At 69.1% G+C, this 115343-nt stretch carries 96 protein-coding genes, 2 tRNA genes and 3 rRNA genes (2 of these 101 cut by a window edge); 49 read left to right on the top strand and 52 right to left on the bottom strand.

What is annotated here, in order from left to right; all coding sequences use genetic code 11:
• On the top strand, nucleotides 1-515 hold the 3' portion of the coding sequence (locus ACTMO_RS0118675) for a LysE family translocator (RefSeq protein ID WP_019856200.1). It extends 115 nt beyond the left edge of the window; 515 of the gene's 630 nt are visible here — the last part of the coding sequence; its start codon lies beyond the left edge, outside the window; the stop codon is at nucleotides 513-515.
• A 600-nt stretch (nucleotides 516-1115) separates the two neighbouring features.
• Here the strand turns inward: ACTMO_RS0118675 and ACTMO_RS0118665 are convergent.
• Together ACTMO_RS0118665 and ACTMO_RS0118660 are read right to left on the bottom strand one after the other, a co-directional pair.
• On the bottom strand, nucleotides 1116-1325 hold the full coding sequence (locus ACTMO_RS0118665; protein WP_019856198.1) for a hypothetical protein: 210 nt from the start codon (nucleotides 1323-1325) through the stop codon (nucleotides 1116-1118).
• The gene (locus tag ACTMO_RS0118660; RefSeq protein WP_245556247.1) at nucleotides 1322-2503 is read right to left on the bottom strand and encodes a DNA-processing protein DprA; all 1182 of its coding nucleotides are present in this window, start codon (nucleotides 2501-2503) and stop codon (nucleotides 1322-1324) included. The genes ACTMO_RS0118665 and ACTMO_RS0118660 overlap by 4 nt, the downstream gene beginning before the upstream one ends.
• A gap of 5 nt (nucleotides 2504-2508) precedes the next feature.
• Here ACTMO_RS0118660 and ACTMO_RS22085 point away from each other — a divergent pair, with 5 nt between their 5' ends.
• Nucleotides 2509-2820 carry a hypothetical protein gene (locus tag ACTMO_RS22085; protein WP_051099120.1) on the top strand — a complete coding sequence of 104 codons (312 nt, stop codon included), beginning with the start codon at nucleotides 2509-2511 and terminating at the stop codon, nucleotides 2818-2820.
• Entirely contained in the window at nucleotides 2793-3371 is a 579-nt protein-coding gene (locus tag ACTMO_RS22080; protein ID WP_051099118.1) for a glycosyltransferase family protein, read from the top strand. The genes ACTMO_RS22085 and ACTMO_RS22080 overlap by 28 nt, the downstream gene beginning before the upstream one ends.
• 27 nt (nucleotides 3372-3398) lie before the next feature.
• Here ACTMO_RS22080 and ACTMO_RS0118650 read toward each other — a convergent pair whose 3' ends face one another.
• A complete protein-coding gene (locus ACTMO_RS0118650; RefSeq protein ID WP_019856196.1) occupies nucleotides 3399-4568 on the bottom strand; it encodes a metallophosphoesterase family protein in 1170 nt (389 codons plus the stop codon).
• A gap of 271 nt (nucleotides 4569-4839) precedes the next feature.
• Between ACTMO_RS0118650 and ACTMO_RS0118645 the strand changes: the two genes are divergently transcribed.
• Nucleotides 4840-6678 (top strand): glycoside hydrolase family 9 protein, encoded by a 1839-nt coding sequence (locus ACTMO_RS0118645; RefSeq protein WP_019856195.1) that lies wholly within the window; start codon nucleotides 4840-4842, stop codon nucleotides 6676-6678.
• Nucleotides 6679-6701: 23 nt separating this feature from the next.
• Here ACTMO_RS0118645 and ACTMO_RS0118640 read toward each other — a convergent pair whose 3' ends face one another.
• Both ACTMO_RS0118640 and ACTMO_RS0118635 read right to left on the bottom strand, forming a co-directional pair.
• Nucleotides 6702-7673 (bottom strand): bile acid:sodium symporter family protein, encoded by a 972-nt coding sequence (locus ACTMO_RS0118640; protein WP_026449392.1) that lies wholly within the window; start codon nucleotides 7671-7673, stop codon nucleotides 6702-6704.
• Nucleotides 7674-7837: 164 nt separating this feature from the next.
• Nucleotides 7838-8398: an AAA family ATPase gene (locus tag ACTMO_RS0118635; protein WP_211212991.1), complete on the bottom strand. Its 561-nt coding sequence runs from the start codon at nucleotides 8396-8398 to the stop codon at nucleotides 7838-7840.
• 82 nt (nucleotides 8399-8480) lie between these two features.
• Here ACTMO_RS0118635 and ACTMO_RS0118630 point away from each other — a divergent pair, with 82 nt between their 5' ends.
• Nucleotides 8481-8849, top strand: a complete 369-nt coding sequence (locus ACTMO_RS0118630; RefSeq protein ID WP_019856192.1) for a lipopolysaccharide assembly protein LapA domain-containing protein — start codon at nucleotides 8481-8483, stop codon at nucleotides 8847-8849.
• A gap of 58 nt (nucleotides 8850-8907) precedes the next feature.
• Complete coding sequence (locus ACTMO_RS0118625) at nucleotides 8908-9318, top strand: hypothetical protein (RefSeq protein ID WP_019856191.1); 411 nt, start codon at nucleotides 8908-8910, stop codon at nucleotides 9316-9318.
• A 55-nt stretch (nucleotides 9319-9373) separates the two neighbouring features.
• Here ACTMO_RS0118625 and ACTMO_RS0118620 read toward each other — a convergent pair whose 3' ends face one another.
• The 7 genes from ACTMO_RS0118620 to ACTMO_RS0118590 all read right to left on the bottom strand — a co-directional run bounded on the left by ACTMO_RS0118620 (nucleotide 9374) and on the right by ACTMO_RS0118590 (nucleotide 17785).
• Nucleotides 9374-10345: a mechanosensitive ion channel family protein gene (locus tag ACTMO_RS0118620; protein WP_019856190.1), complete on the bottom strand. Its 972-nt coding sequence runs from the start codon at nucleotides 10343-10345 to the stop codon at nucleotides 9374-9376.
• A 170-nt stretch (nucleotides 10346-10515) separates the two neighbouring features.
• On the bottom strand, nucleotides 10516-10893 hold the full coding sequence (locus ACTMO_RS0118615; protein ID WP_019856189.1) for a fluoride efflux transporter FluC: 378 nt from the start codon (nucleotides 10891-10893) through the stop codon (nucleotides 10516-10518).
• The gene (locus ACTMO_RS0118610; RefSeq protein WP_019856188.1) at nucleotides 10890-11327 is read right to left on the bottom strand and encodes a fluoride efflux transporter FluC; all 438 of its coding nucleotides are present in this window, start codon (nucleotides 11325-11327) and stop codon (nucleotides 10890-10892) included. The genes ACTMO_RS0118615 and ACTMO_RS0118610 overlap by 4 nt, the downstream gene beginning before the upstream one ends.
• 173 nt (nucleotides 11328-11500) lie before the next feature.
• A complete protein-coding gene (locus ACTMO_RS0118605; protein WP_245556246.1) occupies nucleotides 11501-12391 on the bottom strand; it encodes a CPBP family intramembrane glutamic endopeptidase in 891 nt (296 codons plus the stop codon).
• Between the two features lie 339 nt (nucleotides 12392-12730).
• Nucleotides 12731-12848: ribosomal RNA gene (rrf, locus tag ACTMO_RS0118600) — 5S ribosomal RNA — on the bottom strand.
• Between the two features lie 109 nt (nucleotides 12849-12957).
• Nucleotides 12958-16068 (bottom strand): 23S ribosomal RNA (locus ACTMO_RS0118595).
• Between the two features lie 153 nt (nucleotides 16069-16221).
• Nucleotides 16222-17785: ribosomal RNA gene (locus ACTMO_RS0118590) — 16S ribosomal RNA — on the bottom strand.
• Together the 16S, 23S and 5S rRNA genes form the textbook arrangement of a ribosomal RNA operon.
• A gap of 901 nt (nucleotides 17786-18686) precedes the next feature.
• Between ACTMO_RS0118590 and ACTMO_RS0118585 the strand changes: the two genes are divergently transcribed.
• A complete protein-coding gene (locus ACTMO_RS0118585; RefSeq protein ID WP_019856186.1) occupies nucleotides 18687-20531 on the top strand; it encodes an acyl-CoA dehydrogenase in 1845 nt (614 codons plus the stop codon).
• Between the two features lie 105 nt (nucleotides 20532-20636).
• Here the strand turns inward: ACTMO_RS0118585 and ACTMO_RS0118580 are convergent, their stop codons facing one another.
• The 6 genes from ACTMO_RS0118580 to ACTMO_RS0118555 all read right to left on the bottom strand — a co-directional run bounded on the left by ACTMO_RS0118580 (nucleotide 20637) and on the right by ACTMO_RS0118555 (nucleotide 28176).
• Nucleotides 20637-20819, bottom strand: a complete 183-nt coding sequence (locus ACTMO_RS0118580; RefSeq protein ID WP_019856185.1) for a hypothetical protein — start codon at nucleotides 20817-20819, stop codon at nucleotides 20637-20639.
• Between the two features lie 198 nt (nucleotides 20820-21017).
• On the bottom strand, nucleotides 21018-23192 hold the full coding sequence (locus tag ACTMO_RS0118575) for a VanW family protein (RefSeq protein WP_245556245.1): 2175 nt from the start codon (nucleotides 23190-23192) through the stop codon (nucleotides 21018-21020).
• A 263-nt stretch (nucleotides 23193-23455) separates the two neighbouring features.
• Nucleotides 23456-23776 (bottom strand): GroES family chaperonin, encoded by a 321-nt coding sequence (locus ACTMO_RS0118570; protein WP_019856183.1) that lies wholly within the window; start codon nucleotides 23774-23776, stop codon nucleotides 23456-23458.
• A gap of 127 nt (nucleotides 23777-23903) precedes the next feature.
• On the bottom strand, nucleotides 23904-25781 hold the full coding sequence (locus ACTMO_RS0118565; protein ID WP_019856182.1) for an NHL domain-containing thioredoxin family protein: 1878 nt from the start codon (nucleotides 25779-25781) through the stop codon (nucleotides 23904-23906).
• Nucleotides 25782-26138: 357 nt separating this feature from the next.
• Nucleotides 26139-26342 carry a hypothetical protein gene (locus ACTMO_RS0118560; RefSeq protein WP_019856181.1) on the bottom strand — a complete coding sequence of 68 codons (204 nt, stop codon included), beginning with the start codon at nucleotides 26340-26342 and terminating at the stop codon, nucleotides 26139-26141.
• A gap of 556 nt (nucleotides 26343-26898) precedes the next feature.
• The gene (locus tag ACTMO_RS0118555) at nucleotides 26899-28176 is read right to left on the bottom strand and encodes an acetyl-CoA C-acetyltransferase (RefSeq protein ID WP_019856180.1); all 1278 of its coding nucleotides are present in this window, start codon (nucleotides 28174-28176) and stop codon (nucleotides 26899-26901) included.
• A 124-nt stretch (nucleotides 28177-28300) separates the two neighbouring features.
• On the opposite strand from ACTMO_RS0118555, the gene ACTMO_RS0118550 reads away from it, so the two are divergent.
• From ACTMO_RS0118550 to purL, 5 genes are all read left to right on the top strand, one after another.
• Nucleotides 28301-29641, top strand: a complete 1341-nt coding sequence (locus ACTMO_RS0118550) for a 3-oxoacyl-ACP reductase (RefSeq protein ID WP_019856179.1) — start codon at nucleotides 28301-28303, stop codon at nucleotides 29639-29641.
• Between the two features lie 52 nt (nucleotides 29642-29693).
• Nucleotides 29694-30560 carry a MaoC/PaaZ C-terminal domain-containing protein gene (locus ACTMO_RS0118545; RefSeq protein ID WP_019856178.1) on the top strand — a complete coding sequence of 289 codons (867 nt, stop codon included), beginning with the start codon at nucleotides 29694-29696 and terminating at the stop codon, nucleotides 30558-30560.
• 188 nt (nucleotides 30561-30748) lie between these two features.
• A complete protein-coding gene (gene purS / locus ACTMO_RS0118540; RefSeq protein WP_026449390.1) occupies nucleotides 30749-30988 on the top strand; it encodes a phosphoribosylformylglycinamidine synthase subunit PurS in 240 nt (79 codons plus the stop codon).
• Nucleotides 30985-31671, top strand: coding sequence for a phosphoribosylformylglycinamidine synthase subunit PurQ (gene purQ, locus ACTMO_RS0118535; protein WP_019856176.1), 687 nt, complete (start codon nucleotides 30985-30987; stop codon nucleotides 31669-31671). Before purS ends, purQ begins: the two co-directional genes overlap by 4 nt.
• Complete coding sequence (gene purL / locus ACTMO_RS0118530; RefSeq protein WP_019856175.1) at nucleotides 31668-33980, top strand: phosphoribosylformylglycinamidine synthase subunit PurL; 2313 nt, start codon at nucleotides 31668-31670, stop codon at nucleotides 33978-33980. Before purQ ends, purL begins: the two co-directional genes overlap by 4 nt.
• Nucleotides 33981-34105: 125 nt before the next feature.
• Here the strand turns inward: purL and ACTMO_RS0118525 are convergent, their stop codons facing one another.
• Entirely contained in the window at nucleotides 34106-34927 is an 822-nt protein-coding gene (locus tag ACTMO_RS0118525) for a lysozyme (protein ID WP_019856174.1), read from the bottom strand.
• A 371-nt stretch (nucleotides 34928-35298) separates the two neighbouring features.
• Between ACTMO_RS0118525 and ACTMO_RS0118520 the strand changes: the two genes are divergently transcribed.
• Nucleotides 35299-37488 (top strand): putative bifunctional diguanylate cyclase/phosphodiesterase, encoded by a 2190-nt coding sequence (locus ACTMO_RS0118520; RefSeq protein ID WP_084792233.1) that lies wholly within the window; start codon nucleotides 35299-35301, stop codon nucleotides 37486-37488.
• Between the two features lie 139 nt (nucleotides 37489-37627).
• Here ACTMO_RS0118520 and ACTMO_RS0118515 read toward each other — a convergent pair whose 3' ends face one another.
• Complete coding sequence (locus ACTMO_RS0118515) at nucleotides 37628-38485, bottom strand: GGDEF domain-containing protein (protein WP_026449389.1); 858 nt, start codon at nucleotides 38483-38485, stop codon at nucleotides 37628-37630.
• A 293-nt stretch (nucleotides 38486-38778) separates the two neighbouring features.
• Here ACTMO_RS0118515 and ACTMO_RS0118510 point away from each other — a divergent pair, with 293 nt between their 5' ends.
• Nucleotides 38779-40101, top strand: coding sequence for a glycosyltransferase family 87 protein (locus tag ACTMO_RS0118510; RefSeq protein WP_019856171.1), 1323 nt, complete (start codon nucleotides 38779-38781; stop codon nucleotides 40099-40101).
• 207 nt (nucleotides 40102-40308) lie between these two features.
• Here ACTMO_RS0118510 and ACTMO_RS0118505 read toward each other — a convergent pair whose 3' ends face one another.
• Nucleotides 40309-41754 (bottom strand): hypothetical protein, encoded by a 1446-nt coding sequence (locus tag ACTMO_RS0118505; RefSeq protein ID WP_157062953.1) that lies wholly within the window; start codon nucleotides 41752-41754, stop codon nucleotides 40309-40311.
• Between the two features lie 207 nt (nucleotides 41755-41961).
• Nucleotides 41962-43011, bottom strand: coding sequence for a hypothetical protein (locus tag ACTMO_RS0118500; RefSeq protein WP_019856169.1), 1050 nt, complete (start codon nucleotides 43009-43011; stop codon nucleotides 41962-41964).
• 429 nt (nucleotides 43012-43440) lie between these two features.
• Between ACTMO_RS0118500 and ACTMO_RS0118495 the strand changes: the two genes are divergently transcribed.
• The gene (locus ACTMO_RS0118495; protein WP_019856168.1) at nucleotides 43441-44598 is read left to right on the top strand and encodes an AI-2E family transporter; all 1158 of its coding nucleotides are present in this window, start codon (nucleotides 43441-43443) and stop codon (nucleotides 44596-44598) included.
• Between the two features lie 79 nt (nucleotides 44599-44677).
• Here the strand turns inward: ACTMO_RS0118495 and ACTMO_RS0118490 are convergent, their stop codons facing one another.
• Entirely contained in the window at nucleotides 44678-45874 is a 1197-nt protein-coding gene (locus ACTMO_RS0118490; RefSeq protein ID WP_019856167.1) for a GGDEF domain-containing protein, read from the bottom strand.
• A 430-nt stretch (nucleotides 45875-46304) separates the two neighbouring features.
• Here ACTMO_RS0118490 and macS point away from each other — a divergent pair, with 430 nt between their 5' ends.
• Entirely contained in the window at nucleotides 46305-47618 is a 1314-nt protein-coding gene (gene macS / locus ACTMO_RS0118485; RefSeq protein WP_019856166.1) for a MacS family sensor histidine kinase, read from the top strand.
• Complete coding sequence (locus ACTMO_RS0118480; RefSeq protein WP_019856165.1) at nucleotides 47615-48289, top strand: response regulator; 675 nt, start codon at nucleotides 47615-47617, stop codon at nucleotides 48287-48289. Before macS ends, ACTMO_RS0118480 begins: the two co-directional genes overlap by 4 nt.
• A gap of 39 nt (nucleotides 48290-48328) precedes the next feature.
• Here ACTMO_RS0118480 and ptsP read toward each other — a convergent pair whose 3' ends face one another.
• From ptsP to ACTMO_RS0118465, 3 genes are all read right to left on the bottom strand, one after another.
• Complete coding sequence (gene ptsP, locus ACTMO_RS0118475) at nucleotides 48329-49966, bottom strand: phosphoenolpyruvate--protein phosphotransferase (RefSeq protein WP_033401579.1); 1638 nt, start codon at nucleotides 49964-49966, stop codon at nucleotides 48329-48331.
• Between the two features lie 779 nt (nucleotides 49967-50745).
• The gene (locus tag ACTMO_RS0118470; RefSeq protein WP_019856163.1) at nucleotides 50746-51111 is read right to left on the bottom strand and encodes a glutaredoxin family protein; all 366 of its coding nucleotides are present in this window, start codon (nucleotides 51109-51111) and stop codon (nucleotides 50746-50748) included.
• Between the two features lie 93 nt (nucleotides 51112-51204).
• The gene (locus ACTMO_RS0118465) at nucleotides 51205-53364 is read right to left on the bottom strand and encodes an MMPL family transporter (RefSeq protein WP_019856162.1); all 2160 of its coding nucleotides are present in this window, start codon (nucleotides 53362-53364) and stop codon (nucleotides 51205-51207) included.
• A gap of 122 nt (nucleotides 53365-53486) precedes the next feature.
• Between ACTMO_RS0118465 and ACTMO_RS0118460 the strand changes: the two genes are divergently transcribed.
• Nucleotides 53487-54233: a TetR/AcrR family transcriptional regulator gene (locus ACTMO_RS0118460; protein WP_019856161.1), complete on the top strand. Its 747-nt coding sequence runs from the start codon at nucleotides 53487-53489 to the stop codon at nucleotides 54231-54233.
• A 60-nt stretch (nucleotides 54234-54293) separates the two neighbouring features.
• On the opposite strand, the gene ACTMO_RS0118455 is transcribed toward ACTMO_RS0118460, so the two are convergent.
• From ACTMO_RS0118455 to ACTMO_RS0118430, 6 genes are all read right to left on the bottom strand, one after another.
• Nucleotides 54294-55118, bottom strand: a complete 825-nt coding sequence (locus tag ACTMO_RS0118455; protein WP_019856160.1) for an ESX secretion-associated protein EspG — start codon at nucleotides 55116-55118, stop codon at nucleotides 54294-54296.
• An 84-nt stretch (nucleotides 55119-55202) separates the two neighbouring features.
• Nucleotides 55203-56489 carry a hypothetical protein gene (locus ACTMO_RS0118450; protein WP_245556244.1) on the bottom strand — a complete coding sequence of 429 codons (1287 nt, stop codon included), beginning with the start codon at nucleotides 56487-56489 and terminating at the stop codon, nucleotides 55203-55205.
• Nucleotides 56490-56564: 75 nt separating this feature from the next.
• On the bottom strand, nucleotides 56565-57188 hold the full coding sequence (locus ACTMO_RS21480) for a DUF3558 domain-containing protein (protein ID WP_157062952.1): 624 nt from the start codon (nucleotides 57186-57188) through the stop codon (nucleotides 56565-56567).
• A 696-nt stretch (nucleotides 57189-57884) separates the two neighbouring features.
• A complete protein-coding gene (locus tag ACTMO_RS0118440; RefSeq protein ID WP_026449386.1) occupies nucleotides 57885-59846 on the bottom strand; it encodes an acyl-CoA dehydrogenase family protein in 1962 nt (653 codons plus the stop codon).
• A gap of 315 nt (nucleotides 59847-60161) precedes the next feature.
• On the bottom strand, nucleotides 60162-60659 hold the full coding sequence (locus ACTMO_RS22075; protein WP_169509085.1) for a calcium-binding protein: 498 nt from the start codon (nucleotides 60657-60659) through the stop codon (nucleotides 60162-60164).
• A gap of 292 nt (nucleotides 60660-60951) precedes the next feature.
• A complete protein-coding gene (locus tag ACTMO_RS0118430; protein ID WP_019856155.1) occupies nucleotides 60952-63867 on the bottom strand; it encodes a leucine--tRNA ligase in 2916 nt (971 codons plus the stop codon).
• Between the two features lie 367 nt (nucleotides 63868-64234).
• On the opposite strand from ACTMO_RS0118430, the gene ACTMO_RS0118425 reads away from it, so the two are divergent.
• Nucleotides 64235-64762 carry an SdpI family protein gene (locus ACTMO_RS0118425; RefSeq protein WP_019856154.1) on the top strand — a complete coding sequence of 176 codons (528 nt, stop codon included), beginning with the start codon at nucleotides 64235-64237 and terminating at the stop codon, nucleotides 64760-64762.
• Nucleotides 64763-64796: 34 nt separating this feature from the next.
• On the opposite strand, the gene ACTMO_RS0118420 is transcribed toward ACTMO_RS0118425, so the two are convergent.
• Both ACTMO_RS0118420 and ACTMO_RS0118415 read right to left on the bottom strand, forming a co-directional pair.
• A complete protein-coding gene (locus tag ACTMO_RS0118420; protein WP_019856153.1) occupies nucleotides 64797-65369 on the bottom strand; it encodes a YqgE/AlgH family protein in 573 nt (190 codons plus the stop codon).
• A 102-nt stretch (nucleotides 65370-65471) separates the two neighbouring features.
• Complete coding sequence (locus ACTMO_RS0118415) at nucleotides 65472-66911, bottom strand: CCA tRNA nucleotidyltransferase (RefSeq protein ID WP_342670146.1); 1440 nt, start codon at nucleotides 66909-66911, stop codon at nucleotides 65472-65474.
• 325 nt (nucleotides 66912-67236) lie between these two features.
• On the opposite strand from ACTMO_RS0118415, the gene ACTMO_RS0118410 reads away from it, so the two are divergent.
• From ACTMO_RS0118410 to ACTMO_RS0118360, 11 genes are all read left to right on the top strand, one after another.
• A complete protein-coding gene (locus tag ACTMO_RS0118410; protein WP_026449385.1) occupies nucleotides 67237-67770 on the top strand; it encodes an NUDIX domain-containing protein in 534 nt (177 codons plus the stop codon).
• On the top strand, nucleotides 67767-70199 hold the full coding sequence (locus tag ACTMO_RS0118405; protein ID WP_019856150.1) for a DUF6049 family protein: 2433 nt from the start codon (nucleotides 67767-67769) through the stop codon (nucleotides 70197-70199). Before ACTMO_RS0118410 ends, ACTMO_RS0118405 begins: the two co-directional genes overlap by 4 nt.
• 178 nt (nucleotides 70200-70377) lie before the next feature.
• Nucleotides 70378-72261, top strand: coding sequence for a murein biosynthesis integral membrane protein MurJ (gene murJ / locus ACTMO_RS0118400; protein ID WP_019856149.1), 1884 nt, complete (start codon nucleotides 70378-70380; stop codon nucleotides 72259-72261).
• Between the two features lie 145 nt (nucleotides 72262-72406).
• On the top strand, nucleotides 72407-74032 hold the full coding sequence (locus ACTMO_RS0118395) for a protein kinase family protein (protein ID WP_019856148.1): 1626 nt from the start codon (nucleotides 72407-72409) through the stop codon (nucleotides 74030-74032).
• Between the two features lie 95 nt (nucleotides 74033-74127).
• Entirely contained in the window at nucleotides 74128-74736 is a 609-nt protein-coding gene (gene sigM / locus ACTMO_RS0118390; protein ID WP_026449383.1) for an RNA polymerase sigma factor SigM, read from the top strand.
• Nucleotides 74733-75542: a hypothetical protein gene (locus ACTMO_RS0118385; RefSeq protein ID WP_019856146.1), complete on the top strand. Its 810-nt coding sequence runs from the start codon at nucleotides 74733-74735 to the stop codon at nucleotides 75540-75542. The genes sigM and ACTMO_RS0118385 overlap by 4 nt, the downstream gene beginning before the upstream one ends.
• 127 nt (nucleotides 75543-75669) lie before the next feature.
• Nucleotides 75670-76683 (top strand): thioredoxin-disulfide reductase, encoded by a 1014-nt coding sequence (gene trxB / locus ACTMO_RS0118380; protein WP_019856145.1) that lies wholly within the window; start codon nucleotides 75670-75672, stop codon nucleotides 76681-76683.
• A 108-nt stretch (nucleotides 76684-76791) separates the two neighbouring features.
• Nucleotides 76792-77118 carry a thioredoxin gene (gene trxA, locus ACTMO_RS0118375; RefSeq protein WP_019856144.1) on the top strand — a complete coding sequence of 109 codons (327 nt, stop codon included), beginning with the start codon at nucleotides 76792-76794 and terminating at the stop codon, nucleotides 77116-77118.
• A gap of 337 nt (nucleotides 77119-77455) precedes the next feature.
• Nucleotides 77456-78604, top strand: coding sequence for an N-acetylmuramoyl-L-alanine amidase (locus ACTMO_RS0118370; RefSeq protein WP_019856143.1), 1149 nt, complete (start codon nucleotides 77456-77458; stop codon nucleotides 78602-78604).
• Nucleotides 78605-78851: 247 nt separating this feature from the next.
• Nucleotides 78852-80219: an aminotransferase-like domain-containing protein gene (locus ACTMO_RS0118365; protein WP_019856142.1), complete on the top strand. Its 1368-nt coding sequence runs from the start codon at nucleotides 78852-78854 to the stop codon at nucleotides 80217-80219.
• A 345-nt stretch (nucleotides 80220-80564) separates the two neighbouring features.
• A complete protein-coding gene (locus tag ACTMO_RS0118360) occupies nucleotides 80565-81515 on the top strand; it encodes a D-alanine--D-alanine ligase (RefSeq protein WP_033401578.1) in 951 nt (316 codons plus the stop codon).
• Nucleotides 81516-81686: 171 nt separating this feature from the next.
• Here the strand turns inward: ACTMO_RS0118360 and ACTMO_RS0118355 are convergent, their stop codons facing one another.
• The 8 genes from ACTMO_RS0118355 to rpmH all read right to left on the bottom strand — a co-directional run bounded on the left by ACTMO_RS0118355 (nucleotide 81687) and on the right by rpmH (nucleotide 87307).
• Nucleotides 81687-82682: a ParB/RepB/Spo0J family partition protein gene (locus ACTMO_RS0118355; protein WP_019856140.1), complete on the bottom strand. Its 996-nt coding sequence runs from the start codon at nucleotides 82680-82682 to the stop codon at nucleotides 81687-81689.
• The gene (locus ACTMO_RS0118350; RefSeq protein WP_425394326.1) at nucleotides 82679-83683 is read right to left on the bottom strand and encodes a ParA family protein; all 1005 of its coding nucleotides are present in this window, start codon (nucleotides 83681-83683) and stop codon (nucleotides 82679-82681) included. Before ACTMO_RS0118350 ends, ACTMO_RS0118355 begins: the two co-directional genes overlap by 4 nt.
• Nucleotides 83680-84471, bottom strand: coding sequence for a 16S rRNA (guanine(527)-N(7))-methyltransferase RsmG (gene rsmG, locus ACTMO_RS0118345; RefSeq protein WP_019856138.1), 792 nt, complete (start codon nucleotides 84469-84471; stop codon nucleotides 83680-83682). The genes ACTMO_RS0118350 and rsmG overlap by 4 nt, the downstream gene beginning before the upstream one ends.
• A gap of 285 nt (nucleotides 84472-84756) precedes the next feature.
• Nucleotides 84757-85320, bottom strand: coding sequence for a Jag family protein (locus tag ACTMO_RS0118340; RefSeq protein ID WP_019856137.1), 564 nt, complete (start codon nucleotides 85318-85320; stop codon nucleotides 84757-84759).
• Nucleotides 85321-85352: 32 nt separating this feature from the next.
• On the bottom strand, nucleotides 85353-86306 hold the full coding sequence (yidC, locus tag ACTMO_RS0118335) for a membrane protein insertase YidC (RefSeq protein ID WP_019856136.1): 954 nt from the start codon (nucleotides 86304-86306) through the stop codon (nucleotides 85353-85355).
• 6 nt (nucleotides 86307-86312) lie between these two features.
• Nucleotides 86313-86633 (bottom strand): membrane protein insertion efficiency factor YidD, encoded by a 321-nt coding sequence (gene yidD / locus ACTMO_RS23980; protein WP_084792232.1) that lies wholly within the window; start codon nucleotides 86631-86633, stop codon nucleotides 86313-86315.
• Nucleotides 86633-87151: a ribonuclease P protein component gene (gene rnpA / locus ACTMO_RS0118330; protein ID WP_026449381.1), complete on the bottom strand. Its 519-nt coding sequence runs from the start codon at nucleotides 87149-87151 to the stop codon at nucleotides 86633-86635. Before rnpA ends, yidD begins: the two co-directional genes overlap by 1 nt.
• Before the next feature lie 12 nt (nucleotides 87152-87163).
• Nucleotides 87164-87307: a 50S ribosomal protein L34 gene (gene rpmH, locus ACTMO_RS0118325; protein WP_019856134.1), complete on the bottom strand. Its 144-nt coding sequence runs from the start codon at nucleotides 87305-87307 to the stop codon at nucleotides 87164-87166.
• Between the two features lie 496 nt (nucleotides 87308-87803).
• Between rpmH and dnaA the strand changes: the two genes are divergently transcribed.
• The 14 genes from dnaA (at nucleotide 87804) to ACTMO_RS22620 (ending at nucleotide 103163) form a co-directional block, all read left to right on the top strand.
• Complete coding sequence (dnaA, locus tag ACTMO_RS0118320; RefSeq protein ID WP_026449380.1) at nucleotides 87804-89663, top strand: chromosomal replication initiator protein DnaA; 1860 nt, start codon at nucleotides 87804-87806, stop codon at nucleotides 89661-89663.
• A gap of 1056 nt (nucleotides 89664-90719) precedes the next feature.
• Nucleotides 90720-91844, top strand: a complete 1125-nt coding sequence (dnaN, locus tag ACTMO_RS0118305) for a DNA polymerase III subunit beta (RefSeq protein ID WP_019856131.1) — start codon at nucleotides 90720-90722, stop codon at nucleotides 91842-91844.
• 70 nt (nucleotides 91845-91914) lie between these two features.
• A complete protein-coding gene (gene gnd / locus ACTMO_RS0118300; RefSeq protein ID WP_019856130.1) occupies nucleotides 91915-92802 on the top strand; it encodes a phosphogluconate dehydrogenase (NAD(+)-dependent, decarboxylating) in 888 nt (295 codons plus the stop codon).
• A 103-nt stretch (nucleotides 92803-92905) separates the two neighbouring features.
• Nucleotides 92906-94069, top strand: coding sequence for a DNA replication/repair protein RecF (recF, locus tag ACTMO_RS0118295; RefSeq protein ID WP_019856129.1), 1164 nt, complete (start codon nucleotides 92906-92908; stop codon nucleotides 94067-94069).
• Complete coding sequence (locus tag ACTMO_RS0118290; protein WP_019856128.1) at nucleotides 94059-94658, top strand: DciA family protein; 600 nt, start codon at nucleotides 94059-94061, stop codon at nucleotides 94656-94658. The genes recF and ACTMO_RS0118290 overlap by 11 nt, the downstream gene beginning before the upstream one ends.
• 330 nt (nucleotides 94659-94988) lie before the next feature.
• Nucleotides 94989-96962: a DNA topoisomerase (ATP-hydrolyzing) subunit B gene (gene gyrB / locus ACTMO_RS0118285; protein ID WP_026449379.1), complete on the top strand. Its 1974-nt coding sequence runs from the start codon at nucleotides 94989-94991 to the stop codon at nucleotides 96960-96962.
• A 139-nt stretch (nucleotides 96963-97101) separates the two neighbouring features.
• On the top strand, nucleotides 97102-99597 hold the full coding sequence (gene gyrA, locus ACTMO_RS0118280; protein WP_019856126.1) for a DNA gyrase subunit A: 2496 nt from the start codon (nucleotides 97102-97104) through the stop codon (nucleotides 99595-99597).
• 51 nt (nucleotides 99598-99648) lie between these two features.
• The gene (locus ACTMO_RS0118275) at nucleotides 99649-100479 is read left to right on the top strand and encodes a DUF3566 domain-containing protein (protein ID WP_026449378.1); all 831 of its coding nucleotides are present in this window, start codon (nucleotides 99649-99651) and stop codon (nucleotides 100477-100479) included.
• A gap of 131 nt (nucleotides 100480-100610) precedes the next feature.
• A tRNA-Ile gene (locus tag ACTMO_RS0118270) sits at nucleotides 100611-100684 on the top strand.
• A 66-nt stretch (nucleotides 100685-100750) separates the two neighbouring features.
• The gene (locus tag ACTMO_RS23555; protein WP_017972653.1) at nucleotides 100751-100867 is read left to right on the top strand and encodes a DLW-39 family protein; all 117 of its coding nucleotides are present in this window, start codon (nucleotides 100751-100753) and stop codon (nucleotides 100865-100867) included.
• Between the two features lie 103 nt (nucleotides 100868-100970).
• Nucleotides 100971-101043, top strand: a tRNA-Ala gene (locus ACTMO_RS0118260).
• Nucleotides 101044-101682: 639 nt separating this feature from the next.
• Nucleotides 101683-102066, top strand: a complete 384-nt coding sequence (locus tag ACTMO_RS22625; protein ID WP_019856124.1) for a hypothetical protein — start codon at nucleotides 101683-101685, stop codon at nucleotides 102064-102066.
• A gap of 93 nt (nucleotides 102067-102159) precedes the next feature.
• Nucleotides 102160-102882 (top strand): DUF5710 domain-containing protein, encoded by a 723-nt coding sequence (locus ACTMO_RS0118250; protein WP_019856123.1) that lies wholly within the window; start codon nucleotides 102160-102162, stop codon nucleotides 102880-102882.
• Between the two features lie 80 nt (nucleotides 102883-102962).
• The gene (locus ACTMO_RS22620) at nucleotides 102963-103163 is read left to right on the top strand and encodes a DUF397 domain-containing protein (RefSeq protein ID WP_084792230.1); all 201 of its coding nucleotides are present in this window, start codon (nucleotides 102963-102965) and stop codon (nucleotides 103161-103163) included.
• Between the two features lie 45 nt (nucleotides 103164-103208).
• Here ACTMO_RS22620 and gdhA read toward each other — a convergent pair whose 3' ends face one another.
• From gdhA to ACTMO_RS0118225, 4 genes are all read right to left on the bottom strand, one after another.
• Nucleotides 103209-104546: an NADP-specific glutamate dehydrogenase gene (gene gdhA / locus ACTMO_RS0118240; protein ID WP_019856121.1), complete on the bottom strand. Its 1338-nt coding sequence runs from the start codon at nucleotides 104544-104546 to the stop codon at nucleotides 103209-103211.
• Between the two features lie 160 nt (nucleotides 104547-104706).
• Complete coding sequence (gene mgtE, locus ACTMO_RS0118235; protein WP_026449377.1) at nucleotides 104707-106038, bottom strand: magnesium transporter; 1332 nt, start codon at nucleotides 106036-106038, stop codon at nucleotides 104707-104709.
• 200 nt (nucleotides 106039-106238) lie between these two features.
• The gene (locus tag ACTMO_RS0118230) at nucleotides 106239-106490 is read right to left on the bottom strand and encodes a hypothetical protein (RefSeq protein WP_019856119.1); all 252 of its coding nucleotides are present in this window, start codon (nucleotides 106488-106490) and stop codon (nucleotides 106239-106241) included.
• 522 nt (nucleotides 106491-107012) lie between these two features.
• Nucleotides 107013-107561 carry a hypothetical protein gene (locus ACTMO_RS0118225; protein ID WP_019856118.1) on the bottom strand — a complete coding sequence of 183 codons (549 nt, stop codon included), beginning with the start codon at nucleotides 107559-107561 and terminating at the stop codon, nucleotides 107013-107015.
• Between the two features lie 191 nt (nucleotides 107562-107752).
• On the opposite strand from ACTMO_RS0118225, the gene ACTMO_RS0118220 reads away from it, so the two are divergent.
• On the top strand, nucleotides 107753-108319 hold the full coding sequence (locus tag ACTMO_RS0118220; protein ID WP_169509084.1) for a peptidylprolyl isomerase: 567 nt from the start codon (nucleotides 107753-107755) through the stop codon (nucleotides 108317-108319).
• Nucleotides 108320-108376: 57 nt separating this feature from the next.
• Nucleotides 108377-109300: a rhomboid family intramembrane serine protease gene (locus ACTMO_RS0118215; RefSeq protein ID WP_033402063.1), complete on the top strand. Its 924-nt coding sequence runs from the start codon at nucleotides 108377-108379 to the stop codon at nucleotides 109298-109300.
• A 34-nt stretch (nucleotides 109301-109334) separates the two neighbouring features.
• Here the strand turns inward: ACTMO_RS0118215 and ACTMO_RS21465 are convergent, their stop codons facing one another.
• Nucleotides 109335-109787 (bottom strand): PH domain-containing protein, encoded by a 453-nt coding sequence (locus ACTMO_RS21465; protein WP_019856115.1) that lies wholly within the window; start codon nucleotides 109785-109787, stop codon nucleotides 109335-109337.
• 88 nt (nucleotides 109788-109875) lie between these two features.
• Nucleotides 109876-110142: a cell division protein CrgA gene (gene crgA / locus ACTMO_RS0118205; protein ID WP_019856114.1), complete on the bottom strand. Its 267-nt coding sequence runs from the start codon at nucleotides 110140-110142 to the stop codon at nucleotides 109876-109878.
• 264 nt (nucleotides 110143-110406) lie between these two features.
• On the opposite strand from crgA, the gene ACTMO_RS0118200 reads away from it, so the two are divergent.
• Both ACTMO_RS0118200 and ACTMO_RS23345 read left to right on the top strand, forming a co-directional pair.
• Nucleotides 110407-111237, top strand: coding sequence for a class E sortase (locus tag ACTMO_RS0118200; protein ID WP_019856113.1), 831 nt, complete (start codon nucleotides 110407-110409; stop codon nucleotides 111235-111237).
• Nucleotides 111238-111281: 44 nt separating this feature from the next.
• A complete protein-coding gene (locus ACTMO_RS23345; RefSeq protein WP_019856112.1) occupies nucleotides 111282-111437 on the top strand; it encodes a hypothetical protein in 156 nt (51 codons plus the stop codon).
• 64 nt (nucleotides 111438-111501) lie between these two features.
• Here the strand turns inward: ACTMO_RS23345 and ACTMO_RS0118190 are convergent, their stop codons facing one another.
• Both ACTMO_RS0118190 and ACTMO_RS0118185 read right to left on the bottom strand, forming a co-directional pair.
• On the bottom strand, nucleotides 111502-112140 hold the full coding sequence (locus tag ACTMO_RS0118190) for a potassium channel family protein (protein ID WP_019856111.1): 639 nt from the start codon (nucleotides 112138-112140) through the stop codon (nucleotides 111502-111504).
• Between the two features lie 28 nt (nucleotides 112141-112168).
• Nucleotides 112169-113599: a TrkH family potassium uptake protein gene (locus tag ACTMO_RS0118185; RefSeq protein ID WP_019856110.1), complete on the bottom strand. Its 1431-nt coding sequence runs from the start codon at nucleotides 113597-113599 to the stop codon at nucleotides 112169-112171.
• Nucleotides 113600-113771: 172 nt separating this feature from the next.
• Here ACTMO_RS0118185 and ACTMO_RS0118180 point away from each other — a divergent pair, with 172 nt between their 5' ends.
• On the top strand, nucleotides 113772-114413 hold the full coding sequence (locus ACTMO_RS0118180) for an aminodeoxychorismate/anthranilate synthase component II (RefSeq protein ID WP_019856109.1): 642 nt from the start codon (nucleotides 113772-113774) through the stop codon (nucleotides 114411-114413).
• Between the two features lie 44 nt (nucleotides 114414-114457).
• Here the strand turns inward: ACTMO_RS0118180 and ACTMO_RS0118175 are convergent, their stop codons facing one another.
• Nucleotides 114458-114865, bottom strand: a complete 408-nt coding sequence (locus ACTMO_RS0118175) for a nuclear transport factor 2 family protein (RefSeq protein ID WP_019856108.1) — start codon at nucleotides 114863-114865, stop codon at nucleotides 114458-114460.
• Between the two features lie 114 nt (nucleotides 114866-114979).
• A protein-coding gene (gene pknB / locus ACTMO_RS0118170) for a Stk1 family PASTA domain-containing Ser/Thr kinase (protein WP_019856107.1) crosses the window boundary here: on the bottom strand, nucleotides 114980-115343 show its 3' portion. 1610 nt of this gene lie beyond the right edge of the window; only the last 364 of its 1974 coding nucleotides appear in the window; its start codon lies beyond the right edge, outside the window; it ends in the stop codon at nucleotides 114980-114982.

The following is a 115343-nucleotide window of genomic DNA, read 5'->3' as shown; positions in this document are numbered from 1 at the left end:
AAGGTGTGCGTTCGGCGCTCGGCACCTTCCTCGGCGCCGCCGTCCACGTGTTCGCCGCCGCCGTCGGTCTCTCCGCCCTGCTGGCCGCCTCGGCGACCGCGTTCACCGTGGTCAAGTTCGCCGGAGCCGCCTACCTCGTCTACCTGGGTGCACGCACTCTCCGGAAACTGCGCACCACACCCACCACGGAACAGCCCACCCCGCCGGAACGACAGGGGTCGGCCGTGGCCCAGGGGCTGGTCACCGAGGTACTCAACCCGAAAACGGCGATGTTCTTCCTGGCGTTCCTCCCGCAGTTCGTGCACCCCGAGCGGGGCTCGCAGAGCCTGGCCTTCCTCGCCCTCGGCATGGCCTTCGTCGTCCTCGCCACCACCGCCGACCTGCTCGTGGCCGTCTTCGCCGGAACGCTCGGCACCTGGCTGGCCCACAACCCGCGCTGGCAGCGACGCCAGCACGCGCTCAGCGGAGTCACCCTCATCGGGCTCGGCGGCGCACTCGCGCTGGGAAAGCAGTGAGACACGGGAACACTCACCCACCACACAGTCTTCGCCCAGAGCAGGACAGTCGAAAGCGTCATAGGGTTCGGTGCATGAATCCAGCAGCTCCCGATGATCGGACCAGTCGTATCGGCACCATCTGGCGACACACAATGCCGTGACCTGCGCTGCACCTGCGTCATTGAGTGCCACAGCCGCCGACTGCATCTTCGCTCCCGAGGTCCACGTGTCGTCCACCACCAACACGTGTTTGTCCCGCACACGTTCTCGATATCTTTCCGGCACGACAAAGCGATCGGAACGGACGACACGAGCGGGATCATCGAATCCCGGACCGATTTCCACAAGCAGACGGTTCTCGGGCTGGTTACGACAAGCCACATGACGAGCCAGCTCGGCAACAGGATGCTTCGCCCCCGGCCTGTTCCGTGAAGGAACGAAAGTCACCGAGTCCCAACTCCGGCCGGCGGATTTGGCAACGCATCGAGCGTGGATACGAGTAACGGCCGATACCATCAAACACAGATGATCGCGGCACCTTTTCACCGGCCGAGGCCACTTGTACGCCCGCATGGTATGAGCCGACTGATGTTGTCGTCGGGGCTGCTGGCCACGAACCTAGGTCAGCAGTAACACCCGATCGGCGAGTCTGTCGCCGAACTCAACACGATGCTTGGCGCATCCGGAACAAAGTTCTTCCTCGGGCGAAACCGGCCCCGCGCACACCGAGCAGGTCACACCGCGAATCTTTTTCGTGTTGTGGAAGAACCCACCCACTCGACGGATCAGTTGCCGTCGCAGCTCCTCGCGAAGATCCTCGTCCGTCACGAGGTGACCATAGCCAGCAGTCGGGAGACCTCCCGTTCCCCCTCGGTCAATCGCTCAGCGACACCGACGGCTTCCTCCGGGGTGTCGACGACGAAGACCCCGGGCTGGGTACGCAGCCGTCTCCCCCAGTCGGTTCCCTCGACCACAGGTCTCATCAGGATCACCGACCGACCGTGCTCGACCGCCATACGCGCCTGAATCCGTGCCCCACTGTGTTCCCCGGCCTCAACGATGATCGTGGCAACACCGTAGGCGCTCATCGTCGCGTTCCTCATTGGGAAACTCTGTTTGGTCGGTGGCGAATCCGGCCAGAACTGGGAGAGGATGAGCCCCTCCCGCGCGATCCGCTCCTGCAACTCCCGGTTCGCCGCGGGATAGACCCGACGAATACCGTTCCCGAGGACCGCCACGGTTCGACCACCACTGTCGAGCGTAGCCCGGTGCGCTGCGGCATCGATACCGTTCGCCAGTCCCGACAGCACCGTGAACCCCGCTTCCGACAACCTGCGGGCGACTTCGGAGGCAACCGCACGGCCATGGTCCGATGCCGCGCGGGATCCCACCACCGACACGGCGCTCTCACCTGGAACGAGTTTCCCCCGAACGAACACGAACGGTGGAGCCTGATTCACTTCGAGAAGGCGGGACGGGTAGCGGTCGTCCTGGAACGTGAGGAACTCGAAGTCCTCACCACGCCAGGAAACGACGTCCTCCAACGCCTGTTCGACACGTCCCACGGAGGGCACCTCCGACGACGTCAGCTCGAACAAGGTGGCTTCCCCGCAGGATTCGAAACGCTCCCACACAGCACGCGCACTGCCGGCCTCGGCAACCTCGGAAGTGATCGTCGACCACGACATCCCTTCCGGGCGTTCCCTCAGCAGGGCCACCAAGGCCGCTCGTTCCTCGTCGTTCCAGGAGCTCATGCCCGAAAGCCTAGGAGCCGCGAAAGCACGCGGCTCTCCCCAGGTGTTCACCGAACCGGATGAAGCGCGACGCATCTCCCTCTCCCTCCGAACGCTGCCCACCACCCTGAGGCCAAGGGTATCGAACACAGGTTCGATCGCCCAGGAAGAACAACACGGTCGTGGCACCACCGACCGACGAACACGGCCCGTATCTCCGACAGCCTTCCAGAAAAAACCCCCTCGCTCGGGGCCTTCGACGGCTAGAGTCACCCACCGTGCGTCTCCTGTTCACGAGTCTCGGCGCCCACGGGCACACCCTGCCACTGCTTCCGCTGACCACCGCCGCACGCGCGACCGGTCACGAGGTCGAGTTCGCCACCGGCCCGGCGCTGCATCCGACGCTGCGGGAAGCCGGGGTGGAACCGCTCACCGCCGGAACCTCCATCCGCGAAGGCATGATCAGCACCGCCCACGGGCTCTTCGGCACCGCACCGGGCGAACCCGGATTTCCTCGGGAACAAAACTGCCCCGCCTCATCGCGGAGACCTTCGGCAGGACCATGCCGCACCGTTTTCTCACCGACCTGAACCCGCTGCTGCAACGGCACGAGCCCGACCTGGTGGTGTTCGACAGCGCCAACACCGGCGCGGAACTCGCCGCGCGGCTGGCCGGAATCCCCGCCGTGGCCCACGGGATCGGCCCGGACCCCTCCGAGGGCTTCGAGGAACACCGGCGGGTGCTGACCGCGTTCAGTGCCGAACTCGGCCTGTCCACCCCCGAACCGGGACACACGAGCCCCTACCTGGACATCTACCCACCCACCCTGCGGGCGACGGTGCCGCGGCAGGACCACCACGGCACCACGCTGCGCCCGGTCCCCCACCCCGGAACCACTCCGGTGCCCGCCCGGCTGCTCCACCGCGAACCCGGCGAGAAGCTGGTGCAACTGACCTTCGGAACCGAGTTCGCCACCGCCGAACCGCTGCGCACCGCCACGGAAGTCCTGGCCCGGCCGGGCATCCGACTGCTGACCGACCCGGCCCCGCACCGGGCGGCGCGACACCTGGCGACCGAGATCGCGGCCATGCCCGCCCCGGAGGAGGTCGTTCCTCTGCTGCCGGAACTCGCCGCCGGCTGACCCGGCGGCGTCCCCGGACACCGAGCGCTACCGGTGCAGGGGCAGCGGGTCCATCGGCTGGTCCTGCGGGCTCATGTCGATACCGAAGTCCCGGGCGAACACCATGCGGGTGTCGTGCAGTCCCCCTGGCGTGTTCTCGTCCAACTCGAACACCCGGGCCCCACGCAGCCGGTGCCGCTCCCGTCCGGGCAGCCCGTAGGGGCCGAACCCGGTACCGGAGGAGTAGCCCAGCAGCACCCCGTAGTAGTCGCCCACGTACGAGTTCACGTGGTCGTGCCCGCAGAACACGCCCCGCACGTCACCGCGTTCGAGGATCGCGGCGAACATGCCGCTGTTGAACGGGCCAGGGCACTCGTCCTCGTTGCGTTCTCCCTCGATGCCGTGCCTGTCCAGCGCGCGGTCGTGGTCCCGCTCACCACGGGAGTCCACGCTGGCGAACCACATGAACCGGTGTTCCCACAGCGGGATGTGCATCCACATCAACCCGGGAACCCGACCGCCGGCGACCCGTTCGAGTTTCCGCGAGGTCTCCGAGTACCACCGGATCTGGTCCGGACGCACCCAGCCCCAGTGGGGATAGCCCTCGAAACCCTGCCCCGCGATGGAGTCTGGTGCGTAGCGCCCCGAGTCGATCAGCCACAGCGCGAAGGCGACCCGGTCACCGCCCGACCCGGCCACGGTCACCAGCGTGTCGCCGGTGCCGCTGCCGCCGCTCGGTCCCGGCTCGTTGAGGTTGTGCTCGTAGCTCATGTAGAACTCCAGCATGTCCCGTTCGGACATTCCGGAGCTCCGCTCGGAGTCCTCGTCGTGGTTGCCGAAGGTGATCGCCCACGGCACGCCACGCGACTCCATCGGCGTGACCACGTTGTTGATGGCCTGTTTGACCTGGAGTTCGCTGTCGCACCCGCCGGTGATGACGTCACCGTTGATCACCGCGAAGTCCGGCTGCTCGGCGTCCAGGGTGCGTTCCATGAGTTCGACGGTGCGCCGGTCGGTGCGCTCGTCGTCCTGGGTGTCGTTGAACTGCACCACCCGGAAGGTGCCGTTCTCGCGGAACCGCAGTCTCGGTTCCGGAACCCCGGCGTTCGCCCCGGTGGCCGCCCGCGCCACCGCCGGGCCGGCCGCCGCCGCGGCGGCCCCCGCCCCGGTGACCCGCAACAGCGCACGTCGTCCGATCGGTCCTGTCTGGTCGCGCATACCGTCTCCGCCGTTCGTCGTTTCCCGCCTCGACGCGGCAACACGGTAGGCGCGTCGGGTGACCCCGAGGTGGGTGTCGCACGAACACGGGGTGACAAGCCCGTGCCCCCGCGCTCCGATCCGGTCGGATCCCCCGGACGACGGTGTACCCCGCCCACCGGAAGGACCAGTCGGCTCGGCGGAAACCACGAAGACCGCCCCACGCCCTTGCCGTCCCCCACCCGTTTCCCCCTAACCTCCCGAAAGGTATAGACCAAACCGGAGGTTGGGTATGGCCGCGGGCATCGACCGACGCCGCTTCCTCGCGGGTTCCGCCGCCGTCGGCGGCGGAACGGCCGCGAGCTCCCTGGCAGGCACCGCCGCCGCCGAACCGCGCCGTGGCCACGACGCGGAGGTGGGGGTGCGGGTGAACCACGTCGGCTACGAGGCACACGGGCCGAAAACCGCCGTGCTCGCGGCCGACCACCGCACCCACCTCGGATGGTGTTCCCTCGTCGACACCGGCACCGGCGAAACCGCCCACCGCGTCCGTCCCCGCCACGTCGGTCCGGTTCCCGACTGGGGCGAGCAGCACCACTGGACCGTCGACTTCTCCGCCTTCACCGAGGAGGGCGAGTACACCCTGCGCGTCGGCAACGGTCACCACACGCGCGGCGAGTCAGCGCCCTTCACCATCGGCAACCTCACCCTGGAACGGGCCACCCTCTCCCACGTGGCCCACTGGTTCAAGGCCACCCGCTGCTCCGGACGGTACGACCGGCACGACCACGCCCTGCCCGTCGGCCGGGACGGCGCGGGACGCGTCGACGCCCACGGCGGTTGGTACGACGCCACCGGCGACTTCGGCAAACACTTCACCCAGCTGTCCCGACACAGCTACTTCAACACGTTGTCCGTGCCGCTGACCGCGTGGATCCTGCTCAGGTCCCACGAGCAGCTCACCGCCCGCGACAACGCGGAGTTCACCCAACTGCGTACGTGGCTGTGCGACGAGGGCCTGTACGGCGCCGACTACCTCACGCGGGTGAAACGTCCGAACGGGACGTTCTGCCACTCCGTCATGCAGCCCGGCCCACCCAAGGACCCCGAGCTGCGCTATCTGAAAGCCACCGAGCACGACGGCGAACGCGTGATCCGCCAGGTCGCCCACCGCGAGGGAGCGGGGGTGGCCGTAGCCGCGCTCGCCCTGGCGAGCACCCTCGGGACCGCAGGCGAGCACACGGGGCGGGACTACCTGCGCGCCGCCGAGGACGCCTTCGACCACCTGCGACGGCACAACACCGAGATGGTCAACGACGGCGTCGAGAACATCCAGGACGACTACAACGCGCTGGTGGCGGCGGTGGAGCTGTACAAGGCCACCCACGACGACACCTACCGCGCCGAGGCCGACGAGCGGGCCGAGGCCCTGACGAACCGACTGACCAGCTGGCGCGGCCACCGCGACTACTGGCGGGCCGACGACGGCGACCGGCCGTACTTCCACCCCTCCGACGCGGGTCTTCCCGTGGTGAGCCTGCTGACCTATCTGGACATCGCCACCCCGGAACGCGCCGAACGGGTCCTGGAGACGGTGCGCCGGTCCCTGTCCTTCGAACTGCGGATCACCTCGGAGGTCACCAATCCCTACGGCTACGCGCGCAACCTCGTCCAGGACGGCACCGGCCACCGGCACGGCTCGTTCTTCTTCCCCCACGACGTGACCCCCCGGGAGGAAGACGAGTGGTGGCAGGGCGAGAACGCTCGCATCGCCTCGCTGGCCGCCGCGGCTCGCTCGGCCGCACGGCATGTCGACGGGAAGTTCGCCGCACGACTGCGGCGTTACGCGGCCGACCAGCTCAACTGGATCCTCGGGCTCAACCCGTTCGACGTGTGCATGCTCGGCGGCAGCGGCCGGAACAACCCGGACTACATCTGGCTGGGGTCCTGGCAGTTCCTCAACACGGCCGGAGGCATCGTCAACGGCATCACCGCCGAGAACCGGGACGGCTCGGGCATCCTGTGGAACCGCGGTTACTCCGAGACCGGCAAGGACTGGGACTGGCGCTGGACCGAGCAGTGGCTGCCGCACGCCACCTGGTACCTCTACGCGGTCAGCATCGGGAACTGAAGCCACGGTCCCGGATCGCGTCTTCACTCGGCCCTCGGAAACGCCACCTCGGCGGGATCCTCCTCCGTACCGGTCGGGCGCCGGGACCAGAACGAGGCCACCACCGAGCCGGACAGGTTGTGCCACACCGAGAACAGGGCGGCGGGCAAGGCGGCCAACGGGGTGAAGTGCGTGGTGGCCAGGCTCGCCGCGAGGCCCGAGTTCTGCATCCCCACTTCCACGCCCACCGCGCGCCTGGCCGGTTCGTCCAGCCCCACCAGCCGGGCCGCTCCGTAGCCGAGCAGCAGTCCGCAGGCGTTGTGCAGCACCACGGCCAGCAGTAACGACACACCCACGGCGGCCAGGGTCTGCGCGTTGGCCCCGACCACGGCGGCGACCACCACCACGATCCCGAGCACCGAGACCAGCGGCAGCAACGGCAGGGCACGTTCCACCCAGCGGGGCAGCAGCGCGCGCACCGCGATCCCCAGCACCACCGGAACCAGCACGACCTCGACGATGCTGACGAACAGGCCGACCGCGTCCACGGGCAGGCTCGACCCGGCCAGCCACAGCACCAGCAGGGGAGTGAGCACGGGAGCCAGCAGGGTGGACACCGAGGTCATCGTCACCGACAGGGCCACGTGGCCCCGCGAGAGGTAAACGACCACGTTGGAGGCCGTTCCCCCCGGCGTGGAACCCACCAGCACCATGCCCGCCAGCAGCGCGGCGGAGAAACCGAACAGGGTCCCGATTCCCCAGCCCAACAGCGGCATCACCAGGTACTGCGCGAGCAGGCCGGTCACCACCGCCTGCGGATGCCGCACCACCAGGGCGAAGTCGCGACCGCGCAGGGTCAGCCCCATACCGAACATGATCACGCCGAGCAAGGGGGTGATGACCGGGGAGAGGGTGCTCGTCGCGGCGGGGAACAACATGCCCGCGAGTCCGCCCAGCAACACCAGCGGCGCGAACCAACGCCCCACGAGATCAGCGGTCCGACGTAACGCACCCATCTCCTGACAGCCTCCCGAAGAACCGAACTCGACACCCCCGCGCGGGGACGAGAACGTTCCTAACAGGAACTTCCCACCATGTAAACGAAACTCCTGCTAAGTGAGAAACACCGCGGCGTTCGCCCCCGGAAGCGAACACGCCGGAAGAACCGACGACGTCCCCTTCAGGGAGCGCCGGAGGCCCCCAGCACCCGCCGTACGAAACGCGCCCGCCGCTCGACCCCCTCCCGGGGCAGCGGAACCACCTCGTAGCCGTACTCCACATAGCTGTCCCACACCGCCCGGCAGGTGCGCTCCGCCTCCTCCGGGGGCTGGAGACGGTGCTCGTCCCGTCGGTAGATCTCCGGCCAGAACGGGGCCAGCAAAACCACCCGGTGGTACCGGTACCGACGGGCCGCCGCGTCCAGATGCGGAGGAACGGGCAGATCCAGGGTGCGCAGATAGCCGACGATGTCCGGGATCCCCCGGTCGCAGAACACTGGGAAGCTGCCGGAACGGATCTCCCGATAGCGGGACAGCTCCTGGCTGAGCATCAACTCCGCGAAGAGTTCGGGATCCTTCCAGGGCAGCCCTCTGCCGCCGACGAGGTTCTGCTCCCGGATGATCCGCCGCCCCACCTCGGGAGCGCACTCGAACCCGGCCTCGGCCAGACGCCGCACCAACGTGGTCTTGCCCGCCCCCGGACCTCCGGTGAGCACCACGGGCGCGCTGCCATCCTCCGTCACGACCACACCTCGCCACTCCATGCGAACACACTTCGGAACAACCCGTGAACGATCAGTGACGAGCGAGGCGCACAATGGGCCCATGCCCGACATCGGAAAGGGACTGTCCGGCGAGGGAAACGGTCACCACCAGCCGGAGACAACACCCGGAGGAAACGGGAGAAGCGGCCTCGGCGCGGGCCGACAACCGGGCACGGCGAGCGCGCACACCCGCACGGCGGGGATCTGGGCGGCCGTCGTCGTGGCCACGATCGCACTGATCGTCCTGCTGATCTTCATCCTACAGAACCCCCAGACGGTCACGGTCGGCTTCCTCGGCGCGCGTGCCGCCCTGCCGCTGGGAGTGGCGCTGTTGCTGGCCGCGGCCATCGGCGGTCTGCTCGTGGCCCTGGTCGCCGCGGCCCGGATCATCCAGCTCCGCCGCAGAAACGGCCGAGCCCGCACCCACTGAGACCGGCCGGAAAGCACCCGGCCCCGAGCCACCACATCCCGGACGACACGGAGCACCCATGACAGAACCGGCGACGATCACGCCTTTCGGAAGGACCCACTGGGCCGTCATCGCGATCCTCGCGGTGGTGGGCCTGCTGCAACCGGCGCTGGGACTGCTCGGCGTCTACGGCCTGCTCGGCAGACCCTGGGGTCCGCTGCTCGTCGCCCTCGCGATCGCCGTCTGCTGGGTGGCGGTCGTGGTGGTGCGCCGGGTACCGCGCCCCCTGCCGACCCTCGTGCTCGTGGGAGGGATCTACGGGGTGCTGGCCGTGGTCCTCGAACAGGTCCTTCTCCTGTACACCGGCTACAGGACGCCATCCGGCGGCGCCATGGTCAGCGCCGTGCTGAGCAACCTCGTCTGGGGAGCGCTGCTCGGGCTGATCGCACTCGGCCTGATCCGGCTCAGGCAGTCCCGCCGGGGAGACTGATCCGGGCCTCGTGCGCCCCCGGAGGGAACGGGGGCGCCGGCCCTTCGGAGCGGTGTCAGCCCTGTTTGGTGACGCCGAGACCGTTGCCCGGCAACACCGGGTAGGCCACCCGCACTCCCTCGACATCGAAACGACTCTTGAGACGCCCACGCAGCGCACGCCCCAGCGCCCACTGCTCACCCGGCTTGACCTTGACGATGATACGCACGGTCACCGACCCGTTCCCGATGCCGATGACCCCGCTCAGATCCGGCTTCTCCAGAATCTTGGAACGGAACTCCTCCTCGGCGGCGAACTCGTCGATGGTCGTCTCGATCACACGTTCGGCGTGAGCGATGTCGACGCTGTAGTCCAGCGGGATCTCCACCACCGCGTTCGCCCAGTCCTGGTTCATGTTGCACACGCGCATGATCTCGCCGTTACGGACATACCACAGGCCGCCGTTGAGATCGCGGATCTTGGTGATGCGCAGGGTCACCGACTCCACGGTGCCGACCGCCTCCCCGACGTCGATGACGTCACCGACCCCGTACTGGTCCTCGACCATCATGAAGATCCCGGACAGGAAGTCCCGCACCAGACTCTGCGCCCCGAAACCGATCGCCAGACCGAGCACACCGGCGCTGGCGAGGATCGGACCGAGATTGATCCCGAACTCACCCAGGATCATCACGAAGGCCACCCCGAAGATGACCGAGGAGGCCACGCTGCGCAGCACCGAACCGACGGTCCGGGCGCGCTGCTGCTGGCGTTGCCCCGTGTGTTCGGCCTCGGTCGCCTGCCGGGTCACCAGGTTTCCGGCTTTGGCGGTGGCCTGGTTGATCCGCTGGTGCGACCTCACCATCCGCCGCACCCCGTGGGTGATCACCCGCCCCATCACGGCGCGGAACACCACGGCCACGAGCAGAATGATGAGAATGTTGACAAGGCCGGACACCAAGGCCCCGGAGTTCTCGGTGAACCAGTTCCCCACCGAGTCCACCACGTTCGTGGCGGCGGCCGCGGCGAGCGGCGTCGTGGAATTCACGGCATGGTGCACAGGACTACCTTCCTCGGACGACACAGCGGGTTCCGGTCGTTCCACGGGCGCGGACCCACGCGCTCCGTGCCGAACGACATTCACGATCAAGCGGCGTTCATCCTGTCAAGGACACCGGAAAGCCGCAAAGCACTCCCCTGAAAGAGTTAATGAGTGGACTACGTCCGCAGCAGAAAAACAACCCCCAGACCCAACACGGCAGCCACCACACCCCCGGAGACCGTCACCACGACGTTGCGCACCGCCATACCCCACCCCACCGAGGTGTACAACCGAACCGTGTCCTGACCAAACGTGGCGAACGTCGTCAACGCACCACACAGGCCGGAAACCAGCAAAGGTCGCAGCCAGGCCGGTCCGAGCCCGCTGAAGGCGGCCCACCCCGTGACCACCGCGACCAGGAACGACCCCAGCAGATTGACCACCAGCGTCCCCCACGGGAACGGGGAAGCGCACCACCGCCGTACCACGCCGTCCAGCCCGTACCGCGACAACGCACCACAGGCTCCGCCGAGGGCCACCAGCAACGCAGTCACGAACGCTCGACCTCCCCCGCGGTCGGCGTGGCCCGCCGCACGAACCTCCGTGCCAGACCGGCGCCACAGACCACCGCCGCGAGCGCCAGCACCACCGTGGCGAGCAGGTACACCAGCGCCCCCACCGGCCGTTGCGCGACCAACAACCCACCGGCGTCCACGAGATAGGCGGAGAAAGTGGTGAAACCACCCAACACGCCCACTCCGAGGAACGGGCGCACCAACCGGTGAACCGAGGACGTCTCCACCACCACCGTGAGTCCGCCGAGGAGCAGACATCCCACCACGTTCACCAACAACGTCGACCAGGGAAAACCCGCTTCACCCGACCACAGCGCGACCCCGTGACGAGCCAGCGCACCCAACGCGCCCCCCAGAGCCACCGCGAGGGCCGCCCACGGAAAACGCCATCGACCCACCGAGACCTCGGACACGACACACCTCCCCACCCGATGTCACTCAGGCAGGGACCGTTGGCGAACGAGTTCGCGGTTTCCTTCCGGCGAGCCCCACCGCCGGGGGACGTCGACGACGAACCACGACCAGCCTACCCCACCGAGCAGCGAAGACGCTGTGAACGAGGCCACCCGCGCGGGCTTTCCGCTCCTCACCCGGTGGGGGCGTCGGAAACCGGCCGGGGATGTACGACCGTTCCGTTCCCGCGGCGCCGGAACACCCCGAACGCCCCGATCAACAGCACCAGCAGCATCAGTGTCGTGAGCAGGCTGCCCTCCAACCCGAAGTCACCCCCGGTGAACAACGCGGACCCCTCGGGGGCCTGCCGGATGTCCAGCAGGGTCGCGGACAGGTCCAGTCCGGAGACCTCCGCGCCGTAGACATTGCCCTGGCACCAGTTCCACACCGCGTGGAAGGCGCACACCCCCCACAGGTTCCCCTCTGCCAAGGCCCAGAAGACCAACACCAGGGAGATCAGCACCAGGTTGACCAGCGGCACCAGCCCGAAACCGGTGTTGAACCCGTGCATCAGGGTGAACACCACGGTCTGGACCACGACAGCCGCGTACAAACCCCACTTCCGCCAGGTGACCTGCACCAGATAACCCCGGACCAGGACCTCCTCGGTGGTGGCCTGCACCACGAACCCACCCAACAGCGTGAGCAGCACCGCCACGCTCACCACCGTGACAGGCGGGGCCGTGCCCGGGACGAACTGTCCACTCACGAGGCCGACCAGTACCGGCACCGTCACGGCGACCACGGCGAGACCCGCCCCGAGTACGAGGGGGCGCCAGACCCGGCGGGTCGCCGTGAAACCGAGACTGCCGAAAGAACGGCGTTCCTTCGCGACCACCCACAACGCCAGAACCATCGTGCTGACCAGAAACCCTCCGGTCAGCACGAGCTGTTCGACGGGATCCAGGCTGAGGACTCCCATGGGAATCCCCGTTCCGGAAACGAGGAGAAACACGACCAGCGCCACCCCACTGGCCACCTGTCCCGCCAGAAAACAGAGCAGCAACACGGCAAAACCAGCCAACGGTCCCGTCGGCCTGCCTGCCCGGAGTATGCCGTAGGGCACCGAGTTCGGAACTGCCCCGGTGCCGGAACCAGATCCCGTGTACATCGACCAATCCGTGCTCGTGTCGGAAACGGCCTCCCATACGGAAGGACCTGTGATCGACACCAACGCTCTGTGTGGCTCGACGTCGACCGCGTTCCCTCCCGTCGGGAGACATCATTGTCTCATCACGGGAAAACCCTCACTGCTGGGGTTCTCACACCATGAATTACGCCCGACAGGGGCCGCGGACACAAAACGAAAAAACGGAGCAATGAAAAATCCCCCCTCGTGTGTGGGGGGGTGGGTGTGGTGGGGGGTCGGCGGTGTCCGTGGTTCCCGCACTCGTGGGGGTGCAGTAGGTCGGGCGCTGGAGGGCTTAGCTGCCGGGTTCGGGATGGGTCCGGGCGTGTCCCGCTCCGCTGTGGCCACCGACCCCGCCGCCACGGGGGGGCGGGGGCGTGTGTTGTATGGAGTTGTGGTGCCCCTTGTTGGGGGGTGGGTGGTTGAGGCTGTGTAGTGGTGGCGAGCGCGGGGGTGGGGTGTGGGTGTTCGTCGTTCGGCCGGTTAGTACCCGTCCACTGAGCACATTGCTGTGGGTGCATGTCGGGCCTATCGACCCAGTCGTCTGCTGGGGGCCTTATCCCCCCGGTGGGGGGTGGGAGACGTGGTCTTGGGGTGGGCTTCCCGCTTAGATGCTTTCAGCGGTTATCCGTGCCGAACGTAGCGAACCAGCCCTGCCCCTGGCGGGACAACTGGCAGACTAGAGGTTCGTCCGTCCCGGTCCTCTCGTACTGGGGACAGCTCCCCGCACGTCTCCGTGCGCGCGCGGCGGATAGGGACCGAACTGTCTCACGACGTTCTAAACCCAGCTCGCGTGCCGCTTTAATGGGCGAACAGCCCAACCCTTGGGACCGACTTCAGCCCCAGGATGCGACGAGCCGACATCGAGGTGCCAAACCATGCCGTCGATAGGGACTCTTGGGCAAGATCAGCCTGTTATCCCCGGGGTACCTGTTATCCGTTGAGCGACACCGCGTCCGCGTGCCGGTGCCGGATCACTAGTCCCTGCTTTCGCACCTGCTTGACCTGTCGGTCTCACAGTCAAGCTCCCTTGTGCACTTGCACTCGTCACCTGGTTTCCGTCCAGGCTGAGGGAACCGTTGGGCGCCTCCGTTACTGTTTGGGAGGCAACCGCCCCAGTTAAACTACCCACCAGGCACTGTCCCTGGTCCGGGTGACGGACCGAGGTTAGACGCCCACAACGACCAGAGTGGTATTTCACCAGCAACTCCGGCCACACTGGCGTGTGACCTTCCCAGTTTCCCACCTATCCTACACAAGCCGCCGCGGACGCCCATACCAAGCTGTAGTAAAGGTCCCGGGGTCTTTCCGTCCTGCCGCGCGAAACGAGCATCTTAACTCGTCGTGCAATTTCGTCGGGTCCGTGGTCGAGACAGCGCCCAAGTCGTTACGCCATTCGTGCAGGTCGGAACTTACCCGACAAGGAATTTCGCTACCTTAGGATGGTTATAGTTACCNCCGCCGTTTACCGGCGCTTCGGTTCGCCGCCACACCCCCTCGTGGGGGGTTCACGGCTCCCCTTAACGTTCCGGCACCGGGCAGGCGTCAGTCCGTATACCGCGTCTTACGACTTCGCACGGACCTGTGTTTTTAGTAAACAGTCGCTTGGGCCCATTCTCTGCGGCCGCTGCCAGCTCACCCCGCAGGGGGGGTCACCAGCGGCGGCTCCCCTTCTCCCGAAGTTACGGGGACATGTTGCCGAATTCCTTAACCACGGTTCGCCCGCTCGCCTCGGTATGCTCTACCAGACCACCTGTGTCGGTTTCGGGTACGGACCGCCCTCACACTCGCTAGAGGCTTTTCTCGGCAGCCGGGGCTTACCCACTTCGCCACACTGGCTCGGCCTCCGGTCTCACCGTCGACGCCGGCCCGGATTTGCCTGGGCCGGCCGGCTACACCGTTACCCCGGGAACCACCATCGCCCGGGTTGGGCTACCCTTCTGCGTCACCCCGTCGCTGACCAACACACCCACCACACACACCACCACCGGTCCAGCCGTGGTCTCGCGAACGAGACCGGGCCCACCGGTTGATGCTGGTGTCGTGGGGGCTGGTATGGGACGTGTCAAGGCGGGTACGGGAATATCAACCCGTTGTCCTGTCGACTACGCCTGTCGGCCTCGCCTTAGGATCCGACTCACCCAGGGCGGATCAGCCTGGCCCTGGAACCCTTGGTCATTCGGCGGGACAGATTCTCACTGTCCTAGCACTACTCATGCCTGCATTCTCACTCCCCCACACTCCACACCCCCTTACGGGGATGCTTCACCGCGGTGAGGGATGCTCCCCTACCCACCACCCCGCCAGGGGCGGTGCCACGGCTTCGGCGGTGTGCTTGCAAGCCCCGCTATATTATCGGCGCAGGATCACTTGACCAGTGAGCTGTTACGCACTCTTTCAAGGATGGCTGCTTCTAAGCCAACCTCCTGGTTGTCTCGGCGATCCCACATCCTTTTCCACTCAGCACACACTTGGGGGCCTTAGCCGGTGATCTGGGCTGTTTCCCTCTCGACCCTGGAGCTTGTCCCCCAGGGACTCACTGCCGCGCACTGCCTGACACCATTCGGAGTTTGGTTGACGTCAGTACCCGCACCGGGCCCTTCGCCATCCAGTCGCTCTACCAGCACCAGGCCTGTCACGACGCTGCACCTAAATGCATTTCGGGGAGAACCAGCTATCTCCGAGTTTGATTGGCCTTTCNCCCCTACCCGCAGCTCATCCCCCAGGTTTTCAACCCTGGTGGGTGCGGGCCTCCACACGGTCTTACCCGCGCTTCACCCTGGCCACGGGTAGCTCACTCGGTTTCGGGTCTAGAGCACGCGACTGTCCCGCCCTGTTCGGACTCGCTTTCGCTGCGGCTTCCCCTCACGGGTTAACCTCGCCACGCACCACTAACTCGCAGGCTCATTCTTCAAAAGGCACGCCATCACACCCCCGCACGGGGATGCTCTGACGGCTTGTGGGCGCACGGTTTCAGGAACTCTTTCACTCCCCTCCCGGGGTACTTTTCACCAGTCCCTCACGGTACACATCCACTATCGGTCACCAGACGTATTTAGGCTTACCAGGCGGTCCTGGCCGATTCACACGGGATTTCCCGGGCCCCGCGCTACTCGGGACATGCGTGCACGCCCACCCGACCGTGTTCACCTACGGGGGTCTCACCCACTGCGCCGGTGCCTTCCAACACCTTCGGCTCACCATCGGGCACACGCGCCTGCGCGGCAGCACAGACACCACACACTCCCACAACCCCGGGCACGCACCGTCTGCCGACTCGCCCACGCACCCGGTTTAGCCTGCTCCCCGTTCGCTCACCACTACTGAGGGAATCACTGTTTGTTTTCTCCTCCTGGAGGTACTGAGATGTTTCAGTTCCCCCCGTGCCTCCCGATGCCCTATACCACTGTTCAGGCACCGGTGACCGGGCATCACCCCGGCCGGGTTTCCCCATTCGGACACCCTGGGATCACAGCTCGGTTGACAGCTCCCCCAGGCCTATCGCGGCCTCCCACGTCCTTCTTCAGCGTCTGATGCCCAGGCATCCACCGTACGCCCCTGGACACGAAACCACACACCGACCACCACACGATGATCAGATGCTCGCCACCACTATACAGTTCTCAACCAGCCACCAGAGCCCACCACACGGGTGCGCCCCCAGAGAACCCAACAGTGCCCCACCACGCGTGCGTGTAACGCCCGCCTCAACAGGGTCTCCTTAGAAAGGAGGTGATCCAGCCGCACCTTCCGGTACGGCTACCTTGTTACGACTTCGTCCCAATCGCCAGTCCCACCTTCGACCACGCCCCCCCCGCAACCGGGTTGGACCATGGGCTTAGGGTGTTACCGACTTTCATGACGTGACGGGCGGTGTGTACAAGGCCCGGGAACGTATTCACCGCAGCACTGCTGATCTGCGATTACTAGCGACTCCGACTTCACAGGGTCGAGTTGCAGACCCCGATCCGAACTGAGACCGGCTTTCCGGGATTCGCTCCACCTCACGGTCTCGCCACCCTCTGTACCGGCCATTGTAGCATGTGTGAAGCCCTGGACATCAGGGGCATGATGACTTGACGTCGTCCCCGCCTTCCTCCGAGTTGACCCCGGCAGTCTCCCGCGAGTCCCCGGCCGCACCGCTGGCAACACGGGACAAGGGTTGCGCTCGTTACGGGACTTAACCCAACATCTCACGACACGAGCTGACGACAGCCATGCACCACCTGTACACCAGCCCCGAAAGGAAACCCCATCTCTGGAGCGATCCGGTGTATGTCAAACCCAGGTAAGGTTCTTCGCGTTGCATCGAATTAATCCACATGCTCCGCCGCTTGTGCGGGCCCCCGTCAATTCCTTTGAGTTTTAGCCTTGCGGCCGTACTCCCCAGGCGGGGCGCTTAATGCGTTAGCTACGGCACGGACACCATCACCCGGTCCCCACACCTAGCGCCCAACGTTTACAGCATGGACTACCAGGGTATCTAATCCTGTTCGCTCCCCATGCTTTCGCTCCTCAGCGTCAGGAACGGCCCAGCAAGCTGCCTTCGCCATCGGTGTTCCTCCTGATATCTGCGCATTTCACCGCTACACCAGGAATTCCGCTTGCCCCTACCGCCCTCGAGTCTGCCCGTATCGGCCGCACGTGCCCGGTTAAGCCGCACATTTCCACGACCGACGCGACAAACCGCCTACGAGCCCTTTACGCCCAGTAAATCCGGACAACGCTCGCGCCCTACGTATTACCGCGGCTGCTGGCACGTAGTTAGCCGGCGCTTCTTTAGCCCCTACCGTCACATTCGTCAGGGCCGAAAGGGGTTTACAACCCGAAGGCCGTCCTCCCCCACACGGCGTCGCTGCGTCAGGCTTCCGCCCATTGCGCAAAATTCCCCACTGCTGCCTCCCGTAGGAGTCTGGGCCGTGTCTCAGTCCCAGTGTGGCCGATCACCCTCTCAGGCCGGCTACCCGTCATCGCCTTGGTACGCCCTCACCGCACCAACAAGCTGATGGGCCGCGAGCCCCTCCCAGGCCGGAACCCCCCCTCACAGGAGAGAACCTTTCCCACACCCCCCATGCGGGGCATGCGAGCCATCCGGTATTAGCCCCAGTTTCCCAGGGTTATCCCCACGCCCAGGGCAGGTTACTCACGTGTTACTCNCCCGTCCGCCACTCCCACACCCCACCCACCCCCCAAAAAGAGGGGAAGGCACCCGGGGTGCGAGCGTTCGACTTGCATGTGTGAAGCGCGCCGTCAGCGTTCGTCCTGAGCCAGGATCAAACTCTCCAACAAACAACCAGAGAAAAAACCCCAGCAAAAACACTCACAACAACCACAAGACCCACAACACAGGCCCCACACGCACACACAACACGAGGCACTGTTGAATTCTCAAAGAACACACCCACCACCGTGGGCACACACCCGAAAACGGCCCTCACAACCGTTCCCGCATGTCCTCGTTGTCAACCACGCCCATCCTAGCACCCGGAATCAGCACCCCCCACCGGGGGGAACCCACACCACCACAGCCCCACAACAGGCCACGGCAGCACACCAAGCACCACGATGTGACGCGATTCCTCTCAAACACCCAACACCACACGACCCACCACGAACCACACCCGAATCCGAACAAACCCGAACTCACCGTGGTCCCCAGCAGGCCCCGCCGTGCTGACAACAAACACTTTACACCCCACCCAACACCATCCAAACAGGGGGTCACCTCCCCAAAAAAACAGCAGGACAGAACAGAAAACCCCGCCCGCGAGCGCGGAGGCGAGGTCACTGCTCCCCCTTGCCCCCCTTGCGCGCGTGCGCAGGGACCGCGCGCGGTGACGAGGTGGCCCCGATTTTGCCTAAAACTGGCCCACCACGGCCCGTCCCTCGGCCTCGCGCGCGGGGAGCACCGAAAGCCACCGTCTTGTGAAGATCCCGGGCGCTCAGCGCTCTCGATCCGGCCTCGACCGCGACCCGGGCGCGCAGGTTCCGCTCGTCCACGACAGCCTCCCCGAGCCGCCCCCTTCGAGCGCGGAGACGACGGCGCGGGAGCCCGATGCGCCGCGTGGTTTCCGCTCGGCAGCACTGTTTTCTTGGCACAAGTTACCGATAGGTAATATACTTGGGTTACCGATGAGTAAGGGCGTGGTGCTTGGCCCGCCCGCACGATTCAGCACGAGGGAGCCACGCCATGGGCCACTACAAGAGCAACATCCGCGACCTCGAATTCAACCTCTTCGAGCTGTTCGAAGTGCAGAAGTACCTGGGCACCGGAGTTTTCGAACAAGCCGACGAGGACTCAGCTCGCGGCGTGCTCACCGAACTGAACACTCTCGCCACCGGGCCGCTGGCCGAATCCTTCGAGGAAGGGGACCGGAACCCGGCCCACTTCGACCCGAAGACGCATTCGGTCACCCTGCCCGAAGGGTTCAAACAGTCCTACCGGCAGGTCATGGAAGGCGAGTGGTGGCGCCTCGGCCTGCCGGACGAGCTGGGTGGCTACGGCATCCCGCCCTCCGTCCAGTGGGCCGCCGCCGAACTGATGCTCGGCTCCAACCCGGCCATCTTCATGTACATGGCCGGCCCGAGCTTCGCCACCATCCTCTGGAACAACGGCACCGAGCAGCAGCGCCGCTGGGCCGAGCTCATGATCGACCGCGGCTGGGGCGCGACCATGGTGCTGACCGAACCCGACGCGGGTTCCGACGTCGGCGCGGGCCGCACCAAGGCCGTCAAGCAGGAGGACGGAAGCTGGCACCTCGAAGGGGTCAAGCGCTTCATCACCTCGGCCGACCAGGACATGACCGAGAACATCATGCACCTGGTGCTCGCCCGCCCCGAAGGACCGGGAATCGAGCCCAAGCCGGGCACCAAGGGGCTGAGCCTGTTCCTCGTGCCGAAGTACCGCTTCGACGACGAGACCGGCGAGCCCGGCGAGCGCAACGGCGCCTTCGTGACCAACGTCGAACACAAGATGGGACTCAACGCCTCGGCCACCTGCGAACTGACCTTCGGCCAGCACGGCACCCCCGCCAAGGGCTGGCTGCTCGGTGAGGTGCACGACGGCATCGCCCAGATGTTCCAGGTGATCGAGTACGCGCGGATGATGGTGGGCACCAAGGCCATCGGCACCCTGTCCACCGGTTACCTGAACGCGCTGGAGTACGCCAAGGAGCGCGTGCAGAGCGCCGACATGACCCGGGCCGCGGACAAGACCGCCCCGCGCGTGACCATCACCCACCACCCGGACGTGCGCCGCATCCTGATGCTGCAGAAGGCCTACGCGGAAGGACTCCGCGCGGTCTACTGCTACACCTCCACCTACCAGGACCGCATCGCCCAGGCCAAGGCCTCCGGCGAGGACGCCACCCTCTACGACCAGGTGAACGACCTGCTGCTGCCCATCGTCAAGGGCGTGGGCTCGGAGCGGGCCTACGAGATGCTCACGCTGTCGCTGCAGACCCTCGGCGGTTCGGGATACCTGCAGGACTACCCGATCGAGCAGTACATCCGCGACGCCAAGATCGACAGCCTCTACGAGGGCACCACGGCGATCCAGGCCCAGGACTTCTTCTTCCGCAAGATCGTGAAGAACAACGGGCAGGCGATCGGTCACGTCGCCAACGAGATCCAGCAGACCCTGGGCGCCTCCGACGCCGACGACCGGCTGAAGGAGGAGCGGGAGCTGCTCAGCCAGGCCCTGGACGACGCCCAGGCCATGCTCGGCACGATGATCGGGTTCGCCACCTCCGCCCAGGAGGACCTCACCGAGATCTACAAGGTCGGCCAGCAGGCGGTGACGTTGCTGATGAGCATGGGCGACCTGGTGATCGGGTGGCTGCTGCTGCGTCAGGCCGAGCAGGCACTGCGTTCCCTGGACAAGGGCGTCTCCGGCAGGGACGAGGCGTTCTACAACGGCAAGGTGGCCGTGGCCCGCTTCTTCGCCAAGAACGTGCTGCCGGAGCTGTCCGCCAAGCGCAGGATCGTCGAGTCCACGGACAATTCCCTGATGGAGGTCGACGAGTCCGCGTTCTGAGCGGTCCCCCCGACGACTCCTGCCGGACGTCAACGCCGCCCCTTCCCGGAGCACCGGGGAGGGGCGGCGTTCTGCTTCCGGGACCGTGCCCGGCCCACGGGGCGTTCAGGGCAGCACGAGCACCTTCAACGCCTCCCGGCCGGGCATCGCCTCGTAGGCGGCGGGAACACCGTCCGGATCCGTCCGCCGGTCGAACACCCGCCCGGAGTCGACCCGGCCGTGGAGCACGTCGACGAGCGGCTCGGGGACGTAGGACCTGGCCGGGCACACACCACCGGCCAGCCCCATGTCGCGCTCGAAGGCCTCCGATCGTTCCCACGCGGGAGCCGCCTCCGGTTCCGGGGGCGTGGTGGACCCTCCCCACCCCGGCGGCGGCTCCCACGGCGGAGACCGTCGGTGCGGCACCGTGCGGAACGAGGCGGCGCCCCGGTCCCGACACGGACGGGGACGAAAGGGATCCGACGGCGGTTTCCGGGTGGGCCCTCGCTACTGCTCGGCGTCCTCCGCGCACTTCACGATCGGCTGGGCCTCGTAGACCGTCTTCTGTTTGGTCCGGGTGACCTCACCGGTCTTCAGGTTCTTACGAATCCTGGTGTCGTGCACCGTGAAGCCCTTCTTCCCCTCGGTGGGGATGCACTCCTCCCCGGCGGGGATCACTTTCTTCTCGGGCTCGACCACATCGGTCTTGTCGCTGGTCTTGGACTTGACCTCGTACTGCTTGGTTCCCCAGAAGGTGACCGTGATCGAATCCGGGGTCCAGTTGGTGGTGATCAGGATCCCGCTGTCGGAGACGTTCTTGAACTTGACGTCGATGACGCTGGTGCCGTCCGGGCGCTGGAAGACCGTGGCCTCCCGGCCCATCGGGTAGCGGCTGATGTAGTAGCTGTGCGCGGAGTGCTCGACGTCCTTCATCCCCGCGAAGTAGGAGGCGTTGTACAGCGTCGTCGCGAACTGGGAGATACCGCCGCCCACCGCCTCGGAGGGTCGACCGTTCTTGATGATGCCCGAGGCGATGTAGCCCTGTTCCTTCTGGCGGGTTCCGGTGTGACCGTTGAGACTGAACGTCTCCCCCGGTTTGACGAGCGCCCCGTCGACCTCCTCGGCGACCCTGCGGATGTTCACCCCGGAGTCCTTGCTGAACCCTCCCGTGGTGAAGGTGCTCACCTTCTCCTTGATCCCGAGGGACTCGGCCTGCTCGGTGGTCAGTTCCGCCGGGACGTCCTTGTAGACCGCCTCGACCGTGTCCGAGCCGGACTCGGTCAGCTTCTCGTCCAACGGGGCGAGGGTCTTCTTCCAGTCGACCGCCCGCCCCTTCTCCGAGGGCTGGACCACCGGTTTGCCGTCCTCGAACTCGAAGGAGGCGCTCTCGGCCTCCTTCAGGGTCGACTTCAGCTGCGGCCGGGCCACCTCCTCGACACTGGGAATGTCCAGGTGCCACTTCAACCCGCCCGAGTCGTTCGGCTCGAAGCGGAGCGCGGCGGCGATGTCGGTCGGGGAGAGCGTGGCCTGCACCCCGTCGCCGTTGATGGTCACCGGCCCGGAGACGGCGGGCTTGGCCACGTTCTCCATGGCCCGGCGCACACCGTCCCGGGTGGTGCTGACCTCCTGGGTGGTGAAGGGCAGCTCCACCGGATCCGTGCTCGCCCACTCGCGGACGACCACGTCCATCGCCCTGTCGATGTTCACGTCCCGTCCGGTCACGGGATAGACCGCGACGGGTTCGGCGCCGTCGAACCGCACGGTTCCCTCCACGGGGTCGCGGTGCAGGTCGGAACGCGCCGCCTCCAGCTCCGCGCGGAGTTTCTCGCGGTCCACGTTGCTCACCGGAGGAACCTCGCGGGACACGAAGAAGGAGGTCAGCCGGGTTATCGGGTTGAGCGGCTGGGATCCCGCCCGGTCTAGGGTCGCCTCCCAGTCCATCGACAGTCCGGCCGCCTTCGGGTCGATGCTGCTGCTGACCTTGCCGACCCGCAGCTCGACGGGTTCGCTCAGCCCGGAGTCCAGTTCCGAACGCAGCTTGCGTTCGGCGGCGGCCCGGTCGAGCCCGCCGACGTCGACCCCGGCCACCGTGGTCCCTCTGGGCACCGCGCCGCTGCTGAAGGCCAGGTCCCCGAGGTAGAGCAGCACGAGCACTCCGAGGGTGAATCCGGCGGTCACCAGGGTGCGTAACAGCACCTTGCGGTTCCCCCGGCCTCCTCCCGAGGAAGCGGCTCCGTCCCCGCCGTTCCGGGGAGCCCAGGCCATGCCGAAGGGAGGTTCCCCGGCGCGGTCACCGGCGGAGCCGTCGTGCGGGCCACCCGGCCACTCGGCGGGCGTGTGCTCGGGCAGGGACTGGGTGGCCATCGACACCGGCGCACCGGACAGCGGTTCGTTCACCACCGGGATGGACTCGGTGCGTTCGCCGTCCTGCTCCTCGACGACGGCGGGGATGACGTCGGTACGCTCACCGTCGGCCTCGGAGACGGATCCGGTCGGCACGTCGAGGGACCGCGTGGAGTCGGACTCCCCCTCGGCCGGGGCGGCCCCGTCGAGCCGCGGCGGTTCCATGCGGGGATCGGTGGACCGTTCCGAGAGTTCGGTGTGCTCCTGGGCACCCCGCTCGTCCCTCCCGGACTGGGCGGAGACCGTCGTCCCCTCGTCCTCGGCGGGCCCGGAAGCCACGCCGTCACTGAGATCACCGGAAAGGAAACGGATACGTTCGGTGGGTTCTTCCGCTCGCCGATCCCGATCAGCTTCGGGACGTTCGTGGTCTTCCGGCACCGCGTCCTCTTCTCCTCGGTCGTGCGGTGGGGTCGGCGACGAGCAGCAGCCAGCCGACCACCATCACCGGTACAGCCCGGCTGCTGGGGCATTCCACTGCTTTCCGAGCCGATCCTACGTGCGGCGGGCCGCACGCCGGCCGCATCGAACCGGGCGCACCTCGCTCAAAGGTACAGGCCCGTGCCCTGCTCGGTTCTCTCGGAGGCCACGGCGTGCAGATCACGCTCGCGAAGGACGACGTAGATCTCTCCCTGGACCTCGACCTCGTACTGCTCCTCGGGGTTGAACAGCACCTGGTCGCCGGCCTGGACACTCCGCACGTGACTGCCCACGCCGAAGACCTCTCCCCACAGCAGCCTCTTGGCCACCTGGGCGGTCGCCGGGATGACGATGCCGCCGCTACTGCGACGTTCACCGGACTCTTCGGAGACCCGGACCATGACCCGGTCATGCAGCATCTGGATCTCAAGCTTGGCATCGGTCACCCGGAAAGTTTACGCGTTCCGTCGAGTCCGTCCGGAACGCAGGGCCGAACCGTGCCCAGCGCATGGGACCCCGGCCTCCCGAAGGAAGCCGGGGTCGACGGACTCGCCACGATGTGACTCCGGACGGTCACCCCGCGTCCATGCCACCCATCACCAGTGGGAGCCTGGCTGCCCCCTCCGGGGTGAGGCGGATCGGAACACCCCAGTCCTGCCTGGTCAACCGACAGGCCGGGTGTTCCACCGCGGAGTCGTCGTCGCAGCTGGCTGCCTGGGCCACCACGTGCAGCACTCCGTGCTCGAACCCCTCGGCCAGCACCAGCCTCCTGGTGAGCTCGGTGCCGTCGCCCTCTCCGGACACCAGCAGTCCCTCGGGGGAGGAACTGACCTCCAGGCGGGTGGAGGGACCGTAGCGCTCGTCCAGTTTCTGCCCCGGCGGGGGTTGGAACACCACGGCCAGTTCCACCTCTCCCGGAGCGATCTCGGTGGCCGGGCGGCTCACACGGTGGGCGGCTCCCTCGACCAGTTGGGCGGTCACCCCGGGAGGAACCGGACGCTCCAGGCGGTGCGCGGTACTGGCCACCACCACGAGTTCCCCCTCCACCGTGATCGCCCCGGAGGGTTCGGCGACCTCTCTCGCCAGGGTGGACATCACCCCGGCCTCCGGATCGTAGCGTCGAACGGCCCCGTTGTAGGTGTCGCAGACCGCCACGGTGCCGTCGGGCAGCATCGCCACCCCGAGGGGATGCTGCAACAGTGCTTCCGCTGCCGGCCCGTCGGCGTGCCCGAAGTCGAACAGCCCCCTGCCCACGGCGGTGTGCACCTCGAAACCCTCTGCTCCGGGTCGTATCCAGCGCAGCGCCGAGGTCTCCGCGTCGACGAGCCAGAGGCGGGGCTCGCCCCGCTCCTCGGCGGCCTCGTCCACCGCGAGCCCGGAGGTCTGGGCGAAGAAGGCCTCCTCGAGAGGCCCGTCGCGCAGTCCCTCCACCGTGGTTCCGGCGAACCCGGCGACGGTCCCCGCGACGGGGTCGAACAGGCCGAGGGTGTGGTTACCGGCCATCGCGATCACCACCCCACCGGCCGGTTCCCACCAGGCCACGTCCCAGGGGCTGGTCAGCGCGGTCTCCACGGCGGGTCCGCCCCGGGCCTCGTCGCGCCACTGCGCCCCGGTGCCCGCCACGGTGGTGACCGCGCCGTCGGCCAACCGCACTCCGCGCAGCAGGTGGTTGACCGTGTCCGCCACGACCACGTCGTAGCCCACCCGCTCGGCGACGTGCTGGGGCAGCAGGGTCATTCCGCCGGGTTCCCGGAAGGAGGCCGTCTCCGGGTCTCCGTCGGCGGCTCCGCGGGTACCGCTGCCGATGCGGCGCAGCGGGGTCTCCCCGTCGGGGGCGAACTCCACCAGGGAGTGGTGCGCCGAGTCGGCCACCAGCACGGTGCCGCCTTCGAGACCGAGCACCTTGCTCGGGTAGCGCAGGGTGGTGTCCGCCTGTCTGGGGGGCACGCGGGGACCACCGCCCCGGTGCAACGTGCCGCGACCCTCGTGTTCGGTCACCAGCTCGGAGATGATCCTGCGCAGCGCCTCGACGTGCCCTTCACCGGCGGCTTCGTGCACCACGTAGCCCTCGGGGTCGATCACCACCAGCGTCGGCCACGCCTTCACCGCGTAGTCGCGCCAGGTGGCCAGTTCCGGATCGTCCAGCACCGGGTGGTCGACCTCGTAGCGTTCGACGGCGGCGGCGAGCGCCTCGGGGTCGGCCTCGTGCTCGAACTTGGGGGAGTGCACCCCGATGGTGACCAGCTCCTCGGCGAACTCGCGTTCCAGCGGCCGCAGTTCGTCGAGCACGTGCAGGCAGTTGACGCAGCAGAACGCCCAGAAGTCCAGCAGCACCACTTTGCCGCGCAACTCGGACAGTCGCAGCGGCTCGCCGCCGGTGTTCAACCATCCGCGTCCGGTCGGTTCCGGTGCGCGCACCCGGGCGCGCTTGGGCTTGTGCTCGCTACTCACACTCCGAGTCAACAACACCTCCGCCGGAGGGTGTTCCCGGCACCCGGGCGAGGAGGGTCACCTCTTCCCCGGCACGGAACCTCTCTCGGGTGCCGACGCTCGGTGTGCTCCTCGACCCCGCCCCGGAGGAGCACCGTTTTCCGGGAACGGACGTGAGGCCGCGGGAGGGTTTCCGCGACGCGTTCATCCAGGGTTCCGGGAAAAGGGAATTCGAAAAAGTTCTCAGGAGATTCTCGGCGATTTCTCAGCGAGGAGGGCGTGCACCGACGTGGCGTGCTCCAGCACCGTGGAGCACGGCACGTCCCCGTTCGGCGAACAAACCCCGCCCGACCGCACACCGCTTCGGCGGGGCTCTGTTCAGCGGCCTTCGGAGCGGGTCGAGTCCCCGTCGGCGCCCGCCGTCGCCTCCACGAGGTCCCCGGCGGAACGGGAGTTCTCGTGTCCGGCCGTCTCCGGAGGAACACGGGTTCCCTCGGGAGAAACCCGGCGATCACTCATGTAGAACATGCTCGCCGCGAGAACGGGCAGTAGCGCCCCCATCATCACGATCGCGGTGTTCATGGTGCCTCTCCTTAGAGCTGTCCGAGACCGACAGTGACTTCTTGATCACTTTCGGTGACAACGCTGGGGCTGCGACACCACCCCGCCGTACGGGGGATGCCGGTTATCGGACTCGTCGCTGTCGCGACGAAGAGACACCTCGTCCTATGGCGTGGAAACCACCCGTCGGGCGAGGGAGTTTCGAGGAGGTCCACCCGCCGAACGGCGAGCGGACGAAGGGTTTGGCGAACTCCGCGATGCTGCCAGGTCGGGGGTCCGACAGCATCGCGGAGTCACCCCGTTCATCGTGCCTGTACACCAAAGCGTTACACCTTCGACATGATGTGATCCGTCCCACATCTCAATGTCGATGTGCAACGCCGGTCACGCCGCTTTCGAACATACGTCACCGCGCGCGCCGGAGCACGTCCGGAGAGTAATCCGAAGTGGTGAAAACCTGCGTCGCGCCGGCGGTGGGAGCGAAACGACCCGGGACGAACGGCACCGTCCGGAACGGAAACCTCCCAGGGGGACCGTGACGCCGCGGGCGGGCCCCACCCGCGGCACGTCCTCCCGCTCACCTACCGACGATCGCGGTGATCCCCTGTCCTCCGGCGGCGCAGATCGACACCAGCCCGCGCCCGGAACCGCGTTCGGACAGCAGCTTGGCCAGCGTGGCCACGATCCGGCCGCCCGTGGCCGCGAAGGGGTGTCCGGCCGCCAGTGAGGAACCCACCACGTTCAGCCGATCGGTGTCCAGCTCCCCCAGCGGCTCGGACCTGCCGAGCCTGCGGGAACAGAACTCGGGATCCTTCCACGCCTCGATCGTGCACAGCACCTGGGCCGCGAAGGCCTCATGGACCTCGTAGAAGTCGAAGTGGTCGAGTGTGAGCCCGGCACGGTCCAGCAGCCTCGGCACCGCGTAGACCGGAGCCATCAACAGCCCCTCGTCACCACTGACGTAGTCCACGGCCTCGGTGGCGAAGTCCTCCAGATAGGCGAGCACGGGCAGCCGGTGGTGGGCGGCCCACTCCTCGCTGGCCAGCAGCACCGTGGCGGCACCGTCCGACAACGGGGTCGAGTTGCCCGCGGTCATGGTGGCCTGCTCACCACTGCCGAAAACGGGTTTGAGCTTGGCCAACTTCTCCGGAGTGGAGTCGGGACGCAGGTTCTGGTCCCGGGACAGCCCCTGGAACGGGGTGAGCAGGTCGTCGAAGAAACCCCGTTCGTAGGCCGCGGCGAGCCGCTGGTGACTGCGGGCGGCCAACTCGTCCTGGGCGGCCCGGCTCACCTGCCAGCACGCGGCGGTCTTCGCCGCGTGCTCGCCCATGGACAGCCCGGTGCGCGGCTCGGCGTTGCGCGGTATTCCCGGTATCACGTGCCGCGGACGCACCCCGGCCAGCGCCCGCAGGCGACCACCGAGGGTTCTGGCGTGGTTGGCGCGCAGCAGCACGCGGCGCAGCTCGTCGTTGAGCTCTATCGGCGCGTCGCTGGCCGAGTCCACCCCACCGGCGATACCGGACTCGATCTGCCCGAGCGCGATCTTGTTGGCGATCGAGACCACCGTCTCCAGACCGGTCGCGCAGGCCATCTGCACGTCGTGCGCCGGGGTGCGCGGATCGAGTCCGGAGCCCAACACCACCTCCCGGGCGAGGTTGAAGTCGCGACTGTGCTTGAGCACCGCGCCCGCCGCGAACTCACCGACCCTGCTTCCGGAGAGCCCGTACCTGGCCAGCAGGCCGTCGAGCGCCGCGGTGAGCATGTCCTGGTTGGACGCGTGCGCGTACGGCCCTCCCGAACGGGCGAACGGGATCCGGTTCCCTCCGACGATGACGACCCGGCGAGTTGTGGACATACCCGACTCCTTGGCACGGCTGGTCGACGAACTGCGGCACCCAACGGGTGCTGGCTAGCAACTTAACCTACCGACGGGTAGCTTATGCGTCGAGTACTGGACCACGCGCGTTGAGGAGTTCGTGATGGCGGATCCGTACAGCAAGCTCGTCACCTCCCGATTCGGACGGCAACTGACCGCCCGGCTCGGGCTGCCCACCCCCACCCCGTTGCGCAGGTACCAGCCGGGGGACCCCGTGGTGCCCGGCCCCGTGCTCACCGGGGCGGCCGAGGGATCCCGCCTCGGGGAGAGCATCGCCGAAACCCTCCGCGGAGTGCACGCCGAGGTGCATCACACATCCGGGGAGGACACCCGTTACGCCGCGCTGGTCTTCGACGCCACCGGCATCACGAGCAGCCCCGAGCTCGGACAACTGCACGACTTCTTCTCCCCCGTCATCCGGCGAACCGAGCGCTGTGCCCGGCTGATCGTGCTCGGCACCCCGCCCGAGGAGATCACCGACCCCGCCGAGCGGACCGCGCAACGCGCGCTGGAGGGCTTCGTGCGCACGGCGGGCAAGGAACTCCGGGGCGGAGCCACCGCACAGCTGGTCCACGTCTCCCGTGGCGGGGAACAGGCGGTGGACTCCACGCTGCGGTTCCTGCTGTCCGCCAAGTCGGCGTTCGTCTCCGGCCAGGTCATCCGTGTGGGAGCCACCCGAGCCCGCAGGCCCGAGGACGAACAGCACCCGCTGCGCGGCAGAACGGCCCTGGTCACCGGAGCCTCCCGGGGGATAGGGGCCTCGATCGCCGAGACACTCGCCCGCGACGGGGCCCACGTGGTGTGCCTGGACGTCCCCGCCCAGGGCGAGGACCTGGCGAAGGTGGCCAACCGGATCGGCGGCTCGGCACTGCAACTCGACATCACCGGGGAGAACGCGCCGCGACAGCTGATCGACCACGTCACCGAACGGCACGACGGGCTCGACGTCGTGGTGCACAACGCGGGCATCACCCGGGACAAGACCATCGGCCGGATGAGCCGGGACAAGTGGGACGCGGTGCTGTCGGTCAACCTCACCGCCCAGGAACGGATCAACAACGCGCTGCTGGAGGACTCCTCCCCGCTGCGCGCGGGCGGCAGGCTCGTCGGCGTGGCCTCGATCAGCGGCATCGCGGGCAACGTGGGACAGGCCAACTACGCCACCTCCAAGGCCGGAGTCATCGGTCACGTGCAGGCGATGGCCGAACGGGCCGCCGAACGGGGCGTGACGATCAACGCGGTCGCCCCCGGATTCATCGAAACCGCCATGACCGCCGCCGTCCCGCTAGCGATCCGGGAGGCCGGACGCAGGATGAACAGCCTCTCCCAGGGCGGGCTGCCCGTGGACGTGGCCGAGACCATCGCCTTCTACGCCAACCCCGGCTCCGACGGGGTGAACGGCAACGTCATCCGCGTGTGCGGACAGAGCCTGCTCGGGGCGTGAACCAGCCCCGCCGAACCGAGGTCCCCCACCCCCGAGGAAAGGCAGAACAGCTGTGCCCACCACCGAACTCGACCGCCTGCCGAAACTCGGCCCGCTGTACCTCAGGGCCGCGGCCACGACGCCGTTGCGGCGCACCGACCCCTCGCGGGCGAAGCTGCCGGACACCGAGTACGTCCGTTCCGGGATCACGGTCGACCGGCGGCACCTCGCCGAGTACAACCGGATCTGTGGGTTCGACAACCGGGACGAACTGCCGCTCACCTATCCGCACATCACCGCGTTCCCCCTCGCCGTCAAACTGATGACCGACCCGGGGTTCCCCTTCCCGCTCGTGGGACTGGTGCACGTGGCCAACAGCATCACCCGGCACGAACCGCTGTCGGTGACCGACCAGCTGACCCAGCGGGTGCGCCTGTCCGGCCTGCGTGCCCACCCCAAGGGCACCCAGTTCGACGTGGTCACCGAGACCGTCGTCGACGGACGAACGGTGTGGACCGAGACCAGCACCTACCTGCGCCGCGGGGCGGGCGACCCGCGGGCTCCCGGAACCTCCGAACTCGCCGAACCCGAGAGCACGGAACCGAGCGCCCGCTGGAAACTGCCCGGTGACCTGGGGCGGCGCTACGCGACCGTCTCCGGCGACCGCAACCCCATCCACCTGAGCGCGGTCACCGCCAAGGCCTTCGGGTTCCCCCGTGCCATCGCGCACGGCATGTGGTCGGCCGCGCGCTGCCTGGCCGCCTTCGCGGGCCGGCTTCCGCGGTCCTGCGCGGTGGACGTGGAGTTCGCCAAGCCGGTGCTGCTGCCCTCCCGGGTGGAGTTCACCGAGGAGGCGGGCGAGCAACCGGGACGGCGACGGTTCGCGCTGCGCTCCTCCTCCGGCAAAGCGCACCTGAGGGGCTCGCTACGAACCCTGTGACCCGGCACGGCGTTCCGCCCCTCCCGACACCGCCGGGGAGGTACCGGCGTGGTCCGAGGTGAGCCACGCCCCAGCACCTCCCCGGCCGTCGGGAAGGAACTCGCAGCTCAGTTACGCTTTGCCCGTAACGCCGACCATCCGCGCCGCGAAACGCGGAGCGGATCCGCACAGTTCCGGGAGCGACGCCCGTGGCCCGAGTCGTTGTCGACGTCATGCCGAAAGAGGAGATTCTCGACCCGCAGGGCCAGGCAGTGGCCAACGCGCTGCCTCGCCAGGGGTTCGAAGGAGTCTCACACGTCCGTCAGGGGAAGCACTTCGAGCTGGAGGTCGCCGACGACGTCGACGACGACACGCTCGAACGGATCGCGGAGAACTTCCTCGCCAATCCCGTGATCGAGGACTGGTCCGTGCGCCGGGTGGAATCATGAGCGCCGCCGGGGCCAGCATCGGGGTGATCACCTTCCCCGGTTCGCTGGACGACGGCGACGCCAGGCGCGCGGTGCGCCGCGCCGGGGCCACCCCCGTGGCGCTGTGGCACGCCGACGCGGACCTGCACGGGGTGGACGCCGTGATCGTGCCCGGTGGTTTCAGCTACGGGGACTACCTGCGCTGCGGCGCGATCGCCAAGTTCGCCCCGGTGATGACCGAGGTGCTGCGCGCGGCCGAACACGGCATGCCGGTGCTCGGGGTGTGCAACGGGTTCCAGGTGCTGTGCGAGGCGGGACTGCTGCCCGGCGCGTTGACCCGCAACGCGGGGTTGCACTACGTCTGCCGCGACCAGTGGCTGCGCGCCGAGAACACCACGAGCACCTGGACCACGCGCTACGAACCCGGTGCCGAACTGCTGATCCCCGTCAAACACGGGGAGGGCCGCTACGTGGCCGAGGAGTCCACCCTCGACGAGCTGGAGGGGGAGGGCCGCGTGCTGTTCCGCTACGTGGAGGACAACCCGAACGGTTCGAGCCGGGACATCGCGGGCGTCACCGACGCCCGGGGCAGGGTCGCCGGACTGATGCCCCACCCCGAACACGCGATCGACCCACTCACCGGCCCCACCGACGACGGCCTCGGCATGTTCCTGTCCGCCCTCGACACCCTGGTGCCCGCATGACCGAAACCACGCACGACACCGTCACGAGTCCCGAGCGAGTGGACAGCACCGAGTACGCGGCGCGGACGCCGGAGCTCGCGCAGCCCTACCGCGAACTCGGGCTGGCCGAGGACGAGTACCAGCGGATCCGGCGGATACTGGGCCGCCGCCCCACCGAAGCCGAGCTGGCGATGTACTCGGTCATGTGGAGCGAGCACTGCTCCTACAAGTCCTCCAAGGTCCACCTGAGGTACTTCGGGGAGACGACCACCGAGGAGATGCGCGCCAGGATGCTGGCGGGCATCGGCGAGAACGCCGGTGTGATCGACATCGGGGACGGCTGGGCGGTCACCTTCAAGGTGGAGAGCCACAACCACCCCTCCTACGTCGAACCGCACCAGGGAGCGGCCACCGGGGTCGGGGGCATCGTCCGCGACATCATGGCCATGGGGGCGCGGCCGGTCGCGGTGGCCGACCCGCTGCGCTTCGGTCCCGCCGAGGCCGCCGACACCGCCCGGGTGCTTCCCGGGGTGGTCGAGGGGATCGGCGGCTACGGCAACTGCCTCGGGCTGCCCAACATCGGCGGCGAGGTCGTCTTCGACGAGTCCTACGCGCGCAACCCCCTGGTCAACGCCATGTGCGTGGGGGTGCTCAAGTCCGACGAGTTGCAGCTCGCCCACGCCAGCGGAACGGGCAACAAGATCGTGCTCTTCGGCGCCCGCACCGGCCTGGACGGTATCGGAGGGGTCTCCGTACTGGCCTCGGAGAGCTTCAGTGGAGACGAGACCGGCAGCGGGCGCAAGAAGCTGCCCAGCGTGCAGGTCGGCGACCCCTTCACCGAGAAGGTGCTCATCGAGTGCTGCCTGGAACTGTACCGCTCCGGTCTGGTGGTCGGTGTGCAGGACCTCGGAGGGGCGGGGCTGTCCTGCGCCACCTCCGAGCTGGCCTCCGCCGGTGACGGCGGGATGTGGATCGACCTGGACGCGGTGCCGCTGCGCGCCGAGGGGATGACCCCCGCCGAGATCCTGTCCAGCGAGTCCCAGGAACGGATGTGCGCGGTCGTACGCCCCTGTGACGTTGAGGCCTTCATGGAGGTCTGCCGCAAGTGGGACGTCACCGCCACCGTCATCGGCGAGGTCACCGACGACGAGAACCTGCGGGTGGACTGGCGGGGCGAACGGGTCGTCGACGTTCCCCCGAGGACGGTGGCCGACGAGGGCCCGGTGTACCAGCGTCCGGTGCGCCGCCCCGCCGAACAGGACCGGCTCGTGGCCGACGATCCGGGCACGCTCGCGCGCCCCGGCGACGCCGGGGAACTGCGCGAGACGCTGCTGCGGATGGCGGCCTCCCCCAACCTGTGCTCCCGCGAGTGGGTGACCAGCCAGTACGACCACTACGTGCGCGGCAACACGGTGCTGGCCCAGCCCTCGGACGGCGGTGTGCTGCGCATCGACGAACAGAGCGGACGCGGGATCGCCGTCGCCACCGACTGCAACGCCCGCTACACCCGACTCGACCCCTATCAGGGGGCGCGGTTGGCGCTGGCCGAGGCCTACCGCAACGTCTCGGTGACCGGGTCGAAGCCGGTGGCGGTGACCAACTGCCTCAACTTCGGTTCCGCCGAGGACCCCGGGGTGATGTGGCAGTTCCAGCAGGCGGTGCGCGGGCTGGCCGACGGCGCCGCCGAACTGGGCATCCCGGTGACCGGCGGCAACGTGAGCTTCTACAACCAGACCGGCGGCGACCCCATCCTGCCCACCCCGGTGGTCGGGGTGCTCGGCGTGATCGACGACGTCGCCCGCAGGATCCCCACGGGGATCGGCGCCGCTCCGGGGGAGGCGCTGCTGCTGCTCGGCGAGACCCACGACGAGTTCGGCGGATCCGAGTGGAGCAGGGTGGTCCACGGTCACCTGGGCGGTACTCCGCCGCGCGTGGACCTCTCCCGGGAGAAACTGCTCGGCGAGATCCTCGCCCTGGGCGCCCGCGACGGCCTGGTCTCGGCGGCACACGACCTCTCCGAGGGCGGTCTGGCCCAGGGACTGGTGGAGATGGCGCTGATCGGGGAGACGGGAGCCCGGGTCGTGCTGCCCGAGGACGCCGACCCGTTCGTGTGGCTGTTCTCCGAGTCGGCGGGACGTGCGGTGGTGTCGGTCCCGCGCGGGGAGGAACTGCGGTTCACCGAGCTCTGCTCCGCCCGGGGGCTGCCGTGCACCAAGATCGGAGTGGTCGACACCGAGTCGCGGAGTCTGGACATCCAGGGAGTCGGTGAGCTGCCACTGACCGAGCTGCGGCGGGCCTGGGAGGGCACGCTGCCGGCGCTGTTCGGCTGAGCACCACCCCGGCACGTGGAGTTTCGCCGCGACGGTGGCCGTGTTCCCCGCGAAGAGGACCGCCGGGAACACGGCCGCCGTCCGGTGTGTCGCGGCCCCGGGGCGTCATCCGTGTCCTCCACGGGTCAACGCCCCAGCGCCAGTCTTTCGAGCTGCTCGTACGTACCGTTGAACAGGTTCTTGTCCAGCGGTTTCGAGGTGTACTGCCAGAACGTGTGGTAATCCCAGTCGTGGGGCAGTTCTCCGACGAAGTCGTTGTACCTGGCGATCCACAACGGGTTCGTCGAGCTGAAGTCCCCGTCGACGCAGTCGTTCCACCAGCGCGTGCTGGTGTAGATGGTGGGGTACCTGCCGGTCAGCCTGTGGTAGGTGTCGCTGAAGTCCCGGATCCAGGCCGTCATCCGCCCCGGGGTCTTCCCGTAGCACTTCGGTCCGTACGGGTTGTACTCGATGTCCAGGGCACCGGGCAGTGTCCTGCCGTCGGCGGACCACCCGCCCCCGTTGCGGACGAAGTAGCGCGCCTGGGCCGCACCGCTGGAGCGGTCGGGCAGGGCGAAGTGGTAGGCACCACGGATCATGCCCACCCGGTAGGAACCGGTGTACTGATGGTTGAAGTCGGGGCTGGTGTAGCCGGTCCCCTCGGTGGCCTTCACGTAGGCGAACCGCATCCCCTGGTTCCACCAGTGATTCCAGTCGACCCTGTTCTGGTGTCCACTGACGTCCATGCCGTGGACCGAGGGTCTGTTCGACAGGCGCGGAGCCCGCTGCCCGGGCGTCGTCTCGTTCTCCCGGATCTGTGAGCCCATCGCGTGGTCGGGCTCCGGCGCACGTCCCGGTGGGGCCTCGGCCGCGTACGCGGAGGGGCCGAACACCAGAACCACACCGAAGATCAGTGATAATCCGTAGGTCAACAGGCCGGAGGTACCGAATCTACCCGAACGATGCATACGCTTCCCCTTGGTACGTGCGTCGGAGCTTGCCGTGTGGTGCCTGAGCGCTCAGGCGAGTCCGCGGGTGGCTGCCGTTGTCGAACACCGATCGTGTGATCAAGGAAACGATCGTTTCACCGCTTCCGGTAGGTATCGTGTTACCTTCTGCCCACAATGAGGCAAAACGGACACCGCTCAAACGACGAAACTCGACCCGGTCGGGTGACATGAACATCGCTTTCGATCTTGGTCCGCGTCTCCTGCCAATCCACTTCCGGTAGCTACCCTGGGTGACAGCAGGTTCCGCGTTCGACCGAAGGGCGGCATCAACCGTATGCTCCCCGAGTACCTTGCGCGGGCGACTACGACGAGCGGAGGGCGCCGCAGGCATGACCGGCTGGACAGCGCCTGTATCGAGCGCTCATGACGTGACGGATGTGGACAGACGACACAAGCGGGAGTTCGCCGCGGCCTGGACCCGGGCACTGGTCGGTACCAGCTATGTGCCGATGACCGGGGCCGAGGTCGAGGAGCAGTTGGAACGTTACACCGACCGCCTGGCCGAGGCGCTGCTCAGCACTCCCCAGGACACCGAAGGCGCCCGCGCCGTCGGTGCCGATCTGGTGGCCATCCACTTCACCGGGGCCGACTCCCTGGCCAAGACGATCGAGAGCGTCGGCGAGCACATGCTCCCGCTGTTCGGCCTCACCGAGACCCCGGAACTGCGCACCCGGGTCTCGGCCGTGCAGGCGGCGATCTGCGGCGGCTTCATGCAGGCCGCGCGCAAACGCACCCTGGACGAGCAGGAGGCGATCCGCCAGGCCGTCCTGGACGCCAGGGACTCGGTCGAGCAGGCCCTGCGCACCAGCGAGGCCCGCTTCCGCGCCATCTTCTCCGAAGCGGCCATCGGCATCGGCATCGCCGACACCGAGGGCCTCATCCTGGAAGCCAACGCCTCACTGCGCCGCATCCTCGGACGCAGCGCCGAGGAGATGCAAGGCCTGCGGGTCTACGACCTCATGGACCCGCAGGACACCGACACCGTCTGGCAGGTCTACGAGGAACTCGTCCGCGGCGAGCGCGAGCAGTACCGCATGGAGAAACGGTTCACCCGTCCCGACGGGACCAAGTCCTGGACGGAACTGATCGTCTCCCTGGTACGGGACGAGAACGGTCTGCCCCTCTACCAGGTCGCCCTGATGGAGGACGTGACCGACCGCAAGATGTTGCAGGACCGGCTGCGCCACCAGGCCCTGCACGACCCGCTCACCGGACTGCCGAACCGCGCCCTGTTCCTCGAACGGATCACCGAGGCGCTGAACGAGGACACCGGCTCGGAACGACCCAGGCGGGTGGCGCTGTGCTACATGGACCTGGACGGTTTCAAGGTCATCAACGACAGTCTCGGTCACCACGTCGGGGACGACCTGCTGGTCACCGTGGCCCAACGCCTGGCGGAGACCGTCCAGGGGCAGGACCGCCTCGTCGCCCGCATGGGCGGGGACGAGTTCGTGATCCTGATCGAGGGCTCCCGGGGAACCCAACAGGCCGTCGACATCGCCGAACAGGTGCTCGACGCGCTGAGTTCCCCCATCAGGGTGGGTAACCAGGAACTGTTCGTCTCGGCGAGCATCGGGATCCTGGAACGCCCCGTGACGGGCCAGACCCCGGCCGAGCTGATGCGCGACGCCGACGTCACGCTCTACTGGGCCAAGGCCGAGGGCAAGAACCAGTGGGCCCTGTTCGACACCGAGCGCAACGCCAGCGAGGTGGCCCAGTTCCGGCTGTCGGCCACCATGCCGGCGGCGCTGGAGCACAACGAGTTCTACGTCGACTACCAGCCGCTCGTGGGGCTGGACCACTACCGGGTGTCCGGGGTGGAGGCGCTGGTGCGCTGGTGGCATCCCGAGCTGGGACGCCTGGGGCCCGACCGGTTCATCGGGCTGGCCGAGGAAACCGGCATGATCGTGTCCCTGGGACGCTGGGTGCTGCGCCAGGCGTGCAAGCAGGCCCGGCTCTGGCAGGACGAGTTCGGTTCCGCGGCCCCGTTCATGAGCGTCAACCTGGCGGTACGCCAGTCCCGGGACCCCAACCTCGTCTCCGACGTGGCCGAGATCCTGGACGAGACCGGGTTGGAGCCGGGGATGCTCCAGCTGGAGCTGACCGAGAGCGCGATCATGAGCACGGCGGACGAGCCGTTGGAGACCCTGCGCACACTCGCGCGGATGGGGGTGCGCATCGCGATCGACGACTTCGGCACCGGTTACTCCAACCTCGCCTACCTCCGGCACCTGCCGGTGCACGAACTCAAGATCGCCGGCTCCTTCATGGAGGGAGTGGGCGAGGACCAGAACATCGACCCGGTCGACGCCAGGATCATCGGGACGGTGGTGGACCTTTCCCACGCCCTCGGACTGACGGTCACCGCGGAAGGGGTGGAGACGCGGGCCCAGGCGACGCGTATGAGGGAGATCGGCTGTGAGACCGGCCAGGGATGGTTCTTCGCCAAACCCGGACCTCCGGAGGACGTCCGCACGCTGCTGGCGGCGCCGCAGGACGCCGAGTGGTGGAGGAAGTAACCCGTCGGGCAACAGCGGGACGCGAAACCGAGTTCGCCGGAGTCGTCGGCGGGAACTCGCCTCGACGCGGACGGGGAGCCGCCGGAACGGCGGTCACGCCTCGTCCGCCCCTCGGGGGATCACCCCCGGCGAAACACACTCACTCCTTGGCCCGTAGTTGCTGCTCGGCGCGGTGGACCACCGAGTGCACCGAGGCCTTTCCGTCGCTGCTCACCCAGGAAACCCGCACACTCGGTCGCACCTGCCTGCCTTCCAGCCGCATCGGTCGGACCACCGCCCTGCGGGCTCCCTCCGCGATCTCGGCCCCGTTCCCACTGGGATGTTCCACCACGAGGGCGAACTCGTCCCCGCCGAAACGGGCCACCGTGTGCTCGTCGCTGAGACTCTGGCGCAGCCGTCCCGCGATCACGGTCAGCAGTTCGTCCCCCTGGGCGAAACCGTGCTCCACGTTGAACTGTTCGAGCCTGCGCACGTCGACCAGCACCAGCGTGCTCACGGTGCCCCGGCACCGTGCCCGCGCCAGCGCCTGGTCCAGCCTGTCGAGCAACAGCACGCGCCCGGGAAGGCCGGTCAGCGGATCCACCATCCCCCGGGAATGGGGGACGTCGGTGTCCACCGGTTGTAGGAACATCAGCACACGTTGTTGCGCGTACATGCGGACGGGCTGGTAATCCATCCACAGGTGTCCGCTCGGCTTGCCGTGCTGGGTGATGACCACGGGGGTGGACATGCGAGTACCGGTACGCAGCACCTGGCTGGTCAGATCCGACCAGTCCGGCAGGTGCGCACCCGTGCTGTCCTGCATCGCCCAACCACTGGGACGTGATCCGGTGAGCAGATCGGTGCGGTCGAGCCGCATCAGATCCGCGGCGGCGTCGTTGGTGGCCAGCACCTGGCCACGCTCGTCGGTGAGCATGAATCCGGCGGTCAGTCCCATGATGAGTTCATCCCACACTCCGGTGAGCTGGGATGCGCCAGTGGCATAGACAACACTCATTCGGAGCTACCCTCCCCACCAGATGGAGCAGTGGTTGTGAGCCTCCCCTTGTGGCGGGACCAAATTCAAGAGCGCGACTACCACACGTCATGGTGTTTTTTCAGTGTGTCACTTACGTAGCGTCAACACATATGGCGAAAAGGACTCCGATTGATCGACTCACCCGCCCCGGACAACAGTTCGACAACGAGTCGATGAATACGGTGGGGAGCTTGGAGAAGGAGCTGACCTCCTAATCTGGTGTCGTTCCCGACAACCGACAACCAGGTCGTAGCCGACAGGACGGTTCAAGAGTGCAGCCCACCGCCCCTCCCCCGAACAGGGGATCCCTCATCGGAGTTCTCCGGCAACACCGCAAACTGATCATCGTGTTCGCCCTGTGCGAGTTCTGCGCGCTCGTCATGGTTTCGGCGATCAATCCGCACGGGCACATAGACGGGGAGGTGTACCAGCTCGGAGCCCGCGCCTGGCTCCAGGGAACGCCGATCTACCAGGATCTCCCACCGACCGAGTCCGGACTGCGGCTTCCCTTCATCTACCCGCCGTTCGCGGCGTTCGTCTTCGCCCCGCTGGCGGTGGTGTCCAAGACCAAGGCCGTCGCCGTGATCATGCTGGTCAGCCATCTGGCCCTGCTGAGCACGCTCTACGTGGTGCTCCGCGCCTGTCCCCTGGGGGAGCGCACCCGCCGACGCGCCCTGCTGTTCACCGCCGTACTCCTGCCCCTGGCCACGGTCACCGAGCCGGTACTCGAAACGCTCACCTACGCCCAGATCAACCTGGTGCTCATGGCGCTGGTCGCCGTCGACTGCCTGTGGCGCGTCGACGGGACCCGGAAACCGCCCTACCCGCGCGGCCTGCTGATCGGCATAGCCGCGGGAATCAAACTCACCCCCGCGGTCTTCCTGCTGTTTCCCCTGCTGCGCCGCGACGTGCGCACGATCCTCACCGCCGTGACCACCCTGCTCGGCACCGTCGCCCTCGGATTCCTGCTCGCCTTCGAGGACGCCGTCCACTTCTGGACCCGGCAGGTCTTCAGCAGCGGCAACGTGTCCTTCGGTCCCCAGTTCGAAGGGGACGCCTCCATCTACGCCGGCAACGTCTCCCTGCGTTCCCTGCTGGCCAAGCTGGCCGTCCCCGAACCGTGGCAGACTCTGGGGCTGGGAGTACTGGTGCTGTTGGCGGCGGCACTGACCGTGTTCGGAATGTGGACCGCCCTGTACCCGCGCTCCGGCAGGCGCGACCTGCCCACCGCGCTCGTGCTCAACGCCGTGTTCGGCCTGTTGATCTCACCGATCTCCTGGTCCCACCACTGGGTGTGGATCGTTGCCGGCCTGATCCTGCTCTTCGAGAGGGGATACCGGCACCGGAACCTGCCCCTGCTGCTGGCGACCACCCTCGCCGCGGAGCTCTACCTGATCGGGCCGCACTGGTACGCCCCCCAGGGGGACGGCAAGGAACTGACCTGGAACTTCTTCGAACACCTGATCGGGAACGCCTATGTGTACCTCGGGGTGGGATTCCTGGTCTACCACGCCTACCTCGGGGTGACCGACCGCCGCGGCGGCCGCACCCCGAATCCCGGAAACCCGGCCTCCGAGGTGGAATCGGCCCGCTGAGCCCGCACTCCCGTCACCGCCCACGAAGGGCCTCCTCTTCGGAGGGTGAGGACCCCCGAACACGAAGAACGGGGCCGGCAAGCCACGAGCTTGCCGGCCCCGTCTGTCCCGGGGCCCCGGTGACCGACAATCGCCGAAACGGTCACACGCTCCCGGGAGGGGGACGTACCACCGGGGTGGTCGGACCCGGTCGTACGCGCCCCGCGGCTACGCCGCCGCGCCTGCGGCCCCGACCCTGGGGGTACCGTCGGCCTCGACCGCGGGCAACGGCACCGTCATGCCCTCGAGGGCATCCACCTGCGGCGCCCGGTCCAGGATCGGAAGGGCCACACCGCCTTCCGGAGCACCCCGGCGCGCGATCGTGGTCTCCCGGAACGGGTTGGACGTCACGACCCGCCGCTCCGGCACGGCCGCGGCCAGTTCGTCGACCACTCGCACGCTCACCTCGGAGAGTTCCGGTACCGGGGTGAACAGCACCTCTTCCGAAGTCCTGGTCACCTCGGCCTCACCCGAGTCCCGAACGGGAGTGAGAGCGGCGGACCCGACCTCGTCGGTGTTTCCGCCCAGAGTGTTCGCCTCGTCCTCGCCGGACAAGGAGATCCCGGTATCCGGCGGGAACCCACCGGCACCGTCAACGTCCTCGGTGGGGAACAGCAGCGCCGGGTCGGGCAGGGTGGGAAGTTCGTCGACCCGCTGGTGCACCTCACCGGGAAGGTCGAGCGGAGCCTTCTCCTCGGAGACCGCACGCCGCTGCCCGGCGTCGGTCGACACGGCCGAGCGAAGCACCCGTTCCGGAACGGCGCGCAGGTCCGGGCCGGTTTCGAATCCCACCGTGGTGAGGTCCACCGCGGCGGTGTCCAGCATGCCTCCGGAACCCCGCCACATCGAGATGATGCCCTCGGCGGGCGAGGAGGAGGCGGGAGCGCTCACCTCCTCTTCGGGGAGAACCAGCGCGTGCCTGGCGGTCTCGGCGGATTCCTCCCCGCTGTGCCCGGAAACGGGGACGGTCTCGTGGGCCAGGGCGCCCGACCAACTCACCGAACGGTGCGGACCGTCCGCCGGTCTCGCCTCCTCGGCGGCGGCCGCGTGCCTGGCCCGGGGACGCTCGGCCGGAGCCGTCCAGGCGGAGACCCTGTCCTGGGGAACCGTGGAGGACACGGCCGAGCTCTCCGGGGCCGATCCCCACGGTTCCCCACGCCCGGCGGAGGGGGCGGAGTGCCCGGTCGGATCCGGAAGTTCCTGGGGTGGGATCCACTGTTCCTCACGGGGGAGATCCGGGGCTAGTTCGTCCGTGATACGTGGAATCCGCAGGGTGCGTTCGTTGTCCGCCTCCGCCGGAGTCTCCCGGATCGGGGCGATGCTGCCGACCAGGGTGTCGGCCTCGGACAGCCTGGAGACCCGTTCCCCATCTCCGTCCAGGGCGGGCAGCACCAGGGTCTCCTCCGTGTCTGGGAAGAGCTCCCCGGCGAAGCACACGCCGCTTCGACTGGGGGTGCCGTCCCCCGCCGCCTCGGCCGGTGTCAGTGGCCCGCCGAAGGGGGAGGTCGGACGTTCCGGGCAGTTCTCGGAGGCAGACGCGACACCGGTGCCTGCCGCGAGCATTCCTCCGGTGACCAGCGCCGCCTGCACGCCTCGCCTGGCCCAACTCTGCATGAAACTCTCCTTTGGATTTCTCTTCCCACGTCACAGGGACACGCCCTGTGCGCAAGCCTTCCGGTGAATCAGGAAAAAGGTCCGGTGCGCCGATCGACGGATCGGCGGCTCCCGCTCAGTCGGGAGGGGACGTCGCCGCGTGTCGCTTCCCGTCACCTCGGTCCGTGTCCGGCACACACGAGGGGGAAGAAAGCGGCGGTGCGAGAATCAGTCGGGGGTGGTGCCCGGTTGGGGGCCCTCGGTGTCCACGGGGGGAGTGGTTCCGGAACCGGTCGCGGAGAGCGGCTTGGCGGTGACGGCGGGAGTGGCGGGTACCCAGCCGGTCAGTCCGATCCCGGAAGCCGAACCACCGCTCGGGTTGGTGGTGTCGGTGCCGCAGGCACAGCCGCCGCCGCTGAAGGGGGGAAGATCGAGGGAGTGCTGCCTGCTGTTGACGGGTTCCTTCCGCACGGCCCGCTCGGGCAGGAGGTGTTCGGCTCCCGGAGTGGCGAGGGAGGGGGAACGGTTCGTCAGTGTCCGCGACCGTGTCGAGTCCGCCTCCGCCTCGGGAGTCCGCTCGGTCCTCGGTTCCGTGTGGACGTCCGGTGTCCGTCGCGGCCGGGAGGGTGCGGGGTGGGTGACCGTGCTCTCTGAGGAGCGCTGGGCCTCGTGGGAGTCGGTGGTCACCAGCGAGTCACGCACCCGTTCGAGTTCCCCTCCGACCGCTCCGGTCAGGGAGTCCTGCCCGGTCGTGCCGGAAACCACCGTGTCGGCGGCCCGCCGCACCGGATCGAGGACGGGTTCGGCACCCCGCCGCACCGTCTCCACCCCGGAGGTGACGGAGTCGGTGACGGGATCGAGCACAGTGGTCACCCCGGAGTCACGCTTCCCGGAACTCTCGGCGGAGGACGTGGTGCTTCGCCGGCTGTCCGCGCTCGGCGACCCGGTTTCCTCGGAGTGCCGCGTGTGCTCCGCTTCGGACGTCGTCCCAGCGGCCTCCGCGCCGTCGTGGCGTTCCGTGGCTCCCGTCAGGGAACGGACCAGCCCGGCCAGCGGACCGCTGTCGGCACGGGCCTCCTGCTGAGGGGAGGCCTGCCGCTGCGCCCGCGACGGTGTCCGGTCCGTGGTGTCCGACTCGGTCGGTGAGGCGGCGTGGGCGGTCCCGAGCAGGCACGCCGCCGAGATCCCGGCCACCGTGCCACCCACCACGATCAGCGCGCGGTACAGCCACCGCCGTTGGCGGTCGGCCGCCGACGAGCACTGATCGTCAACGGGCATGGGACTCAGCGGCCTCCTTCGGACAACGTCAACGCCGGAGCACCTCCGAAGGGACGGACGAGCGGCCCTGCCGGGCCGGTCCCACGGGGACCAACCACCGGTCTCGGGCTCTTCCGCGTCGTCACGACCTCCGCGCCGAAGGCACTCCCAGCGAATCGCCGAGGATCACTCTTCCAAAACACCCCCGGACAACGCATCCGTTCCGCACCGACTTACTCACATCGTGTGATGTTGCCGGTGCCGGCGGACCAGGACGACCCGCGGAAGCGGGCGGAACCACCGACCCGCCCACACGTTGGGAAGCCGGTGGGTACCGAGCCGCCCCGGATCACGACTGACCGGGACGAATTCCACCGTGTGCCGGGACGCCGGCCCACTCGGCGAGATCGGTCCCACCGTTCTCCGTCCGCGCACCGCTAGTGTGGCCCTGTGAGCGTCAGCAAGGTCACGAACTCCGACGAGATCGCCCGGATCCCCCCCGCGATACGTGTCACGGCGGCCCTCGGGTGGCGACTGCTGGTCATCTTCGGAATGCTCTACGCCCTCGGCTGGTTGGTGGGCAAACTGTCGGTGGTGGTGATCCCCGTGGCGATCGCCCTGCTGTTCTCCGCGTTGCTGGCTCCCGCCGTCTCGGTGCTGACCAGAATGCGGGTGCCACGGGGACTGGCCACGGCCGTCGTCCTCGTCGGCGGGCTGGCGGCCGTCGGCGGGATCCTGACCTTCGTCATCAACGCCTTCGTGGCCGGCCTGCCCGACCTGCAACGGCAACTGGTCGCGAGCCTGAACACCATCCGCGAGTGGCTGGCCAGCGGACCACTGCACCTGGGTCAGGAACAGATCAACAAATACATCGACCAGGTGGGCTCCTGGCTGGAGGACAACCAGCAACAGCTGACCAGCGGGGCGCTGTCCACGGCCACCACCGTGGGCAACTTCCTCACCGGCATGTTGCTGATGCTGTTCACCCTGATCTTCTTCCTGCACGACGGCAGGAGGATCTGGCTGTTCCTGCTGGGGCCGTTGCCCGAGGCGGCTCGTTCCCGTATCGACCTGGCCGGCACGCGGGGATTCGAGTCGCTGGTCGGCTACATCCGGGCCACCGGCCTGGTGGCGGTGGGAGACGCCCTCGGTATCGGGGTGGGGCTGGCGATCATCGGTGTGCCGCTGGTGGTGCCACTGGCGGCCCTGGTGTTCCTCGCCGCGTTCGTCCCGATCGTCGGTGCGGTCGCCTCCGGCGCGGTGGCGGTCCTGGTGGCGCTGGTGGCCAACGGGCCGATAGCGGCCCTGCTGGTGCTCGCCGTGGTACTCGGGGTGCAGCAGTTGGAGGGCAACGTGCTCCAGCCCCTGCTGATCGGCCGCGCCGTACGGCTGCATCCGCTGGCGGTGGTGCTGTCGATCAGCGTCGGGGTGATCGTCGCGGACATCATCGGGGCGTTGCTGGCCGTGCCGGTGCTGGCCATGGTCAGTTCCGCCGTGCGTGCCCTCGCCGCCGGGGAGACGGCGACGAAGCCACCGGAAGGGGAGTCCTCTCCCGAGACGGACACGACCTCCACCGACACCGAGGACGAGTCGAACCCGCGGACCTGAGCGAGCCCGGGACCACGGCCCGAAGCCCCGTGGCCGTGGCGGCTGCGGCCGCCGACGGTGCCCCGGCCGGATCGGGCCGTCAGGCCAGGCTGACCGCGTTGCGCCCACCGGCCTTGGCCGCGAGCAGCGCCGCGTCGGCGGCCACCAGCAGGTCCCCGAGCTCGTAGCCGAGCGTGCCGGTGCAGGCCACACCGATGCTGATGGTCAGGTTGTCGAGCTCGTGGGTCACCCCGGCGGTGTCCCGGGCCGGGACGGACAGGGCCGCCGTGGAGCGTCTGATCCGATGGGCGACCTCCCAGGCTGCCGCGGTGTCGGTTTCCGGAAGCAACACGACGAACTCCTCCCCACCGAAGCGCCCCACCAGGTCCCCCTTGCGCACGCTGCCGCGCAGCATCAACGCGACCGAGGCCAGCGCGGCGTCGCCCGCGAGGTGGCCGAGTTCGTCGTTGACCCGTTTGAAGTGGTCCAGGTCCAGCAACAGCACCGACACCGGGGCCTTCCGGGAGCGGGCCCGGACCAGTTCGGTCCGGGCGAACTTCTCCCAGTGCACGGCGTTCATCAGGCCGGTCTTGGCGTCGCGCTGGGCCGAGCGGCGCCACTGCGGAAGCTGCCCGGCCAGGTCCAGCAGCGCCATGGGCGGAGCCGCCAGCAGCGCGCTGACGGGGTCGTACTGCACGGCCACGGCCAGCAGCGCGCCGAGACTGACCGCGACCACCCCCAACAGCACGTCTATGGGGTCACCGAGGATCTCGGACCGGGAGGCCTGCGGGCTGCGCAGCCACAACCCGACCGCCACGAGCACGGCCCGCAGCAGGAGCAGGACGGTGCAGGAGGCCAGCAGGGCGAGCAGGGTCCACCGTGGGGTGTGCCACCCCAGCACCAGCCGCGCGGCGAAGGTGGCCAGCACGGTGGCCGCGTTGATGAACATCCACCGGTGCGGGGCCTCCCGCACGTCGAGAACTCCGTGCAGGGCAGGGCCGAGCAGCAACAGCACGAGCAGGTTCGGGGGCAGCAGCAACAGACCCGCGACGAGGTAGCAGATGTGGATCGTCCAGGGATTACGACGCACCCCCTCACGCAGCTGGATGGACAGGGAGGTTCCGATGATCACCGCTCCTCCGGTGAGGGCGAGCATCCCGAACCTGTACAGCTCCCACCCGGTGGGCGGATCGGTGGTGACGACCACCACGTAGATCGTCAACGCCGCCGCGAACTGCACGAGGAGCACGTAGCACAGGGCCGCGGGCCGCAGTTTCCACAGTGGCCATTCCCCCACTGGTTCCTCCCCTGGTTCTGCCGCGGGACTCGACACGGTCCCGGAGGAACGATTCCGTCCCCGGGGAAAACGCGCTCGTCCGGGCAAACAGTGTGCACAATCACCACAACCCTGCCAGCAAGATCCGTCACGTGGTGCTTTTCACCGACGCTCGCGGAGATTGATCGCCGATGTGGGCTAATTCCGTCGAACGTTCGGGCGGCGGATTCCTCCGGTGTGCCGGATCCGTTCCCCCGTCCGACGGGGAAGGGGCTGTGTGCTCGGCCACGGTTCCGGCACGGACGACGCTCACGGGTCGTGCCCGTGCCCCGAGCCGGGGGAGGATGTCCACACGGGAGCCCTCGGGTCGCCGGGAGGGTGGAACGGAACCCCCACCGCATCCGTCCACACGAGTGGCCCCTTGGCACATCACCGGAAAGGACTTCCGAAGTTGGTCAGCACGGGCGAGCGGAAAGCCGAGACGAGCGGAGGCGCGGAGGAGTCCCGGCGGCGGACGACTCCGCGCCGGGCCGCCGGGCTGGTGACGAGCACACTCGTTCCGGAATCCGCCGGCGAGGCCTCCTCCGGAGGCGAGGCCGTACCGGACGGCCGGATCCCCCTCTGGCGCGCGCACAACGGGCTCAGGATCCTCACCCTGCTGTACGCCCTGGTGTGGTTCGTGGTGCTGGTGTCCGACTACCGCAGGCCCGCGCTGGGGACGGCGGTCCTGGTGGGGATGGCGCTGTGGACCGCCTTCACCTGCTGGCGCTACGGCAAACCCTCCGGGCGGACCAACACCATGGTGGCTCTCGACCAGGTCGTGACCATGGTCCTGTTCGCGTTGTGCTACTTCGTGCTCACCGAACGGCAACTGGACCTGGGGCTGCCCACCGTGGTCACCGTCTGGCACGCCTCGATGGTGACGGCGGCCGCGGTGCGGTGGGGAATGCCCGGCGGGGCCGTCAGCGGCGTCGCCGCCGCGGCCGCCAACTTCGCCATGCGCGGCTACATCGACCCCAACATGTGGATGGACACCGTGCTGCACATCGCGATCGGTCTGCTGCTGGGACTGGCCTCGGACACGGCCCGGCACTCCACGGAGCGGTTGGCGCGGGCGCTGCGGGCCGAGGCGGCCACGGCCGAGCGGGAACGGCTGGCCCGCGACATCCACGACAGCGTTCTCCAGGTGCTGGCCCGGGTGCGCAGCCGGGGCAGCCAGCTGGGCGGGGAGGCGGCCGAGTTGGCGACCCTGGCCGGGGAACAGGAGACGGCACTGCGCGCGCTGGTCTCCACCGGGCCCGCCGAGTCCGTGGGCGGCAGCACCGACCTGGCGGCGCAGTTGCGCACATTGGACAGTGAGCGGGTCAGCGTGTCGGTGCCGGCCACCCGGGTCGAACTGCCCGCGGCGAGCGTGTCCGCGCTGTTCTCGGTGACCCGGGAGGCGTTGCAGAACGTGGACAAGCACGCCGGACCGCGCGCGCACGCCTGGGTGCTGCTGGAGGACCTGGGCACGGAGGTGGTGCTCAGCATCCGCGACGACGGTCCGGGAATCCCCGAAGGACGGTTGGAGCAGGCCGCCGCCGACGGCCGAATGGGTGTCGCCCGCTCGATCCGTGGTCGCGTGGAGAGTCTGGGTGGGAGGATCACTCTGGACACGGCCGAGGGGGAGGGCACCGAGTGGGAGATCCATCTTCCCCGTGGCGAGTCGGAACACGGCCGGTCCGCGGGAGGGACACGTGGGCAGCATGGAGGAACGACGGCATGACTGGCTCGGACGTTTCGGTGATGGTGGTCGACGACCATCCGATATGGAGAGACGGTGTGGCGCGGGACCTCACCGAACGCGGGTTCCGGATCGGCGCCACCACGGGCGACGCGGTTTCCGCGCTGCGCATCGCGCGCACGGTGCGGCCGGACGTGGTACTGATGGACCTCAACCTGGGGGACACCTCGGGGGTGGAGGCCACCAGGCAGATCACCCAGGAGATCTCCGGAACCCGGGTGCTGGTGCTCTCGGCCAGCGGGGAGCACGGTGACGTGCTGGAGGCGGTCAAGGCAGGCGCTTCCGGCTACCTGGTCAAGTCCGCCTCCGTGGAGGAACTGGTGGACGCGATCCGGCGCACCGCCGTGGGGGACGCGGTGTTCACCGCCGGTCTGGCCGGTCTGGTGCTGGGGGAGTACCGGCGCATGGCGGTCAACCCCGACGACTCCGAGCAGCAGCCTCCCCGGCTGACCGACCGGGAGACCGACGTGCTGCGCCAGGTGGCCAAGGGGCTGACCGCGCGGCAGATCGCGAACAAGCTGGTGATCTCCCACCGCACGGTGGAGAACCACGTGCAGTCCACCCTGCGCAAGCTCCAGCTGCACAACAGGGTGGAACTGGCGCGGTACGCGATCGAGCACGGGCTCGACCGGGACGGCACACCGGAGGAGTAGGTTCCCCGACGATCCCGTCCGGGATCGTCGGGCGCTGGATCACTCCAGGGCTTCGCGGGTGGCGGCACGGGCCCGGGAGGGGTTCGGAGCCGCCAGGGCCGCCTCGGCGGCTCGCGCGCACTGCCGGTGCGTGCTCGCGGCCAGCGCCCCGCCCACGGCGGGCACGGCCGTGGCCACCATGGAGAGGCTGCTGACCCCCAGTCCGACCAGGACACGCGCCAGCAGGGGGTCGGCGGCGGCCTCCCCGCACACCCCGACGGGCCTGCCGGTGTCCGTTCCGGCCCGGCCGACCAGTTCGATCAGCCGCAGCAGGGCGGGCTGCCAGGGATCGTTCAGCTCGGCCAGCGCGCCCAACTGGCGGTCGGCGGCGAAGACGTACTGGGCCAGGTCGTTGGTACCGATGCTGACGAAGTCCACCGCCTCGACCAGCTCCCGGGCCGCCAGCGCCGCGGCGGGAACCTCGACCATCACCCCGGCCCGTCCGATGCCCGCCGCCCTGGCGCGTTCGGTGAACCAGCCCGCCTCCTCGGCGGTGGCGACCATGGGAGCCATGACGGAGACCTCGGCACCCGAGTCGTCGGCGGCAGCCGCGATCGCCTCCAGCTGACGGTCCAGCACCCCGGGGTTGTCGAAGGCGATCCGCACTCCCCGCACGCCCAGGGCAGGGTTCGGTTCCTCGGCGGTGTTCAGGAACCCGAGGGGTTTGTCCGCCCCGGCGTCGAGGGTCCGCACGACCACGGGCCTGCCCGCGAAGGGACGGAGGACCTCCGTGTAGGCGGCGCGCTGGGTGGCGACGTCCGGTTCGTCCGAGGCGGCCAGGTAGCAGAACTCGGTGCGGAACAGTCCGACGCCCTCCGCGCCCCGGGAGACCGCCGTGGTGGCCTCGGCGGCGGCTCCGACGTTGGCGAGGATCTTGACGCGGTGTCCGTCCGAGGTCCCGCCGGTACCGGTCCACTCCGCTCCGGAGCGGCGCTCGGGGGACCGCACCTCGATCGGCTCGGTGGACAGGGCGACGGCCCCGGAGTCGCCGTCGACCTCGGCCGCCACGACGGTGGTATCGCCGAGCAGGCCCCGCACGGCGACCACGGCGGGGATGCCGAGTGAGCGGGCGAGGATGGCGGTGTGGCTGGTGGGGCCGCCCTCCTCGGTGACCAGGGCCAGCACCAGGTCGGGATCGAGGTCGGCCGTGTCGGCGGGGGCGAGGTCGCGGGCCAGCAGCACGCTCGGTTCGGTCAGGGTGGGCACGCCGGGGGCGAGCACCCCGAGCAGTTCGGCGATGATCCGGTCCCGCACGTCGTGGATGTCGCGCACCCGCTCGGCCAGGTACCCGCCGGTGGCCCGCAGGGACTCGGCGAACTCCTCGGCGGCTTCGAGCACGGCGCGGGGTGCGGGCAGGGAGCGCTGCCGCACGAGCTGTTCGGCGCGCGAGCTCAGTGAGGGGTCCATGGCCATGGCGGCCGTGGTTTCCAGGACGGCCTTGGCGTCCCCCTCGACGCCCGCGGCGCGGGTGAACAGGCCGGTGGCCACGGCTTCGGCCGCCGGTCCGATCCGCGCCGCCTCAGCGGCGTGGTCCTCGACGGCCGGGGTGGAGGGGGGTTCGGGCAGGGGCTCCGCCACCCGCACGACGGGCCCGGCGGCCTGCCCGCCGCTGACACAGACACCACTCAATCGCAACATGGTCTAGACCATACCTTTCGCTCCGGGGACACCGCGATGCCCAGCGTTCCGCCCCGCGGGAGCCGACGGGAACGGCACGAGGATCATGGCGCGATTCGACCAGTCGGCACTCCGCGCACGAAAGCAGGGAGAATTCCTACTTCACTCTTTCGGAGCAGAACACTCCCGACAATAGGTAACTCCTGAGTAACAGCACGGATCCGCTTCCCCCTTCCTGACTAGCAGGCTGGGGGTATGACACAGCGAAACGTGACACGAACACCGGACATCCGAGCACAGTTGCCGAGCGGCGAGCACGCCGGAGGCGGACTCCCCCGCCGGGCGGTGTGTGGCGGCGAGCCCGTGGACACCAGCCTGACTCCTCCGGAACGACTCCCGGTCGGTCTGGGCAGGCTCGCTGCCGGCAAGCGGCGGAACCCGCGGACGCGTCGTGGAGGAACACGGGGACGCGCCCTGTTATCCCGCCACGCCCCCACGGGCGGGCCCGGGAGGAGACACCCCTCCCAGCCGTTCGGAGCAGGGTGACCCACACCACTCCACGAGACGTGCTGGGCCACGATGTCGGGGTCATTACACCCCCATTCGGGGGTCATTCGGCCCGGAACCGCATCGTTTTCGGCCGCCCAGGCGTCAGACTGGAGTGGTTGCTGTTCGTCGGTATCGCGCCACCGACGAGCACAACCGCTGGGGTCGGCCGTAAAGCCCCCCGTGCGGTCGGCCCCGGCCCAACCACGCGACGCGCGAACCCCGCTGAGCGGCTCCGTGCCGCTCAGCGGAGATCAGCGCTTCCTACCCCGCAACCCGAGCGCTTTCAACGTCCCGTCCACCAACCCCGGTTCGGACTCGGGCAACGCCTCGGGAGCGTGCTCGGCGGCGGCAGCGCGCACCTCGGCCGCGGACGGATTGACCCCCGACCAGGGACCGACGACCACGGTGGGAACCGTCTCGTTGCCGTCCGCCAGGGAACGCACGGTCGCGGCAGCCCGCTCGTCCCGCCAGATGTCTATCTCGGTGTACTCGACACCGTACCTGCGCAGCCCGGAACGCAACCTGGTGCAGAACGGGCACCCCGGACGGGCGTAGACGACCACACCCGCCCCGTCCGCCGTTCCGGAGCCCTCGGAGCGCTCGTCGTGCTCGGTCATGAACCACCTCCGTGGACGGATCCCCTCACGATGACGCACCCGGTCACGGCGACGCCCTCCGGGTCCCCTCCGGCCGGGGAGGGTCTCCCGCCCTCAGCGTGTGGACTCCGGCTCGGACCGTCGGGAACCATCGACCCCACGCTCGACGGAGGCCCCACGCCGCGCACGCCGTCCCCTGCCCGGCGACCACCACGAGACGTCGCCGAGCAGCCGCAGCAGCGCGGGCACCAGCACCATCCGCACCACGGTGGCGTCCAGCACCAACGCCACGATCATGCCCACGCCGATGAACCGCATCATCGTCACCCCGGAGAACGCGAAGGCCCCGGTCACCACGATGAGCAGCAGCGCGGCGGCGGTGATCATCCTGCCGGTGCGGGCCACTCCGGTGCGCACCGCCTCCGGGGTGCTCCGCCCCTCGGCACGGGCCTCGACCATCCGGGACAGCAGGAACACCTCGTAGTCGGTAGACAGCCCGAACACCACCGAGGCCATCAGCACGACGACACCCACCGACATCGGCGCCGGGGTCACGTTGAGCGGCCCGGCCCCGTGACCGTCGACGAAGATCCAGGTGAGCACCCCGAACGTGGCGGACAGGCTCAGCGCGCTGAGCACCACGGCCTTGACCGGCAGCACCACCGAGCCGAACGCGAGGAACATGAGCACCAGGGTGGACCCGACCAGCAGAGCCGCCACCCACGGCAGGGTCTCGACCGTGTCCCGCAGACTGTCCAGGTTCAGCGCCGTGGTCCCTCCCACCAGCACCTCGCTGTCCGGCGGCGGATCGAGGGAACGGATCTCGTCGACCGCCTCGTTGGCGCGCTCCCCGAAGGGGGCTCCCTCCAGAGTGGCCTCCAGCACCACGACGCCCTCGGAGCCGCCGGCGGGGCGTACCCGGCCGATCCCGGGGACCTCGGCCACCTCCCGCGAGTAGTTCCGCACCTCCGGCGGACGCGGCGGCGTGTCCCCGCCGTCCACGACGACACGGACGTTGTCACCGCTCATGGCGGGGAACTCGGAACGGAGTTTCTCGATGCCCTGCCTGGCCGGGTCGTCCTTGGGCAGCACCCGCTCGTCCGGGGTGCCGAAGGTGGCCCCGAGGAAGGGGGCACCGAGCAACAGCAGCACGGCGATGATCGGGGCCGCCGTGAGCAGAGGCCGTCTCATCACCGCCGAGGCGAAGCGGGACCAGCCACGCCCGGGAACGTGCGCGGCGTCGTGTCCCCCACGGCGCCACGGCACGGCGAGCCCGTCCACCCGCCCGCCGAGCATCCCCAGGATCGCCGGCAGCACGGTCAGGGAGACCACGGCGGCCAGGGACACCGAGGACATCCCGCCGTAGGCGAGGGAACGCAGGAAGCTCTGCGGGAACAGCAGCAGGGTGCCCAGCGCCAGCACCAGCAGGGTGGCGGAGAAGGCCACGGTACGCCCGGCGGTGCCCACGGTGTGGCGCACCGCCGTGCCGGTGTCAGCCCCGGTGGCCAGTTCCTCGCGGAAACGTCCGACGACGAACAACCCGTAGTCGATGGCCAGGCCGAGGCCGAGCAGGCTGGCCACGTTGACGGCGAAGGTGTTGACGTCGGTGAGCAGCGAGATCAGGTGCAGCAGCCCGAACGAGCCGAACACCGCCATGCCGCCGACCAGCACGGGTAGGGCGGCGGCCACCACCCCGCCGAAGATGACCACCAGCAGCACCAGCACCACGGGCATGGACACCGCCTCGGCCATGGCCAGGTCGTGCTGGGACTGTCGGCTCATGGAGACCTGGACGGGCACGTTGCCGGCCACGTCCGTGTCGGCCCCGGCGACGTCGAGGTCGTCCCGGATTCGTTCGTAGGCCTCGATCCTGTCGTCCTCGTCCCCGGCGAGTTCGATGGTGGCCAGCCCGATGGTTCCGTCCTCGTTGACCAGGGCGGGATTCGGGGTCCGCCAGTAGGAGGTGACCCGCTCGACGGCGGAGTCGGGCAGCGCGGAGAGTCGCTCGCGGACGCGTTCGCCGAAGGCGGGGTCGTCCACGCTCCCGCCGGGTCCGACGTCGTAGAGCACCACCACGTCGCCGCCGGAGTCCAGGGCTCCGTCCGCGAGCTCCTGGGCCCGGGCGGCCTCGCTGTTCGGGGATTCGTACCCTCCCTGAGCGAAGCGGTCGAACACCCCGAGTCCCCAGATCCCGCCCGCCACGACGGCGAGCAGGACGGTCACCAGCACGGGCAGTCGATGTCGGTGCGCGAAGCTTCCCCAGGAACCGAACACACGGACCTCCGAGGACGTCGTGGGACCGTACAGTGGCCACGGCCACCGAACCTTGAGTTAACGGCGTTTACCTCGCCCACTGTAGCGATGATCGCCGTTGCGAGCACTCGATGGAGTGACACATGGACGGAGTCGCTCGACGGGAGTCGTCCCGGTCCACCACGGAACCGGACATCCGCAGACGGGCACGCAACCTGCTGGTCCGCGAGGGGCAGGAGGCGGTCACGCTGCGCGCCATCGCGCGCGAGATGGGCATCACCGCCCCGGCGCTGTACCGCTACTACTCCTCCCGGGAGGAACTGCTGTTCCGGCTGAGCGAGGACGTCTGCGTGGACCTGTCGGCGGAGCTGACCGCGAGTATGCGGGACGGCGCGACCCAGCTGGACAAGGTCTTCGCCGTGTGCCGGGGTTTCCGGCGCTGGGCACTGGAACACCCGCGCGAGTTCGCCCTGGTGTTCGCCACCCCCACCGGGGCGAAAGCGGGGGAGAAGACGGCGCCCACCGAGCGGGACGCCCCCGGACGCCCGGAACGACACGACGAGCTGGGCCGGGTCTTCTTGAGGGTGGCGGGCCCGCTGATGGCCGAGGGCGTGGCGGAGTCACCTCCCGCGAGCCTGCCGGACGAGCTGCGGGTCGGCCTGGCGGACAGCCAGCGCGACCTGGCGGAGTCCTTCGCGGCCGAGGGCATCGAGATCCCCCGGGAGGCGCTCAGCGCCGAGGCGGTGTACCTGCTGCTGCGCTGGTGGGCACGGCTCTACGGCCAGGTGGCGCTGGAGGTCTTCGGGCAGTTCCCCTTCGACGTCAGCGAGGCCGGGCGGCTGTTCGAGTCGATGCTGGTGGAACTGGCCACGGAGTCGGGACTGCGCTGACGGGTCCCTCGCCCGGACGAAGCGGGGCGCGCTCGACGACCGTGCACGCCGGGATCGCCGTCACCGTTGGAGCGAGGCACGGAGCTGGTTGGTCATCTCGTCGAGTTTGGCGGTGACCTTGCGTCCGTCGGCGGGGGCCAGGGTGAACCACTCGCGCCCGTCCCCACCGGTCCGGCGCTGGGTGAAGTAGGCGCCCTCGTCGGTGGTGAAGACCTGCAACCCGAACGGCAGGGTGTGGACACGGCGCACCCGGTTGTCGTAGAGGCGCAGGGTGATGAGCGCCTCCAGGTGACGTGTGCTGTTGAGCGCCCTGGCCAGCACACGGGCGTCCTCACCCCGCACTCCGGCGGAGTTCAGCGCGGTGAGTGTGCTGCCGCCGGGTTCGGCGGCCATGTGCTTGCCCGCCCGGTCCAGCAGCTCGGTGGGCAGGCTCGCCGAACCGCCGGGGGCGGCCCGCAGGTCGCCGAGCAGCTGGACGGTGTTGCCGGCCGGACCTCCGTACTCGTGGCTGCTGAGCACGATGTCCTCCAGCGTCTCGTGGTCCCGCCCGTCGGCCTGGTAGGCCCGCAGGGTGCTGCGGCCGTGTTCGACGAGCACCGCGTTGAAGTTCTCGCCGTCGTTGTCACGCACGGCCAGACCGAACGCCAGCGGAGGGTGGGACAGCAGGGTCCAGGCGTCCTCCAGGAAGGGGTGCACCTCGTCGGTGTCGATCATCCCCTGCTGCTGGAGTTCCCGCCTGCCCGCGTCGTGGGCCGCGCGGAGCTGCTGTTCGTCGGTCACCTCCCGCGGTGCTCCCACACGCAGCATGGGGTGCGGGTGGGTGTCGTAGCGCTCGCACAGGTAGGCCGCCGCGAGCGGGCCGATCGAGATCCGGTTGCGTGTCATCGTCACTTCGCTCGTTCCCTCGTCCGCGTGTGCCCGGGCGGCGAGCGTGGTGTCTCACGGGCGCTCGCCGGTGGATACCCGGGATCAGCTGTCCTGTTCGTAGGGGGTGGCTCCGATCACGGGCGGGGCGACGCGTTGCATGTCGTTGGTGAACACGTCCTCGGTCTCCGTCAGCCAGCTGGGACGTTCGTGCTCCTCGTCCTCACCGCCCTGCTGCTGACCTCCCGCGACAGGGGCGCCGCGCATCATGCCGCCACCACGGCCCGCCGCGGCTCCGGCACCACCGGAGGCGGAGGCGTTGCCGCCGCCCTGAGGGCCGAACGAGCCGACTCCGGCCCGCCCACCGGGGGCGAGTTCCCCGCCGCGCGGGCTGATGCCACCGGCACGTCCGCCCGCACCGGCTCCCACACCGGAGCCCGCACCACCGCGTGGTACGGCGGCCCCGCCGCGTGCTCCTCCTCCGGAGGCGCCGGACGCACCGGGCGGGCCGTGGGGCGCGGGGGCCCAGCGCCCGTTGTACGGGTTCTGCCGCTGCCAGGTGCCGTCGGGACCCTGACGGTAGAGCGTGCCGTCCGGTCCGCGCACCGTGCCCGGAGGATCGGACCAGGCCGAACCGGTTCCGGCCGGGGGCGGGGTGCTGCCCGAACCGGATCCGGAGGGGACGTGACCGCCCCCGCCGACGGTGCCCGCGCCGCCGCCTGCCGCCCCACTGCCGACCGCTGTGCCGCTCGGGGAGGGCGCCCACGCCGAGGCCGTTCCGGCCGGGGCCGCGCTTCCACCGAAGGAAGAGCCACCCATGACCTCGCCCGCGCTGGTCCCGTAGGAGGCACGGGTGGTACCGCTGCCGTCGGAGTCCTCGGGCCGCTCGAACCGGGGGACCCCGTGGGTGTTGCTCGCGGTCTGTGCGCTGTAGCGGGTGATCACCCGCTGCGCCTCGTCGTTGGTGGCCTGGAAGCGCTCCTGCTTCTCCTCGTAGTCACTGGTCCAACCGAAACCGGGAATGTCGGAGAGGCCGTGTTCCTCCGCCCAGTTCTTGTCCGGAGGGGTCATCTGCGTCGGACGCCCGTCCGGCAGCTTGCCGCCCTCCTGGGGCAGGGCGTAGAAAGTGTCGTGCTGGTGCTGGTTCTGCTCGGTCAGCCTGCGGTGTATCTCCTCGGCATTGTTGGCGGCGTTCTCCGCGACCGGCTTGATCTCGGCGATCGAGGCCCGCGCCGCCTCCCCGGCGCGGCCGGTGTGGGCACGCTCGGCGTCCTTCAACGCGGAGTCGATCTCACCGACCAGATCGCGGAACACACCCGCCGAGTTCGACACCTGCTCGGCCGCCTTCTTCGTGGCGGGAGGCAGACTCGTCGCGTCAGCAGAACCCGCCATGTTCGCGCGAAGTTGCAGGGCCTGACTTATGTAACACATCTTCGGAACAGAAGACACCGTTTCCCCCGTTTCCTCTCACTCGGCATCCGGCCAGGAGGACACCGACAACTCCAACGCCTGTTTCGACAGCTCACACGGGTCCACCGTGCCCACCTCGTCAGAAGGCAGGAAAGAGGTGGACTTCACCACCTGGTTCCGCTTCGACGCCAGGAAAACATCACAACTACCCCCGGTCATCGGATCATCCTGATTCGCCCGCACCGCCGGATAGCCAGCGATCCTCAACTTCTTGAAATCAACAAAATAATCCGGATTGTCATAGTACTGCTGAATGGAACGATCAGACAAAACAGTGAGGAAAATACTGGTAGAACCGCTGGCGCTTTCCCAGATACAGGTTTTCGGATCTTCGTCGGGCAGGGTCAGGTTCTCCTTTTTTTTCTCTCCCTGTGCTCGTACCCCCACCTTCTGGGCCGCCTCCGCGGTCAGCAGCTGGCACTCGTCCACCGCCATAGCGTCCTTCGGGTCGGCGATCTCCACCCCCGAGGGATCCGAGGAGGTCGACGACTCGGTGGTGGGCCCACCACTCGCCGACGGCGGCTCGGCCGGAGAACCCGCCGAACACGCCGCCAGCAGCACACTCACCACCACACCACCGGCCACCACACCACCACGCCGAAACCAACTCGCCATGCTCATGCCCACTCAGCTCCGCCTTCCCACACTCCGACTGCCCACGTCCGCGTTGTCCGCACCCACGTCCGCCCACTGCCCACACCGGTCACCGGGCGGAACCGAACACACGGGCCGCCCGGCAGCCCCGACGACCGGGGCCGCTCACCTCGCTGCTCAACCTCGGGAGATCTCACCCGATAGCGGCCGGTGTCGTCGACGAGGACGACGGGAACCCGACGTTGTTCCCCCACATTCATGGTCGCCGTGCAGTCGAACCGACTTCGAGCCACCGGTTGACCACGCGGGAGTCGGATGTGCCGCGTCGACGTCACCTCGGCTCACCGTCTCGGCCGGCGGACCGCGTACCCGTCCCAACGAGGCCTCCTCGCGGAGCTCGCCGCGGACACACGGCCCCTGTACACGGTTCACGGTCCAAAACCGGGTCATATCCTGCCCCGAACGCGCACGGGGTGTCAGCGGAATCGGACTCTCACCGCCGTGACGATCGACACTCCCGCCGAACTGGGCTTTCCGTCCGGACGAGCCAGGCGGAGCGCGCACGGTCTCACGAGGGGGAGTGCAGGATCCCGAACGTCTCCCTCGGCCCGGAACAACGCCGCAACCTCTCGACGAACTCCATCCAGGATGGTTTCCGGCTGCCTTCGGTGTCTGCCGTGCCCACACCGGGACACCGGCCGTCGCCCCTCGGCGAACCCACGTTCAGCCCAGCCCCGGCTGCTCGCCCGTGGCGATCGGCGCGGTCAGCCACTGGCGGGGCGTGCCGAAAGCCTCCACCAGCCGCACCGCGTGCGGACGCAGCCGCGCGCACAACGCGTTGACCGCCTGCACCACCGACTTGGCCCGCCCCGGGCTGAGTCGCTCGTGTTCCAGGAACCAGGCCCGGTCGCTCTCGATGTTGGACAGTACGTACAGGTCGCACAGCCGCTCCAACATCCCGGCCGTCTCCGGGTCCGTACACCGGTCGATCCCGGCGACGAAGGCCTCCAGCACCACGCGGTCGATGTGTGCCCGTGCCGCCCGCAGCACGTGGTCCTGGGCGTCGTTGAACACCTCGAAGGGGTCGGCCTCCCCGGACCCGGCGCGGCGCAGCCTGCGCGCCACCCCGTCCAGCACGTGCCGCTCCCGCTCCTCGAACATCCGCAGCTGCCAACCCCGGTCGAACAGCACGTCCTCCTCGTCGCGGTTGGGCGCGGCGTCCACCAGCCGCTGGACCAGCGACCGGGCCGCCGTCCGCTCGATCACCGTGCCCACGAACTGGTCGGCCACGTACCGCGCCATCCCCAGCGTGCCCAGCTCCTCGAAGCGGCCCCGGTAGTTCGTCAACAGCCCCTTGGCCACCAGTTGCAGCAGCACCGTGTTGTCCCCCTCGAAGGTGGTGAACACGTCGGTGTCCGCCTTCAACGTGGCCAGCTGGTTCTCCGCCAGGTATCCGGCCCCACCGCAGGCCTCCCGGCAGTCCTGGATCGTGCGGGTGGCGTGCCAGGTGGCCACCGCCTTGATCCCCGCCGCGCGGGACTCCAGCTCGCGCTGGGCCCGCCCGTCCTGGTCCCGCCCGGGATCGGTGTGCAGGTCGTGCAGCGTGGAGACCAGCTCCTCCTGGGCGAAGTGCAGGGCGTAGGAGGTGGCCAAGGCCGGAAGCAGTCTGCGCTGCTGCGCCAGGTAGTCCAGCACCGGTGTCTCCCGCCCGGTGCCGGGGTTCTCGAACTGGCGCCGCGCGTCGGAGTAGCGCAGCGCGATCTCCAGCGCCAGTTTGGTGGCCGAGCCCGCGGTGCCCGCCACCGAGACCCGCCCGGTGATCAACGTGCCGAGCATGGTGAAGAACCGCTTGTTCACCCCGTCGATCGGGCTGCTGTAGGTGCCGTCGGGGGAGACGTCCCCGTAGCGGTTCAGCAGCGCCTCGCGCGGCACCCGCACGTGGTCGAAGACGATCCGTCCGTTGTCCACCCCGTTCAGCCCGGCCTTGCGGCCACAGTCCGACAGGGTCACCCCGGGCCTCGGATTACCCGCCTCGTCCCGGATCGGCACCAGCAGCGCGTGCACCCCGTGTCCCTCGGGCGAGCCGTCCGCGCCCGGGGTGCGCAGCTGGGCGAACACCACCGCCAGCCGCCCGTGGTTGGCCGCGTTGCCGATGTAGTCCTTGCGGGCGGCCTCGTCGGGAGTGTGCACCACGAACTCGTCGGTTTCCGGATCGAAGTCGGCCGTGGTGGCCAGCCGCTGCACGTCCGAGCCGTGCCCCGTCTCGGTCATGGCGAAACAGCCCGGCAGCGACACGTCCATGACGGAGCCCAGATATCGCCGGTGGTGCCGTTCGGTGCCCAACGCGGTCAGCGCCCCGCCGAACAGCCCCCACTGCACCCCGGCCTTGACCATCAGCGAGAGGTTGCCCGCCAGCATCTCCATGGCCACCACGGAACCGCCGCGATCGCCGTGGCCCCCGTACTCGGTGGGGAACCCCAGGGCGGGGACCTCACTGCCGCCCAGCCGCCGCAGCTGCTCGAACACCCGTTCCCGGTGCCGCTCGGTGTCCAACCCGTCGCCGGGGGGCAAGGGCTCCGTCTCCAGGAAGCCACGGACCCGTTCACGGATCTCACCCCAGCGACCGTCCAGTGTCTCGCGCAGCTTCGTGGGATCGAACTCCGTGGGAAACCTCGGGATCCGCATACGCCCTCCAGCTCGTTCGGTTACCGCCCCGCCGGGTGCCCCGTGGCGGAGGCGCCGAACCAGTCTGGCGCTTCCGGGAACTCCGAGCGCGGTGGCCCCGAGCTTCCCGCCCGCACGGCAGTCGTGGCTGCCGGCGAGGGTGTCGGACCACTCACCGGCCGGGCCGTGTCCCCGTCCGGACGCGGCGCCTCGGTGCGCCGCAGCGGATCGAACCGGCCGGCGGTGGCCCTCCACACCGTCGACGAGTCGGGCCTGCCGCCGTCCGTGCTGTTCCGCGGAGGTTCCGGGACGGGGCGGCACGACGAAGTCTCGGCGTCAGCCCCTGCCGTCGTAGGGGATCTCGCAGTTCCTGACCTCGTCCTCGGGGTCGGCGTTGTACCGGTCGACACCGGGGCCACAGTCGATGACGTCGGCCTCGTCGTCGGAGCCGAGCTCGTCGGACATCACGATGTCGTCGCCGGGACCGGCGTAGAGGTAGTCCTCACCCGGCCCACCGTGGAGGAAGTCGTCTCCCTCCTCACCCCGGATGACGTCCATACCGGAGTTGCCGAAGAGGCTGTCGTCACCTCCCTTTCCGAAGATGACGTCGAAGCCACCGCGCCCCTTGATCACGTCCTGCCCGGGTGTGCCGTGCAGACCTTCCGGCTGGTCTGTGCCCTCCTGGTGGTTCTCCTCCTCCGAGGCCACGGGGATCGTGGACTCCTCCTGGGAGGAAGCGGCCGTGGCCAGGGGTGCCCCGACCACGAGAGCGGCGGCCACGAGGCCGCTACCGAGCAGGCCGGTCACTCCCGTTCTGGTGGCGCGAGTACGCACAGCGATCCACTCCTTTTCGGTGTGCGACGGCTCCCCGTCGAAGCCGGAGCCGTTCACACCTTCGGGTTCCGTGTGTCACCCCGGGTGACGCGACGGCCCCGACGGGGGTTGAGTGTCGCGTCAGGACCGTCGGAAACCACTGTGGACCACTCGCCCCGCGGCGAACGGAGGCCGGAACCAGCCGTCAGGCCGGAAGGGTTCGACGACCAGCCCGGACTCCGGGAGGACAGCCGAGAGGGGTGGCCCCGAGCCCCGTGCGACGGAACTCGAGAGCCCCACGGCGCCGGAAAGCTCAGCCGACCACGTTGACCAGTCGGTTGGGCACCACGATCACCTTGCGCGGCTCCGCACCGCCCAACAGCTCCTTGATCCTGCCGTCGGCCAGTGCCGCCGCGCGCAGCTCGTCCTGCTCGGCGGAGGCCGAGACGGTCATCTTCGAGCGCACCTTGCCGTTGAACTGGATGGGATACTCGATCGTGTCCTCGACCAGGTAGTTCTCGTCGGCCACCGGGAACGGCCCGTGCACCAGGCTCTGCTCGTGCCCCAGCCGGGACCACAGCTCCTCGGCCAGGTGCGGGGTCAGCGGAGCCACCAGCAGCACCATCGGTTCCATCACCGCACGCGGCGGTCCCACCGAACCGGAGTAGGCCTTGGTCACCCGGTTGTTCAGCTCGATGAGCTTGGCCACCGCGGTGTTGAACTGGAGACCGTCGTAGTCCTCACGCACCCCGGCTATGGTCTTGTGCAGCGCACGCAGCAGCTCCTCGTCCGGTTCCTCCTCGGTCACCCGGGCCTGGCCGGTGTTCTCGTCGACGACGTTGCGCCACAGCCGCTGGAGGAACCGGTGCGAGCCGATCACGTCCTTGGTCGACCAGGGACGGGAGGCGTCCAACGGGCCCATGGACATCTCGTACAGCCGCAGGGTGTCCACCCCGTAGGCGTCGGCCATCTCCTCCGGGGACACGGAGTTCTTCAGGCTCTTGCCCATCTTGCCGTACTCGCGGGTGACCTCCTCACCGGCGTAGAAGTACCTGCCGTCGTGTTCCTCCACCTCCTCGGCGGGAACGTAGACGCCGCGCGAGTCGGTGAAGGCGTAGGCCTGGATGTAGCCCTGGTTGTACAGTCGCCGGTAGGGCTCCTCGGCGGAGACGTGCCCCAGGTCGTAGAGCACCTTCTGCCAGAACCGCGCGTACAGCAGGTGCAGCACCGCGTGCTCCACCCCACCGACGTAGAGGTCCAACCCGCCCGGGTCGTTCGCGCCGTGGGTGTCGGGGCGCGGGCCCATCCAGTACCGCTCGTTGTCCGGGTCCACGAACCGCTCGTGGTTGTCCGGGTCGATGTAACGCAGCTGGTACCAGCACGACCCGGCCCACTGGGGCATCACGTTGGTGTCGCGGTGGTAGTGCCGGAGGCCGTCGCCGAGGTCCAGCTCCACCTCGGCCCACTGCTCGGCCTTGGACAGCGGGGGCTCGGGCCGACTGTCCGCGTCGTTGGGGTCGTAGGTGCGCGGCGAGTACTCGGCCACCTCGGGCAGCTCCACCGGAAGTTGGTCCTCCGGAAGCCCCAACGGGGTGCCGTCCTCGTCGTAGACCACGGGGAAGGGCTCCCCCCAGTAACGCTGCCGCGCGAACAGCCAGTCCCGCAGCTTGTACTGCACGCTGCCCCTGCCGTGACCGTTCTCCTCCAGCCAGGAGACGACCTTCTTCTTGGCCTCGTCCACGGTCAGCCCGTCCAGGCTCAGTCCCGTGTCGTCGGAGGAGGAGTTGATCGTGGTCCCGTCGCCGGTGTAGGCCCCGCCCTCGAAGTCCTCCGGCGGGCGCACCGTACGCACGATGGGCAGGCCGAACTCCTCGGCGAACTCCCAGTCACGCTCGTCCTGACCGGGAACCGCCATGATCGCCCCGGTTCCGTAGCTCAGCAGCACGTAGTCGGCCACGAAGACGGGCACCAGCTGCCCGTTGACCGGGTTGACCGCGTACAGCCCGGTGAACACACCGGTCTTGTCCTTGTTCTCCTGCCGTTCCAGTTCGGACTTCATCGAGGCGGTGTGCCGGTAGGCGGACACGGCCTCGGCGGGCCCGGCGTGACCGCCGGTCCAACGCGGGTCCGTGCCCTCCGGCCAGGCGGCGAAACCCTCCGGATCGGCGACGATCCCGTCGGCCAGCGGGTGTTCGGGGGCCAGCACCATGTAGGTGGCGCCGAACAGGGTGTCCGGGCGGGTGGTGAACACCTCGATCGTCTCGTCCCGGCCGACCACGGAAAAGCGGATCTCGGCGCCCTGGGAACGCCCGATCCAGTTGCGCTGCATCGTCTTGACCTTCTCCGGCCACTCCAGCCGGTCCAGGTCGTCGACGAGGCGGTCGGCGTAGGCGGTGATCCGCATCATCCACTGCTTGAGGTTGCGCCGGAACACCGGGAAGTTGCCGCGCTCGCTGAGCCCCTCCGAGGTGACCTCCTCGTTGGCGACGACCGTCCCCAGCCCGGGGCACCAGTTCACCGGGGCCTCCGAGAGGTAGGCCAGGCGGTAGGAGTCGAGGACGCGACGCTGCTGCTGGCGGCTCAGCTCGTTCCACGGGGTGCCGTCCGGGGTGGCGCGGGCACCGGAGGCGAACTCCTCCTCCAGCTCGCTGATCGGGCGGGCCCGACCGCGTCCCCCGTCGGCCTCGGTGTCGTACCAGGCGTGGAAGATCTGCAGGAAGATCCACTGTGTCCACTTGTAGAACTCGACGTCGGTGGTGGCCACCCGGCGTCGCTCGTCGTGGCCCAGCCCGAGACGCCGGATCTGGGTCAGGTAGCGCTCGATGTTGTTCTCGGTGGTGGTGCGCGGATGCGTGCCGGTCTGCATCGCGTACTGCTCGGCGGGCAGCCCGAAGGCGTCGAAGCCCATCGTGTGCAGCACGTTGCGCCCCAACATGCGGTGGTAGCGCGCGTAGACGTCGGTGCCGATGAACCCGAGCGGGTGGCCGACGTGCAGCCCGGCCCCCGAGGGGTAGGGGAACATGTCCTGCACGAACAGTTTCTCGGCGGCGGCGTGCTCCCCGCTCAGCGGCCCCACCGGGTTCGCGGCGTGGTAGCTGCCGAGTTCCTCCCAGCGTCGCTGCCAGTCCCGCTCGATCTCGCCCGCCAGCCGTGCGGTGTAGCGGAAGGGAGGGGTGTCGTCGGCGCCCGTGCCTTCCGTGCTCTGAGAGTTCCGTTCCGCGCCACTCATCGTGTGCGTTTCCTTCCCTAGTTCGTCGCCCGGACTCGCCTCCGCACTCTCCGACGACCGTCCGGTGTGCCGTCCCGAAAGCCAAAAACCCCCCATCCCGGTCCGGGCATGAGGGGTCGCCGCGCCGAGGAACCTGTCGTCTCAGCGCGGCACGGCAAGAAGTCGGGTGTCGGCCACGTCACCAGGATAACCGGTGGGTAGCACGCCCGGTGGTACCGGGATGACCGCGGCGGACCCGCCATCCTCCACAGATCCCGGACAGGGAGTCTCACCCGGCCGCCTCCAGGAGGCGAAGGACGGTATGCTCCGGGGCACCCGCTTGTCGCGCCGCGAGCAGCGGCGGAAGACGAGGTCGTAGTCTGGCGGGGTGGAGCTCGCATTCCTGATCACCCTGTGCGCGGTCCTGGTGCTGCTCGGAGCGGCCGCGGCGACCCTGGGCCTGCGGGGACTGCGCGGCACGCTGCCGCGCAACCGCTACGTCGGGGTGCGCACCCCGGCCGCGTTGCGCAGTGCGGACGGTTTCCGCCTCGCCAACCGTGTGGCCGCGCCCCCCGTCCTCGCCGGGGCGGCGGCGGCCGTGGTCGCCGGTTCGCTCGCGGCGACCCTGGGACCGGGCACGACGGGCTGGCTGGTCCTCGGTGTCGGAGCTCTCGGCGCGGTGGCGCTGATCCTGGCCGGGGGAGTTCTCGGGGCCCGGGCGGCCGAACTCCTGCCCGCGGACTCGGGGTGCTCGGTGTGCGCCGCCGGGGCGGGGGCGTCCACGGAGGGTTCCGCCACCACGGGTGGCGGCTGCGCCGCGGCCGGGATCTGTTCGGCGGCGGGAGGTTGCGCGGCCGCGCTCGGCACGCGGGACTCCGCCTCCTCGACCGGAACCACCTCCCCGTCGGGGCGGTGATCCTTCCCCGGCCCGGACGGCTCAGCGGGGCCCCTCAGTTCAGCTGGACATCACCGGGGTGGGTGGCCAGGAAGGCCAGCGGCGGCCCCTGCCGGCGCAGCACCCGTCCCCACAGGTCGGTGGCGGAGGCGGCGATCACGTCCTCGGGAAGGGCGGGGATCACGTGCCAGTCGCCCCGGTCGATCTCGCTCTCCAGCTGCTGCTTCCCCCACCCCGCGTAGCCGGCGAAGAACCGGAGCCCCCGGGTGCGCGCGGCCAGCTCCCCCGGGTCGCCGTCGAGGTCGATCAGCCCCACCGGTCCGTCCACCCCCACGATTCCCTCCGTGCTCTCGGGGTCCACGCCGGTGTGCAGCGTGGCGAGACAGATGGCGGTGCGCTGGTCCACCGGCCCGCCCACGAACAGGGAACGTGGTTCGCTGGAGAACTCCCCCCACTTGGGCAGCACGTCCGCCACCGGTATCTCGCTCGGTCGGTTGAGCACCACCCCGAGCGTGCCCTCCTCGTGGTGGTGGATGACGAACACCACGGTGCGGCGGAAGTTCTCGTCGTACAGGGTCGGCGCCGCCACGAGCAGCGTTCCCGGTTTCACGTCCGCGTCGGATCCCACACCCGCATGATCTCACCCGTTTCCGGCTTTCGGGACCGCCGTAACGTGACCGGGTGTCGTACCGGGGGACACACGCCCCACGGTCGTGTCCCCCGAAGGGGTTCACCCCTGCTCCTCCGGAGGTTCGACTCCCTGCTCGCGGGCCCAGCGGTACAGCTCGGCCACCGCCCGCTCGCGTCCCAGCGGCCCCTGGTCCAGCCGGAGCTCCCTGAGGTGCCGCCAGGCCTTGCCGACCAGCGGCCCCGGTTCGATGCCCAGCAGTCGGATGATCTCGTTGCCGTCCAGGTCCGGCCGCACCCTGGCCAGGTCCTCCTCCTCGGCGATGCGCTGGATGCGCGCTTCGAGATCGTCGTAGGAGCGTTGCAGGGCGCGCGCCTTGCGTCGGTTCCTGGTGGTGCAGTCGGCCCGCACGAGCTTGTGCAGCCGCTGCAACAGGTGGCCCGCGTCGTTGACGTAGCGCCGCACGGCCGAGTCGGTCCAGTTCCCCTCGCCGTAGCCGTGGAAGCGCAGGTGCAGGTAGACGAGGTCGGAGACGTCGGAGACGATCTCCTTGGAGTAACGCAGCGCCCGCAGCCGTTTGCGGGCCATCTTGGCGCCGACCACCTCGTGGTGGTGGAAACTGACTCCGCCGCCCGGTTCGAAGCGACGCGTGGCGGGCTTGCCGATGTCGTGCAGCAGGGCCGCCAGCCGCAGCGTCAGGTCGGGTTCCCCCTCGGGGTCGGCGGCCCGCTCCAGCTCCACGGCCTGGTCCAGCACCACCAGCGAGTGCAGGTACACGTCCTTGTGCTGGTGGTGCTCGTCGATCTCCAGCCTCATGGCGGGAAGCTCGGGCAGCACGTGGTCGGCCAGACCCGTGTCCACCAGCAGCTCCACCCCCTTGCGGGGGTACCGGCCGCACAGGAGCTTGGACAGCTCGGTCTGCACGCGTTCGGGGGTGATGCGTTCGATCTCGGCCGCCATCGAGCGCATCGCGGTGAGCACGCGCTGCGTGGGGTCGAAACCGAGTTGGGCGGCGAACCGGGCGGCGCGCATCATCCGCAGCGGGTCGTCGGCGAAGGACTCCTCGGGCGGGGCCGGGGTGTCCAGCCACTGCCGGATCACGTCCCGCAGACCGCCGTGGGGGTCGACGAACTCACGCCGGGAGAGCTCCACGGCCATCGCGTTGACGGTGAAGTCCCTGCGAAGCAGGTCCCCGTCGATCGAGTCGCCGAAGACCACCTCGGGGTTGCGGCTGGAGCGGTCGTAGGTGTCGGCGCGGAAGGTGGTGATCTCGACCGTGGTGCCCTTGCGGTAGGCGCCGACGGTTCCGAACTCGATGCCGGTGTCCCAGACGGTCTCGGCCCAGCCGTCGAGCAGCTCCAGCACCCGCTCCGGTCGTGCCTCGGTGGTGAAGTCCAGGTCCGCGCCGACCTGGCCCAGCAGCGCGTCCCGCACGCTGCCGCCCACTATGTAGAGCGAGAATCCCGCGGCGGCGAACAGCCGCGCCAGCTCCTCCACCACCGGTGCCCGGCGCAGCAGTTCCTCGACAGCGTTGCGCTGCACCGTGCGCGCGGCTTCGGCGTCGGAGACCGTCGCCCGCGCGGGGGGCTCGGAGGGGCCGTAGTCGGACTCGGCGGGGTCGAACACGGATGGGGCCACGGTGAACCAGGGTATCGACCGTCTCTCCCGCGCCGGTGACCGTCACCGTTGTGCCGCCATCCCGCCGAGCGCGACCACCCGTGAACACGTTCCGCGACGATGCCAGGATCGGCGGTGGCCGGTCCGCTCCACGAGCCGGGCGGGGAACGGGGTGGTCGTGCGACACGGCGGACGACGGTGCGTCGTCGACAACGACGGTGGACCGCCGAATCGCATTACCATCGGTCGTATGCCTCCCTCGCCCGGTGGTTCCGGCGGATCCAGACCGAAGCGTCGGAGCCCGCGCCGGCGACGCAGGTTGCGGACGGTGGACGAGACGTCGGCGGGCGGGCTGGTGGTCGACGCGTCGAAACGACACGCCGCCGTGATCGGGAGGTTGGACCGTCAACGACGACTGCTGTGGTCGCTGCCGAAGGGGCACATCGAACCGGGGGAGACCCCCGAGGAGACCGCCGCCCGCGAGGTGGCCGAGGAGACCGGCATCATCGGACGGGTAATTCGCCCGATCGGGACAATCGACTACTGGTTCGTGGCCGACAACAGGAAGGTGCACAAGACCGTGCACCACTTCCTGCTCGTGGCCGTGGGCGGCGAGCTTTCCGACGAGGACGTGGAGGTCACCGAGGTGGCATGGGTGCCGCTGGGTGAGCTGGACGGGGTTCTGGCCTATGCCGACGAGCGCAGGCTCGTGCGGCACGCGATCGCGTTGTTCGGGCGCGGTCCGGACGACCTGGAGTTCGGCAGCTGGACGGAGCACGGATGAGCCCCCGGCCGGGCAACGCGTTCCCCCGGATCCCCGCGCGCGTGCGCACACCGCTGAGAACCGCGCTGGTTCTCGTGGTGGGGGCGCTGCTGACGGTGCTCACCCCCGTCGTGCCCCAGGCGGGCGCGCAGTCGGACGGGCGGATCAGCATCGACGTGTCCTCGGTCACGCCCGAGGTGGTGCGTGAGGGCTCCGGGAAGACGCTCAGAATCAGCGGGGCGCTGTACAACACCGGCGGTCGGCCGGTCAGCGACCTGCAGATGCGGCTGGAGCGGGGCGAGCCGAGGGCCACGCGGGCCAGCCTGGTCACGGCGCTGCGCGCGAACGCCACGACCTCCACCCGCACCCACTTCACCACGGTAGCCCAGCGCATCGGACCCGGACAGCGGTCCCGGTTCGAGCTGCGTGTCGAGCTGACCGGCAACGGCCCGGACGGGCTGGGCCTCGACCGCCCCGGGGTGTATCCGCTGTTGCTGAACGTCAACGGGGACCTGGCCCCAGGGCGCAGGGCCCGCGTGGCCACCGAACACTTCATGCTGCCCGTGCTGTCCCTGCCGGGGCGCTCGGCCGCGCCGCCGGAGCGGAGCACGCGGATCACCACGCTGATCCCGCTGGTGGACCGCCCCCACCTGGCCCAGGAACAGCTGCCCGGCCGACCGACGATCCTCACCGACGACCGGCTGGCCACCACGCTGGCCCCCGGAGGACGCCTGTTCGAGCTGGTCCGCTCCCTCTCCGAGAAGGTTCCCGCCGACTCGGAGCTGGGCGAGGGGATCTGCCTGGTCATCGACCCCGACCTGATCGTCACGGCCCGGGCCATGGCGCGGGGGTACCAGGTGCGCGGCGAGGACGACGAACTCGTCGCCGGAGGCGGAGCGGAAGCGGCGAAACGCTGGCTGGACGAGCTGCGGAAGACCGTACGGGGACGCTGTGTGATCGCCCTCCCGTACAGCGACGCGGACGTGGTCGCCCTCGCCCGGGCGGGGTTGCCCGACCTGTTGCGGGGTGCACTGGACGGCGGCGCGCTGGTGGAGCGTGAACTCGGTGTCCGGGTGCGCGAGGACGTGCTCTGGCCCGCCGACGGCGCGCTCGACGGTGCCACGGCCTCCCACCTGGCCGACACCCCGGTGCGCACCGTGCTGATGCATCCCGAGTCGCTGGCGGCCCCCGCCGGCTCGTTGGAACCGGTGCGGGTGCGCACCGGTGACCGGAACTACACCCCGACGGCCCGGTTGGTCGACCCGCTGGTGGCCGACTCCCTGAACCCCGCCCGGGGACAGCAGGCGGGAGGCTCGACCGGACTCACTCCCGTGGGGGACGGGACACCGTCGGTGCTCAACGGTCTCTCCGCGCTGGCCTTCCGCAGCACCGTGGCCACCGTGGACGGCACCACGCTCGTCGTCCCGCCCCGGCGGTGGGACCTGGACGGCGACGAGGTGGACGGTTTCCTGGAGGGGCTGAAGGCGCTGGACGAGGCGGGCTTCGTGCGTCCCGTGCCGCTGCCCGAGGAGTCCGCGGCCGGCCGGGACGAGGGCGGTTCCCCCTCGGGAACCTCCGCCTCGGCGGCGGGCGACTCCGCGTCCCCTGTCGCGCTGACCTACCCACAGAGCGGCGCGCGGCGGGAGATCCCCCGTTCCGTGCTGGACGACCTCGCGGCCCAGAACTACAGGGTGGGCCAGTTGTTCGGTGCCTCCGAGCGGGAGCCCGCGCTGAACGTCGACCCGGCCAGCGTGACCACACCGCTGCGCAACGGGCTGCTGCACGGTGCCTCCAGCGCCTGGCGCGGCAACGAGCGGGCCGCGTCCCGGTGGGTGGAGATCGCGGCCCGCACGGTGGAGGGGGTGCTGAACGGGGTCCACATCGCCGACTTCGACTGGCAGATCACCCTGACCTCCTCGAACAGCAAGATCCCGATCACGGTACGCAACGACCTTCCGGTCAACGTGCGGTTCAGGCTGCACGTGGACACCCCGCCGGGCGTGCGGGTGGACGACCTCGGGGTGCTCAGGGTCCCCGCGAACGGAAGCAGACCGTTCCTGCCGGAGACCACGGTCGAGCGCTCGGGCAAGTTCACCGTCGACGTGACGCTGCGCACCGAGGGCGGCACCAAGCTCGGCCAGACCAGACGGATGCGGGTGGACTCGAACGCCTACGGCACCGTTCCACTGATCCTCACGGTCACGGGGGCCGCGCTGCTGGTGCTGCTGTCGGCGCGCCGTATCGTGCGCCGGTTCCGCGCCCGCGGCGACGGCGGAACCGCCCCCTCGACGCCGGAGGAGAGCGAGGCCACAGCGGAGCAGGCCAACCCGACCGCCCCCGAGGCGTCCCCCGGACGGGAGATTCCCGGAGAGGACGGCCCCCGGGCCGCCGACGAGGAGGCTCCTCCCGCCGGGGAACCGACCGCCGACGGTGATCCGCGGCGGGACTGAGAAGGTGACACGGCGGAACGTCCACGCACGGGCCCGCCTCTCCCGCACACGGCGGGCCCGGTGAGTCACCCCCTCGGCGGCCTGCCTCCGGACGCGAGCGACTCCACGGGTGCCGCTCGGCTAACCTGGCCGGGTCGCACACGCACGGGGGCGCACACCGAACGAAGGATCTGAGTTGGTGAACGGAGACGAGCGCGCCGAGGCGCTCCGGCCCGGGGAGGCCGGCGCGGAAACGGCTCATCCCACCGAGCCGATTCCGCGGGTGGCCGGACCGGCGCCCACGCCACCGTTCGGCGGGGACGGCTCCTCCGGCGACCCGACCGAAACGACCCAACCGATCCCGGTGTTCGGACGAGTGGTGGACGAGGCGCGCCCCGAACAACACACCGAGGTGATCCCCCAGGTGGCCGAGTCGCACGGAGACGGGACCGCCGAGTCCCCGGAGACGACGCGGGACGAAGGTGGTTCGGGCAAGCAGTCCCTGCTCAGGGCCAGCGGTTCGATGGCCGTGGCCACGCTGGTCAGTCGGATCACCGGTTTCGGCTGGAAACTGGTGCTGGCCTACACCGTGGGCTTCGGGGTGGTCAACGACTCCTTCACCGTGGCGAACACCCTGCCCACCAGCATCTTCGAGCTGCTCATCGGCGGGGTGCTCACCAGTGTGATCGTGCCCGTGCTCGTGCGGGCGCAGAAGTCCGACGCGGACGGCGGCCGGGCCTACGTCCAGAAGCTGCTCGGCGCGGCGGGTCTGGTGCTGGCCGTGGGGACGCTGCTGTCCATGCTGCTGGCGCCCGCGCTGGTGTGGCTGTACATGGGGGACGGGGACAAGGCCAGTCCCGAACTGGCCACCGCCCTGGCCTACCTGCTGCTTCCCCAGATCGCGTGCTACGGGGCCAGCGCCCTGTTCGGCGCCCTGTTGCAGTCCAAACGCGTCTTCGGACCACCGGCGTGGGCACCGGTGGTCAACAACGTGGTCATCCTGGTCACCCTGGTGATCTACCGGGCGCTGCCCGGGGAACTGACCCTGAACCCGGTCCGCATGAGCGACGCCCACCTGCTGACCCTGGGGATCGGGGTCACCTGTGGTGTGCTCGCCCAGGCCTGCGTGCAGCTGCCCGCGCTGCGGCGGACCGGGCTGAGCTTCCGACCACGGATCGGGTGGGACTCCCGACTGTCCGAGTTCGGCGGGATGACGCTGTGGATGCTCGGCTACGTCGGAGTCAGCCAGATCGGGCTGCTGTCGCTGTCCAGGGTGGCCACCGCCTCCGACCCGGGTGCCTGGTCCATCTACAACTACACGTGGATGCTGCTGCAACTGCCCTACGGCGTGATCGGCTTCTCGGTGATGACGGCGATCCTGCCGCGCATGAGCGCGGCGGCCGCCGACCGGGACCACGCACGGATGATCGACGACCTGTCCCTGGGCAACAGGATGTCCACGGTCTCGCTGCTGCCGATCAGTGCGATGATGACCGCGCTGGGGGTGCCCATGGCGGTGGCGCTGTTCTCGGTGCGGGACGGCAGTGGCTCCACCGAACAACTGGGGATCGCGTTGGCCGTCTCGGCCTTCGGGGTGCTGCCGTTCGCGATCACCATGATGCAGATGCGGGCCTTCTACGCGTTGAAGGACGCCCGCACCCCCACGTTGATCATGGTCGTGATGACCGTGGTCAAGGTGCTGATGGCCGTCGCGGTCGGGGCACTGGTCCCCTCCGGGGACGTGGTCGTCGCACTGACCTTCACGAACTCGTTCACCTTCGTGGTCGGCTCCCTGGTCGGGGAGTTGTGGCTGCGCCACCGGCTGGGTCCGCTCGGAAGCGGGCGGTTCCTGGACACCCTCGGTCGGACCCTGGTCGCCTCGGTGGCGGGGGCCGTGCTGGCCTGGCTGGTCAGTCGCGCCCTGCACGGCGTGCTCCCCGCCGGACCGGTGACCGGGTGGGCGCAGCTGGTACTCGGTGGTGTCACCGGACTCACCGCCGTGTTCGGTGTGATGTGGCTGCTGCGGGTGTCCGAACTGCGCCCCGCGTTCGACCGAATCACCGGTCTGCTGCGTCGCCGCTGACGGCGGCGTCACGTACTCTCGGACGGGGAGTCTCTACGGCGGGGCCTACGAGCACGGCAGCTGTCTCGGGCTGCGGACGCCCCTGGCACGAGCGGGGATCGCGTTCGGCGGGTTGTCGCCGACGGGAAGAATCGGGAGACGGCAGGTGAGCGGAGAACCGACCGGGCAGGCGGGTGCCGGACAGCAGTACACCAACCAGCACGACGCGGGTGCGCACCGGGAGACCACCCCGAGTCCGGCGCACTCGGATCCGCAGCTCGCACCGGGAGCGGTGCTCGACCACGGACGCTACCGGCTGCTCACCAAGATCGGCTGGGACAGCCGCTGCAACGCCCAGCTCTGGCGCGCCAAGGACGGTGTGCTCGGCCGCGACGTGGCGCTGACCGTGGTTGTGGGGGACCGGGCCGACGCGGAACAGGCGGGCAACGCCCGGCGCACCCTCGAACGGGCTATGCACGCGAGCACCTTCAACCACGTCGGCGTGGCCCGGGTGCTCGACGTGGTGCACACCTCGCCCAACGACCCGGAGAGCGTGCTCGGGATCGTGGTGGCCGAGTGGACCCACGGCAGCGATCTGGGCGAGCTGATCTCGGACGGTCCGCTGAGCCCGGGGGCGGCGGCGCGCCTGCTGCAACCGCTGGCCGGGGCCGTGGAGGCCGCCCACCACGCTGGGCTGGTGCTGGGGATCGACCACCCCCAGCGGGTGCGGGTCACCGCCTCCGGGGAGATCAGGTTGGCCTTTCCCGGCCCGATGCCCCGCGCCAGTTCCGGGGACGACGTCCGGGGGCTCGGCGCGGTGCTGTACCTGCTGTTGACCGCCCGCTGGCCCCTGACCGGGACTCCCGAGGGGATCTCCTCGGCACCGGCCGACTCGGACGGCAACGCGGTGGCTCCCCGCACACTGCGTCCCGCCGTCCCCATGGAACTGTCCACGGTGGCCACCAGGGCACTCGGCAGTCCCGAGTACCACGGCACCACCGGCGGGGTGCGCACGGGCGCCGCCGTGCTGCGGGTGCTGGAGCAGTACGCCCAGCAGGAGGCCGAGTCCACCGCCCCCTACGCGGCCACCGGCGGTGGGGACCCAGCCGGACGCGGCGAGGTGTGGAGCAGGGAGGACCCCAAGCCGGACCCGGGCCGCAGACGCAAGCTGGCACTCAGCGTGAGCGTGCTGGCGGTGCTCACCGTGGTGGTGCTCGGGTGGATCGCGGTCCGGGTGCTCGGAATGTTCCTCGGTCCCACGGAGAGCTCCGGGCCTCCCGTGGTGCTGAATCCCGACGAACGCGGCTCCACCAGCCGCGAGACCTCCGAGGCCGCCCCCGAGCCACGGCCCGTCTCGGTCTCCGACGCGGACGTGTTCGTCACCGAACGGGACCGCGACCACCGGGACGAGGTGGACAGGGTCCACGACGGGGACCCGGCCACGCACTGGCAGACCGACAGGTACAACGACCAGCTGGGCACCGGGTTCAAGAACGGGATCGGGATCATCCTCACCCTGGACGACCCCGCCGAGCTCACCAAGGTGGACATCACCTCCCCCAGCCCGGGGACGGAAATCGAGATCCGCGCCGCCTCGGACACCTCGCCGAGCCTCTCCGAGGCCGAGGTCATCGGCAGCGGTGAACTCGACGAGGGGACCACCTCGATCCCCGTGGAGGCGGACGAGAGCACCTCACACGTGCTCGTGTGGATCACGAAGCTCTCCACCGAGGACGGTTACAGCTCCCAGATCGACGAGATCGAACCGTTCGGGACGCCTCCACCGGCCTGAGCCGCTCGGCCCCCGCCCCGGTGGGGCGGCTTCGTAGGAGGGATATCGCCGATCTGGTGGATGTGTGCTGTCACGTGATCAGTAGGGTGCGTGACGTGTCTGAAACCGCCAGTTCGGATGCCGACCTCCTGAAGGCCCATCTCCGTGGGGACCGGCAGGCCTTCTCCGAGCTATTCCGGCGGCATCGCGACCGGCTGTGGTCCGTGGCACTGCGCACGATGCGGGACCCGGACGAAGCCGCCGACGCGCTGCAGGAAGCGATGCTCTCCGCGTTCCGCAACGCGGGCTCCTTCCGTTCCGAGTCCAGGGTCACCACCTGGCTGCACCGGATAGTCGTGAACGCCTGCCTCGATCGCATGCGCAGGCAGCGGGTACGGGCCACCGTTCCGCTCGCGGACAGCGGCCCGGCCGAACCGGCCCATCCGCACGACACGATCGCCGAACACGACACCCGGATGGTCGTGGACCAGGCCCTGTCCCGGCTCCCCGAGGAGCAGCGGGCCGCCGTGGTGCTCGTCGACGTCGAGGGCTGTCCGGTCTCGGAGGCGGCGCGGATGCTCGGAGCGGCCGAGGGAACCGTCAAAAGCCGCTGCGCACGCGGTCGGCTGAAACTCGCGCAACTTCTCGGTCACCTGAGGAACCCCACCACGGACGAGATCGTCCCAGAGGCGGACATGGCCACACGTCGACAGGAGGGACGATGAGTGGCGAGGAGCTGAGCGCCGGGACACCTCGGGACCCGGACTGGTCCCCGGACGTGTTGGCCGAGTTGCACGCGGGAGCCCTCGACGAGGAGACGGCCGGAGGACTCCGGCCCGTGGCGGAGGAGGACCCGCGGGCACGGGCGGTGTTGACGGCCCTGGAACGGACCAGGCAGGAGCTGGCCGCCTGTCCCGACGTCGAGATCCCCGGGGACGTGGCCACACGCGTCGAGGACGCCCTGGCCGCCGAGCCCCTGCCCACCGGGGGAGGGGAATCTCCCGCTGGGGAGGCGAACGCGGCGTCCTCCGGCGAGGTCACCTCCCTCGCACGGGCCCGGGGGCGCCGACGCGGGCGCGGGCTCGTGCTCGGGGCCGGACTGGCCGCGGCAGCGGCGGCCGTACTCGGAGTGCTGCTGGTCACCCAGTACCCGGGACCGGAACGGGAGAGCCACCAGGCGGAACAGCCTCCGAGCGAGGACGGGGGCGGCACGTCCTCGGCCTCCGAAGGGCCGTTGGCACTGACCGGCGAACGCGTCGAGCTCGACGGCAAGCAGTTCGGCGAGGTGCTCTCCTCCGAGGAGTACGTGGACAGCCTGCTCGCCCCGGAGAGCCTGAGGGCGTGTTTACGGGCGAACGGAGTCACCACGGGCACGCCGCTGGGAGCCGAGGAGATCGTCTTCAACGGGCGTCGCGCCCAGTTGCTGGTCCTGCCCACCGGCGAGGTCGGCACGTTCCGGCTGCTGGCCGTGGGGCCGGAGTGCGGCCCGGGGAACCCGGCCACGCTCTCGGACACGATCGTGGGTGACTGACCCCGTCCACCATGTGGGTGGGGGCACGCGTGAGGACGGCTCGGGAACAACCGGGACCTAGTATCGCGTTGACGAACAGGCGCGGGCACACCGAACCCGCGCAGACGCTACCGAGGGAAGGGGCGCGGTGACGGGCGACGTTCGGGATTTGGTCATTGTTGGTTCGGGTCCGGCCGGCTACACCGCCGCGGTGTACGCGGCCCGGGCCGAGTTGCGGCCGCTGGTCTTCGAGGGAGTCCAGTACGGCGGGGAACTGATGAACACCACCGAGGTGGAGAACTACCCCGGCTTCTCCGACGGGATCATGGGGCCTGAGCTCATGGAACAGTTCCGATCCCAGGCACAGCGTTTCGGGGCCGAGCTACGCACCACCGAGGCCAGCCGGATCGACCTGAGCGGGCCGGTCAAGACCGTCGTCGCCGACGGGGTCGAGCACCGGGCGCGGGCGGTCATCCTGGCCATGGGCGCGGCCCCCCGCTACGTCGGGGTGCCCGGCGAGCAGCAGCTGCTCGGCCGGGGAGTGTCCTCGTGTGCCACCTGCGACGGGTTCTTCTTCCGGGACCAGGACATCGCCGTGGTCGGCGGCGGGGACTCGGCCATGGAGGAGGCCACCTTCCTCACCCGGTTCGCCCGGTCGGTGACGATCATCCACCGGCGTGAGGAGTTCCGGGCCTCCCGCATCATGCTCGACCGCGCCCGGGCCGACGAGCGGATCCACTGGCGCACCAACACCGTGGTCACCGCGGTCAACGGCCAGGGCACCGTCTCGGGGCTGACGGTGCGCGACACCGTCACCGGCGCCGAGTCCGAGCTGGCCGTGACGGGCATGTTCGTGGCCATCGGCCACGACCCGCGCAGCACCCTGGTACGCGAGCAGCTCGAGGTCGACGAGGAAGGCTACGTGCGGGTGCACCAGCCCACCACCGCCACCTCCCTGCCCGGCGTGTTCGCCGCCGGAGACCTGGTGGACAAAACCTACCGACAGGCGGTCACCGCCGCCGGCTCCGGCTGCGCGGCAGCCATCGACGCCGAACGATGGCTGGCCACCCAACACACCACCCCCGAAGCCGAGGTCAGCAGTGACCTCGTCGGAGGCGGGTACGGACCCACCGTGGGAACGGACGCGGCCGCGGCCCGCTGATGACGATGGCGGCGCCTCCCCGGACCGTCCGCCGGGAGGACCCGGTGGACGTCGGCGGGGTCGCCGGGCCATCACCCGTACCGAGCCGAACACCGAAAAGGAGAGCACATGTCGGCCAAGCCGGTTACCGTCGATTCCGACTCGTTCAAGAGTGAGGTACTCAACAGCGACAAACCCGTACTCGTCGACTTCTGGGCCACCTGGTGCGGTCCCTGCAAGATGGTCGCCCCCGTGCTCGAGGAGATCGCCTCCGAGCACGAGGACAAGATCACCGTGGCCAAGCTGGACATCGACCAGAACCCCGGTGTCGCGCGGGACTACCAGGTGATGTCGGTGCCGACCCTGCTGCTGTTCTCCCAGGGGGAGCCGGTCAAGCAGATCGTCGGTGCCAAGCCGAAGGCGCAGCTGCTGGAGGAACTCGCCGACTACCTGTGACGACCCGCGCGGTCGGCACGAAACTCCGCCCCGGATCCGTTTTCCGGGGCGGAGTTTTTCGGTACGGGCACGCAACCCGACGCGGCGGACGGTGCGTCCCCCACGACCGAAGACGCCCGTGAAGGGCGCTGCCCGCCGTGACCACGACGATCCCGCCTTCCGGGAGGGGAGAACCCGTGCCCTGGTGGAACTTTCGAAATCCCGGCCCGTGGCGCCGAGCGGCGGGCGGCAGGGCACAATACTTCGGAGCGGAGTGCATCCACATACACTGAATACTTGGGGGTAACGACACGTCCTTAGCGCCGGTTATCCGGCGCCTGAATCGAGCGAGGAGTGCATGCAGCTGCTCCACCGCGGTGACGCAGGCCCGGCAGTGTCCGAGATCAGGAGCATTCTGGTCACCCTGGGTCTCTTACCGCCGAACGGTCATGCGGGATCGACCACGTACGACGCGTCGGTGGAACACGCGGTACGGGCCTTCCAACAGCAACGGGGCCTGATCACCGACGGAGTCGTGGGGCCTGCCACCTACCGAGCGCTCACGGACGCCAAGTGGCGGCTCGGGGACCGTTCGCTCGCCTACTTCGTGTCGCGTCCCGTCAGCGGGGACGACGTGTTCGCCCTCCAGGAGCGTCTGCTCGAACTCGGTTACGACGCGGGTCGTCCCGACGGGATCTTCGGCAAACAGACCGAGCACGCCCTGCGCAGCTTCCAGCGTGAGTACGCGCTCAACGCGGACGGCATCTGCGGTCCGGCCACGCTGCGTTCGCTGAAACAGCTGGCCCCGAAGGTCCGCGGGGGTCGTCCCGTGTACCTGCGCGAGCAGGAGAAGGTCCGTCGCGCCGGGCCGAGGCTGCGCGGGAAGCGTATCGTGATCGACCCTGGTCACGGCGGCAACGACCGGGGAGCCGTGGTCAACGGAGTGGCCGAGGCCGATCTGGCCTGGGACTTCGCCAGACGCCTCGAAGGACGCATGGTGGCCACCGGCATGGAGGCGCTGATCTCGCGCGGCCCCGGGTCGTGTCCCCCCGACGCCGACCGGGCGATCTTCGCGAACGAGGCGGGTGCTGACCTGTTCCTGTCGCTGCACGTGGACTCCAACCGTTCGCCGGAGGCCCAGGGGGTGGCCACCTTCCACTTCGGCACGGGAAACGGGACCACCTCGAACGTGGGCGAGGCGCTGGCGGGTTTCCTGCAGCGCGAGATCGTGGCGCGTACGGGCATGTTGGACTGCCGCACCCACCCGAAGAGCTGGGAAGTGCTGCGCTGGACGAAGATGCCCGCCGTGCGGCTGGAGGTCGGATACCTGAGCAATCCGCGCGACCACGCCCGGCTGCTCGACCCGGCCTTCCGGGACACCGTGGCCGAAGCCGTGCTGGTGGCGGTGAAGCGGCTGTACCTGCTGGGCAAGGACGACCAGCCCACCGGGACCTTCACCTTCGACGACCTGCTGCGTTACGAGCTCACCAGAGCCGAGGGGGCCTGAGTCGCGTCGGTGCGGAAAGCACCTCCGCCCCGCCGTGTGGCGGGTTCCGTTCCCGTCCCACGTGACGGAAACGCGCTTTTCCGATTAGTGATGTTGCGCACTATTCTCCAGGATGTGGAGAGGCACACGTTACACGGCCGGGAGCCCCGCGCGATGGGATGGTTAGAATCGTCGGTTAATCCGTCCCGGCCGTCGTGCCGTGGCCGGAGCCGACCACGCGGCGCACCACCGACCCTGGAGCGCGGACATGTCCGATCAGCCGAACCAGTCCCAGGAGCCTCCGAAACCGGAGTCGACCGAGCAGCACGCTCCCGCCGAGCGCGCGGCCAGCATGGATAGTCTGGACGCTCACTCCGAGCTGTACGCCGAGCGTACGTCGGGGATGACGGCCTCCGAGATCCGCGCGCTGTTCGCGGTGGCCAGCAGGCCGGAGGTGGTGTCCCTGGCGGGTGGGATGCCGAATCTGGCCGCGCTGCCGTTGGACTCCCTGTCCCAGGAGGTCGCCCGGCTGATCGCGGAGCAGGGACAGTCCGCCCTCCAGTACGGTTCCGCACACGGGGTTCCCGAGCTGCGGGAACAGATCTGCGAGGTCATGGCGTTGGAGGGCATCTCGGCCCATCCGGACGACGTGATGGTCACCGTGGGCTCGCAGATGGCGCTGGACCTGGTCACCAGGATTTTCTGTGACCCGGGCGACGTCGTCCTCGCCGAGGGACCGTCCTATGTGGGGGCCATGGGCGCCTTCGCCACCTACCAGGCCGATGTGGTGCACGTGGCCATGGACGAGCACGGCCTGCGGCCGGACGCGCTGCGTCAGGCGATCGACGAGACGCACCGCCGGGGCAAGCAGATCAAGCTGCTCTACACGATTCCCAACTTCCACAACCCCGCCGGGGTGACCCTGGCCGCAGAACGCCGCCCGGAGATCCTGGAGATCTGCTCCCGGCACGGCATCCTCGTGCTGGAGGACAATCCCTACGGGCTGCTCGGTTTCGACGGGCAGACCCATCCGTCGCTGCGGGCCCAGGACCCGGAGAACGTGATCTACCTGGGTTCGTTCTCCAAGACGTTCGCCTCCGGGATGCGGGTCGGCTGGGTGCTGGCTCCCCACGCGGTGCGGGAGAAACTGGTGCTGGCCGCCGAGTCGGCCACGTTGTGTCCCCCGACGCTGAACCAGATGATCGTGTCCCGGTACCTGAGCACGCACGACTGGATGGGCCAGATCAAGACCTTCCAGGAGCAGTACCGGCAACGCCGGGACGCGATGCTGGAGGCCCTGGAACAGTACATGCCGCCCGGCTGCCACTGGACTCACCCCGAGGGCGGGTTCTTCGTGTGGTTCACCGCTCCCGAGGGGGTGGACACCAAGGCGATGCTGCCCAGGGCCGTCACCAACCGGGTGGCCTACGCCTCGGGGACCGGTTTCTACCGGGACGGGCTCGGCAGCAGGCAGATGCGACTCTCCTTCTGCTATCCCACCCCGGAACGCATTCGGGAGGGCGTGCGCAGGCTGGCCAACACGTTGAACGAGGAGCTGGAGCTGCTGAGCACCTTCGGTTCCAACGGACAGCGCGAGATCTCGGGGCCGCAGGCGCCGTCGCCCGACACGGCCTGAGTGCCGCGTTGCGGCCCCGTCGTGCTGTCATGGAAGTCGTCACTGTCCGACGAGCCCGCTGTGCCCCGTACTCCCTCGGAGTCCGTTCTCGTTCGGGGGTCGGACTTCTCCGCGCGGCCGGTAGCGGCCGGGCGGGAGGACTCCCGCCCGGGGAAACGACGCCCCTCCGTGCCCACCGGACCGAGTGATGACGGCGGTTTCCCCGTGTGCTCCGAGGAGGGTTGGCACGCGGTGGTGGCTGCCCGACACGCCGGCCCGGCGGAAGATTCACCCGACGAAGCGAAGACTTCGGATGTCCGAGCAGTCGTTCGGGCACAGCGGGCTCGCACCATCTAGGAGTCATCATTGCCCGAACGTTGGGTTGCCGTGCTCTCCGGCGGACTCTCACACGAGCGCGACGTGTCGCTGCGCTCCGGTCGGAGACTGTCCGCCGCGCTCCGGTCGGCGGGATGCACCGTGACCGAACAGGATGCCGACCACGAGCTGTTGGGGCGGCTCCGCGACGAACGCCCGGACGCCGTGCTCATCGCCCTGCACGGCGGGGAGGGGGAGAACGGGGCGATCCAGTCGGTACTGGAACTGCTGGACATCCCCTATGTGGGAACCCCCGCACGGGCCTGCCGCCGCGCCTGGGACAAGCCCACGGCCAAGGCGGAACTCGCCAGGGCTGGTTTGGACACCCCGGAGTGGGCGGTCCTGCCCCAGTCCACCTTCCGTGAACTCGGCGCCCAACCCGTCCTGGACGCCCTCGTCACCAAGCTGGGGCTGCCGTTGATGCTCAAACCGGTACAGGGAGGCTCCGCCCTGGGTGCCCGGGTGGTGCGGGACAGCTCCGAGCTGCCCTCGGCGATGATGGGAGCCTTCGCCTACGGCGAGACGGTGCTGGTGGAAAAACTCGTCGAGGGTACCGAGATCGCCGTCGGAGTGGTGGAGGACGCCACGGGCCCGCACGCGCTCCCTCCGGTGCGTATCGAACCCTCCAACGGGATCTTCGACTACACCGCCCGTTACACGGCGGGACTGACCAGTTACCAGGCCCCGGCCGAACTCCCGGAGGAGACCGTAACGGCCGCCTCCGAGCTGGCGGTCTCCGCGCACCGACTGCTCGGCCTGCGGGACGTCTCCCGGACGGACGCGATCGTGGACACCGCCGGGCGAGTGCACTTCCTCGAAGTGAACGTCTCGCCGGGACTGACGAACACCTCGCTGCTGCCGATGGCCGTGGAGGCGGCCGGGCGCACCCTCGGAGACGTCTTCGGCGGCCTGGTCGAACAGGCGATCGCCCGGAACCCGTGATCCGGTGTCCGGTGTCGGCGGGGTTTCACGTGAACCCCCGCCGACACCGAGTCCTTCCCGTTCCGGTGTCGACTGTCACCGTGACGGAACATCCGAAGGGTTCTTCTTCGGCAAGATCAGGGCTCGTTCCGCCCTTCGGAGCGGACTTCGTCGGCTCCGAACGGATCCGTCCTAGTGTTCCTCCACCCGCTCCGCTCCGTCGAGCAACAGAGCAGCCAACCTGTGCAGATCCTCCGGGGAACCGAACTCGACGACGATGCGCCCCTTGCGCTGTCCCGCCTCGATCTTGACCCTGGTGTCCAAACGGTCGCCGAGGCGCTCCTGCAACTCCTCGGCCCCCGGGATCTCCATGCGGGAACGCTGTTTGGGTTTCGGTTTCTCCGCCACCTCACCCTTCTTCAGCGTCACCTGCTCCTCGGCCGCGCGCACCGAGAGTCCTTCGGCGACGATCCGGGAGGCCATCTCCTCCTGCGCCCCGGGATCCTCCAGGCTCATCAACGCACGCGCGTGGCCGGCGGACAGCACACCCGCGGCCACCCGCCGTTGCACGGGCAACGGAAGACGCAGCAACCGGATCGTGTTGGTGACCACCGGCCTGCTCCGGCCGAGCCGGTCCGCGAGCTCGTCGTGCGTGACCCCGAACTCCTCCAACAACTGCTGGTAGGCCGAGGCCTCCTCCAGCGGGTTGAGCTGTACACGGTGGATGTTCTCCAACAACGCGTCCCGCAGCAGGGCGTCATCGGTGGTCTGCCGCACGATCGCGGGAAGGGTCGGCAGCTCCGCCCGCTGCGCCGCCCGCCAACGTCGCTCACCCATGACGAGTTCGTAGCGTCCGTCCTCCAGCGCCCGAACCACGATCGGCTGCATGAGCCCGAACTCCTTGATGGAGTGTTCCAGCTCCGCGAGCGACTCCTCGTCGAACACCTGACGTGGCTGACGGGGGTTCGGGACTATGGCGGCCGTCTCGACCTCCCGATACACCGCTCCGGCCGTCCCACTCTCCGTTTCACGTGAAACCTCGCCCCGCGCGGGGGAGGGGTCCGCGGGTTCGGTCCGTTCCTCCAGCGGGAGGTCGGCACCGGGAGCGTCCCCGTCCTGCTCCTCGGCGGGACCACTGGGGATGAGTGCGGCCAGGCCACGTCCCAGACCGCCACGACGTTCGGTCATGCCGTCTCCCTCTCCGTCCCTCGCTCGGCGATCTCACGCGCCGCGTCCAGATAACTCATCGAACCACGGGAACCGGGGTCGTAGCTGAGGATGGTCTGTCCGTACCCCGGTGCCTCGGAAATCTTCACGCTGCGGGGGATGACCGTGCGCAACGCCCGGTCCCCGAAGTAGCCCCGCACCTCCTCGGTGACCTGCTCGGCCAGTTTCGTCCGGCCGTCGTACATGGTCAGCAACACCGTGGAGATCCCCAGATTCGGATTCAGGTGCGCCTGCACCAGTTCGATGTTCTTCAGCAGCTGTCCGAGCCCTTCCAGAGCGTAGTACTCACACTGGATCGGGATCACCACCTCGTGGGCGGCGACGAGCGCGTTCACCGTGAGCAGCCCGAGGGAGGGCGGGCAGTCGATGAGCACGTAGTCGTAGTCGAGCTCGTCCAGCACCTCCGGGTTGAGCGCCTGACGCAGCCGCGCCTCACGAGCCACCATCGTGACCAGCTCGACCTCGGCACCCGCGAGATCGATGGTGGCGGGAACGCAGGCCAGTCGCTCGGACTGGGTGCTCGTGGCCGCCACCTCGGCCACCCCGACCCGACCGAGCAGCAACTCGTACACAGAGGGCACTCCGGAATGGTGGTTCACCCCCAGCGCGGTACTCGCGTTCCCCTGCGGATCGAGATCGACCACCAGCACCTTCAGTCCCTGGACCGCCAGGGCGGCGGCCAGGTTCACCGTGCTCGTCGTCTTCCCCACACCGCCCTTCTGGTTGGCCACGGTCATGATCCGCCGCCGATCAGGCCGGGGGAGGGGGTTGGTTTCCGGGTCCCGGGCCTTCGCCGACCGCCTGGCCTCCGCCATGAGCGGGTTCCAGCCGAACTCCTCCACCTCCGTGTCCTCGGCCCGGGCGCCCTCACCCGCCACGTCCGGGAAGCGCATACCTCCCACGGAACTCCGCCATGTTTCACGTGAAACCCCGGGCTGGTTCGATTCCGGATTCACCGTCACCGTTCCTTTCTCTTCCGCCGTTTGTGGGGCCGACGCGCCGAGCCACGACCACGCCCGCGCACCCCGGAAGCACCACCCTGGTCGACGGATTCGGTACGTCGTATCGCGACGACTCTGGCCGGAGAGGGCAACACCGACTCTCCACAGATCCGCACCACGGCCCGCTCACCGCCCTGGCGTGTGATCGCGGCACGATCGCGGTCCAACTCCTGCTCCGCGCTCGCCCCTTTCTGGGCGAGCAGCCACCCGCCGGGGCGCACCAGGGGAAGACACCATGCGGTGAGCCGCTCCAGGGAGCCCACCGCGCGAGCCACCACACAGTCGACGTCGTGCAGCCGGGAACGCACCTCGGACTCCTCGGCCCGCCCCCGGAGCACCGTCACGTGCAGGTCCAGGTCGTCCCTGATCTCCTCCAACCACGTGATCCGGCGTGCCATCGGCTCCAGCAGAGTGATCCTCAGGTCCGGACGAGCGATGGCGAGCGGAACTCCCGGCAACCCGGCACCGGATCCGACATCCACAACAGTGGCCCCTTCCGGTAACAGCTCCGAGAGCACCGCCGAGTTGTACAGATGGCGCTCCCAGAGCCGATCTCCCTCCCGAGGTCCGATCAAACCACGCTGAATGCCGTCTGTCAGGAGGCGTTCCGCGAACTTTTCGGCCAGTGGAGCCCGTGCACCGAACAACTCCGCCCGGACGGCGCCGTCCGGGAGCCCCTGTCCGGCTTCCGGCCGTTCCGTCTCGTCCGAGAACCGCTCGGCGGCCTCCTCCTCGTATCCGTCCACCATCCCGAGACCTGCCTTCCGATCGCGTTCGTGCTGTGCACTGTTCGGGGTCGTGCTTCGCGACGGGGAACTCCGGGGACTTCCCGCGGAAACACTCGGCGGGAGCGGGCGCCCCGGAACACCGCTCGCCCTGCCGGATCCGCTGCGGGCAGCGCCGCGCGAGCTGCGGGAATCCCGCCGGTTTCACGTGAAACACGGCCACACGAACAAGGCTGCCCCCGTGATGTCCGGATCACGAGGGCAGCCTCTCATCATCAAAGCCGTTCTTGCGTTGTACGCGCCGAGTGATCACTCGACCCGGTAAACAACGACCCGCCTGTTCGGTGGTTCGCCCTCTCCCTCGCTGGTGACACCCGAGACGGTCGCGACCGCGTCGTGCACGACCTTGCGCTCGAACGGACTCATCGGACGCAGGCGCTGCGTCCGTCCGGTGGCGGCCACCTTCTCGGCCGTACGGCGTCCGAGGTCGCTGAGCTCGTCCCTGCGGTTCGCCCGCCACCCGGCGATGTCCAGCATGAGCCGGCTGCGGACACCGGTTTCCTGCTGCACGGCCAGACGGGTCAGTTCCTGGAGGGCTTCGAGCACCTCTCCCTCCGAACCGACGAGCTTCGCGAGGTCCTTGCCACCCTCCACGCTCACCACGGCACGCCCGGACTCGACGTCCAGGTCGATGTCCCCGTCGTAGTCGAGCAGGTCCAGCAGCCGTTCCAGGTAGTCACCGGCTATGTCGCCTTCCCGGACCAGATCGGCCTCGCTCCTGCTCGTCGATGCGTCATCGGCGTGCTGCTCTGTCCCGCCACCCGAGACGGACTGCTGCTCGTCCTGGCCGGCTTCCTGCACGGTCTCGGACACTGCCTGTCTCCTCTCTGGAGGTGCGTACGGATTCACCGGTTGTCCTCCGGCCGTTCCGTCGCACTGGAACGATCCTCCGGCATTCCGGGCGATTCGGTCTGCGCGTCCTCGGGGGAGCGCCGCGCGGAGTCCTCGACCTCGGCGGCGACGGCGGTCCCCTCCACGACCGCGGCGCCCTCCTGGTCCTCGCGCTGAGCTTCCTCCCGGTCGATACGGCGATACACGACGTACTGCTGCCCCAGCGTCCAGAAGTTGTTCGCCAGCCAGTACAGCAGGATGGCCAGCGGAAGGAACGGACCACCGATGATCGCGAACATCGGGAAGACCCACAGCACCATCCGGTTCATCATCGCCTGCTGGGCCGGATTACCGGGAGCCGACGAGCGCTGATCCGTACGCTGTCGCTCGACCGAGTGACGTGAGGTGAAGTGGGTGGCCACCGCCGCCGCGATCATCAACGGCACGCCCACCAGCAGCATCGAGCCACGGTCGGTCCCGAACCTGGCGAGGGTCTCGGCGGGAGCCGACATCACGGTGGACAGGCTCGCCCCGAACAGATGTGCGTCCACGAACGACCGCACGCCCTCGGGACCGAAGAAGTAGTTGCTGTTCTCCCCGGGCTGGAACCCCCGCAGCACCTGGAACAACCCGATGAACACCGGAATCTGCACCAGGATCGGAAGGCATCCGCTCACGGGGTTGAACCCCTGCTCGGACTGCAACCGCTGCATCTCCTGGGCCAGGCGTTGCCGGTCGTGAGCGTAGTCCCGCTGCAACTGCTGTATCTGGGGGGCCACCTGCTGCATCTTGCGCATCGAACGCACCTGGTGCACGAAGGGCTTGAACAGCAGTGCCCGCAACGTGAAAACCAGGAAGATCACCGAAAGGGCCCAGGCGAAACCGCTGTCCGGATCCAGCAACGCCCCGAAGATCGAGTGCCAGCACCACAGGATGACCGACACCGGATAGTTTATGAAGTCCAGCACCTTGGGCTACTCCTCGCAGGGGGATCGGTCCGCTTCACGTTCGTGCCGCTTCGGAGGTGGCACCGGATCGAGCCCCCCCGGATGCCAGGGACCGCAACGCAACAGTCTCCACACGGTCAACCAACCGCCCCGCAACGCCCCGTGGGTGCGCAACGCCTCCACCGCGTAAAGGCTACAGCTCGGATAGAACCGACACATGGGCGGAAGCAGCGGTGAAACGACCCTGCGATACAGGTGGACGGGCAGCGACAACAGCCATGCCACCGGGCCGGGACGGGCCCCGGGTTCTCCCGGTGCCGCGGATGCTCCGGAACCTTGCTCTGTCATCACACGGGATCCGTCGACGGGCTACCACCGGGTGAGTCGCCGCTGCCCCCCGCGGCATCGCGCGGATTCGGCAGTCGCAGCCTGCGCAGCGCCTTGTCCAGATCGCGTGCGAGTTCGTCACTGGTGGCGGCCGCGGCCGGCGGCAGGGCTCTCACCACCACCAGTGTGCCAGCGGGCAGTGCCACGAGGCGCTGCCGCATCAGATGACGCAACTGCCGGGCGACCCGGTGACGGCGCACCGCGTTGCCGACGGCCTTGCTGACGACGAAACCCACCCTGGGATGCTCCGCTGCTCCCAGGGTGGGCGAGCTGTCGGATCTCTCGCGCGCGCTCTCGACGCCGGTTTCGTTGCCGGAGGACTGCCCGTCCGGAACGCGCGGGGATTCGTACGACCCGCTCGCGGACGGGTCACGACGCAGGGCATGCACCACGAGACGTGGCCTGCCGGCTCGACGTCCCCGGCGCATGACCAGAGTGAAGTCCTGGCTGCGCCTGAGCCGCGCTGTCGCAGGTAGCACGGCCCCGCCCGGTCAGACGGTCAGACGCTTACGACCCCTGCGGCGCCGGGCGGCCACGATGGCGCGGCCCGCCCTGGTGTGCATCCGCTTCCGGAAGCCGTGGATCCTGGCCCGCTTGCGGTTGTTCGGCTGGTAGGTGCGCTTGCCCTTGCTCACGGTCGGCTCTCCCGGTTACTACAGGCCAACCATGCGCCTTAACAAGGCACAAGATGGCCGCTGTGGCTCGGTCAAGTGTCCCCGCCCACTCGCGGTCGGCTGCGAGCACATCCGCGACAGGGTCGGACACGTACTCGAACGCATACGATCCCGCACGGACGAACCAGGCTCGTGCCGCGAGAATCGTCGCCGACACGCACCAGAGGGACGCCCACTTTACGGCGGGGGACCTTACGAGGGTACTCACCCCCACCCGATCTCCCGCACCCGGGGTATCACCCCGTCGAGGGGCGGCTTCGCCGTGTCCGCCTCCTCCACACACGGTAACCCCGACCGCCGGGTGCCGGGCACTCTGTCGTACCGTCGGCAGCGTTGTGGACAAACATGTGGATACTTGTCCGATCCACGTTGTGCACAGCCGAATCGACCTGTTCCGTGGGACAACCGGCCGGCGGGGAAAGCCGGTCCCGCATCGACGAGGGGAGGGGGCTCAGCGGTGTCCGACCACCAAGCCGATCTCAGCAGAGTCTGGGACGAGGTGGTGCACGAGCTGTCTTCTGGAACGCTCTCACCTCAGCAGCGCGCATGGATGCGGGTGACCCGTCCCATCGGGCTGTTGGACGGGACGGCGCTGCTGGCCGCGCCCAGCGACTTCGCCAAGGAGGCGATCGAACGCGCCCTGCGCGACCCGATCACCGAGGCCCTGTCCCGTCGTCTCGGCCGGGAGGTGTCCCTGGCCGTGAAGGTGGACACCGCCGTTCCCGCTCCCACCCGCCCGGTCTCGCCCCACACCGTGGACGAGGACGGTGAGGAGGAGCCCGCCGCCGAACAGGCCGAGGAGTCCCAGCACCGGGAGGAGTGGGGGCCGGCCCAGGCGGAACTGCCCTACGAGACCGGCTACGCCGTGCCGGGGCCGCACGCCTCGACCGCCTCGACGGGGTACCTCCCCGAGATCCGTACGGAGGGCTGGCACGGCAGGCCGAGCGAGACGCGCCAGCCCTTCCCCTCCCCCCACGAGACCGAGGACTACGGCAACACCGCCCACACCGGTTCCATCGGGGGAGGCCTCCCCGCCACGCCTCCCGAGCAGCAGCGGCTCCCGTTGACCCCCCAGGACCCGCCGTGGTCGGGGACCGGTCCCGCCGCCAGGAACCCCGGCGAGGCCGAGGGGGAGTCCTCCGAGCCGGAGGAGGACGAGGAGGGCGAGGCCCTGCAGGCGGCCAACGAGATCTGGCCCACCTTCGGCAGCGACAACAAACCGGAGCAGCAGCAGGGACAGCCCTACACCGCTCCCAAGAACGGCCCGCCCACCTCGCAGACCCGGCTCAACGCCAAGTACACCTTCGACACCTTCGTCATCGGTTCCTCGAACCGCTTCGCCCACGCGGCGGCGGTGGCCGGGGCCGAAGCACCGGCCCGCGCGTACAACCCCCTGTTCATCTGGGGCGAGTCCGGGCTGGGCAAGACGCACCTGCTGCACGCGGTGGGGCACTACACCCAGCGGCTGTTCCCGGGGATGCGGGTGCGCTACGTCTCCACGGAGGAGTTCACCAACGACTTCATCAACTCGCTGCGGGACGACAGGCAGGTGGCCTTCCAGCGCCGCTACCGCGACGTGGACGTGCTGCTCGTGGACGACGTGCAGTTCCTGGAGGGCAAGGAGGGCACTCAGGAGGAGTTCTTCCACACCTTCAACACGCTGCACAACTCGAACAAGCAGATCGTGGTCTCCTCGGACCGCCCCCCGAAGAGCCTGCACACCCTGGAGGACCGGCTCCGCACCAGGTTCGAGTGGGGACTGATCACCGACATCCAGCCTCCCGAGCTGGAGACCCGCATCGCGATCCTGCGGAAGAAGGCGGCCCAGGACCGGCTGGCCGCTCCCGCCGAGGTACTGGAGTTCATCGCGGCCCGGATCGAGCGCAACATCCGTGAGCTCGAAGGGGCGTTGATCCGCGTGACGGCCTTCGCCTCACTGAACCAACAGCCGGTGGACGTGCAGCTCGCCGAGATCGTGCTGCGCGATCTGATCCCGGACGACGCGCAGCCGCCGGAGATCAGTACGCAGACCATCATGTCCATGACCGCGGAGTTCTTCGGGGTGACCGTGGACGACCTGTGCGGGCCGGGCAAGACGAAGGCACTCGCCCAGGCCCGTCAGATCGCCATGTACCTGTGCCGGGAGCTGACCGACTCCTCGCTGCCGAAGATCGGGCAGAGCTTCGGGGGCCGGGACCACACGACGGTGATGCACGCGGACAAGAAGATCCGCAAGGCCATGGCGGAGCGGCGGCGGGTCTACGACCACGTGCAGGAGCTGACCGCACGGATCAAGCAGCAGGCCTCCTTCCTCTGAGGAAATCCCGCTTCCGCGCCGCCGAGCCGGTGGTGCTCGCCCCCGGGACCGGCGACCGGACCGGGCCCGGATGAACCCCTCCACCCGCGGGCTCCGCGGCGGACGGGGACGTGTGTGCGGAAGGAGTCCCCCGACCGTGCGGCGCGGCCGAGTGCCTTCGCCGACCGTGGAGGAGTTCTGCGCGGACACGCCGACGATCATCCTCGCCGCCACCGGCAACGACGTGTAGCTTCGATCACGATCAGGGCGGTGACCAGCTCATCCGAGGGGAGCGACGGACGGGAGGGGCGAGTTGTACACACCCTGTGAACACGGACTGTGTACAGCCCTCGCAAAAATCACACGAATGTGAATTTCCACATGTGGAGTCGGTCGAAACTCACCCTGAAGTGGGCTTGTGCACAGCTTCGGATGTCCCCAGGGATGACCAGCGACAGGGCTCAAACGACCCACATGCCGTACACAAGTTCTCCCCAGTTGCCCACAGACCCTCCCCAAGGTGTCCCCAAGGTGTCCACAGATTTATCCACAACCTGATCGAGCTAAACAGGGTTGTCCACAGGGAGTGGGGACAACCTGGGCAAAACTTGGGGAGCGAGTGTGGATCAAACCCCCCACAACTGTGGACAGCTTCGCTTGTGGACAAATCGATCCACAGTGAAGCCGATTCATCCCCAGTTTGCCCACAAGAACATCCACAGCGGTGTACGGTCACTGAACTGCGAAAACGAGGCCTGTCCCCAACATCCACAGGCCCTACTACGACAACTCCACTTGTTTTTCTCTCTAGGGAAGAGAAGAAGCAGAAAACGCGCGCGAGCTCGCTCCCAAGCCCCGGCTGAGGACGTCGCCGAGGGGCGGACCCACGTAGTACGCGCTCAGCCAACGCTCTACCGTGGGAGACCCGTCGGGCTTTGAGCGTCTCCGGCGCAGCGCCCCACCGGGGCTCACGGGTACGGCTCGGCCCCAACCGTCCACGGCACGTACACCCACATCCCGTTCGATCAGGATCTTCTCGGCACCACGGTCGGGAAGGGCGGAACCGAAAGGACACTCATGAAGATCCGTCTGGAACGTGACGGTCTCGCCGATGCTGTCTCCTGGGTCGCTCGCAGCCTTCCTTCGCGCCCACCGGTTCCCGTGCTGGGCGGGATGCTGCTGGATGCCGAGACCGAGGGCAGACTGACCATCTCCGGCTTCGACTACGAGGTCTCCGCCCAGGTCGGAGTGGAGGCGGAGGTGGAGTCCACCGGGCGCACCCTCGTCTCCGGCCGACTGCTGGCCGACATCACCAAGGCGCTGCCCCAACGCCCGGTCGAGATCACCGTCGACGGCTCCCGGGTGAGTATCTCCTGCGGCAGCTCCCGCTTCAGCCTGCCGACCATGCCCGTGGAGGACTATCCACAGCTTCCCCAGATGCCCGAACTGGCCGGTTCCGTGCCGGGCGACGCCTTCAGCTCGGCCGTCTCCCAGGTCGCGGTGGCCGCGGGCAAGGACGAGACCCTGCCCATGCTCACCGGGGTCCGCGTGGAGATCAACGACGACCAGCTGACCCTGGTGGCCACCGACCGGTTCCGACTGGCCATGCGGGAGCTGTCCTGGCAGCCCGCCGGTTCGGTCGAGGACACCGCCGTGCTGGTCCCCGCCCGCACCCTCTCCGAGTCGGCCAAGACCCTCGGCGGGGCGGGAAGCACGGTCGAGCTCTCGCTGGCCTCATCGGACGGGCTGCTCGGACTCTCCGGAGCGACGCGGCGTAGCACCACACGCCTGCTCGACGCGGAGTTCCCCCCTTACCGCAAGCTGCTGCCCGACGAGCACGCGGCCTCCGCCGTGGTGGACGTGGCCGCCCTCACCGACGCCATCAAACGCGTCTCCCTGGTCGCCGAGCGCGGAACCCAGGTGCGGCTGGAGTTCTCCGAGTCCGCCCTCCGTCTGACGGCCGGGGGCGACGACGAGGGCAGCGCGGAGGAGGAGCTGCCGGTCGAGTTCGACGGGGAACCGCTCACGATCGCCTTCAACCCGAACTACCTGCAGGACGGGCTGACCGCGCTGAAGGCCGACCGCGCGCGCATGTTGTTCACCACGTCGAGCAGGCCCGCCGTGTTCAAACCGGTCGACGACGAAGGGGAGACCGTGCCCGGCTATCTGTACCTGCTCATGCCGGTTCGGATGCCGAGCTGAGCCGGGCGGACACGTCCGTGTGAAAACCGTGGTCCGTCCGCGGGACGAACGGAGTTGAAAGGAAGTTTCGGTGCAACTGGGTCTGGTCGGTCTCGGCAAGATGGGCTTCAACATGCGCGAACGGCTGCGTGCCGGTGGGCACGAGGTCGTCGGCTACGACCGCGACCAGCAGGTCGCTGACGTCTCCTCGCTGGCGGGGATGGTGGAAGGGCTCACGCCGCCGCGCACCGTGTGGGTCATGGTGCCGCACGGGGAACCGACCAGAAGCGTCCTCCGGGAGCTCGCGGAGCTGCTGGCCGAGGGGGACCTGGTCGTCGAGGGCGGGAACTCGCCCTACACCGAGGACCGGGAGAACGCCGACTTCCTGGCCGAACGCGGCATCTCGTACGTGGACGTCGGCGTCTCCGGCGGTGTGTGGGGAGCGCGTAACGGTTACGGGCTGATGGCGGGCGGTGAGACCGCCGACGTCGAACGGGTGATGCCGGTGTTCGACACGCTGCGTCCCGAGGGGGACCGCGACAAGGGGTTCGTGCACGCCGGCCCCGTCGGCGCGGGGCACTACGCGAAGATGGTGCACAACGGCATCGAGTACGGGCTGATGCAGGCCTACGCCGAGGGCTTCGAACTGCTGGAGGCCTCCGGCGTGGTCACCGACGTGGCCGGCACGATCCGGGCCTGGAGCCACGGGACGGTGGTGCGTTCCTGGCTGCTCGACCTGCTGGTCCGGGCGATGGAGGAGGACCCGGAACTGGAGCGGTTGGAAGGCTATGTCACCGACTCCGGTGAGGGCCGGTGGACGGTGGAGGAGTCCATCCGCAACGCCGTGCCCACCCCGGCCATCACGGCCGCGCTCTACGCCCGTTTCGCCTCCAGGCAGGAGGACTCGCCCGCGATGAAGGCGGTGGCCGCGTTGCGCAACCAGTTCGGTGGTCACGCGGTGAAGTCCAGCGACGAGTGAACCGACTCCGGTCTCGACGTCGGCCGGATGTCCACGCCGGGTTCCCCCCGGGGCGACCGGACACCGACGACGACCGAGTCAACGAGGCACTACTGGGGCCGCCGTGTACGTACGCCACCTCCAGCTCACCGACTTCCGCTCCTGGCAGCACGTGGACCTCGCGCTGTCCCGGGGGGCGACCGCCCTGGTCGGGGCCAACGGGCAGGGCAAGACCAATCTCGTGGAAGGACTCGGCTACCTCGCCACGCTGGGTTCGCACCGGGTGGCCACGGACGCGCCACTGATCCGGCACGGCGCGGAACGCGCGGTGGTGCGGGCCGCGGTGGTCAACGAGGACCGCGAGTTGCTGGTGGAGCTGGAGATCGCCCAGGGCCGGTCGAACCGGGCCCGGATCAACCGCGGGTCACCGATCCGGCCCCGTGAGCTGCTGGGGGTGCTGCGGACGGTGCTGTTCGCCCCGGAGGACCTGACCCTGGTGCGGGGGGAGCCCGGCCAGCGCCGGGGTTTCCTGGACGAGCTGCTGGTCGCCAGGGCACCGCGGTACGCCGGGGTGCGGGCGGAGTACGAGAAGGTGATCCGCCAGCGCGGTGCGTTGCTGAAGTCCGCCGGTCCCGGAGGGCCCGACTCCGACGAGCTGCGCACCCTGGAGGTCTGGGACGGCTACCTGGCCCGCTACGGGGCCGACCTCCTGGCGGGCAGGCTGGACCTGGTCACCGACCTGCTTCCGCACGTCGCCCGGTGCTACTCCGAGGTGGCCACGGGGGAAGCCGCCGCCGAGGACCCGGCGGAACACCCGGTTGGAATGGTCTACCGCGGCAGTGTGGATCTCCCGGGTGAGGAGGCGGGTGGCGAGGGGCGGGCCGATCGCCGGGCCCTGGAGTCCGCCCTGCTGGAAGGGTTGCGGCAGCGGCGTGGGCAGGAGCTGGAGCGCCGGGTGTGCCTGGTCGGGCCGCACCGCGACGACCTGGAACTCGTGCTGGGTCGGCTTCCGGCCAAGGGCTATGCCAGCCACGGGGAGTCGTGGTCGTTGGCCCTGGCGTTGCGACTGGCCTCCTACCACCTGCTGGCCGAGGATGGTGCCGAACCGGTGCTGATCCTGGACGACGTGTTCGCCGAGTTGGACTCCCGACGTCGTGCCCGGTTGGCACGTTCGGTCGCCGGGGCCGAGCAGGTGCTGGTCACGGCCGCGGTCGCCGAGGACGTCCCGGCCGAGCTTTCCGGTGTCCGTTTCGACGTGCGTGACGGGGAGGTGTGGCATGTCGGATGAGATCCCGGCGGGCTTCTCCGGAGGGACCGGTTATCCGGTTTCCGGCGGTTCCGGGAACCGGGGCAGGGGAGGCGGTGGCGCCTCCGGGGGATCCGGAGCGGGCGGGGACGACCTCGCCCGGGCCGCGCTGCGCGCGGTGCGCGAACGCTCCGGGACGACGACGCGGCGTTCCTCCGGTGGGGAGCCCGCGCGCTCCCGCCGCAGGCGAGGGTGGTCGGGGGCCGCCTCCGACGACCGCGATCCGCAGTCGTTGGGGGAGCTGGCCTCCAGGATGGCCGCCGACCGCGGCTGGTCGGAACGGCTGGCCGGGGGACAGGTCTTCGGCCGGTGGACCGAGCTGGTCGGTGAGGAGATCGCCGCGCACAGCGAGCCGGTGGAGCTGTGTGAGGGGGTGCTGGTGGTGCGGGCGGAGTCCACCGCCTGGGCCACTCAGTTGCGGTTGTTGCAACGCCAGATCGTGCGGCGCGTCTCCGACGGACTCGGCCGGGACCTGGTTCGGAGGATCCGGGTCCAGGGTCCGGCCGCGCCGAGCTGGCGCCGGGGTCCGCGGCACGTTCCGGGCCGGGGCCCCCGTGACACCTACGGGTGAGTGCTGTCGTTCTTTCGGGCGGAAGTTCCGCCGTGATGGAGGCGGGAACGACAGGTGTGAATCAGAAGCCCCCTCTCGGTTTCGCCGCCCCGTAAAGGTGTCCTGATCCGTTTCGAGGGCTCTGTGAGCCATTCAGCGGCGTCCTTGGCGGTTTCTGGTGAGCCCGACCAGTAGAATGGAGCTGGGTCCGGTCCGGTCGCCCTCCCGCGGGGGCCGCGCCGGGCACCGGTAAGGGCCACGTGCGGCCCGGGCCCGCGCCGGCGGCGTCGCCGATCCCGTCCGCGCAGGCCGCAGACTCAAGCGATTCGGCTCTAGGAGACTCCGAGGCCCGTGACAGCGAAGAAGAACGAATACAGCGCTTCATCCATCACCGTTCTCGAGGGCCTTGAGGCAGTCCGCAAGCGTCCCGGCATGTACATCGGTTCGACCGGGGAACGCGGCCTGCACCACCTGGTGTGGGAGGTTGTGGACAACTCGGTGGACGAGGCGATGGCAGGTCATGCCAGCGAGGTCACCGTCACGCTGCTCGCCGACGGGGGTGTGCGGGTCACCGACGACGGCCGCGGTATCCCGGTGGACGAACACCCCGTGGAGAAGAAGCCGACCCTGGAGGTCGTGCTGACCATGCTGCACGCGGGCGGCAAGTTCGGCGGGGACAGCTACGCGGTCTCCGGTGGTCTGCACGGCGTCGGCGTCTCGGTGGTCAACGCGCTCTCCACGGTGCTGGAGGCCGAGGTCTGCCGGGACGGCTACGTGTGGCACCAGCGCTACGAGGACTCCAAGCCCGTGTCCGCCCCCGAGCGGGGGGAGCGCACCGACCGTACGGGAACCCGGATCACCTTCTGGGCCGATCCCCAGGTCTTCGAGACCACCCGTTACGACGCCGAGACCGTGGCGCGCAGGCTGCAGGAGATGGCCTTCCTGAACAAGGGACTGCGCATCGTGCTGCGGGACGAGCGGGCGGTGGCCGAGGACTCCTCTGGCGAGGACGCCTCGGGCGAGGCTGCCGTGGCCTCCGAACGCGTCTTCCACTACCCCGGGGGGCTGGAGGACTTCGTCGCCCACATCAACCACACCAAGGAACCCATCCACAAGAAGATCGTGAGCTTCAGCGCCTCCGGCGAGGGGCACGAGGTGGAGATCGCGATGCAGTGGAACAGTGGGTTCAACCAGTCGGTGTACACCTTCGCGAACACGATCAACACTCACGAGGGCGGTACCCACGAGGAGGGCTTCCGCGCGGCCCTGACCAGGGTGGTGAACTCCTACGCGAAGGAGAAGAAGCTCCTCAAGGACAAGGACGGCAGCCTGACCGGCGACGACGTCCGCGAGGGGCTGGCCGCGATCATCTCGGTCAAGGTCTCCGAACCGCAGTTCGAGGGGCAGACCAAGACCAAGCTGGGCAACACCGAGGTCAAGTCCTTCGTGCAGACCACGGCCTTCGAGTGGCTCACCGACTGGTTCGAGCGCAACCCGGCCGACGCCAAGACGATCATCAACAAGGCGGTCTCCTCCGCACAGGCCAGGGTGGCCGCGCGCAAGGCCAAGGACCTGGTGCGGCGCAAGTCCGCCATGGACATCGGCGGCCTGCCCGGCAAGCTCAAGGACTGCCAGTCCAACAACCCGGAGGAGTGCGAGCTCTACATCGTGGAGGGGGACTCCGCCGGTGGTTCGGCCAAGGAGGGCAGGGAGTCGCGCTACCAGGCGATCCTGCCCATCCGAGGCAAGATCATCAACGTCGAGAAGTCCCGGATCGACAAGGTTCTCAAGAACAACGAGGTCCAGTCGATCATCACCGCCCTGGGTACGGGCATCCACGACGAGTTCGACCTGTCGAAGCTGCGCTACAACAAGATCGTGCTCATGGCCGACGCGGACGTGGACGGCCAGCACATCCGCACGCTGCTGCTGACGCTGCTGTTCCGGTTCATGCGCCCGCTGATCGAGAACGGGCACGTGTTCCTGGCCAGCCCGCCGCTGTACAAGATCAAGTGGCCGCGTTCGGAGCCGCAGTACGTCTACAGCGAACGCGAGCGGGACGCGGCGTTGCAACAGGGTGCCGAGCAGGGCCGCAAGCTCCCGAAGGAGGAGGGGATCCAGCGCTACAAGGGGCTCGGCGAGATGAACGCCGACGAGCTCTGGGAGACCACGATGGACCCCGAACACCGGGTGCTGATGCAGGTGACCCTGGACGACGCGGCCACGGCCGACGAGCTGTTCAGCGTGCTGATGGGCGAGGACGTCGAGGCGCGGCGTTCGTTCATCACCCGCAACGCCAAGGGCGTTCGGCTGCTCGACGTCTGAGGCCCGGGACGTCCCCGCCCGTGGCGCCCATCGCTCCGTGCGGAGGGGCGGGATCCCGATTTCCCACGACCGTGTGACCGCGGTGGGCGAGTGATCGTCCGCCCGGGAACTACACCAGCTCACTGAGAAGAAGGACGGTATGACCGAGACCTTGCCTCCCGAGGGTGGCCGCGTCGAGCCGGTCGATCTCCAGCAGGAGATGCAGAACTCCTACATCGACTACGCCATGAGCGTGATCGTGGCGCGGGCGCTGCCGGACGTCCGTGACGGGCTCAAACCGGTGCACCGCCGGGTGCTGTACTCCATGTACGACTCCGGGTACCGCCCGGACCGCTCCTACGTGAAGTGCTCGCGCGTGATCGGCGACGTGATGGGTAACTACCACCCGCACGGCGACTCGGCGATCTACGACACGCTGGTGCGGCTGGCCCAGCCGTGGTCCATGCGCAACGTGCTCATCGACGGCCAGGGCAACTTCGGATCCCCCGGCAACGACCCGGCCGCCGCCATGAGGTACACCGAGTCCCGGCTGGCGCCGTTGGCGATGAGCATGTTGGCCGAGATCGAAGAGGACACGGTCGACTTCTCGGACAACTACGACGGCCGCACCCAGGAGCCGGACGTGCTGCCGTCGCGCATCCCCAACCTGCTGGTCAACGGCGGCGGGGGCATCGCGGTGGGCATGGCCACCAACATCCCCCCGCACAACCTGCGGGAGGTCGCCGACGGGGTGGTCTGGGCGCTGGACCACCCGGAGGCGGACGACGAGGAGCTGCTGGAAGCCCTGATCGAGCGCATCAAGGGCCCCGACTTCCCCACCAGGGGTCTGATCATGGGGACCAGCTCGATCGGTGAGGCCTACCGCACCGGACGGGGTTCGATCCGGATGCGCGCGGTGGTCGAGATCGAGGAGGACGCCAAGGGCCGCCCCGCCCTGGTGGTCACCGAGCTTCCCTACCAGGTGAACCCCGACAACCTGATCGAGACCATCGCCACGATGCACCGGGACGGCAAGATCTCGGGCGTCACCGACATCTCGGACGAGTCGAACAGTCGGCGCGGGATGCGGATCGTGATCACGCTGAAGCGGGACGCGATCCCCAAGGTCGTGCTCAACAACCTCTACAAGCACACCCAGTTGCAGACGACCTTCGGCGTGAACATGCTCGCGCTGGTCGACGGTGTGCCGCGCACGCTGCGGCTGGACCAGGTGGTCCGTTACTACGTGCGGCACCAGGTCGACGTGATCGTGCGGCGGACCAAGTACCGCCTGCGCAAGGCCGAGCAGCGCGCCCACATCCTGCGTGGCCTGTCGCTGGCGCTGGACCAGCTGGACGCGGTGATCAACCTGATCCGGAGTTCGCCGACGGTCGACGAGGCCCGCACGGGGCTGATCGAGCTGCTGGGCATCGACGAGGACCAGGCCACGGCGATCCTGGAGATGCAGCTGCGCAAGCTCGCCGCGCTGGAGCGCCAGAAGATCCTGGACGAGCTGGCCGAGATCGAGGAGCGCATCGCCGATCTCAACGACATCCTCGCCAGCCCGGAGCGGCAGCGCGCGATCGTGCGCGACGAGCTGATGGAGATCGTGCACAAGCACGGCGAGGAGCGGCGCACCAGGATCGTCCCGTACGAGGGCGAGGTGTCCATGGAGGACCTCATCCCGGACGAGGACGTCGTGGTCACCATCACCCGAACGGGTTATGCCAAGCGGACGCGCACGGACCTGTACCGGGCGCAGAAGCGCGGCGGCAAGGGCGTGCAGGGCGCCACGCTGAAGCAGGACGACATCGTCTCCCACTTCTTCGTCTGCTCCACGCACGACTGGATCCTCTTCTTCACCAACAAGGGGAGGGTCTACCGCGCGAAGGCCTACGAGCTGCCCGAGGCGAACCGCACCGCGCGCGGGCAGCACGTCGCGAACCTGCTGGCCTTCCAGCCGGACGAGCACATCGCCCAGGTGATGCAGATCAAGGACTACACGGCCGCTCCCTACCTGGTGTTGGCCACCAAGAAGGGGCTGGTCAAGAAGTCCAGGCTCACCGACTTCGACTCCAACCGCTCCGGCGGGCTGATCGGGGTCAACCTCAAGGACGGTGACGAGCTGGTCGGGGCGGTGCTGTGCTCGCCGGAGGACGACCTGCTGCTGGTCTCCGCCGAGGGGCAGTCCATCCGGTTCAACGCCAGCGACGAGGTGCTGCGCCCCATGGGGCGGGCCACCTCGGGCGTGCTCGGTATGCGCTTCAACTCCGGCGACGAGTTGCTGGCCATGGGGGTCGTGCGCGAGAACAGGTACGTGCTGGTCGCCACCGAGGGCGGTTACGCCAAACGCACTCCCATCGAGGAGTACCCCGTGCAGGGACGCGGGGGTAAGGGTGTGTTGACCATTCAGCACGACAGAAAACGTGGCAGGCTTGTGGCAGCGCTCATTGCCGAGCTCGACGACGAGCTCTACGCGATCACCTCCACCGGTGGGGTCATCCGCACCACCGCCAAGGAGGTGCGGAAAGCCGGCAGGCAGACGAAGGGGGTCCGCCTGATGGATCTCGGCGAGGGCAACTCGCTGGTGGCCATCGCCCGGAACGCGGACGAGGCCTCCGATCCCGACGCCGCCGGTCCGGAGCAACGGAAATGAGCCACGCGGGCGGGCCGCGTGGCGGAGTCGACGATCAGTGAAGGATCGCTCGTGACATCTTCGGACAAGCCGCAGGAATCGGAGTCCCGTTCGACGGGCGAGCAGGACACGACCTCGACCACCACCACGGAGACAACGGCGACCTCGGTTTCCGAGGGGATGTCCACCGACACCGCCGACAGCGGGACGAGCGCGGGCGGCCGGAGCGACTCCGACAGTGAGGTCGACGCCTCGGTGGCGGCGCCGCCGTGGCAGCGTGTTCCGAACTCGTCGAGCTCGTCCGCGGCCGCGGACGGCGAGGAGGACCGGGTGACGACAGCTCAGGGGCGGCGCGGACCGGACGGTGAGGGGTCCGACTCCGAGGACACCCACAAGATCCCTCATCCGCTGCGGGGGGACTCGGACTCGCCCGAGGACGGCCCCGCCGCGGCGGAGTCGGCGCGTTCGAGCGTGTCGTTCGGCTCGGGCGTGGGCCTGCGGGGCACGGGCACCCAGGGCAACCCGCGGCGGCCCAACCGGGGGCCGCGGCGGGCGAGCCTGCAGGTGCGCCGGGTGGACCCGTGGTCGGTGCTCAAACTGTCCCTGGTGTTGAGCATCACACTGTTCTTCGTGTGGATGATCGCCGTCGCCGTGCTCTACGGGGTGCTCGGTGGCATGGGGGTCTGGGAACAGCTCAACGGAACGTTCAGCGACCTGACCCAGCCGGAGAACTCCCTGGCCGAGCCGCTGATCAGTCCGAGCAGGGTGTTCGGAGCGGCGATGATCATCGGGGCGGTGAACATCGTGTTGACCACGGCCCTGGCCACGGTGGCCGGGTTCATCTACAACGTGGCGGCCGACTTCGTGGGAGGCATCGAGCTGACCCTGTCCGAGCGCGAGTGAGCGAAGGGGTGCCCCCGGTGGCCACCGGAAGGGAAAGTGCTGGTCACGGCTTTTTCTTTCGGCGGACACGCCGAGGGGTACCCCCCTTTGAAAGGGGATCGTCGGCTCGTGTAATCTAGGGACCGCACGCAGGGCCTATAGCTCAGTTGGTTAGAGCGCTTTGCTGATAACGAAGAGGTCGGAGGTTCAAGTCCTCCTAGGCCCACGTGACACATGCCGCCGCTGCGGTTCTCGCGGCGGCGGCATACGTTCGTAGTAGGAGGCGTCCGAAGTGAAGAAGCTGCTCATCCTGGCTGCTGTTGCCGGTGCCGTCCTGTTCGTCGTTCGGCGCAAGAGTGCGGCCAAGGCGGAGGCCGACCTGTGGCGCGAGGCCACGGCGGAGGCCTGAGAGTAGTCCACGGTTCGCCCCTGCTTCGGAGTCGATCCGTCGGATTGCCACCGATTCGGGCGCCGTTGTCGTGCCCCGGTTCCCCAGCTCCGGCGGCGCGGACGGGGACGTAGCTCAATCGGCAGAGCACCGCTTTTGCAAGGCGGGGGTTAGGGGTTCGATTCCCCTCGTCTCCACCCTCGGAAGGACCAGGTCAGTCGGCCTGGTCCTTTTTTCGTTCCCGGCCTCGGGGCACGTTCGGGACACACGCAGCCGAGTCGACGGTCTGAGCCTCCGAAGCGTTTTTTCGAGCGGGTGTCTCCCGACGGCGTGGACCCGAAAATCGTTCGCCGCCGTTCGTCCCGTCCACTCCGGTCTTCACCTGTTCCCACGGCGGGAGCCCGGAAGAGCCGCGTGCTTTCCGCCGACAGTTCCCACCCTGGAAGCAGGTTCCGACGATGGCGTGTCGTATCGGTGAGCTCGTGCTCGAATGCCGTGAGCCCGATGCCCGGGGCACTCCCGTCGTCTTCGGTCCCCGGCCACTCAGGCGGGACGAGGACGAGACGTCCTCCTGTCCGGTGGGGCGGAGCGGAGGTCGTCTCAACGGTTCGCGACCCCACCGGCCGCGCGCAGTAGGGCCACCGTGTGCGCGACGTGCGACGAAGGCGGCCTGACCGCTCTCGCGGTGGTTGGTTCCCGCCGGTCGCTCGGTCCTGTTCCCGTCGGTCGACCCGCTCCTTCGGAGAGCATGAACACGGAAGTGGTAAAAAACCTGACGTGCTGTGTTCCCACTGGGGTGAAACAGGAACCGAGTTCCTCGTCGGAAGGCTGACTTCGTGATCATCTTCGGTTTTCGGCGTATGGTGCGACGACTGGCCGTGTTGACGCTGCTCTGCGCGAACTGCCGGAACCCGACCGCGCACGGCCTCGACAGACTGTTGACCGTGTTCACGCTGTTCTTCGTCCCAGTGCTGCCGTTGTACGTCAGGCGAACCACGCGGTGCACGTTCTGCGGTTTCGTGTGCAAGGTCACCAAACAGGAAGCACAGTCGTTGGTGGACCAGGCACGGCAGTCCGCTGGTTTCCCGCCGAACGGTGCGCCCGGATCCCCGTTCACCTCCGGCGGTCCCGTTCCGTACCCGGGGGCCGGTTATCCCCAGCACGGCGGGATGCCTCCGCGTTACCCGGCTCATCCGTACCAGGGGCAGCGCCCGTACTGAGCGGTGTCGGCGGAGACGGTGTGCGGTTGGTGCCGCTGTCCGTTCTCGGCGACGGCCCGGCGGGGAGGATGGTTCCGGAATGCGAGGGGCGAGATGACGGAGCGGATCTGGCTGGACGTGCCCTACGGCGAGAAGGACCGGGCCAAGGCGGCCGGGGCTCGGTGGGACCCGACGGCCCGGCGGTGGTACGCCCCCCGTCCGGGTATGGAGGCGCTGCGCCCGTGGGAGGCGTTGCCCGAGGTGCCCGACCCGTTGCCGGGCGAGGACCGTACGTTCGGTTCCGGACTGTTCGTGGATCTCGTGCCCAGCTCGTGCTGGTTCACCAACGTCCGCTCCTGCGTCGCCGAACGGGACTGGGAACGGCTGCGGCGGATGCTGCTGCGTCGGGCGGGCCATCGCTGTGAGATCTGCGGGCGGGGTGAGGACAGGGCGAGCGGACGGTGGCTGGAGGCCCACGAACGCTGGTCCTACGACGAAACCCGCTCGGTGCAGGCGCTGCGCCGGTTGGTGTGCCTGTGCGGCGACTGTCACCGCACCACGCACTTCGGGCTGGCCCGGGTACGTGGTCAGGCGGAGGCCGCGTTCGAACACCTGCGTGCGGTCACCGGGATGAGCGTCGAACAGGCCGAGGCCCACGTCGACGAGGCGTTCGCGCTGTGGCAACGGCGTTCGGCCCGCGCGTGGACCTTGGACCTGTCGCTGCTCACCGAGGCGGGGATCACCCTCGCCGAACCCCCGCCGGCGCACCGGCGCGGTGCGGTGGCCGCCGCCGAACTCGCCCGCACGCGGGGCCGCGAGCGGGGACCACGGTCGTGAACACGGGGGATCGACCCGGGCGGACTCGGCCGAGATACTGGCCGCGGTGCCGGACCAGCGGGAACGGGAGAGCGGTGCGCATGTTTGATTGGTCCACGGCTGTTTGGCGCAAGTCCAGCTTCAGCGACGCCGGAGGCAACTGTGTCGAGGTGGCTTTCTGTGGGGGTGTGCGGGGGTTGCGGGACGGCAAGCTCGGTGCCTTCGGCCCGGTGCTGGTGGTGGGCGCCTCCGGCTTCGGTGCTTTCCTGAACGCGGTGCGCGGGGGGCGTTTCGACCGCTGACCGGTGCCGCACGGCGCCGGAAGCACCGTGCGGCGGAGCCTGCCGTCAGATCAGCCCGAGCGAGAGCATCGCCTCGGCGACCCTGGTGAATCCGGCGATGTTGGCCCCGGCCGTGTAGTCGCCGGGCAGTCCGTACTCCTCGGCGGTGGAGTAGCAGCGGTCGTGCACCGAGACCATGATCTCCCGCAGTCGCTGCTCGGTGAACTCCTGCGACCAGGAGTCCCGGGAGGCGTTCTGCTGCATCTCCAGAGCGGAGGTGGCCACCCCGCCCGCGTTGGCCGCCTTCCCGGGGCCGAAGGCCACCCCGGCCTCGCGGAAGATCCGCACCCCCTCTGGGGTGGTGGGCATGTTGGCCCCCTCGCCGACGGCCACACACCCGTTGCGCACCAGGGCCTCGGCCTCCTTGCCGGTGATCTCGTTCTGGGTGGCCGAGGGCAGGGCGACCTCGCAGGGAACCTCCCACACCTGCCGGTTCGCCACGAACTTCCCGGAGGGACGCCGGTCCGCGTACTCGGCGAGCCTGCCGCGTTCCCGTTCCTTGATCTGCTGGACCAGCTCCACGTCGACGCCCTGCTCGTCGAGCAGGTAGCCCTCCGAGTCCGAGCAGGCCACCACGTGGCCGTCCAGCTCCCGCACCTTCCGCATCGTGTAGATCGCCACGTTGCCGGAGCCGGAGACGACGGTGCGTTTGCCGGAGAACGAGTCGTCGCGGGCGGCCAGCATCTCCCGGACGAAGAAGGCGTTGCCGTAGCCGGTGGCCTCGGTGCGGATGTGCGAGCCGCCGAAGGCCCAGCCCTTGCCGGTGAGCACGCCGGACTCGTATCGGTTGGTGAGCCTCTTGTACTGCCCGAACAGGTAGCCGATCTCCCGTCCGCCGACGCCGATGTCCCCGGCGGGAACGTCGGTGTACTCGCCGAGGTGGCGGTGCAGCTCGGTCATGAAGCTCTGGCAGAACGCCATGATCTCCTGGTCCGAACGCCCCTTGGGGTCGAAGTCCGAGCCTCCCTTGCCGCCGCCGATCGGCAGCCCGGTCAGTGCGTTCTTGAACACCTGCTCGAACCCGAGGAACTTGACGATCCCCTGGTAGACGGAGGGGTGGAAACGCAGCCCGCCCTTGTACGGGCCGAGCGCGCTGTTGAACTCGACCCGGAAACCACGGTTGATGTGGACCTCGCCCCGGTCGTCCTGCCAGGGAACCCGGAAGATGATCTGTCGTTCCGGTTCGCAGATCCTTTCGATGATCTTGGCGTGCGCGTACTCGGGGTGTTTGCCCATCACCACGCCGATGCTGTCGAGAACCTCCCGCACCGCCTGGTGGAACTCGACCTCACCCGGATTGCGTGCGACCACCTTCTCGTAGATGGGCTCCAGCGACTCGTGCAATGCCGTCCTCGATTCCTCGTCCTGCTCCGGCGGGGAGTGCCGGGACAGAGTATGGGGCAGTGCCGGGCGGGTTGAAGGTTCCTCGGTGAGAACTGTCACAAGGGATTCGGGACGACTCGGAAGGTCTCCCCTGCCCGGGGCGGGCGGTACCGAGCCGCGGTCACAGTCCCAGGAACGCCCGGGCCACTAGGAAGTAGATGATCAGCCCGGTGGCGTCGACCAGGGTGGTCACCAGGGGAGTGGAGATCACGGCCGGGTCGATCCCGGCCCGCTTGGCCAGCAGCGGCATGGAGGCCCCGATCATCGCCGCCCACGAGCACACGGCGATCAACGAGACGGCGAGGGTGGCCGCCACCCGCACGTGCACGAACACCGTGCCGAGGACCATGCCGATGGCCGCGAGCGCGAGTCCGAGGGTGAGTCCCACCCGGCACTCGCGCCAGGCCACCCGCAGGATGTCGCCGGTGCGGACCTCGCCCACGGCCAGGGCGCGCACGGAGGCGGTGGCCGCCTGCGCCCCGGCGTTGCCGCCGGTGCCGATGAGCAGCGGCACGAACAGCGCCAGCGTGGTCACCTCCTCCAGCGTGGACTCGAAGAACTGCAGGACGTTGACGGTCAGCGTGGCGGCGACGATGAGCAGCAGCAGCCAGACGATGCGGGACCGCGCCAGTTGCAGCACCGAGGCGGACATGTAGTGCCCGCTCCACGGGGTGGCCGCGGCCTGGCGGGCTATGTCCTCGCTGTCGGCGGCCTCGATGAGGTCCACGGCGTCGTCGATGGTCAACAGCCCGAGCACACGGTCCTCGCTGTCCACCACGGGCAGGTCCAGCAGGTTGGCGTCCTGCATGAGCCGGGCCGCGTCCTCGGCGTCGTCGGTGGCCTTCACACGCGGTGTGTCCGTCTCGGCGAACTCGGAGACCCGCTGCCCCGCGGAACCCAGCACCAGATCCCGCAGGGAGACCGTGCCGATGAAGTGCCGCTGGTCGTCGACGATCAGCAGGGTGTAGACGGTCTCGGCGTCGGCCCCCCGGTCGTGCACCCGGTCCAGGGCCTCGGAGACCGTCATGTTCTGGCGGATCGTCACCGTCTCCGGGGTCATGAAACGCCCCACCGAGCCCTCCGGATACCCCAGCAGCGCGGCGGTGGTGGCCCGTTCGGGAGGGCTGAGCCCGGCCAGCACCCGGTGGGCGAACTTGGCCGGGGACTCCCCGAGCAGCCGCACGCGGTCGTCGGGGTCCATGGCCTCGACCAGCTCCCGGAACGAGTGGTCCCGCAGGCCGGAGAGCACCTTCTGTTGCTCGGGTGGGTCGAGCTCCTCGAACACCGTCAGCGCCTCGTCCTTGCCGAGCAGCCGGAACAGCAGGACGGCGCCCAGCTCGTCGGCGCGGGCGATCTCGTCGGCGATCTCGTGCGGCTGGTGCTCGGCGAGCCACTGCTGCAGCTCGGGGATCTCGTTGCGTTCCAGCAGCTCGGGCACGGTCCCCCGGGACATGTTCTCCCCTTCGCTCGCGGGATGCCTGTGCGCGGTGCCCACGGACACGGTCGACGGTCCCGGCTCGGCGCGTGGCGTGCTCCGGGTTCCCCCACCGCTGACCACGATACGGCGGTGTGCTCCCGGGCGCTGTCAGGCGGGTTCCCGCCGGGAGCCCGGCGGGGCCGGTGACCCGAGCTCCCGACGGCCGGGGCGAACTCCTACCGCTCGGACTCGGCGTGCGAGTGCCGTCCGGCTCCGGCGGAGTCCTGCCCCTCGGCGGCGACCGAGATGGTGGTCACCGTGTCGTCCTCGCTCTCACGGTGCCTGCCGCTGAGTGCCTCGTTGACGAGCAGTTCGGCGAACTCCGGTGGGGGTGAGACGGTCAGGTCGGATTCGGTCGGGTCGGGCATCTCGCGCGTGAGTTCGGCGAAGATCGGGTTCAGCTCCTCGTCCGTGGTGTGCTCGCTCATCGTCTCCTCCCGTTCCGTTCGGGAACCCGGGCACCGTGATTCTGACTGCCGGCCCCGACATCAGCCGGGCAACGGGCTCGGCGTGTGGTGGGTCTCGCCCGGAAGGTGCGGTCCGCCTCGTCCGGAACGGGTCCGTTCCGCGGCGGAGGGGGCGGGGTTCTCGGCGGTGCCGCGCGGTTCGCGCCGCGGAGTGGCTCCTTTCGTCCTCTCGGTTCGTGTGGGCCGGTGGAGGGGAACCCGACTCCCCGCTCTCGGGTTCCCCTCCGCTCCCGTCGGTCGCCCTCCCGTGCACACCGGCGACCGGGGTCCCGAATGCGGTATTCGGGGCGGGTGATCCCCCCGGAGTCACCCGCTGTGGACGGGACGGGCGCGGCGGGCGGGCATGACGCGGGTTCCGGCTCTCTTTTTGGTCCTTTCAGGGGGAATTTTCCGACACGCGCGGTCGGTGTTCGCGTTCCGGGCAGGGGACGAACGAAACCGGGCGGGCCCGTCACGGACCCGCCCGGCTCGGTCGAACTCGTCTCAGTGGTGCTGACCCTGCTCGGACTGGACCCCGGAGACCTGGCCGTTCTCGGTGGAGGAGGCCGGGGGCTGCGAGCCCGTGTCCCCCACGGGGAAGCTCCCCTCCTCGGGGGGCAGTTCCTCGGGACGGCGGGACAGCGCCGCCGCGGCGGCCCCGGCCAGCCCGGCCAGGATCAACAGCAGCCACGGCCACTTGCGCCGCCGGGGCTTGGCCGGCTCGATGCGCTCGGCGAACTCCCTGGCCCCCTCGGCGAGCTGCTTACGCTGTTTGGCAGCCCGCTTCTCCCACTTCCTGCGGGCCTTCTCGCTCCGCTTGGCCAGCTCCTTGCGGGACATGCCGGTGGCCCGCTGGGCGATCCGTTCCTGCAGGTCGTCGGTGGAGATCCCACGTGCGGCCAGCTCCTGCTCGGCCAGCGCCACCGCCTGCCTGGTCACCTCCGAACCGGCGTGCCGGGCCCGCCGCGCACCGTGCCGGGCGCTGCGCACCCCGGTGCCCACGGCTTTGCCCACGTTCTCGCCCGCGCGGGACAGGGTTTCGACTTCGTCCATCGTTCTCGCCTCCTAGTCGGGGCTCCGTAGAGCCGGCCACTCGGGTATCCGGTTGTTCGTCCCGCCGGTTCGGCGGACGGTCGGCACGGGACCGTGTGGCTCGCTCTCCGGGTACCGCGCCGTGGCTGACGATCAAACTCCATCCTGCACCCTGCGGCATCCGGTGTGCTCGGTGATGGGAGGATGAGAGGGTGGCAGAAGAAAACGGATCGCTTGTGGGGAAGACGGTCACCGCGACCCTGCACACCACCCAGGGGATCATCAGGATCAACCTCTTCCCGAACCAGGCCCCCAAGACGGTGTCCAACTTCGTCGGGCTCGCCGAGGGGACCGTGGACTACACGGAGCCCAACGCGCGGGGCGAACGGTCCGGTCCCTTCTACGACGGTGTGATCTTCCACCGGGTCATCGACGGGTTCATGATCCAGACCGGTGATCCGACCGGAACCGGTCGTGGCGGCCCCGGCTACACGTTCGCCGACGAGTTCCACCCGGAGTTGCAGTTCAACCGCCCCTATCTGGTGGCGATGGCCAACGCCGGGCCGAACACCAACGGTTCGCAGTTCTTCATCTCGGTGGCTCCCACGACGTGGTTGAACTACAAACACACCATCTTCGGCGAGGTCGCCGACCAGGAGTCGCGTAACGTGGTGGACGAGATCGCTCACACTGCCACCGGTCAGGGCGATCGTCCCGTCAACGACATCGTCATCGAGAAGGTGACCATCGACCGTGGTGAAGAGTCCGCGGAGTCCTGAGCCCGCGCGGCGCGCGCCGCACCGCGCTCGGGCCCGCCCGTCGCAGTGGGGTTCGTGGTGACCGTTCCGCCCGAACAGTCCGGCGGACCGGATGACGCCCACGCCATGCCGGTGTGTGTGCGTCATCCGGACCGCCCCACGGGGCTGCGTTGCACGCGTTGCGAGCGCCCCGCCTGTCCGGAGTGCCTGCGCGAGGCCAGCGTGGGCTACCACTGCGTGGACTGCCTCCGGCAGTCGCGGCGCGAGACCCGGCAGCCGGTGACGGTGGCCGGGGCCCGGCTGGGCACCAAGCCGGTGCTCGTTCCGGTGCTGATCGCGCTGAACATCGCGATTTTCCTGTTCACCGCCGTGCAGGCCGGGTCCCCCACGGCGAATTTCCGCTCCGAGCTGTTCCAGCAGTGGGCGATGGCTCCCCCGCCGGTGGCCGCCGGGCAGTGGTGGCGCGTGGTCACCTCCGGCTTCCTGCACCAGGGCATGATCCACCTGCTGGTCAACATGGTCGCGCTGTGGATCGTGGGCCGGGAGCTGGAGATGCTGCTCGGCCGGCTCCGGTTCCTGGCGGTGTACCTGCTGGGGCTGCTCGGCGGGAGCCTGTTCGTCTTCCTGTTCGGCGCGGTGTTCGCCCCGGTGGTGGGTGCCTCGGCCGCGTTGTACGGCCTGTTCGGCGGGATCGCCGTGGCCGCCTGGCGGCTGAAGCTGAACATGCGGCCGATCCTGCTGGTGATCGGCATCAACGTGCTGCTGACCGTGACCATCCCCGGTATCTCGCTGCTCGGTCACCTCGGCGGGCTGGTGCTCGGCACGGCCGCCACGGCCGCGCTGATCTACGCGCCCGCCCACCGGCGGGGAATGTGGCAGGCGGGCGCGCTCGCGGCGCTGTTGGTGGTGGTGCTCGCCGCGATGCTCACCCGGGACGCCATGCTCGGCGACGTGGTCTGCGGGACGCTGCGCGGCGAAACGCAGTGCGTGCGGCTCTCCTGAACGCCCGAGCAGCGTGTGCGGGACCCCGGTGGGATCAGCCGGACTTCAGCCCGTTGAGCGTCTCGGCGACCTCGAAGGGATCGGCGTACAGCTCCATGCGTCCTATCACGATCAGCCCGCCGGACACGTCGGTCTCGGGGACGTCCAGCTCCAGTACGGAGACCCTCAGTCCGAGCCGGGGGACGATCCTGCCGCGCACCGACACCTGCTCCCAGCTCCAGGTGCGGGGGCCGCGCAGTGTGCGCACGGTGATCCCGGTGGGATCCGCCCGCAGGCGCGGCTGGAGGTAGCTCAGCCCCCCGCTCACGACACCTATCAGCAGTGCCCCCGTCCCCGAGAGCACCCGGTCCATACCGTCGGGGGCCAGCAGGGTGGTCACCACCAGGAAGCAGGTCGTCGCCCAGTTGAGCCTGAGCAGGACCGGCGGGTAGCGCCACCGGTGGGTTCGGTCGGTGGACGACCGCGACGGGTCGGCGGAAGTGTGCACGGCTCTCCTCGCGAGTTGTCCACAGGAGTTGTCCACATGGGGATGGATTACACCCGTGTGATTCCGGGACGGGCGTTTCGCGCCGCCGTCACCGCCACTTCATGGTCATCAGCAGTCCGATGATCATGAGCCCGAACCCGACGGCGAAGTTCCACGGGCCCAGCTCGGCCATGAAGGGGATCTTCGGACCCGCCAGGTAGTTGACGACCAGCCACAGCAGCCCCAGCAGCATCATGCCGAGCATCACGCCGACATAGATCGGATGCGAGGGACCCGCCGACTTCGCCTTCACCGGGGTGCGGCGGTCGACCGGTGGGGGAGAGGAGGTCTTCTTGCGGACCTTTGACTTGGGCATGGTGTCCTCGCCGGATGGTTCGGCCGACCCGCCACCGCGTTACGCACACGGCCGGATCGACCTCCTCGACATGGTCGGTGCGTCGCGGCGGGACCACTCACGAGCATCCGGACGAACCGACACCGTCCCGCGCCGGAGGCCGGAACTCGTACCGAATCGCCCCGCGGCGACCCTCTTGCACCCACACGTTAACGCAATATCGGAATTTTCCGAACAGCCGTATGCTGCTTTCCTACACGACGAGGGGAACGGGTCGAGGAGCACATGGTGACCACCACACGGATTCCGGCACAGAGCCCCCCACCCGAACGGCCGTCCCGCCTGCGCCCGGTGCTGCGCGGACTCGGGGAAGTGTGCATCACGCTGGGGCTGGTCGTGCTGTTGTTCGTCTTCTACGAACTCCGGGTGACGAGCTGGTTCTCCGCGCGGGAGCAGGCACGCGCCACCGAGCAGCTGCGACAGCGGTGGCAGCACGACCCCGCCGACGCCGAGGAACCCGTCGACCCCGTCGCCGGGGAGGGCTTCGCCCGGCTGCACGTGCCCGCCCTGGGACCGGACTTCCCGTTCACGGTGCTGGAGGGCACCGACCAGTCGACGCTGTCCGCCGGGCCGGGTCACTACGCGGAGAGCGCGTTGCCCGGTCAACGGGGCAACTTCGCCGTGGCCGGGCACCGCGCCGGACGCATGGCCCCGTTCGCCGAGCTGGACGAGCTGGAGTCCTGCGACGCGCTGGTCGTCGAGACGGACAGCCAGTGGTACGTCTACCGGGTGCTGCCGCTGCGCGGCGAGGTCGACGGATGGGATCCCGAGCAGCGGGGACGGCGGTGTTCCGGAGTGGCTCCGATCGGGGGGCCCTACCAGGGGGTGCTCGGCAGGACCGTGGTGGAACCGACCCGCCGAGAGGTGATCAACCCGGTGCCCGGCCAGCCACGTGGAACCGTTCCCGAGCAGTGGCGCAGCAGGTTGATCACGCTGACCACCTGTCACCCCCGGTACTCGGCGGAGAAACGCATGATCGTGCACGGAGTGCTGACCAAGCGCTACCCGAAGGTCGCCGACCGGCCCGAGCTGAAACCCCCCGAGCTGGGGCGGTAACGGGTCGCGGACGTGGCTGCCGTGGTGGCATCCGGAGGTGGTGTGTGTACGCGTGGATCTGGAGGCACCTGCCCGGTTCGGTGCCGGTGAAGGTGGTGCAGGCCGTGGTGCTGGTCGCGGTGGTGGTGACGGTGCTGCTGTTCGTGGTCTTCCCGTGGGTGGAGCCGATGCTGCCGTTCACCGACCCGACCCTGGAGTGAGCGGGAGTCACCGTGGGCGAGCCCACCGGTGGCGGGGCTCTGGTCCGGAACCACCCACCTCCGGTCAGGTGAGGTCGGCGAACTTCTCCACGTCGTGGGAGCGGCCGGAGACGATGAGGATGTCGCCGTGGTGCAGCACGGTGTCCTGGGTGGCGTAGGTGAACCCCTCGCCGGGCCGTTTGATGCCCACCACGGTGACGCCGTACTTGCTGCGCACCCGGGTCTCGCCCAGGGGGCGCTCGACGGCCGCGCCCGGGGCGCGGGTCTTGACGATGGCGTAGTCGTCCTCGAACTGGATGTAGTCCAGCATCCGCCCGGTGACCAGGTGGGCCACCCGCTCGCCCATGTCGTGCTCGGGCAGCACCACCCGGTGGGCCCCCACCCGTTCGAGGATGCGTCCGTGCTGGCGGTTGACGGCCTTGGCCCAGATGTGGGGGATCTCGAAGTCGGACAGCAGCGAGGTGGTCAGGATGCTGGCCTCTAGGTCGTCGCCGATGGCGACCACCGCCCGGCGGAAGTCGGCCACGTCGAGCTGGCGCAGTGCCTCGGGGTCGGTGGTGTCGGCCACGGCCGCGTGGGTGACCGCGTCGGAGAACTGCTGCACCAGGTGGGGCCGGTTGTCCAGGGCCAGCACCTCGGAACCGCGCCGGACCAGCTCCACGGCCAGGGAACCGCCGAAACGGCCCAGGCCGATGACGACCACGCGGGAGTGACGGATTCTCTGCGTCTGTCTAGCCAACGATCGGTCGCTCCTCGGGCAAGTCGTACCGGCGCCCGCGTTCCCGCAGCGCGAGTGCCGAGGCCAGGGTGATCGGACCGAGCCTGCCGGTGAACATCAGCACCACGAGCACCAGCTGACCCGGCTGGGGGAGTCCTTCGGTGATGCCGGTGGACAGGCCGACGGTACCGAACGCGGAGACGGACTCGAACAGCACGGCGTCCAACCGGAAGGGTGACAGCACCAACAGCAGCAGGGTCGCGACGAACACCATGCCCACGCCCACCAGCACCACGGTCAGCGCCTGGCGCTGCACGCTGGCGGGAAGGCGCCGACCGGCCACGTGCACCTGGGACTCGCCGCGTACCTCGGCGAGGATGACGAAGGCCAGCAGCGCGAAGGTGGTCACCTTGATCCCGCCCGCCGTTCCGGCGCTGCCGCCGCCGACGAACATCAGCACGTCGGTGACCAGCAGTGTCGCCGGGTGCATCTCACCGACGTCGAGGGTGGTGAACCCGGCCGTGCGGGGGGTGATCCCGTGGAACAGCCCGGCGAGCAGCTTGCCGCCGGTGTCGAACTCGCCCAGGGTTCGCGCGTTGTTCCACTCGAAGGCCGCGAACGCCACCGTCCCGACGAGCAGCAGGGCCGTGTAGGTGACCAGGGTGACCCTGGCGTGCAGGGACCAGCGCCTGCGCCTGCCCCGCAGTCTTCGGCCGAGCTCGAAGAGCACGGGGAACCCGATCCCGCCCGTCACGACCGCGACCAGCACGGGCAGGCAGACCCACGGGTCGGTGGCGTAGCGCTCCAGGCTGTTCGGGTACAGCGCGAAGCCCGCGTTGTTGAAGGCCGAGACCGCGTGGAACACGCCGAAGTAGAGGGCCTGGGGCAGCGGCTGGTGGTAGCCGAGGGCGAACCGGGCGGTGAGCGCGCCGGAGACGAGCATCTCGATCACCAGACTGAGGCTGATGACCCCGGCGATGACCGAGCGGATGTCCCCCAGCCCCAGGCTCTTGGTCTCGGTCTGGGCGGTGCGGCGCATCCGCAGTCCCAACCTGCGCACCACGAGCATCCCCAACAGCGAGGCCATGGTCATGATCCCCAGGCCGCCCACCTGGATGAGTCCGAGGATCACGAGCTCGCCGAATCCGGACCAGTGCGTGGCCGTGTCGACCACCACCAGCCCGGTGACACACACCGCCGAGGTCGCGGTGAACACGGCCGTCACCCAGTCGGTGCTGCCGTGTTGGGCCGCCGCGGGCAGTTTCAGCAGCACCGTGCCGACGAGCACGGCGAGTCCGAACCCGATCACCACCATCCGTGCCGGGTGGCTGGCCCGGGGAAGTCCGCGCAGCAGTTTCGCGACCCGCTGGGTGACAGCGGGCCCACCTCGGTGAGCGTCCCCCGTGGGTGTCACGGTCGGGCCGTGTTCCGCGTCGACGGGCATGCTGGGTCCACGAGAAGCGCAGGCTATCGCATCCGATCCGTTCCGGCTGGCCGGGCTGTGAGCGTCGTCCCAGTACACCGCGCGAATCGGGTGTTCCGGGTGCCGTGCGCGGCCGCGACCCGCCTGCCGGGACGGGTCGCCGTCCCGGCGGTGTTACCCGTAGGCTGGCCCCGTGCGTGTTCTGGTGGTCGACAACTACGACAGCTTCGTCTACAACCTGGTGCAGTACCTGGCGCAGCTGGGGGCGGAGTGCGTGGTGCGCCGCAACGACGCCGTCACCGACGCCGAGGTGCAAGGCGCCGACGGGGTGCTGCTCAGCCCCGGGCCGGGGACACCGGAGCGCGCCGGCAGGTCCATGGAGCTGGTCACCGAGTGTGCCGCCGACGGTGTCCCGCTGCTGGGAGTGTGTCTCGGGCACCAGGCCATCGGGGCGGCCCGGGGCGGCACGGTCGAGCGGGCCCCCGAGTTGTTGCACGGCAAGACCAGCGAGATCCACCACGAGGGCGTCGGGGTGTTCACCGGTCTGCCGCACCCGGTGGTGGCCACGCGCTACCACTCGTTGACGGTCCGTCCGGACACCGTCCCCTCGGAGTTCGAGGTCACCGCGCGCACGGCGGGTGGGGTCGTCATGGGGCTTCGGCACCGTGAGCTGCCGCTGGAGGGGGTGCAGTTCCACCCGGAGTCGGTGCTCACCGAGGGCGGGCACCGGATGCTGGCCAACTGGATGGAGGCGGCCGGCCACCCACCGGACCCGCGGACCGTGGACCGCCTGGAGCAGGGGATGCGGGAGGTGGCCGCGAACGCGCTGCGCTGAGGAGTCCTCCGGCGCGTATCCGCCGCGCCGGGCGGGGTGCCGGGTCAGCGCAGTCGGTCCAACGCGTCCTGCCAGGCCACCCGCAGCGGATGCGTGTCGTAGACGAAGCGGAGTTCGGAGATCAGTCCCTGCGCGTCGACGGTGATCACGTCGATGCAGTCGAAGTCCGGCGGGTTCTCGGCCGCGGCCACCCAGTCGTAGCGGAAGTGCACGGCCGCGCGGTGCGGGTCGGTGGTGGAGACGAAGACTTCCTGCGCGGTGATGTCGGCGCGTTGCAGGGTCGCGGCCAGCTCCGGGTAGAACTCCCGGGCCGGGATCTTGCCCTGCATGGGGGAGGAGACCACACCCTCCTCGGAGAACAGCCGCAACACGCCGGGGACGTCACCGGCGTCGAGCCGGTGCACATAGCATTCGACGGTCTCCGAGACCCGTTTTCCTTCCCCCGAGCTCATACCGCGACTCTAAGGGGTCCTTCCGCCGTGGGCCGCCGGGGTGGTCGGGTGTCGGCACGACGAGGCTCCGAGGTGCCGCGGCCCCGGCGCCGAAGCACCGGGGCCACGGGGTCCTCAGATGGGGAAGTCCGAGTCCTCGCTGCTGGAGGGCGTGGTCGACGAGGTCGGGCTGTCCGCCTCGGTGCCCACGTGGAGGGTCACGTTCTGGTTCCTGTCGATCGTGGAACCGGCCGAGGGGGAGGTGGAGACCACCGTGTCCTCCTTGCTGGGGTCCTCGACCGGTTTCTCCGCCGTGGAGACGGTGCCCTCGAAGCCCTTGTCGCGGAGTTCGGCCTTGGCCCTCTCCGGGCTCAGTCCGGTCAGGTCCGGCATGTTCAGCTGGGAACCGTTGGACACGAACAGCGTGACCGTGGAGCCGACCGGGACGCTGGCCCCGCCGGTCGGGTTCTGCCGAACCACGGTGTTGGCGGTTTCGGGC

It is taken from the genome of Actinopolyspora mortivallis DSM 44261, from assembly GCF_000384035.1.
Taxonomy (GTDB): Bacteria; Actinomycetota; Actinomycetes; order Mycobacteriales; family Pseudonocardiaceae; genus Actinopolyspora; species Actinopolyspora mortivallis.
The sequence above is the reverse complement of the archived record's forward strand: the minus strand, read 5'-3'. Positions and strand labels throughout refer to the sequence as shown.

Excerpts from the sequence above, each read along its gene's own strand:
- ACTMO_RS0118650 (WP_019856196.1), bottom strand. The coding sequence starts at position 4,568 with ATGCGCGACCAGACAGGACCGATCGGACGACGTGCGCTGTTGCGGGTC.
- ACTMO_RS0118455 (WP_019856160.1), bottom strand. The coding sequence starts at position 55,118 with ATGACACGCAACCGGATCTCGATCGGCCCGCTCGCGGCGGCCTACCTG.
- ACTMO_RS0118470 (WP_019856163.1), bottom strand. The coding sequence starts at position 51,111 with ATGACCGAGCACGACGAGCGCTCCGAGGGCTCCGGAACGGCGGACGGG.
- ACTMO_RS0118625 (WP_019856191.1), top strand. The coding sequence starts at position 8,908 with ATGACAGAACCGGCGACGATCACGCCTTTCGGAAGGACCCACTGGGCC.
- ACTMO_RS0118560 (WP_019856181.1), bottom strand. The coding sequence starts at position 26,342 with ATGAACACCGCGATCGTGATGATGGGGGCGCTACTGCCCGTTCTCGCG.
- ACTMO_RS0118405 (WP_019856150.1), top strand. The coding sequence starts at position 67,767 with ATGAGCCCCCGGCCGGGCAACGCGTTCCCCCGGATCCCCGCGCGCGTG.
- purQ (WP_019856176.1), top strand. The coding sequence starts at position 30,985 with ATGAGCGCCGCCGGGGCCAGCATCGGGGTGATCACCTTCCCCGGTTCG.
- ACTMO_RS22080 (WP_051099118.1), top strand. The coding sequence starts at position 2,793 with ATGCCGCACCGTTTTCTCACCGACCTGAACCCGCTGCTGCAACGGCAC.
- gyrA (WP_019856126.1), top strand. The coding sequence starts at position 97,102 with ATGACCGAGACCTTGCCTCCCGAGGGTGGCCGCGTCGAGCCGGTCGAT.
- ACTMO_RS0118225 (WP_019856118.1), bottom strand. The coding sequence starts at position 107,561 with ATGGACGAAGTCGAAACCCTGTCCCGCGCGGGCGAGAACGTGGGCAAA.
- purL (WP_019856175.1), top strand. The coding sequence starts at position 31,668 with ATGACCGAAACCACGCACGACACCGTCACGAGTCCCGAGCGAGTGGAC.
- ACTMO_RS0118555 (WP_019856180.1), bottom strand. The coding sequence starts at position 28,176 with ATGTCCACAACTCGCCGGGTCGTCATCGTCGGAGGGAACCGGATCCCG.
- ptsP (WP_033401579.1), bottom strand. The coding sequence starts at position 49,966 with ATGTTGCGATTGAGTGGTGTCTGTGTCAGCGGCGGGCAGGCCGCCGGG.
- ACTMO_RS0118450 (WP_245556244.1), bottom strand. The coding sequence starts at position 56,489 with ATGGCGGGTTCTGCTGACGCGACGAGTCTGCCTCCCGCCACGAAGAAG.
- crgA (WP_019856114.1), bottom strand. The coding sequence starts at position 110,142 with ATGCCCAAGTCAAAGGTCCGCAAGAAGACCTCCTCTCCCCCACCGGTC.
- ACTMO_RS0118200 (WP_019856113.1), top strand. The coding sequence starts at position 110,407 with ATGGTGACCACCACACGGATTCCGGCACAGAGCCCCCCACCCGAACGG.
- ACTMO_RS0118585 (WP_019856186.1), top strand. The coding sequence starts at position 18,687 with ATGGGCCACTACAAGAGCAACATCCGCGACCTCGAATTCAACCTCTTC.
- ACTMO_RS0118505 (WP_157062953.1), bottom strand. The coding sequence starts at position 41,754 with ATGCAGAGTTGGGCCAGGCGAGGCGTGCAGGCGGCGCTGGTCACCGGA.
- mgtE (WP_026449377.1), bottom strand. The coding sequence starts at position 106,038 with ATGTCCCGGGGGACCGTGCCCGAGCTGCTGGAACGCAACGAGATCCCC.
- ACTMO_RS0118550 (WP_019856179.1), top strand. The coding sequence starts at position 28,301 with ATGGCGGATCCGTACAGCAAGCTCGTCACCTCCCGATTCGGACGGCAA.
- ACTMO_RS0118430 (WP_019856155.1), bottom strand. The coding sequence starts at position 63,867 with ATGAGTGGCGCGGAACGGAACTCTCAGAGCACGGAAGGCACGGGCGCC.
- ACTMO_RS0118515 (WP_026449389.1), bottom strand. The coding sequence starts at position 38,485 with ATGAGTGTTGTCTATGCCACTGGCGCATCCCAGCTCACCGGAGTGTGG.
- ACTMO_RS0118230 (WP_019856119.1), bottom strand. The coding sequence starts at position 106,490 with ATGAGCGAGCACACCACGGACGAGGAGCTGAACCCGATCTTCGCCGAA.
- ACTMO_RS0118500 (WP_019856169.1), bottom strand. The coding sequence starts at position 43,011 with ATGCCCGTTGACGATCAGTGCTCGTCGGCGGCCGACCGCCAACGGCGG.
- ACTMO_RS0118410 (WP_026449385.1), top strand. The coding sequence starts at position 67,237 with ATGCCTCCCTCGCCCGGTGGTTCCGGCGGATCCAGACCGAAGCGTCGG.
- ACTMO_RS0118480 (WP_019856165.1), top strand. The coding sequence starts at position 47,615 with ATGACTGGCTCGGACGTTTCGGTGATGGTGGTCGACGACCATCCGATA.
- ACTMO_RS0118250 (WP_019856123.1), top strand. The coding sequence starts at position 102,160 with ATGACGGAGCGGATCTGGCTGGACGTGCCCTACGGCGAGAAGGACCGG.
- dnaN (WP_019856131.1), top strand. The coding sequence starts at position 90,720 with ATGAAGATCCGTCTGGAACGTGACGGTCTCGCCGATGCTGTCTCCTGG.
- rsmG (WP_019856138.1), bottom strand. The coding sequence starts at position 84,471 with ATGGTGGACGGATACGAGGAGGAGGCCGCCGAGCGGTTCTCGGACGAG.
- ACTMO_RS0118355 (WP_019856140.1), bottom strand. The coding sequence starts at position 82,682 with ATGACCGAACGTCGTGGCGGTCTGGGACGTGGCCTGGCCGCACTCATC.
- ACTMO_RS0118645 (WP_019856195.1), top strand. The coding sequence starts at position 4,840 with ATGGCCGCGGGCATCGACCGACGCCGCTTCCTCGCGGGTTCCGCCGCC.
- ACTMO_RS0118630 (WP_019856192.1), top strand. The coding sequence starts at position 8,481 with ATGCCCGACATCGGAAAGGGACTGTCCGGCGAGGGAAACGGTCACCAC.
- ACTMO_RS0118385 (WP_019856146.1), top strand. The coding sequence starts at position 74,733 with ATGAGTGGCGAGGAGCTGAGCGCCGGGACACCTCGGGACCCGGACTGG.
- yidD (WP_084792232.1), bottom strand. The coding sequence starts at position 86,633 with ATGACAGAGCAAGGTTCCGGAGCATCCGCGGCACCGGGAGAACCCGGG.
- ACTMO_RS0118640 (WP_026449392.1), bottom strand. The coding sequence starts at position 7,673 with ATGGGTGCGTTACGTCGGACCGCTGATCTCGTGGGGCGTTGGTTCGCG.
- ACTMO_RS0118175 (WP_019856108.1), bottom strand. The coding sequence starts at position 114,865 with ATGAGCTCGGGGGAAGGAAAACGGGTCTCGGAGACCGTCGAATGCTAT.
- trxA (WP_019856144.1), top strand. The coding sequence starts at position 76,792 with ATGTCGGCCAAGCCGGTTACCGTCGATTCCGACTCGTTCAAGAGTGAG.
- ACTMO_RS0118520 (WP_084792233.1), top strand. The coding sequence starts at position 35,299 with ATGACCGGCTGGACAGCGCCTGTATCGAGCGCTCATGACGTGACGGAT.
- ACTMO_RS0118185 (WP_019856110.1), bottom strand. The coding sequence starts at position 113,599 with ATGCCCGTCGACGCGGAACACGGCCCGACCGTGACACCCACGGGGGAC.
- ACTMO_RS0118525 (WP_019856174.1), bottom strand. The coding sequence starts at position 34,927 with ATGCATCGTTCGGGTAGATTCGGTACCTCCGGCCTGTTGACCTACGGA.
- ACTMO_RS0118365 (WP_019856142.1), top strand. The coding sequence starts at position 78,852 with ATGTCCGATCAGCCGAACCAGTCCCAGGAGCCTCCGAAACCGGAGTCG.
- ACTMO_RS0118370 (WP_019856143.1), top strand. The coding sequence starts at position 77,456 with ATGCAGCTGCTCCACCGCGGTGACGCAGGCCCGGCAGTGTCCGAGATC.
- ACTMO_RS21480 (WP_157062952.1), bottom strand. The coding sequence starts at position 57,188 with ATGAGCATGGCGAGTTGGTTTCGGCGTGGTGGTGTGGTGGCCGGTGGT.
- ACTMO_RS0118440 (WP_026449386.1), bottom strand. The coding sequence starts at position 59,846 with ATGCGGATCCCGAGGTTTCCCACGGAGTTCGATCCCACGAAGCTGCGC.
- ACTMO_RS0118580 (WP_019856185.1), bottom strand. The coding sequence starts at position 20,819 with ATGGGGCTGGCCGGTGGTGTGTGCCCGGCCAGGTCCTACGTCCCCGAG.
- ACTMO_RS22620 (WP_084792230.1), top strand. The coding sequence starts at position 102,963 with ATGTTTGATTGGTCCACGGCTGTTTGGCGCAAGTCCAGCTTCAGCGAC.
- ACTMO_RS0118460 (WP_019856161.1), top strand. The coding sequence starts at position 53,487 with ATGGACGGAGTCGCTCGACGGGAGTCGTCCCGGTCCACCACGGAACCG.
- ACTMO_RS0118290 (WP_019856128.1), top strand. The coding sequence starts at position 94,059 with ATGTCGGATGAGATCCCGGCGGGCTTCTCCGGAGGGACCGGTTATCCG.